This window comes from Streptomyces tremellae (genome assembly GCF_039540215.1).
Taxonomy (GTDB): Bacteria; Actinomycetota; Actinomycetes; order Streptomycetales; family Streptomycetaceae; genus Streptomyces; species Streptomyces tremellae.
This window is the reverse complement of record NZ_BAABEP010000028.1, coordinates 1-91,599: the sequence shown is the minus strand read 5'-3', so window position 1 is coordinate 91,599 and position 91,599 is coordinate 1. Positions and strand designations below refer to the sequence as shown.

78 protein-coding genes and 4 pseudogenes are annotated in these 91,599 nt (G+C 75.2%); 48 read left to right on the top strand and 34 right to left on the bottom strand.

The window, feature by feature from the left end; translation table 11 throughout:
- Both ABEA77_RS19765 and ABEA77_RS19760 read right to left on the bottom strand, forming a co-directional pair.
- A pseudogene (locus ABEA77_RS19765) lies at positions 1–922 on the bottom strand (hypothetical protein); the annotation flags it as partial.
- Positions 923–1,329: 407 nt separating this feature from the next.
- Entirely contained in the window at positions 1,330–1,965 is a 636-nt protein-coding gene (locus ABEA77_RS19760; protein ID WP_345649126.1) for an SGNH/GDSL hydrolase family protein, read from the bottom strand.
- Here ABEA77_RS19760 and ABEA77_RS19755 point away from each other — a divergent pair.
- Positions 1,913–2,254 (top strand): annotated as a pseudogene (locus ABEA77_RS19755) (hypothetical protein); the annotation flags it as partial. The gene ABEA77_RS19760 and the pseudogene ABEA77_RS19755 sit on opposite strands and share 53 nt — an antisense overlap.
- Positions 2,255–2,523: 269 nt before the next feature.
- On the opposite strand, the gene ABEA77_RS19750 reads toward ABEA77_RS19755, so the two are convergent.
- Entirely contained in the window at positions 2,524–3,057 is a 534-nt protein-coding gene (locus tag ABEA77_RS19750; RefSeq protein WP_345649147.1) for a hypothetical protein, read from the bottom strand.
- Positions 3,058–3,187: 130 nt separating this feature from the next.
- Here ABEA77_RS19750 and ABEA77_RS19745 point away from each other — a divergent pair, with 130 nt between their 5' ends.
- The 3 genes from ABEA77_RS19745 to ABEA77_RS19735 all read left to right on the top strand — a co-directional run bounded on the left by ABEA77_RS19745 (position 3,188) and on the right by ABEA77_RS19735 (position 4,758).
- A complete protein-coding gene (locus ABEA77_RS19745; protein WP_345649144.1) occupies positions 3,188–3,883 on the top strand; it encodes a M24 family metallopeptidase in 696 nt (231 codons plus the stop codon).
- Between the two features lie 64 nt (positions 3,884–3,947).
- A complete protein-coding gene (locus ABEA77_RS19740; protein WP_345649123.1) occupies positions 3,948–4,286 on the top strand; it encodes an STAS domain-containing protein in 339 nt (112 codons plus the stop codon).
- Positions 4,287–4,332: 46 nt separating this feature from the next.
- Complete coding sequence (locus ABEA77_RS19735; protein ID WP_345649121.1) at positions 4,333–4,758, top strand: ATP-binding protein; 426 nt, start codon at positions 4,333–4,335, stop codon at positions 4,756–4,758.
- 163 nt (positions 4,759–4,921) lie between these two features.
- Here ABEA77_RS19735 and ABEA77_RS19730 read toward each other — a convergent pair whose 3' ends face one another.
- Positions 4,922–5,869: an SDR family NAD(P)-dependent oxidoreductase gene (locus ABEA77_RS19730; RefSeq protein ID WP_345649118.1), complete on the bottom strand. Its 948-nt coding sequence runs from the start codon at positions 5,867–5,869 to the stop codon at positions 4,922–4,924.
- A 109-nt stretch (positions 5,870–5,978) separates the two neighbouring features.
- Between ABEA77_RS19730 and ABEA77_RS19725 the strand changes: the two genes are divergently transcribed.
- A complete protein-coding gene (locus ABEA77_RS19725) occupies positions 5,979–6,644 on the top strand; it encodes a TetR/AcrR family transcriptional regulator (protein ID WP_345649115.1) in 666 nt (221 codons plus the stop codon).
- Positions 6,645–6,674: 30 nt separating this feature from the next.
- Here ABEA77_RS19725 and ABEA77_RS19720 read toward each other — a convergent pair whose 3' ends face one another.
- Entirely contained in the window at positions 6,675–7,826 is a 1,152-nt protein-coding gene (locus ABEA77_RS19720; RefSeq protein WP_345649112.1) for a nitric oxide synthase oxygenase, read from the bottom strand.
- Positions 7,819–8,304: a hypothetical protein gene (locus ABEA77_RS19715; protein WP_345649109.1), complete on the bottom strand. Its 486-nt coding sequence runs from the start codon at positions 8,302–8,304 to the stop codon at positions 7,819–7,821. Before ABEA77_RS19715 ends, ABEA77_RS19720 begins: the two co-directional genes overlap by 8 nt.
- 268 nt (positions 8,305–8,572) lie before the next feature.
- On the opposite strand from ABEA77_RS19715, the pseudogene ABEA77_RS19710 reads away from it, so the two are divergent.
- The 3 genes and pseudogenes from ABEA77_RS19710 to ABEA77_RS19700 form a co-directional block, all read left to right on the top strand.
- Positions 8,573–8,832 (top strand): annotated as a pseudogene (locus ABEA77_RS19710) (SpoIIE family protein phosphatase); the annotation flags it as partial.
- 178 nt (positions 8,833–9,010) lie between these two features.
- Positions 9,011–9,238, top strand: coding sequence for a hypothetical protein (locus ABEA77_RS19705; RefSeq protein ID WP_345649106.1), 228 nt, complete (start codon positions 9,011–9,013; stop codon positions 9,236–9,238).
- 341 nt (positions 9,239–9,579) lie between these two features.
- Complete coding sequence (locus ABEA77_RS19700; protein WP_345649103.1) at positions 9,580–10,455, top strand: SGNH/GDSL hydrolase family protein; 876 nt, start codon at positions 9,580–9,582, stop codon at positions 10,453–10,455.
- 84 nt (positions 10,456–10,539) lie between these two features.
- Here ABEA77_RS19700 and ABEA77_RS19695 read toward each other — a convergent pair whose 3' ends face one another.
- Together ABEA77_RS19695 and ABEA77_RS19690 are read right to left on the bottom strand one after the other, a co-directional pair.
- Positions 10,540–10,770, bottom strand: coding sequence for a hypothetical protein (locus ABEA77_RS19695; RefSeq protein ID WP_345649101.1), 231 nt, complete (start codon positions 10,768–10,770; stop codon positions 10,540–10,542).
- A gap of 140 nt (positions 10,771–10,910) precedes the next feature.
- Positions 10,911–11,201 (bottom strand): putative quinol monooxygenase, encoded by a 291-nt coding sequence (locus tag ABEA77_RS19690; RefSeq protein ID WP_345649099.1) that lies wholly within the window; start codon positions 11,199–11,201, stop codon positions 10,911–10,913.
- 163 nt (positions 11,202–11,364) lie between these two features.
- Here ABEA77_RS19690 and ABEA77_RS19685 point away from each other — a divergent pair, with 163 nt between their 5' ends.
- Positions 11,365–12,720, top strand: coding sequence for a YbfB/YjiJ family MFS transporter (locus ABEA77_RS19685; RefSeq protein WP_425588328.1), 1,356 nt, complete (start codon positions 11,365–11,367; stop codon positions 12,718–12,720).
- On the opposite strand, the gene ABEA77_RS19680 is transcribed toward ABEA77_RS19685, so the two are convergent.
- Positions 12,699–14,318: a (2,3-dihydroxybenzoyl)adenylate synthase gene (locus tag ABEA77_RS19680; protein ID WP_345649096.1), complete on the bottom strand. Its 1,620-nt coding sequence runs from the start codon at positions 14,316–14,318 to the stop codon at positions 12,699–12,701. The two genes, ABEA77_RS19685 and ABEA77_RS19680, sit on opposite strands and share 22 nt — an antisense overlap.
- Before the next feature lie 182 nt (positions 14,319–14,500).
- Between ABEA77_RS19680 and ABEA77_RS19675 the strand changes: the two genes are divergently transcribed.
- The 4 genes from ABEA77_RS19675 to ABEA77_RS19660 all read left to right on the top strand — a co-directional run bounded on the left by ABEA77_RS19675 (position 14,501) and on the right by ABEA77_RS19660 (position 32,221).
- A complete protein-coding gene (locus ABEA77_RS19675) occupies positions 14,501–14,740 on the top strand; it encodes an MbtH family protein (RefSeq protein ID WP_345649093.1) in 240 nt (79 codons plus the stop codon).
- A complete protein-coding gene (locus ABEA77_RS19670; RefSeq protein ID WP_345649090.1) occupies positions 14,737–18,849 on the top strand; it encodes an amino acid adenylation domain-containing protein in 4,113 nt (1,370 codons plus the stop codon). Before ABEA77_RS19675 ends, ABEA77_RS19670 begins: the two co-directional genes overlap by 4 nt.
- A gap of 138 nt (positions 18,850–18,987) precedes the next feature.
- A complete protein-coding gene (locus ABEA77_RS19665) occupies positions 18,988–28,704 on the top strand; it encodes an amino acid adenylation domain-containing protein (protein WP_345649087.1) in 9,717 nt (3,238 codons plus the stop codon).
- Positions 28,697–32,221 carry an amino acid adenylation domain-containing protein gene (locus ABEA77_RS19660; RefSeq protein ID WP_345649084.1) on the top strand — a complete coding sequence of 1,175 codons (3,525 nt, stop codon included), beginning with the start codon at positions 28,697–28,699 and terminating at the stop codon, positions 32,219–32,221. The genes ABEA77_RS19665 and ABEA77_RS19660 overlap by 8 nt, the downstream gene beginning before the upstream one ends.
- Before the next feature lie 175 nt (positions 32,222–32,396).
- Here the strand turns inward: ABEA77_RS19660 and ABEA77_RS19655 are convergent, their stop codons facing one another.
- Positions 32,397–33,770, bottom strand: a complete 1,374-nt coding sequence (locus ABEA77_RS19655) for a salicylate synthase (RefSeq protein WP_345649082.1) — start codon at positions 33,768–33,770, stop codon at positions 32,397–32,399.
- A 500-nt stretch (positions 33,771–34,270) separates the two neighbouring features.
- On the opposite strand from ABEA77_RS19655, the gene ABEA77_RS19650 reads away from it, so the two are divergent.
- From ABEA77_RS19650 to ABEA77_RS19625, 6 genes are all read left to right on the top strand, one after another.
- A complete protein-coding gene (locus ABEA77_RS19650; RefSeq protein WP_345649076.1) occupies positions 34,271–35,692 on the top strand; it encodes a cupin domain-containing protein in 1,422 nt (473 codons plus the stop codon).
- Positions 35,693–35,737: 45 nt separating this feature from the next.
- Positions 35,738–36,538 (top strand): YqcI/YcgG family protein, encoded by an 801-nt coding sequence (locus ABEA77_RS19645; RefSeq protein WP_345649074.1) that lies wholly within the window; start codon positions 35,738–35,740, stop codon positions 36,536–36,538.
- Positions 36,539–36,794: 256 nt separating this feature from the next.
- Positions 36,795–37,787 (top strand): dihydroxyacetone kinase subunit DhaK, encoded by a 993-nt coding sequence (dhaK, locus tag ABEA77_RS19640; RefSeq protein ID WP_345649072.1) that lies wholly within the window; start codon positions 36,795–36,797, stop codon positions 37,785–37,787.
- Positions 37,788–37,876: 89 nt separating this feature from the next.
- Positions 37,877–38,506, top strand: a complete 630-nt coding sequence (dhaL, locus tag ABEA77_RS19635; RefSeq protein ID WP_345649069.1) for a dihydroxyacetone kinase subunit DhaL — start codon at positions 37,877–37,879, stop codon at positions 38,504–38,506.
- 29 nt (positions 38,507–38,535) lie between these two features.
- Positions 38,536–38,916, top strand: coding sequence for a PTS-dependent dihydroxyacetone kinase phosphotransferase subunit DhaM (locus ABEA77_RS19630; RefSeq protein ID WP_425588327.1), 381 nt, complete (start codon positions 38,536–38,538; stop codon positions 38,914–38,916).
- Between the two features lie 460 nt (positions 38,917–39,376).
- Positions 39,377–40,246 carry an ABC transporter substrate-binding protein gene (locus ABEA77_RS19625; RefSeq protein ID WP_345649063.1) on the top strand — a complete coding sequence of 290 codons (870 nt, stop codon included), beginning with the start codon at positions 39,377–39,379 and terminating at the stop codon, positions 40,244–40,246.
- 423 nt (positions 40,247–40,669) lie between these two features.
- Here the strand turns inward: ABEA77_RS19625 and ABEA77_RS19620 are convergent, their stop codons facing one another.
- On the bottom strand, positions 40,670–41,119 hold the full coding sequence (locus ABEA77_RS19620; protein WP_345649060.1) for an ATP-binding protein: 450 nt from the start codon (positions 41,117–41,119) through the stop codon (positions 40,670–40,672).
- A gap of 322 nt (positions 41,120–41,441) precedes the next feature.
- Between ABEA77_RS19620 and ABEA77_RS19615 the strand changes: the two genes are divergently transcribed.
- The 3 genes from ABEA77_RS19615 to ABEA77_RS19605 all read left to right on the top strand — a co-directional run bounded on the left by ABEA77_RS19615 (position 41,442) and on the right by ABEA77_RS19605 (position 44,836).
- Entirely contained in the window at positions 41,442–43,259 is a 1,818-nt protein-coding gene (locus ABEA77_RS19615) for a coagulation factor 5/8 type domain-containing protein (protein ID WP_345649057.1), read from the top strand.
- Positions 43,260–43,486: 227 nt separating this feature from the next.
- A complete protein-coding gene (locus ABEA77_RS19610; protein ID WP_345649054.1) occupies positions 43,487–43,960 on the top strand; it encodes an NUDIX hydrolase in 474 nt (157 codons plus the stop codon).
- A 111-nt stretch (positions 43,961–44,071) separates the two neighbouring features.
- Complete coding sequence (locus tag ABEA77_RS19605) at positions 44,072–44,836, top strand: glycoside hydrolase family 75 protein (protein ID WP_345649051.1); 765 nt, start codon at positions 44,072–44,074, stop codon at positions 44,834–44,836.
- Positions 44,837–44,910: 74 nt separating this feature from the next.
- Here ABEA77_RS19605 and ABEA77_RS19600 read toward each other — a convergent pair whose 3' ends face one another.
- The gene (locus tag ABEA77_RS19600) at positions 44,911–45,411 is read right to left on the bottom strand and encodes a DUF4232 domain-containing protein (RefSeq protein ID WP_345649048.1); all 501 of its coding nucleotides are present in this window, start codon (positions 45,409–45,411) and stop codon (positions 44,911–44,913) included.
- A gap of 561 nt (positions 45,412–45,972) precedes the next feature.
- Between ABEA77_RS19600 and ABEA77_RS19595 the strand changes: the two genes are divergently transcribed.
- Entirely contained in the window at positions 45,973–47,718 is a 1,746-nt protein-coding gene (locus tag ABEA77_RS19595) for a TIGR03767 family metallophosphoesterase (RefSeq protein WP_345649046.1), read from the top strand.
- A 114-nt stretch (positions 47,719–47,832) separates the two neighbouring features.
- The gene (locus ABEA77_RS19590; protein WP_345649043.1) at positions 47,833–49,083 is read left to right on the top strand and encodes a DUF4032 domain-containing protein; all 1,251 of its coding nucleotides are present in this window, start codon (positions 47,833–47,835) and stop codon (positions 49,081–49,083) included.
- Between the two features lie 22 nt (positions 49,084–49,105).
- On the opposite strand, the gene ABEA77_RS19585 is transcribed toward ABEA77_RS19590, so the two are convergent.
- Genes ABEA77_RS19585 through ABEA77_RS19575 form a run of 3 tightly spaced genes read right to left on the bottom strand, consistent with a single transcriptional unit; the run spans position 49,106 to position 51,747 of the window.
- A complete protein-coding gene (locus tag ABEA77_RS19585) occupies positions 49,106–50,122 on the bottom strand; it encodes an NAD(P)/FAD-dependent oxidoreductase (protein WP_345649040.1) in 1,017 nt (338 codons plus the stop codon).
- Positions 50,119–50,643, bottom strand: a complete 525-nt coding sequence (locus ABEA77_RS19580) for an isoprenylcysteine carboxyl methyltransferase family protein (protein ID WP_345649037.1) — start codon at positions 50,641–50,643, stop codon at positions 50,119–50,121. The genes ABEA77_RS19585 and ABEA77_RS19580 overlap by 4 nt, the downstream gene beginning before the upstream one ends.
- 51 nt (positions 50,644–50,694) lie before the next feature.
- A complete protein-coding gene (locus tag ABEA77_RS19575; RefSeq protein ID WP_345649034.1) occupies positions 50,695–51,747 on the bottom strand; it encodes a type III polyketide synthase in 1,053 nt (350 codons plus the stop codon).
- 163 nt (positions 51,748–51,910) lie between these two features.
- Between ABEA77_RS19575 and ABEA77_RS19570 the strand changes: the two genes are divergently transcribed.
- The 3 genes from ABEA77_RS19570 to ABEA77_RS19560 all read left to right on the top strand — a co-directional run bounded on the left by ABEA77_RS19570 (position 51,911) and on the right by ABEA77_RS19560 (position 54,334).
- Positions 51,911–52,768 carry a UbiA family prenyltransferase gene (locus tag ABEA77_RS19570; protein ID WP_345649031.1) on the top strand — a complete coding sequence of 286 codons (858 nt, stop codon included), beginning with the start codon at positions 51,911–51,913 and terminating at the stop codon, positions 52,766–52,768.
- A 168-nt stretch (positions 52,769–52,936) separates the two neighbouring features.
- On the top strand, positions 52,937–53,392 hold the full coding sequence (locus tag ABEA77_RS19565) for a tellurite resistance TerB family protein (protein ID WP_345649028.1): 456 nt from the start codon (positions 52,937–52,939) through the stop codon (positions 53,390–53,392).
- Between the two features lie 171 nt (positions 53,393–53,563).
- Positions 53,564–54,334 (top strand): MgtC/SapB family protein, encoded by a 771-nt coding sequence (locus ABEA77_RS19560; RefSeq protein WP_345649025.1) that lies wholly within the window; start codon positions 53,564–53,566, stop codon positions 54,332–54,334.
- 48 nt (positions 54,335–54,382) lie between these two features.
- Here ABEA77_RS19560 and ABEA77_RS19555 read toward each other — a convergent pair whose 3' ends face one another.
- Positions 54,383–55,237: an SRPBCC family protein gene (locus ABEA77_RS19555; RefSeq protein WP_345649022.1), complete on the bottom strand. Its 855-nt coding sequence runs from the start codon at positions 55,235–55,237 to the stop codon at positions 54,383–54,385.
- Between the two features lie 215 nt (positions 55,238–55,452).
- On the opposite strand from ABEA77_RS19555, the pseudogene ABEA77_RS19550 reads away from it, so the two are divergent.
- The 3 genes and pseudogenes from ABEA77_RS19550 to ABEA77_RS19540 form a co-directional block, all read left to right on the top strand.
- Positions 55,453–55,851 (top strand): annotated as a pseudogene (locus tag ABEA77_RS19550) (hypothetical protein); the annotation flags it as partial.
- A gap of 263 nt (positions 55,852–56,114) precedes the next feature.
- Positions 56,115–56,471 carry a PRC-barrel domain-containing protein gene (locus tag ABEA77_RS19545; RefSeq protein WP_345649019.1) on the top strand — a complete coding sequence of 119 codons (357 nt, stop codon included), beginning with the start codon at positions 56,115–56,117 and terminating at the stop codon, positions 56,469–56,471.
- 239 nt (positions 56,472–56,710) lie between these two features.
- Positions 56,711–57,580 carry a YhjD/YihY/BrkB family envelope integrity protein gene (locus ABEA77_RS19540; RefSeq protein ID WP_425588326.1) on the top strand — a complete coding sequence of 290 codons (870 nt, stop codon included), beginning with the start codon at positions 56,711–56,713 and terminating at the stop codon, positions 57,578–57,580.
- Positions 57,581–57,657: 77 nt separating this feature from the next.
- On the opposite strand, the gene ABEA77_RS19535 is transcribed toward ABEA77_RS19540, so the two are convergent.
- Complete coding sequence (locus ABEA77_RS19535) at positions 57,658–58,389, bottom strand: chitinase (RefSeq protein WP_425588329.1); 732 nt, start codon at positions 58,387–58,389, stop codon at positions 57,658–57,660.
- A 333-nt stretch (positions 58,390–58,722) separates the two neighbouring features.
- A complete protein-coding gene (locus ABEA77_RS19530) occupies positions 58,723–59,214 on the bottom strand; it encodes a hypothetical protein (protein WP_345649013.1) in 492 nt (163 codons plus the stop codon).
- A 110-nt stretch (positions 59,215–59,324) separates the two neighbouring features.
- On the opposite strand from ABEA77_RS19530, the gene ABEA77_RS19525 reads away from it, so the two are divergent.
- Positions 59,325–59,591 (top strand): hypothetical protein, encoded by a 267-nt coding sequence (locus tag ABEA77_RS19525; RefSeq protein ID WP_345649010.1) that lies wholly within the window; start codon positions 59,325–59,327, stop codon positions 59,589–59,591.
- A 69-nt stretch (positions 59,592–59,660) separates the two neighbouring features.
- On the opposite strand, the gene ABEA77_RS19520 is transcribed toward ABEA77_RS19525, so the two are convergent.
- The 7 genes from ABEA77_RS19520 to ABEA77_RS19490 all read right to left on the bottom strand — a co-directional run bounded on the left by ABEA77_RS19520 (position 59,661) and on the right by ABEA77_RS19490 (position 65,983).
- Entirely contained in the window at positions 59,661–60,551 is an 891-nt protein-coding gene (locus tag ABEA77_RS19520; protein ID WP_345649007.1) for a sulfurtransferase, read from the bottom strand.
- On the bottom strand, positions 60,548–61,909 hold the full coding sequence (locus tag ABEA77_RS19515; RefSeq protein WP_345649004.1) for an LLM class flavin-dependent oxidoreductase: 1,362 nt from the start codon (positions 61,907–61,909) through the stop codon (positions 60,548–60,550). Before ABEA77_RS19515 ends, ABEA77_RS19520 begins: the two co-directional genes overlap by 4 nt.
- A gap of 77 nt (positions 61,910–61,986) precedes the next feature.
- Positions 61,987–62,895: an ABC transporter permease gene (locus ABEA77_RS19510; RefSeq protein ID WP_345649001.1), complete on the bottom strand. Its 909-nt coding sequence runs from the start codon at positions 62,893–62,895 to the stop codon at positions 61,987–61,989.
- The gene (locus ABEA77_RS19505; RefSeq protein WP_345648998.1) at positions 62,892–63,704 is read right to left on the bottom strand and encodes an ABC transporter ATP-binding protein; all 813 of its coding nucleotides are present in this window, start codon (positions 63,702–63,704) and stop codon (positions 62,892–62,894) included. The genes ABEA77_RS19510 and ABEA77_RS19505 overlap by 4 nt, the downstream gene beginning before the upstream one ends.
- Entirely contained in the window at positions 63,701–64,789 is a 1,089-nt protein-coding gene (locus ABEA77_RS19500) for an ABC transporter substrate-binding protein (RefSeq protein WP_345648995.1), read from the bottom strand. Before ABEA77_RS19500 ends, ABEA77_RS19505 begins: the two co-directional genes overlap by 4 nt.
- A gap of 235 nt (positions 64,790–65,024) precedes the next feature.
- Complete coding sequence (locus ABEA77_RS19495) at positions 65,025–65,174, bottom strand: hypothetical protein (RefSeq protein ID WP_345648992.1); 150 nt, start codon at positions 65,172–65,174, stop codon at positions 65,025–65,027.
- Positions 65,175–65,341: 167 nt separating this feature from the next.
- Positions 65,342–65,983 (bottom strand): GntR family transcriptional regulator, encoded by a 642-nt coding sequence (locus ABEA77_RS19490; protein ID WP_345648989.1) that lies wholly within the window; start codon positions 65,981–65,983, stop codon positions 65,342–65,344.
- Between the two features lie 198 nt (positions 65,984–66,181).
- On the opposite strand from ABEA77_RS19490, the gene ABEA77_RS19485 reads away from it, so the two are divergent.
- The gene (locus ABEA77_RS19485) at positions 66,182–67,372 is read left to right on the top strand and encodes an MFS transporter (RefSeq protein ID WP_345648986.1); all 1,191 of its coding nucleotides are present in this window, start codon (positions 66,182–66,184) and stop codon (positions 67,370–67,372) included.
- 99 nt (positions 67,373–67,471) lie between these two features.
- Here ABEA77_RS19485 and ABEA77_RS19480 read toward each other — a convergent pair whose 3' ends face one another.
- The 4 genes from ABEA77_RS19480 to ABEA77_RS19465 all read right to left on the bottom strand — a co-directional run bounded on the left by ABEA77_RS19480 (position 67,472) and on the right by ABEA77_RS19465 (position 71,968).
- A complete protein-coding gene (locus ABEA77_RS19480) occupies positions 67,472–68,536 on the bottom strand; it encodes a glutathione S-transferase family protein (protein ID WP_345648984.1) in 1,065 nt (354 codons plus the stop codon).
- Between the two features lie 113 nt (positions 68,537–68,649).
- Positions 68,650–70,158: an MFS transporter gene (locus ABEA77_RS19475; protein ID WP_425588325.1), complete on the bottom strand. Its 1,509-nt coding sequence runs from the start codon at positions 70,156–70,158 to the stop codon at positions 68,650–68,652.
- Positions 70,159–70,377: 219 nt separating this feature from the next.
- A complete protein-coding gene (locus tag ABEA77_RS19470) occupies positions 70,378–70,998 on the bottom strand; it encodes a TetR/AcrR family transcriptional regulator (protein WP_345648981.1) in 621 nt (206 codons plus the stop codon).
- A 181-nt stretch (positions 70,999–71,179) separates the two neighbouring features.
- On the bottom strand, positions 71,180–71,968 hold the full coding sequence (locus ABEA77_RS19465) for an SAM-dependent methyltransferase (protein ID WP_345648976.1): 789 nt from the start codon (positions 71,966–71,968) through the stop codon (positions 71,180–71,182).
- Positions 71,969–72,074: 106 nt separating this feature from the next.
- On the opposite strand from ABEA77_RS19465, the gene ABEA77_RS19460 reads away from it, so the two are divergent.
- A complete protein-coding gene (locus ABEA77_RS19460; RefSeq protein WP_345648973.1) occupies positions 72,075–73,244 on the top strand; it encodes an ABC-2 transporter permease in 1,170 nt (389 codons plus the stop codon).
- Positions 73,245–73,265: 21 nt separating this feature from the next.
- Here ABEA77_RS19460 and ABEA77_RS19455 read toward each other — a convergent pair whose 3' ends face one another.
- Entirely contained in the window at positions 73,266–74,282 is a 1,017-nt protein-coding gene (locus ABEA77_RS19455) for an aldo/keto reductase (protein ID WP_345648970.1), read from the bottom strand.
- A gap of 109 nt (positions 74,283–74,391) precedes the next feature.
- On the opposite strand from ABEA77_RS19455, the gene ABEA77_RS19450 reads away from it, so the two are divergent.
- Entirely contained in the window at positions 74,392–74,940 is a 549-nt protein-coding gene (locus ABEA77_RS19450; RefSeq protein WP_345648968.1) for an Ig-like domain-containing protein, read from the top strand.
- A 198-nt stretch (positions 74,941–75,138) separates the two neighbouring features.
- Here the strand turns inward: ABEA77_RS19450 and ABEA77_RS19445 are convergent, their stop codons facing one another.
- Positions 75,139–75,606, bottom strand: a complete 468-nt coding sequence (locus ABEA77_RS19445; RefSeq protein WP_345648965.1) for an MSMEG_6728 family protein — start codon at positions 75,604–75,606, stop codon at positions 75,139–75,141.
- 68 nt (positions 75,607–75,674) lie between these two features.
- Here ABEA77_RS19445 and ABEA77_RS19440 point away from each other — a divergent pair, with 68 nt between their 5' ends.
- From ABEA77_RS19440 to ABEA77_RS19410, 7 genes are all read left to right on the top strand, one after another.
- Positions 75,675–76,178, top strand: coding sequence for an SRPBCC family protein (locus ABEA77_RS19440; protein ID WP_345648962.1), 504 nt, complete (start codon positions 75,675–75,677; stop codon positions 76,176–76,178).
- 126 nt (positions 76,179–76,304) lie between these two features.
- Positions 76,305–76,607, top strand: a complete 303-nt coding sequence (locus ABEA77_RS19435; protein ID WP_345648960.1) for an urease subunit gamma — start codon at positions 76,305–76,307, stop codon at positions 76,605–76,607.
- A gap of 9 nt (positions 76,608–76,616) precedes the next feature.
- The gene (locus ABEA77_RS19430) at positions 76,617–76,928 is read left to right on the top strand and encodes an urease subunit beta (RefSeq protein WP_345648958.1); all 312 of its coding nucleotides are present in this window, start codon (positions 76,617–76,619) and stop codon (positions 76,926–76,928) included.
- Entirely contained in the window at positions 76,921–78,642 is a 1,722-nt protein-coding gene (locus ABEA77_RS19425; RefSeq protein ID WP_345648955.1) for an urease subunit alpha, read from the top strand. Before ABEA77_RS19430 ends, ABEA77_RS19425 begins: the two co-directional genes overlap by 8 nt.
- An 8-nt stretch (positions 78,643–78,650) precedes the next feature.
- Entirely contained in the window at positions 78,651–79,337 is a 687-nt protein-coding gene (locus ABEA77_RS19420) for an urease accessory protein UreF (RefSeq protein WP_345648952.1), read from the top strand.
- A 70-nt stretch (positions 79,338–79,407) separates the two neighbouring features.
- Positions 79,408–80,103: an urease accessory protein UreG gene (ureG, locus tag ABEA77_RS19415; protein ID WP_345648950.1), complete on the top strand. Its 696-nt coding sequence runs from the start codon at positions 79,408–79,410 to the stop codon at positions 80,101–80,103.
- The gene (locus tag ABEA77_RS19410) at positions 80,100–80,843 is read left to right on the top strand and encodes an urease accessory protein UreD (RefSeq protein WP_345648948.1); all 744 of its coding nucleotides are present in this window, start codon (positions 80,100–80,102) and stop codon (positions 80,841–80,843) included. The genes ureG and ABEA77_RS19410 overlap by 4 nt, the downstream gene beginning before the upstream one ends.
- Before the next feature lie 78 nt (positions 80,844–80,921).
- Here ABEA77_RS19410 and ABEA77_RS19405 read toward each other — a convergent pair whose 3' ends face one another.
- The 3 genes from ABEA77_RS19405 to ABEA77_RS19395 all read right to left on the bottom strand — a co-directional run bounded on the left by ABEA77_RS19405 (position 80,922) and on the right by ABEA77_RS19395 (position 83,839).
- Positions 80,922–81,440: a lytic polysaccharide monooxygenase auxiliary activity family 9 protein gene (locus ABEA77_RS19405; RefSeq protein WP_345648946.1), complete on the bottom strand. Its 519-nt coding sequence runs from the start codon at positions 81,438–81,440 to the stop codon at positions 80,922–80,924.
- 297 nt (positions 81,441–81,737) lie between these two features.
- The gene (locus ABEA77_RS19400) at positions 81,738–82,901 is read right to left on the bottom strand and encodes an LLM class flavin-dependent oxidoreductase (protein WP_345648943.1); all 1,164 of its coding nucleotides are present in this window, start codon (positions 82,899–82,901) and stop codon (positions 81,738–81,740) included.
- A 392-nt stretch (positions 82,902–83,293) separates the two neighbouring features.
- Positions 83,294–83,839: a cupin domain-containing protein gene (locus ABEA77_RS19395; RefSeq protein ID WP_345648940.1), complete on the bottom strand. Its 546-nt coding sequence runs from the start codon at positions 83,837–83,839 to the stop codon at positions 83,294–83,296.
- 165 nt (positions 83,840–84,004) lie between these two features.
- On the opposite strand from ABEA77_RS19395, the gene ABEA77_RS19390 reads away from it, so the two are divergent.
- From ABEA77_RS19390 to ABEA77_RS19360, 7 genes are all read left to right on the top strand, one after another.
- A complete protein-coding gene (locus tag ABEA77_RS19390; protein WP_345648937.1) occupies positions 84,005–84,415 on the top strand; it encodes an RrF2 family transcriptional regulator in 411 nt (136 codons plus the stop codon).
- A complete protein-coding gene (locus ABEA77_RS19385; protein ID WP_345648934.1) occupies positions 84,412–85,308 on the top strand; it encodes a DsbA family protein in 897 nt (298 codons plus the stop codon). The genes ABEA77_RS19390 and ABEA77_RS19385 overlap by 4 nt, the downstream gene beginning before the upstream one ends.
- Before the next feature lie 539 nt (positions 85,309–85,847).
- Entirely contained in the window at positions 85,848–87,422 is a 1,575-nt protein-coding gene (locus ABEA77_RS19380; RefSeq protein ID WP_345648931.1) for an ABC transporter substrate-binding protein, read from the top strand.
- Entirely contained in the window at positions 87,419–88,465 is a 1,047-nt protein-coding gene (locus ABEA77_RS19375) for an ABC transporter permease (protein ID WP_345648929.1), read from the top strand. Before ABEA77_RS19380 ends, ABEA77_RS19375 begins: the two co-directional genes overlap by 4 nt.
- Positions 88,462–89,430, top strand: a complete 969-nt coding sequence (locus tag ABEA77_RS19370) for an ABC transporter permease (RefSeq protein WP_345648926.1) — start codon at positions 88,462–88,464, stop codon at positions 89,428–89,430. Before ABEA77_RS19375 ends, ABEA77_RS19370 begins: the two co-directional genes overlap by 4 nt.
- A complete protein-coding gene (locus ABEA77_RS19365; protein ID WP_425588324.1) occupies positions 89,414–90,484 on the top strand; it encodes an ABC transporter ATP-binding protein in 1,071 nt (356 codons plus the stop codon). The genes ABEA77_RS19370 and ABEA77_RS19365 overlap by 17 nt, the downstream gene beginning before the upstream one ends.
- Positions 90,481–91,515, top strand: coding sequence for an ABC transporter ATP-binding protein (locus ABEA77_RS19360; RefSeq protein WP_345648923.1), 1,035 nt, complete (start codon positions 90,481–90,483; stop codon positions 91,513–91,515). The genes ABEA77_RS19365 and ABEA77_RS19360 overlap by 4 nt, the downstream gene beginning before the upstream one ends.
- The last annotated feature ends 84 nt before the right edge of the window (positions 91,516–91,599 follow it).

Here is a 91,599-nt window from a genome sequence, read left to right as displayed (position 1 = left end):
TGGCCACGGCCGCGCGCTCGGCCGTCCGGTCGGCGAGGGCACGCCCGCGGTCCCGCGGGGCGGCGCGCGGGGCAGGGGGCGCGGCCTGCGCAGCGGGCGCCGCGGTCTCGCCCTCGGTGCCGCCCCTGGCGCGGGCCAGCGGGCCCACGGTGAGAACGGGTGTGTTGCCGGTGGCGGTGAGCTTGCCCGCGACGATGGTGTTGTCGAGCACGGCCGTCGCGGTGTTGTCGGTGACCTCCAGGCTCTTGGCGAGGTAGGTGGCGCCCGCGCAGGAGCCCAGGGGGCCTGCGCCGCCGAGTTGCAGGGTGTCGCCGTTGTCGCGGTAGGCGGCGGCGCCGCCCACCTCGCTCGCGCACAGCACGCCGCCGAGGGAGTTGCCCGTGACGGTGAGCGCGCCCTTGACCGTGGTGTCGTGGAGGTCGGCGTAGAGGCCGCCGGTGCCGGTGACGGCGCCCTTGACGGTGCTGCCCGCCAGGTACAGCTCACCGCCGTCCGCGCCGATCTCGCCACCCACCGCCGCGTCGACCGCGTACAGGAAACCGCCTTGCGCGGACGCGGACTTGACGGTGGAGTCCTGGAGGTGGGTGCCGAAGGCGCCGGTCGCGGCGACGGCTCCCCTGAGGGTGGAGCCGGTGACGTCGAGGTAGGCGCCCTCGCCGACGGCGACGGGGCCGCCGAAGGTGACGCGGGAGGCGACGAGGTCGGCGCCGTCCCTGACGGTGACGGTGCCGGTGACCCTGGTGCCCTCCAGCGTGCAGGACTCCCCCGCGGGCACCACCAGGTCACCCCGGACGGTGACCGCGCCGCCGTCGCCGACGCAGGTCGTGTACAGCGCCGCCTGCGCGGACCCGGCGAGGGCGACCAGGCCGCCGGAGGCCAGCAGGGCGGCGGCGGCCGTCACGGCGTACGTACGTAGCTTCATTGCGCTTCCCCTTACTTGCTGCCGACACGGCCGCGTCGGTCGCACGGCCGGGCCCCGCCGTGGGCGGGGGTGCTGCGGGTTGCGTGAGCGCGCGCCTCACAGGGGGCCGCGCCCGTCGGGCGAGCGGGCCTGCGTGGGGGAAGAAGGCGTGAAGTGCGGGGCGTTACCCGGACGAAACATCCGCCCGGTGGCCCGAGACATTAGGGGCCAGGGGAAGGGACTGTCCATAGGTTTGACCGGAGAAAGGAAAAAGTCCTCGACGAAACATCAAAACTTCTGTCTGTTCCGGCGAATGTCGGGGCATGGCGCCGCTGCGGGCGGGTCCGCGGCCCGCCCACGGTGCCCGGCCGCCGACGCGCCCGTCCGGGCGGAGGCGTCGGCGGCCCGGTCCGTCCTGGCGCGCCCCGTCAGTCCAGGGCGACCAGTTCGGCCCAGGCGCGGGCGAGCACGGCGTGTCCGAGCGGTGTGGGATGGACGCCGTCGCCCGCGATCGCCCGCGCGCCGCCGTGCTCCCGCGCCGCCGCGTTGAGCAGGCCGTCCGCGGGAAGCAGCGGCGCGTCGAACTCCTCGGCGAGCCGCCGCACGACCTGGATGCGCGGGTCGAGGTCCTCCCGCCACTCCCACTGCTCGGGCTCGACGGGCACCAGGAACGGCTCGACGAGCAGGAGGCGCGCGCCGAGGCCGTCCCGTACGCGGACCAGGAGGTGGCGGTAGTCGCGCTCGAAGGCGGCGGCTGTGGTCGCGTCGCCCGAGTCGTAGCGCCGCCAGGTGTCGTTCACGCCGACCAGCACGGAGACGAGGTCGGGACGGAGCGCGAGGGCGTCCTCGTCCCAGCGGGCACGCAGGTCGCGTACCCGGTCGCCGCTGACGCCCCGGTTGAGGAAGGTGGCCCCGCATCCCGGGTGGCGCTCGCGCAGCAGGTCGGCGGCCATGCGGGCGTAGCCGTTGCCGAGGCCGTCGCCCGGCAGGGTGCGGCGGTTCGTGTCGGTGATGCTGTCGCCCTGGAAGAGGATCGTCGAGTCGGACGGCAGGCGCAGGGGCATGGGGTACTCCGCGGTGGCTCGGTGGGTACGGGCGGCCCGGGGCCGGGTGCGGCCGGCCCTGCGGGCTGCGCCCGTCAACGGAGTGTGCGCGCCCGTGTCCTGCCGCCCGCGCCACGACTGGCGGCCGGGCGGGCCGTGGCCGGAGGATGGGCCGCTGGAGACCGTACCCGACGTGCGGGTGGCCCGCGTCCACGAGCGGCGGGAGGCCGCCGGCGGGGCACGCGTCCTGGTGGACCGGCTCAGGCCAGGGGCCCGGCGAGGGACGCCGCGGCTCGACGAGTGGTGCAAGGACGTGGCGCCCTCCACGGAGCTGCGCCACTGGTACGGGCACGAGCCCTGGGCCTTTCCCCGAGTTCACCGCCCGCTACCGCGCGGAGCTCGCGGAACCGGCGAGGGCGGCGGCCCTCGGCCGCCTCCCGGGACCGTGCGGGCGGGACCCCGTGCCCCTGCTGACTGCGAAGAAGGAGGTCGGGCTGAGCCGTGCGGCGGTGCGCGCGCGAGTGCTCACCGACGCCGCGGCACAGCGGTGAGCCGCCGCGTCCGCGCGAGCACGGGTGTTCACCGCTCCACGCGCGCCTCGAAGCGTACGAGCCCGGTGACGCCGAACTGGAGGATGAGCGGCAGGGTGCGACGGCCCGTCACGTCCTTGACGTGGTGCAGCGTGACCGTGGGGCCGCCCTTGGCTCCGAAGGTCGTCGCTCCGTCCGACTGGATGAGGATGCCGGCGGGGTCCATCGCGCCGTCCGCCTTGGGGTCGCGGCCGCCGCCGAGCGTGCCGCGGGCGCCGCCGGGGACGCCGACCATGTCGAGGTGGTCGGTGACGCTGCCGGAGTTGCGGACGGTCATCGTGAGGCTGCCGTCGCCCGCGGCGTCGAGGTGGGCCACGGCCCCGGTCACCGTGACCGCGGCGCCGTTCGAACTGGCCTCGACCCGGCCCGGGGTGCCGCTGGGCGCCGGGGCGGGCGAGGAGGACGCGCCGGACGGGGAGTGGCCTCCGCAGCCGGTGAGGCACGCGGCCAGGGCCGCGGGCAGGACGACCGCCGCCGCCGTGACGAAGGGGTTCTTCCGTGCCGTCTTCGCTTTACGTCCCATCCCTGCATTATGCGAGCGCCCCGCGGGCCGCCCCCGCCCGGGTCCGCCGGACCGGGCGCCCCGCCCCCGGGCCGCCACTCCTTCGGGGAAACCGCGCGTGCCCGGGGCCCCGGGGGTCTACGGTCTGGCCATGAGCGACACGTGCGAGGCGGAGCGGGTACGGGGGCTGCTCGACGCCCAGGGGAAGGCGGCGGGCCTCTTCGCCGAGGTGGAGCGGCGGGGTCTGCTCGTGCCGGGCGAGAGCGAGCAGGCGGTCAGCGACCGGATCAGGGACCTCGCCGCGGAGCTGTACGGGGTGCGGAGGTTCTGGCACAAGCGGATCGTGCGCTCGGGCCCGCACACCCTGGCCCCGTTCCGCGAGAACCCGCCGGACCGGGTGATCGAGGACGGGGACATCCTGTTCGTGGACGTCGGACCGGTCTTCGAGGAGTGGGAGGCCGACTTCGGCCGTACGTACGTACTGGGCAGCGATCCCGCGAAGGTGCGGCTGCGCGACGCGCTGCCCGAGGTGTTTGCGGCGGGCCGCCGCGCCTTCGAGGCGGATCCCGGCATCACCGGCGAGCGGCTGTACGCGGAGATGGTGCGGATCGCCGCGGCGGCCGGCTGGGAGTTCGGCGCCTGGCACAGCGGCCACCTCGTGGGCGAGTTCCCGCACGACAAGCCCAAGGACGACGAGTTCGGCCCGTACATCGCGCCGGGCAACGACCGTCCGATGCGCAGGCCCGACAGCCGGGGTCGCGCCTGCCACTGGATCCTTGAGGTGCATCTGCTGGACCGCGCGGGCGGGTTCGCCGGATTCCACGAGGAACTCCTCGACCTGGGCTGAGCGCCGCTGTCCGGTGCCGCGAGGTGCCCGGCGGCGCATGCCGGGGGCATGAGATTCTGTGGCCGTGGCGGAGAACCCTGTGACGGTGGTCGCTCGTACCGCGGACGGCGGCGCCCGTGTCCTCCGGGCGACCGGCGCCCTCGACGACGAGAACGCGTACCTGCTCGAAGAGGCGTTGGAGGAGGCGGACCGGGAGGGCGCGCGCCGTGTGGTGCTCGACCTGTCGGGGGTGTCGTTCGCGGACTCGACGGTGCTCCACGTGCTGCTGCGGGCCCGCGGCAGGAGCAGGCGGCTGGTGCTCGCGGGGCCGCTCGGGAGCGCTGTCGGGCGGCTGTTCGAGGTGACGGGCACCAGGACCGCGTTCACCTTCGCCGAGACGGTGGAGGCGGCTCTCGCGCTGTGAGGAAGGCAGGACGCCGGACGGTGCGGTGGGGACGAGGGGGGACGGCGTGACCTATGCGACGGGCAACGACGGGCAGTGGACCGCGCACGCCCCGGGGCTGCCGACGGGGGCGGCCGAGGCCCGCCACCGGGTCCACGACCTGCTGGTGGCGGAGGGGGTGGCGGCCGAGGGGCGGCCCTTCGACGCCGTTCTCACCGACTCCCTGCTGCTCACGTCGGAGCTGGTGACCAACGCGCTGTACCACGGCGGGGGCCTGACCGGCTTCTCCGCGTCCGTCGCGGACGGCTGCCTCGTGCTCGTGGTCTCCGACGCCAGTACGCGGGTCCCCGCGGCCCGCGCCCCGCGCGACGACTATCCGGCGGGTGGCTACGGATGGCCGCTGGTGTGCCGGATCGCGGGCACGCCCGAGGTGGTGGTGACCGCGTCGGGCAAGACCGTGCGGGCCGTCATGCCGCTGCGGCGCGTGCTCTGACCGCGGCGGCGGCCCGAGGGCCCGGCGGGGCGCAACGCGCTCGGCGCAACCGGCCTGCACGGCGACGGGCGGAGGGGCACCCTCGAAGCGGCGTGGGGCGCCTCGTCGGTCCTGGTGCCACCCGCTGCCGCCGCGACGGTGCGGCGCCCGCCGCCGGCGCGGATCACGGGGCGGTGGCCGATCCGGAGGGGGACGGGCTCTGCCCGGACGCGGCGATGGGGAACCGCACCCCGGTGAGGTCTTCGGAGACGGCCCACAGCCGCTGCTGTACGGCCGCCTCGTACGACTGCGGGCTGGAGGTGACCAGCCGGGGGTGGCCCTTGATCTCGTTGCGTCCGCCGGGGCCGTAGTACTGGCCGCCGAGCGCGGCGGGGTCGGTGGCGGCGCGCAGGGTCGGCAGCGCGCCCATCGCCGGCGTCTGGGTGATCAGCGGAGCGAGCCAGGTGAGCGGAAGCCGGAAGGCCGTGGGGCTGTTGCGGGCGAGTTCGGTGCTGGACAGGCCGGGGTGTGCGGCCAGCGCGGCGGTGGTGCCGTGCGGGGCGAGCCTGCGCTGCAGCTCGTAGGTGAACATGAGGTTGGCCAGTTTGGACTGGCCATAGGCGGCGACCCGGCTGTACGACCGCTCCCACTGCAGGTCGTCGAAGTGGATCGCGGCTCGGATGCGGTGGCCCGTGCTGCTGACCGTCACCACGCGCGAGCCGGGCACCGGCAGCATCAGGTCGAGCAGGAGCCCGGTGAGCGCGAAGTGGCCGAGGTGGTTGGTGCCGAACTGCATCTCGAAGCCGTCCCGGGTGGTCTGCTTCGGGGTGTACATCACGCCGGCGTTGTTGATCAGCAGATCGATCCGGTCGAGCCGTGACCGCAGCCCCGCCGCCGCGGCCTGGACGGAGTCGAGCGAGGTCAGGTCCAGCGCCTGCACGGTCACGTCGCCGGTCATGCGGGCCGCGGCCTGCTCGCCCTTCCCGACGTCGCGCACGGCGAGCACCACGGACGCCCCGCGCTCGGCGAGCGCCTTGGCGGTCTCGTACCCCAGGCCGGTGTTGGCCCCGGTCACCACGGCCACCCGCCCGCGTTGGCCCGGAACGCTGCTTTTCGTCCACTTTTCACCCATGCCGGACTCCCCATCTCATTACGTACCGTCGGTATCTTATGCTTGAGACACTAAGGTACTCCCGGTACGTTGTCAACGTACCGGGAGTACCTAAACTAGAGTGGCGGGTGTGAATTTCCAGCGGGCGCGAACCGAGGAGCAGCGGGAGATCCGCCGGCGGGCGATCCTCGACATGGCCGCGGCGATGCTCGACGAGATGCCCGTGTCCGCGGTCACCCTGAACGAGCTCAGCCGCCGCGTGGGACTGGCGAAGCCGAACGTGCTTCGTTACTTCGAGTCTCGCGAGGCGGTGCTGCTGGAGCTGCTCGACCGCTTCCTGCGGGAGTGGCTGGCGGAGCTGGCGGGCGAATTGGCCGCCGGAGTCGACGAGGATCTGCCCATGGCCGAGCGGGCGGCGGCGGTGGCCGGGATTGTCGGCCGCTCGCTCTCCGGCCGCGCAGTGCTGTGCGACCTCTTCGGCGCACAGGGCAGCGTCCTGGAGCACAACGTCTCCGTCGAGGTCGTCGCACGCTACAAGCGCGCCTCGCTGGACCGCCTGACGACCATGACCGCGCTGCTCCTGACGTACCTGCCGGAGCTGGGCGAGAACGCGACGCTGTTCAGCCTGCAGACCATGGTCATGGCCGGCGCCCTGTCGGCCTACAGCACGCCCCCGCCCAGTCTGCGGGCGGCCTACCGGGCCGAGCCCGACCTGGCCCGCTTCCACCTGGACCTGGAGGACTCCTTGAAGCTGGCTCTGACCTCGACCCTCCTGGGCGTGCTCCCCCGCGGCTGACCCGCGTCGCACCGGAACAGGCGAGACTCCTCAGGGCGCGGCGGTGGGTGAGGCGTCCTCTGCGGTCGGCGGGCTTCCGGGGTCCGCTCCGCGCCCGGGGACGGGGTAGGCGGGCGGCTGGCGGTGGAAGTTGGGCGAGCGGTCCGCGTTGGTGTAGGAGCGGTGGAAGACCGGCGTGGTGCTGGCCGACAGCGGTGGCACGATCCAGTCCCGGTCGGCCGGGGTGGTCCGGCCCCGGAGCAGTTCGCGTTCCTCGTGCGTGACGAACTGCCGGGCCACGGTGTGGTGGTCCACCAGATGCACACCGGCCTGCCGGAAGGAGTGCAGGACGGCGCGGTTCACCTCGACGAGGGCGCGGTCACGCCAGAGCGTGTCGCTGCGCGAGGTGTCGAGCGCCATCGCCCGTGCGACCTCGGGCAGTACGTCGTACCGGTCGGTGTCGGTGAGGTTGCGGGCGCCGATCTCGTAGCCCACGTACCAGCCGTTGAACGGGCAGGCCGGGTAGTGGACACCGCCGATCTCCAGCCGCATGTCGGAGATGGCGGGGACCCCGTGCCACTTCAGGCCCAGCCCGGCGAACCAGGCGAACTCCGGGTGGGACAAGGGCACTTCGAGCACGGCGTCGGCGGGCAGCTCGAACCACCGCGGCCGCTCGCCCGGCATCTGCACGACCAGCGGGAGGATGTCGAAAGGTCCGCCGCGCCCGTGCCAGCCGAGCGCCTCGACCGCCCTGGTGACGTCCACGTGCAGCGGGTCGCCCACGACGGTGCCGTCGGGCCGTCGGTAGCCGGCGTAGCGGACCAGCTGGGGGTTCCAGATGCGGATCTCCGAGCCGTCGGGGCCGCGCTGGGCGAACACCGTGATCACGGGCACCAGTTGGCCCCCGTTGTTCGCCGTGCGCAGGTGTTCGACACACGCGTCGAACACCTGCTCCGCCGTGGCGGCGTCCCGCCGGTCGATCACCCGGAGCGCCTTCCAGTGCAGGCGGCCGACACAGCGCGCGTGGTTGCGCCAGGCGACCCGGCAGCCGTGGGCCAGCTCCGCCGTCGTGTGCCGGTACGTGCCCGTGCCGCCGATCTCGGCCCGCACCTCCGCGAGCCGGGCCTCACGGTGCTCGGCGCCCGGCGTCTCGGGGTCGCTCAGGAACGGGACGGCACTGCCCCACAGGCCGGTGTCAGTCATCCAGGTCGATACGGAAGGAGACGGTCCTGCCGCTCATGGTGACGCGGGCCTGCCCGGAGGCGTCGCGGAAGGCCCCGGTGCCGCCGACCACGGCGCCGTCGCCGGTGTACGGGCCCGGCCCGAAGCGGTCGATCATCGCGCTCAGGGCCAGGTCGCCGCCGCGCATCCGCAGGACCCGCTGGCACTGGGTGATCATTCCCCTGCCGTCGACCAGCACCGCGCTGCACCGGGCGCTTCCGTCGCCCACCCGGCGCTCCGTCCCGCTCTCGTACACGTCGAGGTAGGTGACCCAGCTGTCGCCTTCGCGGACGTCCCGCGGCTGGGTGTCGGCGCGCTTGACGGCGGTCACGTCGATCCGGCGGCCGGTGTCCGCCTGCGCGGGCTGCCAGGAGGCCAGTCCGGCCGTTGCCACGGCGGTGACGGCCGCCGCCGCCGCGGCGAGGCGTGCGACGGTACGGCGACTGCGTTCACGGGACATGGTGACGCCTCCGGGCGACAGGAAAGGAGAGAGGGCGTCCCGCCCGCATCCGGGCCGACGCGGCCGTCCAGGGGCGGAGACGCGCTCACCTCACCGCACGGCACATACCGAGGGCAAACTCCTCGGCCCTGCCTTCACCCACTGGGTGTATTCGGCCCTTCGGACGGCCTAGTCCGCGCCCCGGCCCGGCCCGAGGACGGCGCGGGTTGCGGCGCCGACGCCGCCGTGCCGCCGTCAACCAGAGCCCCGGGCCGCACCATTGGACCGCCTGCTGTTCACGGACGGCACACGGAGGCGCGCGGCGGGCCGCTCGGCGACGACCTGTCCGGGGAGGAGCGGCTGCGTGCCGCGCTCGCCGAGGGCGCGGGGTCGCCCGCGGAGGCCGTCGTGGAGCGGGTGCGGATACCGGCCTCCCAGTGGGCCGGCACGGGACGGCACGACGACATGGCGGCGGTCGCGTCCACCGCGCCGCGCACCGCACGCCTCGGCGCGGTGGACAGGCACACCTGGGGCAGGTGCACGGCATGACGGACGCTCTCGGCCGTCTGACGGCCGCGCAGGCGCCGGACGGCGGCAGACGGGCACGGCACACGGCCGGGCCCGCACCCCGGGACCCGACGCGGGCCGACGCCCCGCCGGGGGAGCGCGGCCTCGCCGGGATGACCTGCGGCGGGAGCGGGAGCAGCCAGGCGTCACCTCGACCCTGGTGGGCCCGCGCAGCGCCGCGCACCTGGAGGCGAACCTCGCCGGCCTCGACGTGCGGCTCACGGAGCAGCAGCGGGCCGCGCCCGACGAGGTGTCGGCGCCCGCGCTGAACTTCCCGGCCGGCCTGAACCGGCAGGTGGGGCCGATGCTCCAGTTCGCGGGCGCCACCGTGGACGGACAGCGCACCGCGGTCTGCCCGCCGCTCGAACGCAGCGCCGTGCGCTACTGACACCCGCCATGCCCCTTCCCCGTTCCCCCCGGTTCCCCGTCTCCCCCGTCTCCCCCGCCTCCCCGCCTTTCCTGCCTCCCCAGCCCCCGTCACAGCGCGGCGTCGAGGAGCGGGGCGGCGTCCCGGCAGGCGTCCGCCGCGCCCACGGGCGCAGGGCCCCACGGGCCCGTGGGGGCCGCCCGCGTGACCGGTGACCGGTGAGGGCGTTTTCCAGCCGTACGCGCGCGGTGTCTGCGCGAACCGTTGACCGGAACTTAACTCGCAAGTAACTTCCGCAGCGCGCCGCTCCGTTCACCCGGCCCGTGCCGGGCCGCCTCACGCCGAATCCGAGGAGAACACAGATGTCGATGCGCGCTCTCTTCCGGGGTCTGACCGCCGCTGCCGCCGCCGCGGGGGCGGTCGCCCTCGGGCTCACCGCCCCCGCCGCCCAGGCCGCCACCCCCCTTCCGTACGTCGCCCTCGGCGACAGCTACAGCGCCGGGTCGGGCATCCTGCCCCTCGACCCGGCCGCCTCCCTGCTCTGCGCCCGCTCCACCGCCGACTACCCGCATGTGATCGCCGACCGCATCGGCGCCCGGCTCACCGACGTGACCTGCGGGGGCGCCGAGACCAAGGACTTCGCCTCGGCCCAGTACCCGGGGGTCGCGCCCCAGCTGGACGCCCTCAGCGACAGCACCGGGCTGGTGACACTGACCATCGGCGGCAACGACAGCGACACCTTCATCGACGCGATCCTCGCCTGCGGGTCCGCCGGGGTGGTCACGGCGGGCCAGGGCGCGCCGTGCAAGGCCCTGTACGGGGACTCGTTCGACCACACCATCGACACCACCACCTACCCGGCGGTGCGCTCGGCGCTCCAGCAGGTGCGGGCCAAGGCTCCCGGCGCCCGCGTCGCGGTGCTCGGCTACCCGTGGATCCTCCCGGCCGCCGCGACCCCCGGCTGCTTCGCGAAGATGCCGATCGCGGCGGGCGACGTGCCGTACCTGCGGGACCTCCAGACCCATCTGAACGCGGCGGTGCGGCGCGCGGCCTCGGACACCGGGGCGACGTTCGTGGACATGGCGGCGGCCTCCGAGGGCCATGACGCGTGCGCACCGGCGAGCACGCGCTGGATCGAGCCCGTCCTGTTCGGCACCAACTTCGTGCCGGTCCACCCGAACGCCACGGGCGAGCGGCAGATGGCCGAGCGGACCCTGTCCGTGCTCGGCGAGGACTGACCCCGCACAGGCGCGGGCCCCGCCCCCCGGTCTCGGGGGACGGGGCCCGTCCCGCGTCCTGGTGCGAGACGCCGGGTGCCGCGACTAGCGGGCGCCGCCGGCGAGGAAGCCGCCCTCGGCGTGCGTGATGCCGTAGGGGCCGCCGATGTTGGTGTAGCTGCCCTCGCCGCCGATGAAGCCGACGCCGTGCTCGTGGTGGTGGTGGTAGCCGTAGCCGCCGTCGTGACCGTCCGCGAACGCCGTGCCGGTGACAGGGACGATGGCGGCCATGCCGAGAGCGACGACGGCCGCGGCGCGGGCGATGTTCTTGCGCATTCGGTTCCTCCTGCGTGTGGTAGGGACGACGGTTCCTTCTCCCGTTCGGCGCCGTCCGTACCGATCCGCGCGGCGAGTTGCCTCTTCCGGGTGAGCTTCTTGCTCCGGCCTCAGGACACGGGCCCCGCATCCGGGCCGGCCTACTCGGCGTCGTACAGCTCCACCACCCGGCTGTCGAGCAGCGGCACGATGTGCCCGAGCACGAGGTCCCTGAAGTGCGGGGTCTCGCGGTGGTCGGCGAACGCCTCGCGCGAGGCGTACCGCTCAAGCAGGACGATGCCGCGCGGGTCGTCCACTTGGCGGTAGACCACGAACGCGCGGTTCCCCGGTTCCGCCCGGCTGGCGGCGGCGAGGTCCGAGAGCAGTGCGAGCACCTCTTCCTCGTTGTCCTCTGCGACGGTGTAACGGGCGATGACCTGGAGTTCCGGCATGGTCCCGCACCTTATCCCCGGGCTCGGGCCGCGCGCTGGGAGGCCCTGTCTCCCAGCAGGGAGGACACAGGTCGTGGCGCGCCCCCGCGCCCCGCGGCCACGATGTCGTGGCGGGGCCCCGGCCGCCGCGCCCGCCGTTCCCGTTCTCCGCGAGGTCCCCGCCATGGCAGCAGAGCCCCCGTCCGCCTCCGCAGGAGGCTCCCCCTGGCCCCACGTCCTGCGGGCCGGGGCCGCGCTCGGCGCCGGCATGGGGGTGGGCCGCTTCGTGTACACGCCGATCCTTCCGCTGATGCAGGCGCAGGCGGGCCTGACGGCCGCGGCGGGCGCCGACCTGGCGACCGCGAACTACGCGGGCTACCTGGCCGGGGCGCTGGCCGGCAGCCTCTCGCCCCGCCTGGCGCGCTCCCGCGCGGCGCTGCGCGTCTCGCTCGCGGTGCTGGTCGCGACGGTCGCGGCGATGCCGCTCACCCGGGACACCTCGGTCTGGCTCGGGCTGCGCTGCGTCGCGGGGGCGGCCAGCACGCTGGTCTTCGTCATCGCCGTGACCGGGCTGCTCCACCGGCTGCGCGGCGGCCCCGCGCACCTGTCCGGCTGGGCCTTCGGCGGGGTGGGCGCGGGCATCGCCCTGTCCGGCCTGCTCGTCCTGGCCCTGCGGCAGGCCGCCGACTGGCGGGCCGCCTGGTGGGCGTCGGCGGCGCTCACCGCGCTGCTCGCCGCCGCGTCGTCGGCGCCGCGCGCCGGGGACGCGGCGACCGGAGCGCGGCCCCGGCACGCCGAGCGCGCCACGGCCCCCGGCGACACGGCGGCCCGCGGTGGCCCGGGAGGCGCCGACGTGACGGGGGCCCGCGGCGGCGGCTCGCCCGCGGAGCAACCACCGCGCACGCACCGGTGGTTCGGGGTGCTACTGGCCGGCTACACCCTGGAGGGCGTCGGCTACGTCGTCGCCGGGACGTTCCTCGTCGCGGCGATCGGCCGGGGATCGCCGGGCGCGCTCGGCAGCGGCGCCTGGGTGCTCGTGGGGCTCGCTGCCGTCCCCGCCTCCGCCCTGTGGACCGCGCTCGGCCGCCGCTTCACCCGACCCGGCCTGCTGGCCGCCGCGCTGGTGGTGCAGGCGGTGGGCACCGCGCTGCCCGCCGTGGCGGGCGGCGCGGTCGCCGCACTGGCCGCGGCCGTCCTCTTCGGCGGGACGTTCCTCGGCGTGTCCACCCTCGCCCTCGCCATCGGGGCCCACCTGCGCTTCCCGCGCTCCGTCGCCCTGCTGACGGCGGGTTACTCCGCCGGGCAGATCGCCGGGCCGCTCGCCGTCGCCCCGCTCCTGCACCACGGCTATCAGCACGCCCTGCTCCTGGCCGCCGCGGTGACCGGAGCCGCGGCGCTGTGCGCGGGGGCGCTGCGCGCCGGCTTCCCGCACCGCATGCCGGAGCCGGGGAGCGGGCACGGCACGCCGGGCGGCCCGGAACCGGCAGGGCCGGGCCGCGCCTCCCCCGGACGCGGGGCTCAGTCGAGGACCGGCGCGTAGCGCGCGGCGAGCGCCTTCTTGTCCACCTTGCCGATCGCGGTGAGCGGCAGGTCGTCGAGGATCTCCAGGCGGTCGGGCGCGAGCAGGGTGCTGGCGCCCCGTTCGCGCAGGAACCGCTTGAGGGCGCGCAGGGTCGGCGGCGTACCGTCCGGTACGACGCAGACGCAGACGCGCTCCCCGAGCGCCTCGTCCGACACGCCGATGACCGCGACCTGGCGCACCCCGTCGTGCGCGGCGACATGGGCTTCGAGCTCGGCGGCGGCGATCTTCTCGCCGCCCCGGTTGATCTGGTCCTTGACCCGTCCGACGACGGTCAGGCAGCCGTCCGCGTCGCGGCGCACCACGTCGCCCGAGCGGAAGAACCCCTCGGGGGTGAAGGACGAGAGGTTGCGCTCGGGCTCCCGGTAGTAGCCGTTGATCGTGTACGGGCCGCGGGTGAGGAGTTCGCCCGCCTCGCCAGGCGGCACGGGCCCGCCGTCCTCGTCGACCACGTGGACCTCGTCGTCCGGGGACAGGGGGCGGCCCTGGGTGGTCAGGACGCGCTCCTCCGGGTCGTCGAGCCGGGTGAAGTTGAGGAGGCCCTCCGCCATGCCGAAGACCTGCTGGAGCGTGCAGCCGAGGCCGGGGCGCACGGCGGCGGCCTGGCGCGGCGCGAGGACGGCGCCCCCGACCTGGAGGAGCCGCAGGCTCGCGAGGTCGTAGCGGCCGGTGGCGGCCTCTTCGAGCCAGAGCGGGACCACCGAGGGCACGGTGGCGGTCACGGTCACCCGCTCCCGTCCGATCAGCGCGAGGCAGTCCTCGGGGCTCGGCGAGGGCGCGAGGACCACCGTGCCGCCCGCGGAGAGGGTGCCGAACACTCCGGGACAGGCGAGCGTGAAGTTGTGCGTCACCGGGAGCGCCGCCAGGTAGACGTCCTCGGGGCCGAGGCCGGTCACGTCCGCGCTCGCGCGCGCGTTGTAGTGGTAGTCGTCGTGCGTGCGCGGGATCAGCTTGGGGGTGCCGGTGGTGCCGCCGGAGAGCAGCAGCACGGCGATGCCGTCCGGGGCGGGCTCGGGTCTGCCCGCGGCCCCCGCGGGGTGCGGGAGGTCGGTGAGGTCCACGGTGCCCTCGCCGTTCCCGTACGGCTCCCCCGCGACGACGACGTGCCGCACCCCGGGCTGTCTGCGCCGGAGTTCCCCGGCCTGCTCGCGGTAGTCGAAGCCGCCTGCGCCGGGTATGACGTAGCCGGCGGCACCGGAGAGCCCGGCGAGGGCGTCGAGTTCCGCGATGCGGTGGCTCGGCGGGATGAGGACGGGTACGACTCCGGTGCGGAACGCGGCGAAGCAGAGGGGGACGAACTCCGCGCGGTTGTCGAGCTGGACCAGCAGCCGGTCGCCGGCCGCGAGCCCGAGCCCGATGAGTCCTGCGGCGATCTCGTCGGCCCAGGTGTCGAGTGCCGCGTAGTCGTAACGCCGCTCCCCCGCGACGAGCGCGGTGTGCGCGGGCCGCTCGGCGGCGCGCTCGCGCAGCAGCGTGCCCAGCGGACGGCCGAGCCAGTGGCCCGCGTCCCGGTAGCGGCGCGCCCGGTCCGCCGGCCATGGCGTGAAGCCTTCCGTCATCTGTGACTCTCCCCTGGCTCCTGGCGCGGCGCGTGGACGATCCCGTGGTGCGGACGGCGGTGTGATGACCGGTCACGTCGAGGATGGCCTTGCCGCGATCATGAACAAAGCTTAGCCTTACCTAACCAGCGCCGATGGTAGCGCACGCCATCGGGCCCCCGCCGAGTGAGGAGTCCATCGCGATGCCGGAGAATCCGTTCGACGACCCGGACGGCGAGTTCGTCGTTCTCGTCAACGAGGAGGGCCAGCACTCCCTGTGGCCCACCTTCGCCGACATACCCGGCGGCTGGGTCGTCCAGCACGGACCCGCGGACAGGGACGCCTGCCTCGACCACGTCAGGGAGAACTGGCGGGACATGCGGCCGCGCAGCCTCGCCGGGCAGATGGCGGCGGACGCCGCACGGCCGGGAACGTCCCGATGACGGCAGGCCCGGCGGAGGCCGCGGGGACGGACGGCGGCACCGGTCTGGGCGCCGTCTCCGACGTCCTGCCGCTCTCGCCGCTGCAGACGGGGCTGTTCTTCCACGCCTCACTCGGCACCGGGGACGTCTACCGCTACCAGCTCGCGCTCGACCTCGCGGGGCCGCTCGACGCCGCGCTGCTGCGGCGCTGCTCCGACGCCCTGCTCGACCGGCACCCCGCGCTGCGCACCGCGTTCGTCGCCGAGGAGACCGACGAGCCGATCGGCGTCGTGCTCGACGGGCTCACCATGCCCTGGGGCGAGGCCGACCTGTCGGCGCTGCCGCCTGCGCGGCAGGAGGAGGAGCTACGGCTGCACGCCGTGGCGGAACGCGCCGTCCCGTTCGCGCTCGACCGGCCGCCGCTGCTGCGCGCCTCGCTCGTACGTCTTGGCCCCGAGCGCCACCGGCTGCTGCTGACCGCCCACCACATCGTGCTCGACGGCTGGTCGGTGCCAGTCATGGTGGGCGACCTCGGCGCGCTCTACGCGGCGGGCGGCGCGCAGGACGCGCTGCCGCGGGCCCGCCCGTTCCGCGACTACCTGGAGTGGGTCGCGGACCAGGACGCCGACGCGGCGCGGCGCACCTGGCGGGAGGCGCTCGCCGGGGTCGAGGACGCGACGCTGCTGGTGCCGGGCGCCGAGGACTCCGACACGCCCGCGGAGCCCGGTCGGGTCCCCGTGCCCTGCTCCGCCGGCCTCTCCGCGCGGCTGACCGCGCTGGCCAGGAGCCGCGGCGTGACGGCCAACACCGTCGTGCAGGCCCTGTGGGCGCTGCTGCTCGGCACCCTGACCGGACGCGACGACGTGGTCTTCGGCACGGTCGTCACCGGCAGGCCGCCCGAGCTGCCGGGCGCCGACGCGATGGTGGGTCTGTTCGCCAACACCGTGCCCGTACGGGTGCGTCTGCGCCCCGACGAGGCCTTCTCCGACCTGCTCGTCCGTCTCCACCGGGAGCAGGCCGCGCTGCTCGACGCGCCCTTCCTCGGGCTCGGCGAGATCCAGCGCGAGGCGGGCCTCGCGACACTCTTCGACACACTGGTCGTGTACGAGAACTACCCCGGGGGCCCCGGCGCCGAGCTGCGCGCGGGCGCGGACCTGACCCTCTCGTCCGGCGGCTCCTGGGACGCCACGCACTACCCGCTCGTGCTCGTCGCCGTGCCGGGCGACCCGCTCTCCCTCACCCTCAAGTACCAGCCGAACGCGGTGTCCGCGCAGGATGCGGAGCGGATCGCGGAGCGGATCGCGCACCTCGCGGACGAGGTCGTCGGCGACCCCGCCCTGACGGCGGCGGGCGTCGACCCGCTCACCGGGGCCGAGCACGAGGCGCTGCGCCTGGCGAACGCCACCGGCGCACCGGTCTCCGAGTCGACCGTCATCGACCTGTTCGAGGAGGCGGCGGCGCGGGACCCGGAGGCGGTGGCCCTGCGGTACGGCGGCCGTTCCCTGACCTACCGCGAACTGGACGCACGGGCCGACCGGCTGGCGTGGCGGCTGCGGGAGCTCGGCGTGGACGGGGAGCGCCGCGTGGGCGTGCACTTCGACCGCTCGCCCGAACTGGTCGTGGCGCTGCTCGCGGTGCTCAAGGCGGGCGGCGCCTTCGTGCCCCTCGAACCGGCCTGGCCGCGGGCGCGGGTGCGGGCGATCGTGTCCGACGCCGAGGTCGGCGTCGTCTGCGCGGCGCGGGACGCCGACCTGCCCGAGGGCGTGACGCGGGTGCTGGTCACCGCCGCGGACGCCGGGCCCCGGGGGGAGCAGGACGGTCCGCCGCCGCGCCGGCCGCACGGCGACAACGCCGCGTACGTCATCTACACCTCGGGCTCGACGGGCGCGCCCAAGGGCGCGGTCATCCGGCACCGGTCGATCGCCAACCGGCTGCTGTGGCAGGCCGGTCTGCTCGGGTACGGGCCTGGCGACGCAGCTCTGTTCAAGGCGCCGCTCGGCTTCGACATCTCGATCAACGAGATCCTGCTGCCGCTCGTGACCGGCGCCCGCCTGGTGGTCGCGGCGCCGGGCGAGGAGCGCGACGTCGAGGCGCTGCTGCGGCTGATGGCCGAGGAGCGGGTCAGCTTCTGCTACGTCGTCTCCTCAATGCTCGCGGCCATGCTGGAGATCCCCGGCTTCGCCGAGGCGGCAGGGCCCGCGCTGCGCCACGTGTGGTGCGGCGGCGAACCGCTGACGCCCGAGCTGTACACGCGCTTCAGGTCCGCGACCGGCGCCACCATGTACCACGGGTACGGGCCCGCGGAGACCACGGTCGGCGTCACCCACGAGGTGCGCGGACCCGGCGAGGACGGCGGCCCGCCCACCCTGGGGCGGCCCAACCCGAACACCGCGGTGCATGTGCTCGACCGGTTCCTGCGGCCCGTGCCCACGGGCGTCGTGGGCGAGCTGTACATCGGGGGCCTGCTGGTCGGGCGCGGCTACGTCGGCGACCCGGCCCGTACCGCCGAGCGGTTCGTGGCCGACCCGTTCGCGGCGGACGGCTCCCGGCTGTACCGCACGGGCGATCTCGCCGCGCGGCTGCCCGACGGCAGGCTGCGCTTCGCGGGGCGGGTCGACAACCAGGTCAAGATACGCGGCATGCGGGTGGCACCAGAAGAGGTGGAGGCGGCGCTCGGCGAGCACCCCGCGGTCCGCCAGGCCGCGGTGATCGCCCCCGCCGACGCCCGCGGCGACCACCGCCTCGTCGCCTTCTGCGTACCACGCGAACAGGCCGCGCCGCCGGCCGGCGGCGCGGCCGGCACCTCGGTGGCGCGTCCGCCCGAGGAGCCCTCAGGCGCACCGCGCGAGGCCGCAGTCGCGGAAGCCGGCGACGACGCAGGCGCCGGCGGGGTGCTCGGGACCGTGGTCTCGGATCCGGCCGACGCGCTCGTCGGCGATCTGCGGGCCTGGGCGCGTACGCGGCTCGCGGGGCATCTGGTGCCCGCGGAGATCGTGATCGCGTCCCGGCTGCCCGCACTCCCCTCGGGCAAGGTCGACCGGCGGGCCCTCGCGGCGGCGGTGCCCGAGCGGCGGGCCGCCGCGCAGCGGGCCCGCACGGCGACAGAGGCGCGGCTGCTCGACCTGTTCAGGGCTACGCTCGAGCGCTCCGACATCGGTGTGACGGACGACTTCTTCGCGCTCGGCGGCCACTCGCTGCTGGCCACGAGGCTCGTGGTGGCGGCGCGCGCGGCGCTCGGCACTCCGCTGCCCGTGCGCGCGCTGTTCGAGCACACCACGGCGGCGGCGCTCGCCGCGTACATCGACTCGGGGGCCGCGGCGCAGCCCGCCAGGATCGCGGACGGTGTGCTGCTGCCGCTGCGCGCGGGAGGCAGCGGGCCCGCGCTGTTCTGCGTGCACCCGGTCACCGGCCTCGCCTGGCCGTACGCCGGCCTGCTGCGGCACGTGCCCGACCGGCCGCTCTACGGCGTCCAGGCGGAGAGCCTGACCCGCGCAGACGACCTGCCGACGAGCCTCGACGACATGGCGGCCCGGTACGTCGACGTGATCCGCAAGCGGCAGCCCTCGGGCCCTTACCACCTGCTCGGCTGGTCACTCGGCGGCAGCGTGGCCCACCTGATGGCGTGCCGGCTCGCGGCGGCGGGCGAGACCGTGGGCAGCCTGACCGTGCTCGACGCCATGCCCGCGCACCGGCTCGGCGGCACCGCGGGCACGGGCGGCGTCGCGGTGAACCTGGCCAGGCTGCTCGCCGTCAACGGCTACCCGGTGCCGGAGGGCGAGGAGCTGACGGCCCGCAAGGCGCTCGCGCTGGTGGCGGAGCGGGGCGGTCCGCTCGCCGGGTTCAGCGCCGACGAGCTCTGGTCGGTGGCGACGAGCTGGAGCCACTCGGCGGGGCTGCGCCATCTCGAACCCGCCCCGGTGTTCCCGGGCGACCTGCTGCTGGTGGACGCGGCCGACGAGGTGAGACCGCGCGATCCGAGCCCGGCCTCGCTGTGGCGGCCGCACGTCACGGGCCGGGTGCGCACCCTGCCCGTCGCCTCGACCCACTGGCAGCTCACCCGGCCGGAGCCGCTGGCCGCGATCGGCGCGGAACTCCGCGCCGAGCTGCGGCGGGCCGGCCCGGAAGGCTGATCGCGGGGCCGGGCCGTGTCCGCACAGCCACGTATGGCTCGCGACAATACGGACACTCCCCAGCGGCCCGCGCCTGCCGGGCCCGAGGGCCCCGCCCGGCGCGCCCCCTCCCCCGCACGACGCGCGAAGACGAACCACGTGAACCTCCAGAAGGGCGAGTCCGCAGTGGACAACGACGACATCGCCGAGCTCCGGCGCGCACTGGTGCGCCGGCGGCTCGCGGCCGGGGGGCTCGGCCGCACGCCGGGCCAGGACAGGAAGGACCCGCGGCCGGACGGCGCCGCCGCCCAGGACGGCGGCCTCGCGCCGCTCAGCGACGGACAGCGCCACATGTGGCTCGCCCAGCGCCTCGACGCGACGGGCGCCGCCTACAACGTGTGCCTCGCCGTCACGCTCTCGGGCCCGCTGGACGTCCCCGCGCTGCGGCACGCCCTGCGGGCGCTCGTCGTACGGCACGACGTGCTGCGCACCCGGTACGTGACCGGCGCCGACGAACTCCCCCGGCAGATCGCCGATCCGCCGCCCGCGCCCGGCGACCTGCCGCTGCCGGTGACCGACCTCAGGGGCGCCGAGGAGGGCGCCTTCGACGCCGCGCTCGCCCGGCTCGCGGGGCACCGCTTCGACCTGGCGCGCGACTGGCCGGTGCGCACCGCGCTGTGGCGCACGGGCGACGACGAGCATGTGCTCGGCCTCGTGGTGCACCACATCGCCTGGGACGGCGGCAGCTGGCCGGTCATCGCCGCGGAGCTCGGCGCCGGGTACACGGCCGCCGTCGAGGGCCGCGCCGGGGAGCCCGTGGCGGCGATCGAGCCGCGGTACGCGGAGGTCACCGCGGGCGCGGGTGAGAGCCGCGCGGCCCGCGACGACCTCGATTACTGGGAGCGCAGGCTCGCGGGTCTGCCGGGACCGCTGCGGCTGCCCGCGGACCGCCCGGGCGGGCGCGGCGGGCGGCGCAGGTCGGTCGTGCTGCCGACCGCGGAGACCGCGGTGCTGACGGAGTTCGCCGCCCGGCGGCGCGTCACGCCGTTCACCCTGCTCCTCGCCGCCATGGGCGTACTGCTGCACCGGCACGGCGCGGGCACGGACCTGCCCGTCGGCTCCGCGGGCATGAACCGCGACACGGGCGCGGCGCAGGCCCTCGTGGGGAACTTCGGCAACACCCTCGTCCTGCGGCTCGACCTGGCGGGCGACCCGGCTTTCGACGCGCTGCTGCGCCGCGCCGACGCGGTGCGCGCCGAGGCGTTCACGCACCAGGACGCGCCGTACGACAAGGTCGCGGCCCGGCTGCGGCAGGCCGGGGGCGGTGAAGCCCGGCACGGCGGCGACCTGTTCAACGTCATGCTGCTGTTCCTGACCCAGGACATGACGGGCCCCCGGCTGCCCGGGCTGCGCACCCGGTGGCGCAACGTGCACAACGGCACCGCGCAGTTCGACCTCTCCTTCGAGGCGTTCCTCGTCGACGGCGAGATGGAGATCGAGGCGACGTGCGACGCCGCGCTGTTCTCCGAGGAGCGGCTCGACGCGCTCCTCGGCGATCTGCGGGGGCTGCTGCGCGCGGCCGTCGCCGCTCCGGACGCGCCCGTCTCCCGGCTGCCCGTCTCCGCGCTGCCCGTACCGGCCGGCGCGCCGGCGCAGCACCCGGAGCACGCCGAGCCCGCCGACGGCGGCGCGGCGCGCACCCCCGCGGAGGTGGAGGCGCTGGTCCGCGACACGATGGCGGAGCTGCTCGAACAGCCCGCGGGGAGCGTCGCGCGGGACGGCGACTTCTTCGCACTCGGCGGCAACTCGCTGCTGGCGACGCGGATGGTCGCCGGGCTGCGGGCGGCGCTCGGCACGGACGTGTCGCTGCGCGACGTGGTGCGGCTGCGCACTCCGGCCGCGCTCGCCGCGGCCATCGCGCCGCGCGAGGCGGCGGGCGACTGGCGGTCCGTCACCGGCACCGACCGCGAGGAGGGCCCGGGGCCGCTCACGGCGGGGCAGCGCGCGCTGTGGTTCCTGCGGGCGAGCACGGGTCCTTCCGCCGAGTACAACGTGGCGCTGGGTCGCAGGCTGCGCGGGCCGCTCGACGTGGCGGCGCTGCGCGCGGCGCTCGCCGACGTGGTCGGGCGGCACGAGGTGCTGCGCGCCGTCTTCGGCGAGCGGGACGGCGCGGTCGCGCACCGGGTGCTGGCCACCGGCGACGCGCTGGCCAGGGGCGCCGGGCTGCGGGTGCGGCGGGCGGCGGGCGGCGGCGCGGGCCCGGCAGAGGACACCTTCGAGGACCTCGACGCGGCCGTCGAGGCCGAACTGGGCCATGTGTTCCGCCTGGAGGACGAGCCCGCGCTGCGCGTCACCCTCTTCGAGGAGGGCGAGGGCGCGTACGTCCTGCTGTTCGTCCTGCACCACCTGGTGTTCGACGAGTGGTCGGAGTCGGTGCTCTGCGCCGACCTGGCGCGGGCCTACCGGGCGCGCGCCGCGGGCGGGGAGCCGCGGTTCGCCGCCCTGCCCGCGCGCTACGCCGACTTCGCGCGCTGGCAGCGGCGCGTACTCGCCGAGCCCGAAGGCCAGATGGCGCGGCAGCGCGCCTTCTGGCGCGAGGCCCTGCGCGACCTGCCCGACCAGATCCCGCTGCCCGCCGACCGGCCGCGGCCCGCGGAGCCCGACCCGGCGGGCGAGGCGGTGACGGTGCCCGTGCCGCGGGCCGTGGTGACGGCGCTGCGCGCGCTCGCGGTCCGGCTCGGGGTGCCGCCTCTCGCCGTGTGGCACGCCCTGGTCGCCCTGCTGCTCTCCCGCAACGGCGGGGGCTCCGACGTACCTCTCGGCACCCCGGTCTCGGGCCGCGGAACCGGCGAACTCGCCGGTCTCATCGGCATGTTCACCAATACGGTGGTGCTGCGCTCCGACCTGTCGGGCACGCCGACGTTCGCCGAGCTCGTCGACCGGCTCGCCGAGGCGGACCTGGCCGCCTTCGACCACCAGGACCTGCCGTTCGAGCGGGTCGTCGAGCTGGTCGACCCGCCGCGGGTGCTGGGCCGCAACCCGCTGTTCCAGACGATGCTGATGTACGTGGACGCGGCGCCCGACGCGCTGCGGCTGCCGGGCGTCGCCGAGGAACCACTGCCCGCGCGCCTCGACGTGGCCAAGTTCGACCTGAGTTTCACGGTCGTGGACGACGACGGGCCGGCCGGGCCGCACGCGGTGGTCCGCTACAGCACCGCCCTGTTCGAGCGGGCCACGGCGGAGCGCCTCGGCCGTGAGCTGCGCCGGCTCGCCGAGGAGGCGGCCGCGGACCCCGACAGGTCCGTGGCGCGCGTCGAGCACCTGCCGGAGGCGGACCGCCGCCTGCTGGTCGAGGAGTTCAACGCGACGGCGGAGCCGGTCAGCCGGGCGAGCCTCGCGGACCTGTTCGCCGCGCAGGCCGCGGCGACGCCGGACGCGATCGCGGTCACCTGCGGGAAGGACGAGGTGACGTACGCGGACCTGGACGCGCGGGCGCGACGGCTCGCGGCGGACCTGGTGGCGCACGGGGTGGGCCCTGAGAAGGTCGTCGGCGTCCACCTGGACCGCTCGGTCGAGCTGGTGGTCGCGCTGCTCGCGGCGCTCAGGGCGGGCGGCGCCTTCGTGCCGCTCGAACCCGCCTGGCCCCGGCAGCGGATCGCCGAGGTGGTCCGTACCTCGGCGCCCACCGCGGTGGTGACGCGGGAGCCCGCCGAGTTCGCCGGGTCCGGTGCGGCGGCCGTCGAGCCGCCGACCTCCGGAGCCGACGCGGACGGCGGGTACCCGGCAGAGGCCCCCGGGCTGCCGCGCCTCGGACCGGACAGCCTGGCGTACATCATGTACACCTCGGGCTCGACCGGCACGCCCAAGGGCGCGATGATCCGGCACGGCGCGATAGCCAACCGGCTGCTGTGGCAGCGCGGGCTGCTGGACTTCGGGCCGGGGGACGCGGCGCTGTTCAAGGCGCCCCTCGGCTTCGACATCTCGGTGAACGAGATCTTCCTGCCGCTGGTCACCGGGGCGACGCTGGTGGTGTGCCCGCCGGGCGACGAGCACGACGCGGAGGCGCTGGCCCGGCTGGTCGCCACCCGGCGCGTCACCTTCTGTTATCTGACGTCCTCGCTGCTCGACGTGATGCTCGGCACGGAGCACGCGGCGGGGCTCGCCTGCCTGCGGCACGTGTGGTGCGGCGGCGAGGTCCTGACGCCCGAACTCTTCGCGCGCTTCCGCGCCGCGCTCGACGCCACCCTGTACCACGGCTACGGGCCCGCGGAGGCGACGATCGGGGTCAGCCACGAGGTCTACGGCCCGGGGCACGAGCGCGGCGCGGTCACCATCGGCCGCGCCAACCCGAACACCCTCATCCATCTGCTGGACGCGCAGCTGCGGCCGGTCTCCCTCGGCGTGCCGGGCGAGATCTACCTGGGCGGGCTGCCACTGGCCCGCGGCTACGTGGGCGATCCGGGCCGGACGGCCGAGCGGTTCGTCGCGGACCCGTTCTCCGCCGACGGCTCGCGCCTGTACCGCACGGGCGACCTCGGGCGGCGGCGGCCCGACGGCACGCTGGAGTTCCTCGGCAGGATCGACAACCAGGTCAAGATCCGCGGCATGCGGGTCGAGCCCGAGGAGGTGGAGGCGGCGCTCTCCGGCCACCCCGCGGTGCGCAGCGCCGCGGTGGTGGCGCGCAGCGACGGCGGTACGAAGCGCCTCGCCGCCTACCACGTGGCCGCCGACGGCGCGGAGCTGACCGAGGAGGCGCTGCGCGGCTGGCTCGGGGAGCGGCTGCCCGCGCACATGGTGCCCGCCTCGTTCACGGCGCTGACGGCCATGCCGCTGCTGCCCTCGGGCAAGGTCGACCGGGCCAGGCTGCCCGCGCCCGTGCGGCGCGGGACGGTGTCGAGGCCGCCGCGCGACGCGCGCGAGACCCTGTTGTGCGAACTGGTCGCGGGGCTGCTCGGGGTGGCGGAGGTGGGCGCGGAGGACGACTTCTTCCGGCTCGGCGGCGACAGCATCCTCTCCATCCAGCTGGTGTCGGCGGCGCGCGCCGCGGGGCTGCGGCTCGCGGTGCGCGACGTGTTCGCGGCGCCCACGGTCGCCGGGCTCGCGGCGCGGGCCGTCGCCACGGCGGACGGGGCGCCGGCCGAGAAGGCCGCGGGCGGCGGCGCGCAGCCCGGTGAGGGCGAAGGGGACGCGCTGCCGCTCGCGCCGCTCCAGCAGGGCCTGTTGTTCCACGCGCTGTCGAGCGAGGGCGCCGACGCCTATGTGGCGCAGCTGACCCTGCGCCTCGGCGGTGAACTGGACGAGGAGGCGCTGCGTGCCGCGGTGGACGGGCTGACGCGCCGGCACGAGAGCCTGCGCGCGTCCTTCGGGCACGACGGGAACGGCGTCCCGGTGCAGCGCTTCGCCGCCGAGGTGCGGGTGCCGTGGCGGGCGGCGGACCTCGGCGGGCTCGGGGAGGCGGAGCGCGAGCGGCGCTGGGCCGAGCTGGTGGAGGCGGAGCGCGCCACGCCGTTCGACCCGGCGCGCGCGCCGCTGCTGCGCGCCGTGCTCGGGCGCTTCGGCGCCGGGGAGCACCGGCTGCTGCTGACCAACCACCACCTGCTGTTCGACGGCTGGTCGCTGCCGCTGCTCGTGCGCGACCTGCTCGCGGGGTACGCGGGCGGTCCGCTCGCGCCGCCCCCCGGCCAGTACCGCGCGCATCTGCGGTGGCTCGCCGGCCGGGACACCGGGGCGGCTGCCGAGGCGTGGCGTGCCGCGCTCGACGGGCTGCCGGGGCCGACGCGGCTGGTGGACGAGGCGACCGACACCGGCCACCGGGCCGCCGCGGAGCACTCCCTCGCGCTGGGGGCAGGGCTCACGGGGCGGCTGACGGCGCTGGCCAGGGAGCGCGGTGTCACCGTCAGCACCCTGCTCTCCGCCGCCTGGGGCACCGTGCTGGGGCTGCTGACCGGGGAGAGCGACGCGGTGTTCGGCGTCACGGTCTCCGGCCGCCCGCCGGAACTGCCGGGCGCCGAGGGCACCGTGGGGCTGTTCATCAACACCGTGCCGGTGCGGGTGCGGGCCGAGGCCGGGCTCTCGTTCGGCGGGCTGCTGCGGCATCTGCACGCCGAGCAGGGCGCGCTCCTGGACCATCAGCACCTGGGCCTCGCGGAGATCCAGCGGCAGGCGGGCGGCGGTGAACTCTTCGACACGCTGCTGGTGTTCGAGAACTATCCGGCCGACCACGCGGAGCTCGCGGCGACCGCCCGGCGCGGCGGGCTCGACCTGCTCGGCATCGACTCGTCCGACGACACCCACTATCCGCTGACGCTGCTCGTGCAGCCGGGCGACGAGCTGACGGTGCGGCTGCGCTACCGGGGCGCCGCGCTCGGCCGGGAGCGGGTCGAGGGGATCGCCGAGCGGCTGCGGGCCGTGCTGACGCGGCTCGTGGAGCGGCCCGACGCGCCGCTCGGCGCGCTGGACCCGCTGCTGCCGGGCGAGCCGCGCGGTGCCGCGTCGAAGACACCGGCGCACACGGGCGACGTGGTCGCGGCGATCGACCGGGCGGCCTCCGCGACCCCCGACGCGACGGCGGTCACCGCGGACGGGGTCGCGTACGACTACGCGTGGCTCTCGGCCCGCAGCCGGGGGATCGCGCGGCTGCTCGCCGCGCACGGCGCGGGGCCCGAGCGGCTCGTCGGGATCGCGCTGCCCCGCTCCGCGGACCTGATCGCGGCGGTGCCCGCGGTGCTGCGCACCGGTGCGGCGTTCCTGCCGCTCGACCCGGGCCAGCCCCCGGCGCGGCTGGCCCGCGTCCTCGGCCAGGCGCGTCCCGTGGCCGTGCTGACGACGCGTGCGGTCGCCGAGACGCTGCCCGCCGACGACTGCGGCGAGCTGCTCGTTCTCGACGACCTGGTCCCCGACGGGCTCGAAGGCCCGGAGCCGGCCCCGGTGCGGGAGGGCCAGCCCGCCTATGTCGTGTTCACTTCTGGTTCGACGGGCGAGCCCAAGGGCGCGGTGCTGACCCGGCAGGGGCTGCACAACCGGCTGGTGTGGACGGCCGAGGCACACGGCATCGGCCCCGCCGACGTCGTCCTGCACAAGACGCCGATCAGCTTCGACGTGGCGGTGTGGGAGCTGCTGCTGCCGCTGGCGGTCGGCGCGCGGGTGGTGGTCGCGGAGCCCGGCGGGCACCAGGACCCCGGCTATCTGGCGGAGCTGATCCGCGCCGAGGGCGTGACGACCGCCCACTTCGTGCCGTCGATGCTGCGCGCCTACCTGGACGACGCGCGGCCCGCCGGGTCTCCCCCGCTGCGCAGGCTGCTGTGCAGCGGCGAGGCGCTGCCCGCCGACCTCGCGGCGCGCGCCGCCGCGCTCGGGGTGGAGGTGCACAACCTGTACGGGCCGACGGAGGCCACCATCGACGTCACCGCCGCGCGCCACGAGGGCGCGCGGGACGCCGCGGGCGCCGGCCCCACCGTCCCGATCGGGCGGCCCGTGGACGGCACCCGGGTGCATGTGCTCGACCGGGCGCTGCGGCCCGTGCCGCCCGGCGTGCCCGGCGAGCTGTACCTCGGCGGTGTGCAGCTGGCGCGCGGCTATCTGGGCCGGCCCGATCTGACGGCCGCCCACTTCGTCGCCGACCCCTTCTCGGGCGGCGGGGCGCGTCTCTACCGCACGGGCGACATCGTGCGGACGCGCGAGGACGGTTCCCTCGTCTACCTCGGACGGGGCGACGACCAGGTGAAGATCCGGGGCGTCAGGGTCGAGCCTGCGGAGGCCGAGGCCGCGCTCGCCGCGCTGCCGGGGGTGGCCGCCGCGGCCGTCGTACCGCGCGCCGAGGAACCGGGCGGCACCCGGCTCCTCGGGTACGCGGTGCCGGAGGCCGGGAGCGTCCCGCCTGCGCCCGAGGCGCTGCGGGAGGCGCTGGCCGGGGTGCTGCCCGAGCAGCTCGTGCCGACGTGGATCGTGGTGCTCGACGCGCTGCCGCTCACCTCGTCGGGCAAGGTGGACCGGCGGGCGCTGCCGGCCCCGGAGCGCCCGGTGCCGGACGCCGGCCGGGCCCCCGAAGGGCAGCGCGAGACGGTGCTGTGCGGCCTGTTCGCGGAGGTGCTCGACCTGCCGTCGGTGGGCCCCGACGACAACTTCTTCGCGCTCGGCGGCGACAGCATCAGCTCCCTGCGGCTGGTCACGCTGGCGCGCGCCGCGGGGCTGCGGTGCTCGCCCCGGCAGGTCTTCGAGGCCCCCACGCCCGCGGCGCTCGCGCGGCTCGCCGAGGAGTCGGCGCCCGAGCCTGCGCGGAGGGCGGCCGAGGTGCCCGCGCACGGGCCCGTGCCGCTGACGCCGGTCATGCGGCGGCTGCTCGACCGGGGCGGGCCCGTTGCCGGGTTCGCTCAGTCGGTGGTCGTCAGGACCCCGGCGGGCGCGCGCGCCGACGGGCTGGCCGAGGCGCTGGACGCGGTCGTACGCACCCACGACATGCTCCGCGCCCGGCTGGAACCCGACCCGGAGGGCGGCGGGGGTCCTGCCCGGCTGCGCCTGCTCGTCGAGCCGCCCGGCGACGGCGGCGAAGCGCCGCGCCGCGTCGAGGGCGTCCCGGCGCCCGGGGCCCTGGCGGAGACGGTGCGGCGCGAGGCGGAGCTGCTCGACCCGGCCCGGGGGCGGATGCTGCGCGCGGTCTGGTTCGACGCCGGGCCCGGCGAGCAGGGGCGCCTGCTGCTCGTCGCCCACCACCTGGTGGTCGACGGTGTGTCCTGGCGGGTGCTGCTGACCGACCTGGCCGCCGCCTACGGGGCGGCCGCGGCGGGCCGCCCCGCGCGGCTCGCGCCCGTCGGCACGTCCTTCCGCGCCTGGGCCGTCGCCACGGCGAACGCGGTCGCGGCCGACGCGGCGGCCCGGGCCGCCGCGTGGCGCGACCGGCTGGCCGGGCCGCCGCCTCGGCTGGCGGACCGCCCGCTCTCGCCCGAGCGGGACGTGCTCGGCGCGACCCGCAGGACGGTGACGGAGCTGCCGGCCCCGCTCACCCGGGAGGTGCTGCGGGTCGCCGGGTCGACGGCGCTCGACGCGGCGGACGCCGGCGGACGCGCCGACGCCCAGCGCGTCCTGCTCGCCGCGCTGGTCGCGGCGCTCGCGGGCACGGGCACGGATCCCGCGCCGCTGGTACGCCTCGAAGGGCACGGCAGGGAGGAGCAGGTGGTGCCGGGCTCCGACCTGACGAGGACCGTCGGCTGGTTCACCACGGCGTTCCCGGTACGGCTCGACGCGTCGGGCCTCGACCTCGCGGAGGTCGCCGCGGGCGGGCCCGACGCCGGTCGGCTGCTCGCCAGGGTCGGCAGGACCGTCGCGGGGCTGCCCGACCACGGCTTGGAGTACGGGCTGCTGCGGTACGCGGGCGGCGAGAGCACGGCCGTGCTCTCGGCGCTGCCCGAGCCGCTGATCGGCTTCAACTACCTGGGCAGGTTCGGCGGCGGCGCCGAGGACTGGTCGCTGGACTCGGCGGCGGGGCCGCTCGGCGGCGCGGGCGACCCGGCGATGCCGGTGGCGCACGTGCTGGACGTCAACGCGGCGGTGGACGGCGGCGGCGACGAGCCTCGGCTGCGCGTCTCGTGGACGTACCTGCCGAAGCTGCTGCCCGCGGCGGACGTCGAGCGGCTCGCCGCGCGCTGGGCCGAGGCCGTCGGCGGGCTCGTCGCCCACCTGCGGGACGCCCCGGAAGCCGGCGCCGAGGCCGCCCGGCCCGCGCTGCCGGGGCCGCGCCGCCCGAACCTGGTCGCGCTGTCCGGCGGCCAGCTCGACCGGCTGCGCCGCCGCTTCGCGCCGCCCGGCGCCCCCGCGGGCGACGGTGCAGGCGGCGCAGACACCTCATCCGCGACGAGTGATCGGAACACGCTCCATGACTGATGCCAGCATCGTCGACGCCCTCATCGGCGACGTGCGCGCCCAGCTGACCGAGGGGGACGAGATCCCCGAGGAGTCCGACAACCTCATCGAGTGGGGGCTCGACTCGATCGGCCTGATGCGGCTCGCCGCGCGCTGGCGCCGGGAGGGCATCGACGTCTCCTTCGGCGACCTGGCCGTCCAGCCGACCCTGGCGCACTGGCGTGCCCTGCTGCTCGCGGCGGACCCCGCCTCCGCGGACCCGGCGCCCGAGGCCGCGCAGGCGGCCGGAGCGCCCGCGGAAGCGGCTGAGGCGCAGGACGGGGCCGATGACGGCACGTTCCCGCTCGCCCCGCTCCAGCACGCCTACTGGATCGGCCGGGAGCCCGGGCAGCGGCTCGGCGGGGTCGCGGCCCACCTCTACACCGAGTTCGACGGCGCGGGGGTCGACCCGGAGCGGCTGGCCCGCGCGGTCGGGGAGGTGACCCGGCGTCACCCGATGCTCCGCGCCCAGGTGACCGGGGACGGGGGGCAGCGGGTGCTGGCTGAGCGGCCCTTCCCGCCGGTGGCGGTGACCGACCTGCGCGAGGCGGACCCGCCGGAGGCGGACCGTGCGCTCGAACGGCTGCGGGAGGAGCGTTCCCACCAGACGCTCGCGATCGAGGAGGGCCAGGTCTTCGAGATCGGGCTCGCGCTCCTGCCCGGCGGGCGCACCCGGGTGGCCGTGGACGTGGACATGGTGGCCGCGGACGCCCGCAGCTACCGGCTGCTGCTCGCCGAGCTGGCCCGCGCCTACGCGAGCGGTGGAGCGCTGCCCCCGGCGCCCGCCTACGACTACCGGCGCTACCTCGCGGAGCGCGCCGAGTCGGGTGCCGCGGCGGTCGAGCGCGACGCGCGGTGGTGGCGGGAGCGGCTCGACTCGCTGCCCGACGCCCCCGAGTTGCCGGCCGATCCGCGGGCGAGCCGCCCGGAGCGCATCGGCCGCCGCGCCCACCGGCTGACCGCTGCTCAGCGGGACGGGCTCGCCGCCCGCGCCAGGGCGCACGGCGTCACCCTCGCGGTGGCGTTCGCCACCGCGTACGCCGAGGTGATCGGCGCGTGGAGCGCGAACCCGCGCTTCCTGCTCAACGTGCCGCTGTTCGACCGCGAGCCGCTCGACCCCGCGGTGCCCGGGCTGGTCGGCGACTTCACCTCGTCGGTGCTGCTGAGCGCGGACGTGTCGCGGCCCGAGCCGTTCGCCGAGCGCGCCCTGGGGCTCCAGGCGCAGCTGCACGAGCGGGCGCGGCACGCCGCCTTCTCCGGGGTGCACCTGCTGCGGGAGCTGGGCCGGGCGACGGGTTCTCCGGTGGTGGCGCCGGTCGTGTTCACCAGCGCGCTGGGGCTCGGTGACCTGTTCGCCCCCGAGGTGACCGACGCCTTCGGCGAGCCGGTGTGGATGATCTCGCAGGGCCCGCAGGTGGTGCTCGACGCGCAGGTCACCGAGGTGGCGGGCGAGGTGCTCGTCAACTGGGACGTGCGCGAGGACGTGTTGCTGCCGGGTGTCGCCGACGCGATGTTCGCCGCCTTCACGGGGCTGCTCGACCGGCTCACAGGCGACGCCGCCGCCTGGACGTCCCCGGTGGGCGCCCTGCTGCCCGAGCGGCAGCGCCAGGAGCGCGAGCGGGCCGATGCCGCGGCGGCCCGCCCTGAGTCTGGCGGGCTGCTGCACTCCGGGTTCTTCGAGGCCGCCGCGCGCGCCCCCGAGGCGCCCGCGCTGCTGTGGGGCGAGGACGGCTGCTTGAGCTACGGGCAGCTCGCCGACCGGGCGCTGCGGGTGGCGGGCGCGCTGCGCGCCGCGGGCTCGGCGCCGGGCGACACCGTCGCGGTGAGCCTGCCGAAGGGGCCCGAGCAGATCGCCTCGGTGCTCGGTGTGCTCGCCGCAGGCTGCACGTACCTGCCGATCGGCGCGGACCAGCCGGACGCCAGGCTGCGCCGGGTGGTGTCCCTCGCGGGCTGCCGGGTCGTCCTCACCGACCGGTCCTCGGGGGCCGGCGAGGGGGTCGCGGTGCTGCGCCCCGCCGACGCGCTCGGCCACGGCGGGCCGCTGCCCGCGCCGCACCTCGGCGGCGGCGTGGGCGCGGCGGAACTCGCGCCCGCCTATGTGCTGTTCACCTCGGGCTCGACCGGCGAGCCGAAGGGGGTGGAGGTCGGCCACGAGGCCGCGATGAACACGATCGCGGACCTCGTCGGGCGGTACGGCCTGGGCCCGCGCGACCGCACCCTCGGCGTGTCCGCGATGGAGTTCGACCTGTCCGTGTTCGACGTGTTCGCCGCGCTGACCGCGGGCGGCGCGGTCGTCGTGGTGCGCGAGGCGGAGCGCGGCGACGCGCGCGCCTGGGCCGCCCTGGTGCGCAGGCACCGGGTGACGGTGCTGAACTGCGTGCCCGTCCTGCTCGACATGCTGCTGGTCGCGGCGGGGGACGCGACCGACACCGGGCTCGGCGACTCGCTCAGGGTGGTGCTGCTCGGCGGCGACTGGGTGGGGACCGACCTGCCGGGGCGGCTCGCGGCGCGGGTACCGGGCTGCCGGTTCGTGGCGCTCGGCGGCACGACGGAGACGGCCATCCACTCGACGGTGTACGAGGTCGAGGACCCGGACGCGCTGCCCGCGTCCTGGCGGGCCGTCCCGTACGGGGCGCCGCTCGGCGGCGTCGCCTGCCGGGTCGTCGACGAGCAGGGGCGCGACCGGCCGAAGTGGGCGGCGGGCGAGCTGTGGATCGGCGGCGCGGGCCTGGCCAGGGGCTACCGCGGCGACCCGGTGCGCACCGCCGACCGGTTCGTGGAGCACGAGGGTCTGCGCTGGTACAGGACCGGCGACTTGGCGCGCTATCTGCCCGGCGGGGTGCTGGAGTTCCTTGGCCGCGCCGACCAGCAGGTCAAGCTGCGCGGCTACCGGATCGAGCTGGGCGAGGTGGAGGCGGCGCTCGCCGCCCAGCCCGGGGTGAGGCGCGCGGTGGCCTGCTGCTCCGACCGGCGCGGCGGTTCGCTGCGCGCAATGGTCGAGGCAGGCCCCGGCACGGACGAGGAGGCGCTGCGTGCGGGCGCCGGGGACCTGCTGCCCGGCTACATGGTGCCCGACCGTGTCGTCGTACGGGACGCGCTGCCGCTGAACCGCAACGGCAAGCCCGACCGGTCCGCGATCGCCGGAGCCCTGTGGGAGGAGCGTGACTCCGGGCAGCCGGCCGCGCCCGCGGGGCCGTTGGAGACGTTGCTGCTCTCGGTGTGGCAGGAGGTCCTGCGGGAGCGGGACCTGGGGCCCGACGACGACTTCATCGGCAGCGGCGGCGACTCGGTGCTCGCCACCCGGATCGTCGCCAGGCTGCGGGACCTCACGCAGACGGACGCGGTGCGCGTGCAGGACGTCCTGGGCTCGCACACGGTCGCCGGTATGGCGCGTGCGCTGCTCGCGGCCGACCCCGGCTGGCAGGAGATCGCCGAACTCACCCTGGCGGTCGCGTCGATGACCCCCGAGGAGCTGGCCCGGGAGCTCGCCGCCGGCTGAGCGGCCGGTCCCCTGCGCTCCCGCGGCGCCCGCCGCGGGAGGCGTCCGGGCCCCGCCGCCCCCGGACGCGCCTCGGGGCGGCCCGCCTTCCGGCCGGGCCGCCCCGAGGGTTCTCCCTGGTGGTGCGCGCCGCGCCCCTGCCGTACGGCAGGGGCGCGGCGGGTGCGTGTCCGGGTCAGCGGGTGGCGGGCCGCACCAGGTAGCGGGCCACGCTGTTGAGCTTCTCGCAGGTCTCGGTGAACTCGCGCTCGGGGCGCGACTGGCTGACGATGCCCGCGCCGGCCCGCAGCCAGACGCGGTCGCCCACGCCGAACGCGGTGCGCAGGACGAGCGCGGCGTCGAGCGCGCCGTCGGAGTCGACGCTGAACACCGCGCCCGAATACAGGCCGCGCGGCGTGGGCTCGTGGTCGCGTATCACGGGGTAGGCGGCGCGCTTGGGGACACCGGACGCGGTCACGGCGGGAAAGAGCGCCCCGAAGGCCCGCCAGGCGCGGGTCTGGGCGTCGCCCGAGTCGCGTGCCTCGGGCAGCCGTCCGGTGACCGTGGAGCCGAGGTGCTGCACGCTGCCGCGGTCCTTGACGTCCATGAACTCGGGCACGGCCACCGTGTCGGGCCGGCAGATCCGCGTGAGCTCCTCGTGGGCGAGCTTGACGGAGACGGCGTGCTCGTACACCTCCTTGGCGTCCGTGGTCAGGTCGCCGCGCAGCCGCAGGTCGTCCTCGGCGTCACCGGTGCGTGCGCGGGTGCCGGCGAGGGGGCGGGTGCGTACGGTGCCGTCGGCGTCGATCTCCGCCACGGTCTCCGGGCTGAAGCCGAAGGCGCGCAGGTCCGGGGTGTCGACGACGAAGGAGCGGGACGGGGTGTTGTGGCGGCGGCCGACGAGGTAGCTGGCGACGAAGTCGACGGGGCCCGCGACGGGCAGCTCCCGGGAGAGCACGACCTTCTGCAACTCCCCCGCCCTGATGGCCCGTACGCAGTCGGCGACGGCGGCGAGGTAGTGCTCGTCGCGCGCCTCGACCGGCACCTCGACGGGCTCGTGGCGGTCCTTGTGGGCGTCCGGTGCGCCGGCGGGTCCGGTGAGCAGCGAGGTGACGAGGTCGAGTTGATGCGGCGTGTCGGAGGTGATCACGGCCGCTCCCGGGCACAGGCGCACCTCGGTTCTCGGCACGACGGCGCGCACCAGGGTGGCGTCGGCCGGCACGTCGTGCCCCGCGAGGGCGTGGGCGAGTTCGAAGGCGGCCCAGCCGTAGCCGGACCAGCCGGGCAGCGGCAGTTCGCCGAGCAGCCGGGCGAAGGCGCCGAGCGGGTCGCCCGCGGCGGTGAGGGAGCGCTCGCCCCAGGGGCCGCGCGAGGTGGCGGCCCGTCCCGTCAGCGTCACCTCGGCGAGTACGCCCACCCCGACGCGTACCTCGGCGTCGCGCTCGTAGAGCAGCTGTGTGTCGGAGAGCCCGTGGCGCAGCAGTCCCGCGGCGAGGGCGACGGGGTCGCCGCCCAGCGGCACGGTCCGGCGCAGCGGCGTTGTCACAGTGATCGTTTCGTCTGTGGTCATCAGTCTCGGAACTCCGCGTTCTGGCACAGCCGTGGAAGGGACGGTGACGGTCGTGGGTGCGGTAGGACGGGCTGCCGCGTCGGCCCGGGGCACGGCTCCGCACGGGCCGGCGCCGTGGCGCGGCCCGGGCCCGCAGCGCCGGGTCAGCGGCCGTGACGGCGGGCGCCGCGCCCCCGGTCGGGGTTCTCTGCCCGCGCGTTCGGTCCTTCGGCGTTCACTGCGGCGGGCTCCTCGGGTCGGCCGGAAACTGCAAAAGGCTCGCGAACCTCGGGGCGTTAGATTAGCCTAACCTTACTCACGCGGGTCAAGGAGTCCCTCCAACCCGCCTGAGGCACGGGAGCCTTGAGGCGGCCCCGCCACCGGCGGCGGGGCCGCGCCGAGCGCCGGAGGCCGCCCGCTCAGCACCGGGCGGGGCAGCCCACCCCTTGTCATCAAACTTAGGTTAGCCTAACCTACCTTTCGTTCGAGCTGAGACGTCCTCACGAAGGGAACAAGCGGTCGTGAACGCTTCCTACACCGACCTGGCATCGCTGATCGACAGCAAGGACCCCGCCCAAGCCAACGGGATCGTCAAAGCGTTCGCCGCCAACGCCGCGTTCAGTGCGGCGGAGTGGGAGGAGCTGACGACCGAGGACAACCCGTACCGGCGCCCCGTGCGCCCGGACGACCTCGCGTGGCTCGACTACTCCCGGCCGATGCCGAAGGAGAAGGCCCTGCTGCTCTCGGCCCTCCTCGGCCACCGCATGCTGCGCAACGTCTACGACGCCGACCTCCTCTACCTGCCCCCGGCCGCCGGCGACCCGGCCGCCACCAGCAAGGCGGCGTTCTACAGCACCAGCAACCGGATACTCTCCGCGCTCGCCCAACCGATCCTCGAACGCCACCTGTTCACCCTGCTCGACGACGTGCGCGAACCGCTGGCACGGCACGACACCACGGGCCTCGTGGAGCATGTGCGCGCCTACCTCGACCGCAGGCGCGCCGAGGCCGACCGCGCCGCCAAGGCGGTCTCCGACACCAAGGGGCGCCGCGAGGCCGCGACGTTCCTCATGCTCCAGCTGAGCGCCTTCGTCCCCGCCGCGTACGACGCCGTGGGCCACATGGCGGTCGGCGAGTACGGCCTCGCCCACCCGGGTCTTCGCGGGCTGCTGCTCGACGCGTACCGCAGCTGGGAGGACGACGCCGAGGACTACCGCGCGATGCTGGCCTCCGCTGAGCTGACCACGGGTGCCGGCGCCTACTGGCAGCTGTACCTGGGCAGTTCACTCGCGCGCGGCAACCACCTGCACTACCTGGGCCGCAACCGCGAGAACGCGTTCGCGTTCCTCGGCGCCTGGACCCAGTTCGAGATCGACCGCGCCGTCACCGCGCCGCACCTCGCCGACGCCTTCGAGGAGGCGCTCGGCGCGCGCCCCGCCTTCCTCGGGAAAATCGCCGACCTCACCGGGGACGAGCTCGAACAGCGGGTCCTGTCCCTGATCGAGCCGCTGGTGGAGCGCTTCGGCTCCGACGTGGTCAGCGAGTTCCACCGGGGCTTCGCGGACGCCGCCTGGTTCACCGAGCTGTGGGACGGCGACCTCGGCACCCAGGTCGCCTGGGCCGACCGCATCGAGGAGTACCAGGACAAGGCCGCCCGCATCGACCGCAAACTCACCACCGAGAACATCACGGTCGACCTGGACACCTTCGTCGAGACCTGCGACGAGACCTCGACCACCCATGTGCACAACGAGCACCGGCTCGTGATGATCGAGTCCGGCCGGATGCACTTCTGGAACAACGTCACGCACAAGATCGAGCTCAACGAGGGCGACAAACTCCTCATCCCGGTCTCCCGGCTGCACGGCTCCACCGTGCTCTCCGGCTCGTGCACCTACCACCAGCCGATCATCCCCGAAGAGATGCTGCGCGAGTTCGACTGAACGTCAGGTGGCGCTGTTCCCCGTTCCCTTACCACCACGGAGTTGATGGTGTCATCGGTCGACGCTGCCGGCGAGGAAATACCGTCCCCCGCCGACGGCGACATACGTCGCCTGACAATCGGAGCGCTCCCCGCCTGGGGGGCCGAGTACGCCCAGGACCTGCTCGGCACGCTCGTCGCACCCGCGGATCCGTTCCCCTGCACGTTCGCCGTCTCCGCGGCGAAACGCAACACCCTGCGCTTCGGCTTCATCGACGGCCTGGACGACGAGGCCGCGTGGAAGCAGCTGCCGGGCATCCTGTCCGCCTACCTCGACCAGTACAAGGAGATATCCCGCGACACCTCGCTCGTGGTCTTCTTCCGCGACGAGGCGCCCGCGCGCGGCCTGACCGCGTACAACGAGCGGTTCTGGTCGATCCTGCAGTACCTGCACGACGAGGACGAGAAACCCTGGCCCGAGGGCCTGCCCACCGATCCGGAACACCACATGTGGGAGTTCAGCTTCGACGGCACCGAGATCTTCGTGGTGTGCAACACGCCCTCGCACGCCGAGCGGCGCAGCCGGCACAGCCCGGTGTTCGTGATCACGTTCCAGCCGCGCTGGGTCTTCGAGGGCCTCGAACCCGACAGCGCGCGCGGCAGCGCCGCCCGGCGGGTCATCCGCACCAGGCTGCGCCGCTTCGACAACGTCGACCCCGCGCCCGAGCTGGGCTCCTACGGCGACCCCGAGAACCGTGAGTGGCGGCAGTACTTCCTGCCGGACAACAACGACAAGCCGCTGACCGGCTGCCCGTTCCGCGGCCGGAGACCGGAGCGCGCGGACGACGGCAGGCAACCCGGCCACTGAGCCGCGCGCACACCGCCGAGGGCGTGCGCCGCCGGCCCCGTACACCGCCGAGAGGCCGTACGGGGCCGGCGGCACAGCCCTGCCCGCCGCCCGGCACCGCTCCCCCGTGCCGCGCCGCCAGGACCGCCCGGCACCGCCCTCCCGGCGACTGCGGGCCCGGCGTCGGCGCGGGCCGGCCCGGCCGGTTGCCGCGGATGACCTCCGCCGCCGCAAGGCCGATACTGGGCGCAAGGAACGCCCGACTGGGAGGCACCCCGTGAAGATGCTCATCAACGTGCCCGAGACCGTGGTCGCGGACGCCCTGCGCGGCATGGCCGCCGCACACCCCTCGCTCTCGGTGGACGTCGACAACCGTGTCGTCGTACGGCGGGACGCCCCGGTCGCGGGGAAGGTGGGTCTGGTCTCCGGCGGCGGGTCGGGGCACGAGCCGCTGCACGGCGGCTTCGTCGGGCCCGGCATGCTCTCCGCGGCCTGCCCTGGCGAGGTGTTCACCAGCCCGGTGCCCGACCAGATGGTCCGGGCGGCCGCAGCGGTGGACAGCGGCGCCGGGGTGCTGTTCGTCGTGAAGAACTACACGGGGGACGTGCTCAACTTCGACATGGCGGCCGAGCTGGCCGAGGACGAGGGCGTGCAGGTCGCGAAGGTCCTCGTCAACGACGACGTGGCGGTCACCGACAGCCTGTTCACGGCGGGCAGGCGCGGCACCGGCGCCACCCTGTTCGTGGAGAAGATCGCGGGCGCCGCAGCCGAGGAGGGCCTGCCGCTTGAGCGGGTCGAGGCGATCGGCCGGCAGGTCAACGAGTCGTCCCGCAGCTTCGGTGTGGCGCTGACCGCGGTCAGCACGCCGGCGAAGGGCAGCCCCACGTTCGACCTGCCCGAGGGCGAGCTCGAACTCGGCATCGGCATCCACGGCGAGCCGGGCCGCGAGCGGCGCGCCATGATGACCTCGCGGGAGATCGCGGACTTCGCGGTCGGCGCCGTGCTCGACGACCTGCACCCCCGCGGTCCTGTGATCGCCCTGGTCAACGGCATGGGCGCGACCCCGCTGCTGGAGCTGTACGGCTTCAACGCGGAGGTCCAGCGGGTGCTGGGTGAGCGCGGCGTCTCGGTGGCCCGTACGCTCGTCGGCAACTATGTGACGTCCCTGGACATGGCGGGCTGCTCGGTCTCCCTCTGCGAGGTGGACGAGGACCTGCTGCGGCTGTGGGACGCGCCAGTGGAGACCCCCGCGCTGCGCTGGGGCCGCTGAGGTGTCCGGGGGCCGCCGGCTCCCGGTGCACAGGTACGCGGCGCCCCGGGCGGCGCAGGCAGCAGGCAGTACGGGCGCGAGGAGATGACGTGGCAGAGCAACAGTCGCAGCAGGACCTGGACGCGGCCTTCTTCATCAGGTGGCTCACGGCCTGCGCGGCCGCCGTCGAGCGCGAGGCCGCACACCTGACCGACCTGGACGCGGCGATCGGCGACGCCGACCACGGCAGCAACCTCCAGCGGGGATTCAAGGCCGTGGCCGAGGTCCTCGCGAAGGACGCCCCCGCCACGCCGGGAGCCGTCCTGACGCTCGCGGGACGGCAGCTGATCTCGACGGTCGGCGGCGCTTCCGGCCCCCTGTACGGCACGCTGCTGCGGCGCACGGGAAAGGCGCTCGGCGACGCGCAGAGCGTGGACAGGGAGCGGCTCGCGGACGCCCTCGGACAGGCGGTCGCGGCGGTGGCGCAGCTGGGCGGCGCCGCGGCGGGCGACAAGACGATGCTGGACGCGCTCGAACCGGCCGCCGGGGCCCTCGCCGCGTCGTACGAGGGCGCGGCGCGCGCCGCGGCGGAGGGCGCGGAGGCGACGACGCCGCTCCAGGCGCGCAAGGGGCGGGCCAGCTACCTCGGCGAGCGCAGCGTCGGCCACCAGGACCCCGGCGCCACGTCGGCGGCGCTGCTGGTCGCGACGCTGGCCGAGACGGCCGGGGGCGCGCGGTGAGCGCCGCGGCACCCGGCAGGGTCGGGATCGTGCTGGTGTCCCACAGCGCCGCCGTCGCCTCCTCGGTGGCCGCGCTGGCCGAGGGCCTCGCGGGCGGCGGCACCGCGCCGGTCGCGGCGGCGGGCGGCACCCCGGACGGCGGCCTCGGCACCAGCGCGGACCTGATCACCGCCGCGGCCGCCGAGGTGGACGGCGGCGCGGGCGTCGCCCTCCTCGTGGATCTGGGCAGTGCCGTGCTGACGGTGAAGACGCTGCTCGCGGAGGGCGACGAGCTGCCGAAGGGCGCGCGGCTGGTGGACGCGCCGTTCGTGGAGGGCGCGGTCGCCGCGGTGGTCACCGCCTCGGCGGGCGGCGACCTGGACGCGGTCACGGCCGCCGCGTCGGAGGCGTACGGCTACCGCAAGGAGTGACCCCCTCCTCGCATCCGCCCGCGGCCCCCGGACCCGTGCCGTCCGGGGGCCGCGGCCTGCACGGCGCCCGCGCCGTGCCGCCCGCACGCCGCGCGGCCCCGCCTCCGGGCCGCGGCCTGTGCACCGCGCCCGTGCTCCGCGGAGTGTGGCCGCCCTGCCGGAACACACCGGGCAGCCACCGGAGACCGTGACCGCGCCGGGCGCCGCGCTGCGCGGACGGCGCACCGATCGGGCGCCGCGGATGCCCGGCCCCGGGCCCGTGTCCCAGGGCCGCGTCCGGGGCAGGGCCGGGAGCGCCGCCGCGGTGCCCGCCCGCCCCCGTGCGTTGGCCGGGACTTCACGCCATGTGCCGTTTCGCACACCGCTGTTGGTATCCGCCACCTTCCGTCTGGGCAGGGACTGGGTGGCGCCCCGCGCGCCGTGCACGGAGAAAATCGACGGGATCGAGGCGAGTGCGACCATGGATGCGCGAGAGACCTGGGACTTCACCGACGACCGCGGCCTTCGGGTCACCGCAGACAGCCGCCCCGAGCGGCTCGTCGCCTACGTTCAAGCGGGCGCGACGCTGTGGGACCACGGCCTGCGCCCGCTGGGCGTCTTCGGCTCGCACCACGACGGCGACACCCAGGACCCGGCCAAGGCGGGCGGCCTGCCGCTCGACGAGATACTGTCCTTCGGCTCCGGCAGCGGAGTCGATGTGGAGGCGCTGGTGGCGGCCGGTCCCGACCTGGTGGTGGCGGTGACGTACGGCGGCGACCAGGTCTACGGGCTGGACCCGGAGGCCGCGAAGCACCTGGGCGAGCAGGTTTTGATCGTGGTGCTCGACGTGGGCGGCTCGCGCACGCTCGCGGGCGTCAGGAGCAGGTTCGGCGAGCTGGCGCGCTCGCTCGGGGCGCCGGCCGGGGCGAGCGCGGCGGGCGAGGCGGAGCTGGCGCGGGCCGAGGAGCGGCTGCGGACGCTCGCCACGCGCTCGGTACGGCCCCGGGTGCTCGCCCTGTCGGCGGCGGACGCCGAGAAGGCGTACCTGGCGCGGCCGACGTCCTGGCCCGACCTGCGGGCGCTCTCGGAGCGCGGTGTCGGCCTCGTGGACCCCGGGGGCGAGGGCGGCGGCAACTGGCGCACGGTGACCTGGGCCGAGGCGGAGGAGCTGCGGCCCGACATCGTGCTCGCGGACGTACGGGCGAACGCGGCGCCGCGCGAGGCGCTGGCGGGCACGGCGGAGTGGGCCCGCATCGCGGAGCACGCGCAGATCCTCCCGTGGAACCCGGAGCCCCCGGCGAGCCACCACGCACACGCCCTCTTCTTCGACACGGTGGCCGACGCGATGTGACCCGGCCCGTCCTCGCGTCCCCGGGGACGGCGGGGCCGACGCCGCCGTGCGCGCCGACACGGCCCGGCAGCGGCCGACCACCCGGAGCGGCGGCACACGGGAGACGGGGCGCGCCACACGCAGCGCGGGCGCCGCGGAAACGAGGCGCCCGGCCTGCGGGAGGCCCGGACCTGCGGGAGGCCCGGAGAGGCGCCGCCTCCGGCGCGCGGCTCAGGGGACCGGTGACCCGCGCGCCGCGCCGCCGGGCCTCCGACGCCCTCAGGGCATGCCCCCCTGTCCAGTCCGGGCGCAGTTCCGGGCGCAGTCCGGGCGGGCCGCAGGGCCGGCCGCGGCCCGAGCGCCCGCACCCCCGCCCGGTCCGGGCGCGCCAACGGACCGGCCTGCGGCACGCCCCGGGGGGCGCCCCGTCCGGCGGTGCACGCGTCAGCCCGCGAGGACCGCCTGGACCGTCTTGCCGTCCCTGGCCGTCCCGCAGACCGAGAAGCGGCTGGAGAGCCCGCGCACCATGGCGATGCCGCGGCCGCTCTCCGGGAGCGCCTCGGGGGACTCGGGGACCAGCACCGGGTCGTTCGGACGCAGCTCCCGCAGCACGGGCAGGGCCGGTCCTTCGTCGTGGACCTCGACCGTGACGCGGCCCGGCCGCACCGTGAGGCGCAGCAGGCAGCCGCCGGTGCCGTGGCGGGTGGCGTTGGTGACGAGTTCCGACACGACGACCCTGGCGTCCTCTATCCGCTCGCGCGGGAGTCCGCCCGCGTACTCGTGGGTGAGGTAGGCGTCGGTCAGATAGCGCGCCCAGCCCGGCGACGTGTCCGAGCTGGGCAGGGCATAGGTGACACGTGCGGCGCCCCGGTGGGCCTGCCCGCTCGCGTGCATCCGGACCACTCCTCTCCGCGTGGGCGGTTTCCCGCCCCGCGTATGCAGGTTCCCGCCATCCGGCGGGTCAATCAGGGGCGGGCGCGGAGAACATGCCGTCACAAGCCGAACGGACATCAGGCGCAATGCCGCGCAAGGGCCGCCAACCGCCCGTATCCCACCGTCACTTGTTGACGAATCGGCTCCGGTCGAGGGCTCGTTCGCGCACAAGTCTTGACGCGTACGCAACGCGGAGGAAGCATCTGGGTACCCAGAGAGCGCTCTCACGGCTCTCGCGGTGCCCCGACCCCCATTTCTCCTCAGCCAGGAGGTCCCTCCCCCCATGCAGCAGCCTCCGCTGGACCCCGCCCGCGAGGACGGGTCCCCCCGACTCAGCCGCCGCGCGTTCGCCGCCGCCGCTGCGGGCGCCGTGCTCGGCTCCGCGTTCCTGCCCGCCGCGACCGCCGGTGCGGCGCCCCGCGCCGCCGCCCGCCGGGCGGGTGCCGCGCCGGCCGTGACGGCCGGCGGCGACCTCGGGCCCAACGTCATCGTCTTCGACCCGTCGACCGCCAACATCCAGGGCACGCTCGACGACATCTTCCACAAGCAGGAGTCCGCGCAGTTCGGCACCGGGCGCTACGCGCTGCTGTTCAAGCCCGGTACGTACAACGGCCTCAACGCCCAGATCGGCTTCTACACCTCCATCGCCGGCCTCGGCCGCAACCCCGACGACGTCCAGATCAACGGCGACGTGACCGTGGACGCGGGCTGGTTCAACGGCAACGCCACGCAGAACTTCTGGCGTTCGGTGGAGAACATGGCGCTGACGCCGGTCAGCGGTGAGGACAGGTGGGCGGTCGCGCAGGCCGCTCCGTTCCGCCGCATGCACATCAAGGGCGGCCTCAACCTCGCCCCGAACGGCTACGGCTGGGCGAGCGGCGGCTACATCGCCGACAGCAAGGTCGACGGCACGGTGTCGCCGTACTCGCAGCAGCAGTGGTACACCCGCGACAGCCAGATCGGCGGCTGGGGCAACGGCGTCTGGAACATGGTCTTCTCGGGCGTCGACGGCGCCCCCGCCCAGTCGTTCCCCAACCCGCCCTACACCACGCTGGACACCACGCCGGTCTCCCGCGAGAAGCCGTACCTCTACCTCGACGGTGACGACTACGCGGTCTTCGTCCCCTCGCTGCGCACCAACGCGCGCGGGGTGTCCTGGGCGAGCGGCTCCACCCCCGGCACGTCCATCCCGCTCTCACAGTTCTACGTGGTGAAGGACGGCGCCACCGCCGCCACCATCAACCAGGCGCTCTCGCAGGGCCTGCACCTGCTGTTCACGCCCGGTGTCTACCACGTCGACCAGACCATCAACGTCACCAAGGCCAACACCGTGGTGCTCGGCATCGGCTACCCGACGATCATCCCGGACAACGGGGTCACCGCGGTGCAGACCGCCGACGTGGACGGCATCAGGCTGGCGGGCTTCCTGCTGGACGCGGGCACCACCAACTCGGACTACCTGCTGCGGGTCGGCCCCGCCGGCGCCTCCGCCGGCCACGCCTCCAACCCGACGACGGTGCAGGACGTGTTCGTCAGGATCGGCGGCGCGGGCGCGGGCAAGGCCACCACCAGCATGGAGATCAACGCCTCCGACACCATCATCGACCACACCTGGATCTGGCGCGCCGACCACGGCGAGGGCGTCGGCTGGGACACCAACCGGGCCGACTACGGCCTCAAGGTGAACGGCGCGAACGTGCTCGCCACCGGCCTGTTCGTCGAGCACTTCAACAAGTACTGCGTGCAGTGGAGCGGCGAGGGCGGCCGGACCATCTTCTTCCAGAACGAGCTGGCCTACGACGCCCCCAACCAGGCCGCGATCCAGAACGGTTCCACGGCCGGGTACGCCGCCTACAAGGTCGACGACGCGGTCAACACCCACGAGGCGTGGGGCGTCGGCAGCTACTGCAACTTCACCTCGGACCCGAGCATCCGGGTGGACCACGGCTTCGAGGTGCCGCAGAAGTCGGGCGTGAAGTTCCACGACGCTCTGGTCGTCTCCCTCGGCGGGGTCGGCCAGTACAACCACGTCATCAACAGCACAGGCGGCGCCACCTCGGGCACCGACACGGTGCCGTCGAACGTGGTCTCCTTCCCGTGAGGACCGGCCGGCCGCCGGTTCGGGGCCGGCGGCCGGCCGACGCACCACCGGGGGCCTGACGCCCCTCCTGCGCCGACCGTACGCCCGGTCCGCGCCGCCACGCCCGCAGGGCCCGGCCGCACGCACCCCCCACCGGCCGGGTCCTGCCGCCGTGCCGGGGGCCCGTGGCCGCCCGTACGGCGGATCAGTGCGGGCAGGGCGCACCGGGCCGCAGCAGACTTGACGGCATGTCGGGCAAGCGAAGCGCGGGACTGCTGGTCTACCGGGTCACGGACGCCGGTACCGAGGTGCTCATCGGCCACATGGGCGGCCCGTTCTGGGCCCGCCGCGAGGCCGCGGCCTGGTCGATGCCGAAGGGCGAGTACGAGGACGGCGAGGCCCCCGAGGACGCGGCGCTGCGCGAGTTCCGGGAGGAGCTGGGGCTCGAACCGCCCCGTGGGCCGTGGCTCCCGCTCGGCGAGGAGCGCCAGCGCAGCGGCAAGCGGGTCACCGCGTGGGCGGCCGTGGGCGATCTCGACCCGGCCGACGCGGTGTTCGGCACGTTCACCATGGAGTGGCCGCGCGGCTCAGGCGTGCAGCGGGAGTTCCCCGAGCTCGACCGGGTCGCCTGGGTCCCGCTGCGCGAGGCCGGGGATCTGCTGGTCTCGGGGCAGCGCCCCTTCCTCGGCCGGCTCGCCCTGGCGATATCCGAGGCCGGCTGACCTCCTTGTCCGAGGGCCGCCGGCGCCGCCGCGCACCTCGGGCAGCAGCGCCCGCGAGCCGGGCGGCGGAAGCGGTCGGCTCCTGCACGTCCTGACGAAAGGTCCATTCCCGTGCGCTACCGCACGCATGTCGTCGCCGCCGCCGGTACGTTCCTGGCCGCCGCCTCCCTGCTGGCCCACCTCTCCCCCTCGGGTGCCGCGCCCGCGCGGCCCGCCGCCGCGGGCCTTGGCGCCGCGGGCGCGCCCGCGGGGGTGCCGGGACCGCCGAGCGCCCTCCTCCAGGAGGGCTCGGTCACCGCGGCCCAGCTGCTCGCCCGGGTGGGCCGCTGCGACCAGGTCTCCGACGGCATGTTCCGGATGGACGACGAGGACGACGAGCCCACGGTGCCGGTCTGCGGCACGCCCGGTGCGGTGTTCTGGAAAGCGGACCTGGACGTCGACTGCGACGGGCAGGCCACCGCGCACTGCAACGCGGACACGGACGGGTCCTTCCAGGAGATGACGGCCTTCACCCAGTCGGACGGCAGGCCCCTGGACGCGGAGCGGCTGCCGTACGTGGTGGTGCCCGACCCCAGCGGCACCTGGGACTACCGCGCCTTCGGCATCCGCGGCGGCGGCCTCGCCGCGGTGGTGCACGACGGGCAGGTGCGGTACGCGGTCGTCGGCGACACCGGCCCCGCCGGGCTGATCGGCGAGGCCTCGTACGCGACGGCGCGCGCCCTCGGCATCACCCCCGACCCGGAGGGCGGGGGCACGCCGGAGGACGTGACGTACATCCTCTTCAGGAACACGGCCGTGCGGCCCCCCGAGGACCACGCGGCGGCCGTGCGGATGGGCGACCGGCTGGCGCGGGAGTTCGTCGCCGGGGCGCGTTAGGCCCGTCCGGCGGGACGGTCGGCCGCGGGACGGGGGCGTCCGGCGGCTCGCACGCTGCCGGACGCCCCTGCGGGTCAGGCGCCGCGCCGCACGGGTCCTACGAGGGTGCCGGGCGCCACGGTGAGAGGCCCGTCGGCGAAGGACGTGCCGGGGATCTCCCCGCCCGGCGCCCGCAGGGTGAACGAGGCACCGTCGGCCGCCGTACCGTGCCGCGTGTCGGGCACCTGGATGTCGAAGTGCACGGGGTGCCCGGGGCCGAGGACGACGGCGGTGCGCTGGTCGCCGTAGCGGCCCGGGGAGAGCGCGAGCGCGGAGCCGTGGGCCGGGAAGCGCACGTCGGCGGGTGACCCCGCCAGCCTGCACGGCTCGTACCCGCGCGGCGCCGTCAGGGTGACGCGGTAGTGGCGGTGTCCCGCGCTGCCAGGGGCCCGGGTGATCTTCGCCAGGTGGTTGGCCGGGCGGCAGGCCGAGGGCGCCGGGGCGGCGGTTGGAGCGGCCTGCGCGGCGGTGGCGCCCGCGGCGCCCGCCAGCACGGTGGCGGCGAGCAGCACGGCGGCTTTCGGGTGGGTACGCATCAGGGGCACTTCCTTGCCTTGCCTCTTCCGGCCCGGGGGCGCGTGCCGTCCGGGCCGTGGTCGAGGTGATCCCTGCCCTCGGGGCGGCCGGGCAAATGTCCCGGTACCGCCACGGCCGGGTGTCCGCTCCGCCGCGCTCCCGGGGAGCCGGACGGGAGCCGCCGGGGAGCCCCGGGGAGAAGGGGCGGCCCCGCCGGGCAGGGGGAAGGACCGGCGGGGCCCGACGAGTCCGGACGGCCAGGGGGAGGACCGCGGACCCGGGTCGCGGAGGCGTGTGCCCTGCCTCCGCGCGGTCATGCCCGCCCGTTCCGGCGATTCCGCCGCGGGGGTCCCCGCGGGCAATGCCCCGCCCGGCGGATGAACGCCGAGTGACCGGTTCGCGGCGGGCCGACGAGGGGGCGGGGACGCCCGCGGGACGCGGTGATCCCTGTGCTCAGATGGGCGCCGGACGTTGGAACCTCGTTCACGCGCAGGCCACACCCGGTGTCAAGCATCCACGTGTGGCCGGGGCGCCGCCCGCAGGCCCGCTCGCCTTCGTATCCTCGTCCGGGGAAGGGCACCATGTCCCGCATACGCTCCGCAGCCACATCCGTCGACCGCCGCCACTTCCTCACCGCTGCGGGCGCCGCGGGCGCCTCGGCCGGCGTCGGTCTCGTCCTCGGCCTGGGCGGCGGGTCGGGCGCGGCGAACGCGGCGGGCGAGGGGCCCGCCGCCCGACCCGCCGTGCCGCGGCAGCGGGGCGCGGCGGCCCCCGCGGCCGCACCGGCGGCCTCCGCCCGCACCACCCTCGACTCGGTCGCGACGCCCGTCCACACCGGCGCGGCCTTCCAGCGGCTGGCCGACGGTCCCGGGTGGGACCGTGTGGTACGCAGCGAGCTGGCCGCCGCGGGCTCGTCGCGGGCCGCGCGGCGCACCACGCTGACGTCGTTCGTGCAGCTGACCGACCTGCACCTGGTGGACGTGCAGCACCCGGTGCGCACCGAGTACCTGCGCGGCTCGCAGCTGACCGGGTGGCGGCCGCAGGAGGCCCTGTCCGTGCCGGGCGCGGTGGCGCTCGTCGAGCGGATCAACGCGATCAGGAACGGCCCGGCGACGGGCGCGCCGGTGTCCTTCGCGGTGACCACCGGCGACAACACGGACAACAACTCCCGGGACGAACTCGACTGGTTCCTCACGGTGATGAGCGGCGGGCTCATCACCCCCAACACCGGTGACCCGCACCGCTACGAGGGCCCGCAGAACTGCGGCGAACAGCTGTACTGGCAGCCGGAGTCCGCACTGCGCGACCTCGACAAGCGCTTCGGCTTCCCCCGTGTCGACGGCTATCTGGACGCGGTGGTCCGGCCGGTGACCAGCCCCGGCCTGCGCCTGCCCTGGTACTCGACGGCCGGCAACCACGACGCGCTCGCCAGCGGCGCCATGGCGGACCGCTCCGGCTACCTCGCGGACTTCGCGGTGGGCGACCGGAAGCTGTACACGGTGTCGCCGGGCGAGGCGGGCCCGCTCCGCGAGGTCCTCACCGCGGGCAGCCACCCCTCGGGCGACGAGCTGGTCTCCCTGCTCAAGCGGGACCGGCGCAGGATGCGCACCGTCACACCCGACGAGCGCAGGGCGCCGTTCACCCCGCGCGACTACCTCGCCGCGCACCTCGACCCCGCGCGCACCGGCGCGGGCCCGCACGGCCACGGCTACACGGCGGACAACCTCGCGGCGGGCACCCTCCACTACACCTTCCCGATGGGAGAGGACGTCGTCGGGGTGAGCCTCGACACCACGGACCGCGGCGGCCACTTCCTCGGGTCGGTCGGCACCGGGCAGCTGGCCTGGCTCGACCGCACCCTGGCCCGCCACCGGGACGCGCATGTCGTCGTCTTCAGCCACCACAACAGCTGGACGATGACCAACACGCACCCCGACCCCGCGAAGCCGCACGAGGCGCGGCACACCGGCGACGAGATGGTGGCGCTCCTCAAGCGGCACCGCAACGTGCGCGCCTGGGTCAACGGCCACAGCCACCGCAACCGCATCCTGCCGCACGGCACGTTCTGGGAGGTCTCCACCGCCTCGCACGTGGACAGGCCGCAGCTCGCCCGGATCGTCGAGCTCGCCGACAACGGCGACGGCACGCTCTCCCTGTTCACCACCCTGATCGAGTCCTCCGCCCCCGCGCGCACCGACTTCGGCGACCTGTCGCAGACCGGACTCGCCGCGCTGTACCGGGAGTTCGCGCACAACGCGCCCGGTGCGAGCACCACCGCCCTCGGCACGGCCGAGGACCGCAACACGGAGCTGCTGCTGCGGAGCTGAGGCGGGCGTGCCCCGCGGTGGGCGGCACCGGGCAGCCACCCGGCACACTGGGGACGCGGGGACAGCGGCGTCCCGCGCACCACCCGACCCTGCCCACCCACCGCGGAGGCGCGCATGGCGCTGCAGATCAGCGCGACCAATCCGGAGCATCCGGCCCAACTGCTCGACCTGCCCTGGGACACCGTCCTGGAACGGTGGCCCGATGCGTGCCTGGTGCCGCTGCCGCGCGGCATCTCGCGGCACGTCGTGCGGTTCGCGGCGGCCGGGCCCGAGGTGGTGGCCGTCAAGGAGATCACCGAGCGGGCCGCGGTACGGGAGTTCGGGCTGCTGCGGGACCTGCACCGGCTCGGCATCCCGGCGGTCGAGGCGCTTGCCGTGGTCACGGGACGCATGGCGCCGGACGGTGAGGAGATCGAGTCGGCGCTGGTCACCCGGCACTTGAAGGGCTCGCTGCCGTACCGCTCGATGTTCGAGTCGACGATGCGGCCGAGCACCGTGAAGCGGCTGATGGACGCGCTCGCCGTGCTGCTCGTACGGCTTCACCTCGCCGGGTTCGCGTGGGGCGACTGCTCGCTGTCGAACGCGCTGTTCCGGCGGGACGCGGGCGCCTACGCCGCGTACCTGGTCGACGCGGAGACCGGCGAGCTGCACCAGAGCCTCAGCCAGGGGCAGCGGGACTACGACATCGAGCTGGCGCGGATGAACATCGCGGGCGAGCTGATGGACCTGGAGGCGTCGGGGGCGCTGCACCCGTCGATCGACCCGGTGCCGTTCGGCGCGGCGATCGTGGAGCGGTACGAGGAGCTGTGGCACGAGCTGACCCGCGAGTCGGTCTACCCCGTGGACAAGCGGCACTACATCGACCGGCGCATCCGCAGGCTCAACGACCTCGGCTTCGACGTGGCGGAGATGCGCATCGAGAGCTCGCCGCAGGGCGACACCGTGCGCTTCCTGCCGAAGGTCGTCGACGCCGGGCACCACCAGCGCCAGCTGCTGCGGCTGACGGGCCTCGACGCGGAGGAGAACCAGGCGCGCAGGCTGCTCGGCGACCTGGAGTCGTGGATGGCGACACAGGACGACTACGCGCCGGGCGATCCGCTGGGCGCGCGGCCCGAGGTGCTCGCGCACCGCTGGGTGCGCGACGTGTTCCGGCCGACGGTGCGCGCCGTCCCGTTGGAGCTGCGGGGCGACGCGGACACCGCGCAGATCTACCACGAGGTGCTGGAGCACCGCTGGTACCTGTCGGAGCAGGCGGGCCGCGACGTGGGGCTCGACGCGGCTGTCGAGGACTACGTGGCGCACGTGCTGCCGGCGAACCTCGCGGCGACGACGGTGCAGCACCTCGGGCGCGAACAGGAGGACTGAGCCCGCCGGTGCGCGGCGGCGCTCACTGGAGTGCGCGGACCGCGGCGGTGAAGACGCCGGGCAGGGCGGCCGCTGCGGGCACCACGAGCCGGGCCGCCGGGCCGCCGGCCACCCGCACGAGGGCGCCCGTCAGCGCCCGGTGGCGGCGGGTCAGGGCGCGCCAGTCGCGCTCGTAGGCCGCCGGCTCGCCGGTGCGCAGCCGGGCCACGGCGGCCCGCGCCGAGGCGAGGCCGAGCGCGATGCCCTCGCCGGTCAGCGCGTCGACATAGCCGGCCGCGTCGCCGACGAGCAGGACGCGCCCTGCGACGCGGGCGCGGGCGCGCTGCCGCAGCGGCCCCGCGCCGCGCACGGCCGTCGCGGGGCCGCCGGTGAGGCGGGCGCGCAACTCGGGGAAGGCGGCGAGGTGCTCGTCGTAGCCGAGGCGCCGGCAGCTGAGGACGGCGACACCCACCAGGTCGTCCGCCACGGGGGTCACATACGCCTCGCCCGCCTGCGACCAGTGCACCTCGACCAGGTCGGTCCAGGGCGCCACGCGGTAGTGGCGGCGCTGGCCGTAGCGGCGGGCGGCCGGCCCCTGCGGCACGTCGAGGCCGAGGGCGCGGCGCACGGGCGAGTGCAGGCCGTCCGCGGCGATCAGCCAGCGGGCGCGCAGGCCGCCCGCGGTGACGCCTTCGGCGTCCTGCTCGACGCCGGTCACCCGGCCCGGCACGGGGGCGACGCCCGCCTCCGCCGCCCTGGCGAGCAGCGCGGCGTGCAGGTCGGTGCGGCGGATGCCCCGGCCCTGCCCGGTGTCGAACAGAGCCCTGGCGTCCCGGTCCCCGCGCACGTACCGGATGCCGCGCAGCGTCCGGCCCCGCGGGAGGCGGACACCGAGGTCGGTGAGTGCGCGGACGCCGCTCGGCATGATGCCCTCGCCGCACGCCTTGTCGACGGCGCCCGCGCGGGGTTCGATGACCACCGTCCGCAGCCCCGCGGCGGTCGCGTGCAGCGCGGCCGCGAGCCCTGCGGGGCCGCCGCCCGCGACCAGGACGTCGATCATGTGGCGGTGCCCGCGGTGGCGAGGGCCGCGTTCTCGCACCTTATCCGCACGGCCAGCAGCCAGGCGTTGAGCAGGGTGAAGACCACGGCCGTCAGCCAGGCGGTGTGCACGAGCGGCAGGGCGACGCCCTCGGCGGCCACCGCCGCGTAGTTGGGGTGCCGCAGCCACCGCAGCCGGTAGGGGCCGGCGGTGACGAGCGGCAGTCCCGGTACGACGAGCACCTTCGTGTTCCAGCGCGGCCCGAGCGCGCTGATGCACCACCAGCGCAGCCCCTGCGCGAGGACGACGACGGCGAGCGCGGGCAGGCCGAGCGCGGGCAGGAACGGCCGGTGCCCGTAGCGGGCCTCGGCGAGGCAGCCGAGGAGCAGGCCGGTGTGGAGCACCACCATCGCCGGGTAGTGGCCCCTGCCGTGTTCGACGGCGCCGCGCGCCAGGCTCCAGCGGGCGTTGCGCCGGGCGACGGCCAGCTCAGCGAGGCGTTCCCCGCCCACGGCGAGCACCAGCACGGTGTACCAGATCATCGTCTTCCCCTGTCCCTTCTCCGCCGTCCCCGATCCGCTCCGGTCGCCCGGTCACCAGCGCAGCAGGACGAGTTCCGCGCAGAAGCCCGGCCCCATCGCGAGGAGCAGTCCCGCGGTGCCGGCCGGGGGCCGCCGCTCCGCCAGGGTGTCACGCAGCACGTGCAGGACGGAGGAGGACGAGAGGTTGCCGATCGATCCGAGGGAGCGCCAGGTGACGTCGAGGGCCCCCGCGGGCAGGTCGAGTGACTCCTCGACGGCCTTGAGGACCTTGGGACCCCCGGGGTGGCAGACCCAGGCGGTGATGTCGTCGCGGGTGAGCCCGTGGTCGGTGAGGAAGCCGTCGACGTCGGCGGCGAGGTTCTTGCGGACCACGTCGGGCACGCCGGGGTCGAGCAGCACCCGGAATCCGGAGCCGGTGATGTCCCAGCCCATCACGTGTCCGGTGTCCGGATAGAGGTGGCTGCGCGTCTCGACCACGGCGGGGCCTCCCGCCCCGCGGCGGGCGCCGCACAGGACGGCGGCGGCCGCCCCGTCCCCGAACAGGCCGGAGGCCACGAGGTTCGCGGGTGACGCGTCGTCGGGCTGGAAGGTGAGGCTGCACAGCTCGACGGAGAGCAGCACGGCCACGTCGTCGGGGCGGCCGAGCAGGTGGTCGTGGAGCCGGGCGAGGCCGGCGGCGCCCGCCACGCAGCCGAGGCCGAAGACCGGCAGCCGCTTCACGTCGGGCCGCAGGCCGAGCCTGCCGACGAGGCGGGCGTCCACGGAGGGCGCGGCGATGCCCGTGACGGAGGTGAACATCAGCAGGTCGACGTCGCGCGGCGAGAGGCCCGCGGCGTCCAGCGCGCCGGCCACCGCCTCCTCCCCCAGCGGCACCGCCGTCTCGATGAACACGTCGTTGGTGTCGCCGAAGTCGCCGGGGTCCGCGTAGCGTTCGAGCGGCATGGCCATCGCGCGCCCGGCCACCCCCGCGCTGGTGTGCAGGCGGTCGAGCAGGCGGCGGTCCGCGCCGTCGGGCAGGCACGTCCGCGCCACCATGTCGGTGATCTCGCGCTGGCTGTAGCGGTACGGAGCGAGCACTCCGTGCACGGCTGCGATGCGTGTCATCTGGGGTCCGATCAGCTCGGGAACGGAACATCATTGCCCGCACCGCGCCCTGTCTCACGCCCGTTCCCCGGTTCGGACGCCGACGCCGGTCCGCGGCACCCGCTTCCCCCGCCACGGCACGGCATGCGGCGCCGTACGGCGCACCCGTGCCTACGATGACCGGATGGACGCCGCACCACGGCCGCCGCGGGCCGCCCGCCCGGCGCCGCGCGCCGCGGCGGCCGCCGCCCTCCTCGGGGCCTGCCACCCGGGCCCGACCGCCGTGGTGACGCTGCTCGTCGCGGGTCTCGCGGTGGCGTCGGGCCGGGGCGCGGGCGCGGTGCTGCTCGCCACGGCCGCGGTGCTCGCGGGGCAGCTGTCGATCGGCTGGAGCAACGACGCGGTCGACGCGGCGCGCGACCTGGCGGCGGGCCGCGCGGACAAGCCGGTCGCGGGCGGCGCGGCCTCCGCGCCGGGCGTGCTGGCCGCGGCACTCGTCTCGGCGGCGGTGTGCGTGCCGCTGTCCCTGCTGTACGGGCCGGTCGCGGGCGCGGTGCACCTCGTGGGGGTGGCGGGCGCGTGGGCGTACAACCTGGGGCTGAAGGCGACGGTGTTCTCCCCGCTGCCGTACGCGGTCGGCTTCGGGGCGCTGCCCGCCTTCGTCGCGCTCGGGGCGCCCGGCGGGTCCGCGCCGTCGTGGGAGGTGGTCGCCGCCGCGGCGCTGCTCGGGGTGGGCGCGCACCTCGGCAACGTCCTGCCGGACATCGCGGACGACCTGGCCGCCGGGGTGCGGGGCGCGCCCCAGCGGCTGGGCTCGGGTGCCGTACGGCTGGTGCTGCCGGTGCCGCTGGTGGCGGCGACGGTCCTGCTGGCGTCCCGCGGTCCCGTGGGCGCGGGCGGAGCCGCGGTCGGGGCGGCGCTCACGGCCGCGGTGGCGGGGGCCGTGGCGGGGCGCGGCCGGCCTCGTGCGCCGTTCCTCGCGGCCGTGCTGGTGGCCGCGGTGGACGTGGGCCTGCTGCTGTGGCGGGCCGCCGGCGGATGACGCGAGCGGGTCGGCCCGGCGGATGACGCGGGTGCCCGGGCCCGGCGGGGCGCGGCGGTTCACGGCGGGCAAAGAACTCACCAAACCGGCAGGCCGGAGCGGGCACCATCCGCGCGGCCCGCGCGTTGTCCCGGGTGCCCGATCTGAATCATGAGGAGAGATGAAGGCATGGCCCTCTGGGACCGCTTCAAGGAATCCGCCGCGACGATGCAGACGCAGCTGACGGCGAAGAAGAACGACCTCAAGAGCGGGGCGTTCCGCGACGCGAGCATGGCGATGTGCGCGCTGGTGGCGGCGGCCGACGGCTCGGTCGACCCGTCGGAGCGCCAGCGGGTCGCGTCGCTGATCACCGCCAACGACGTCCTGCAGAACTTCCCCGCGGCCGACCTCCAGCGCCGTTTCGAGGAGAACATCGGCAAGCTCCAGGCCGACTTCGCGTTCGGCAAGGTCGGGGTGCTCCAGGAGATCGCCAAGGCGAAGAAGAAGCCGGCTGAGGCGCGCGCCGTCGTCCAGATCGGCATCGTCATCGGCGGTGCGGACGGCGACTTCGACAAGGACGAGCAGGCCGTGGTCCGCGAGGCGTGCTACGCGCTGGGGCTGCCGCCGCACGAGTTCGACCTCTGAGCCCGCGTCCGGCCCGTCCGCGGGCGGGCCGGACCGCTCCCTCCCGGCAGTGCGGCCCGGGGTCCGGCCCGGCGCGGCGGGGGGTGGCGCGCGGCGGCGGCCGCGGCGTCTGGCATACCCTCGTACCCGTTGTCCGCTGCGTGTCAGACGTCGGGTGAGGGAGGTTCCCCGTTGCGTGACTTGGCTTTTTCCCTGTTCGACCCGGCGGCGGGTCAGGGCGGCCGGCAGTTCGCCGAGCTGGCCCTCGCCCTGCTGCTCTCGACGCTGATCGGGGCCGAGCGCGCCCGCCAGCAAAAGAGCGCGGGCCTGCGGACGCACACGCTGGTGGGTGTGGGCAGCGCCCTGTTCATGGAGGTCTCGCAGCACGGCTTCAACGCGGTGCTCGGCCTGGAGAACGTCTCCTTCGACCCGTCGCGGGTGGCGGCGCAGATCGTCTCGGGCATCGGCTTCATCGGCGGCGGGCTGATCTTCGTACGGCGGGACGCGGTGCGGGGCCTGACGACGGCGGCCACGGTGTGGCTGACCTGTGCCGTGGGCATGGCCTGCGGCGGCGGACTGCCGCTGCTCGCCATAGGGGTGACGGGTGTGCACTTCCTGGTGGTCCAGGGCTACCCGTGGGCGACCCGGCGGGTGCCCGCCCTGGCGACACCCGAGGTGTCGCGGCTGCATCTGGCGTACCGGATCGGCACGGGTGTGCTGACGCGTGTTCTGGAGTACACCGCCGCGCGGGGGTTCCAGGTGGTGCAGGTCCGGGTGGACCGCGCGGCGCCGCAGCCGGACGGGGAGGGCCCGCCGCCGAGGTCGTCGGAGGCGGGCACGGCGCTCGTCTATGTGGACGTGGAGGGCAGCGGCAGTGTGCCCGACCTGGTGGCCGCGCTCTCGGAGTTCGAGGAACTGCTGAGCGTGTCGTCGCTGCGCGGCGACGACGACAGCGGCGACTGAGGGCCGGGGGCGGCCGGGGCTCGCGACCGCCCGGCGCGTGGCGCGCCGTCACGGAGTGTGCAGCCGCGCCGCCAGGTCCTCGATCCTGGTGTGCCAGGCGGCGAGCGCCCGGTCCGTGTCGAACGTCTTGGGTCCGGTCTGGGTGAGGACGAGCCGGGCGCCGTGGCCGGTGCCCTCGCGCAGCTCCCAGGTCACGGTGCCGCCGTCGGCCCACTCGTAGCTGAGCATGTGCGGCGGCCGCACCTCGCGCGCGTGCCCCGCCGGTACGTCGCCGTCGGTGAAGCCCGCGGGGACGGGCAGCCCGGGCACGGGGTCGATGCCCGCGGCGAGCACCTCCCAGACGCGGTCGGCGGCGGCGGCGAGCTGCCGCTCGAAGCGCACGGTCCTGGTGCCGCCCGCGGTGGTGGCGGTGCCCCGGTCGAGGCCGAAGTGGCGCAGGTACGCGTCGTGCAGCGCGCCACCGTCGCGGCGCCGCTCGACGGGCCCGCCGTCGAGCAGGGCGCGCAGCGAGGCCAGGCAGAGGTCCCATCCCGCGGCGAAGCCCGGCGCACCCGCCCGGTCGTCGAAGGTGTGGACCAGGGTCAGTTCCGCGCCGTCTCCGTCCGGGGCGACGGTCCAGGCGAGGTGGTCGGCGCCCCAGTCGAAGGCGAAGCGCCGCGGCGCCTCCAGTGCGGTGACGGTGCCGGTGGGCGGCGGCACGTCGCCGGCGGGCGCGCCGAAGGTGAGGGCGCCGCCCGGACGCGGGTCCAGGTCGACCCGGAAGGGGAACCATTGAGACAGCTCCGCCGGTTCCGTGAGCGCCCGCCACACCGCTTGGGGCGGGTGCGGGAAGGTGCGGGCCATGGTCAGGGCGGTGCGGCCGTCGACTTCTGTGAGGGTGTCGGCGCCGGAGGGAGGGTTCATGGCGGCTCATCCTGCCAGGACCCCCGGCGGTTCCGGCCAGTTGGCGGCGCCGGGGAGCGGCGGAAACTGGCCGGAATCGCGTGGTGACAGCGCGTCAGCATCCGTCACATAATGAAGTGATCGCACAATGGGGCGATTGCGTCTCCTCCTTGCTCTCCCGGAGATCGCCCCACGCGGCCACCCGACCCCCGACGGACGGCGCAAGGAGAGCGGCCGTGCATGACGAATTCCTGTGCCACGTCACCGCGTACGGCGTGTGCGGCGGGCAGCGCGTCGGAGTGCCGCTCGGCACGTACCGTGCCCCCACCCTGGCCCTCGCGCTGTGGTGGTTGCGCGACCGCGCCACCTGGATCGCGGAGCGCCTCGACCCGACGCCGGACGGCGGCGGCATCCCGGCGCAGGCGCTCGCCCCGGTCGGCTCGGACGTGCCCGACGTGCCGGACACGCTGCGGGCCTGGCGCGACGACGCCGAGCACCAGGAGATGATCGCCGAGCACCTGGCGCACGGGCGGCTGATCCGGGTGGCGACGCACGACGACACCACCGAGTACGAGCTCCTCGCGGAGTCCGTGGACGCGCTGCGCATGGAGCGCACCGCTCCGGTGCCGCTGGTCTCGGCGGTGCCCCGCGCGGAGCGCCGGTTCCCGGCGCTCGCGGGCAGTGTGGCGGAGCCGTTCGGCGACACTCTCTGGCTGGGTCGCAAGGGCGCCTGACCCGCGGGCCCCTCCCCGCGCCGGGTTGCTCCGAACGGGCCCCGGCCCCCGACGTCACGGTGATCGGCGCCCGCTTCCCGTGATCACCGGCCCGTCCCGGGTACACGGCTCACGGGGGTTACTCACACAGCAGGAAGCAGCGGGGGCTGGAAGGCGGGTGGACGATGTTCGAGCCGGAGGACATCCGGGAGTGGCGCGACCATGACGTGGTCGACGTCGGCAGGAAGAAGATCGGTTCGCTGGAGGCCGTCTACGTGGACACGGCGACCGACCAGCCGTCGTTCGCGACGGTCACGGTCGGCATGCCGACCAAGCGGCGGCTGGTGTTCGTGCCCCTGGAGAACGCGACCGTGGGCCCGGGGTATCTGAAGGTGGCCGTGGACCGGAAGGTCGCGAAGGAGGCACCGTCGATCGACGTGGACGGGGAGCTGCCCGCGGAGGACGAGCCGAAGGTGTTCGCGCACTACGGGATGGCGTACACGACCGGCGCGGGCGGCGGGCGGCGGCGCGGGCGGCGGTAGCGGCGGGCCCGGGCGGCGGGGCGGGCGCGCCGCCGGGCCCGCCCGCCCCGCGGCGCGTGCGCCCTGGCGCGGCCTCGCGGGTCGTTCGGCGGGCGGGGCACGGCTCTCTCACCCTGATGGGGACGGTGGCCGTATGGGCGCGAAGCGCCTATATGATCCGGTCCACGTCCCGGCCGTGTCCGAGCACCCGTTCGGGGCGTCCGCCGGACCTCCGCGACCTGAGGGGCAGTAGACGGAATATGACCCGGAAACGTGCCGGCGAGGTGGACCACCCGGGCCGTGTCCTGCGCGCGCGGCGCAGGATCGCGGGCTCCATGGTCGAGCTGGCCTGGAGCCGAGGCCGCGAGATGGAGCTGATGCACCGCGCGATGGGGTTCGCGGCGCTCGGCTTCCTCACCCTCGTTCCACTGCTGGTCGTCGTGGCGGCGGCCGACCCGGCGAGCGGGCAGGGCTTCGCCCGGTGGCTGGGCCAGGGCATCGGAGTGTCCGCAGGGCCGCAGGAGGAGATCCAGGAGCTGTTCAGCAGGCCGGGCCAGGCGCTTCAGGGCACCACGGCGCTCGGCCTCGCGGCCCTCGCCGTCTTCGGCCTCACCTTCGGCGGGGCGGTGCAGACGGGGTACGAGCGGGTGTGGGACCTGTCGACGGCCCGCTGGCACACGGTGTGGCGCCATGTGGTGTGGCTCGCCGCCCTGGTCGTCTACCTGATCATCTTCGTCAACACGCCCGTCACCTCGGACTCGCTGGCGTGGAAGGTGTTCGGGACGACCGCCGACGTGGTGGGCGCGTTCCTCTTCGTCTGGTGGTCGCAGCGGGTGCTGCTGGCCGGCCGGGTGCGGTGGGGCGCGCTGGTTCCGGGGGCGGCCGCGACGGCGCTCGGGATGCTGGGGCTGCGGATCTTCTCGCAGCTGGTGTTCTCCCCGCTGATCGCGTCGAGCGCCGTGACGTACGGGCCGTTCGGCACGGTCCTGGTGATCCAGTCCTGGCTGGTGGGCGTGGGGTTCGTGGTGTACGGCGGGGCGCTGGTGGGACGCCTCTACCACGAGCGCAGGACGCAGAGGAGGCTGCGGGAGAGCAGCGTGGAGGCCCTGGGGCCGCCCGGGGAGCGGTGAGGCGCCGGCGGCACGTGCGGTAGGCGCCGGTGTGCCCGGCGCCCCGCCGGGGCACCGGGCACACGGGCCGTCGCCGGTCAGCAGCTGAGGTTGCCGCCCGGGTCGACGCCGAGGATCTGCGCGAAGCGCTGGTAGGTGTCGACGCGGTCCTGCACCTGGGCGGGGTTGCCTCCGTTGCACTCGATCGAGCCGTTGATGGAGCGGATCGTCTCGCCGAAGCCCTTGCCGTCGACGATGGCGTCGTGCGGGGTCATGGTGCCGGGGCCGCTCTGGGTGTCCCAGTACCACAGGCCGGTCTTCCAGGCGACGGAGGCGTCGTTCTGGACCAGGTCGGGGTTGTTGAGCAGGTCGATGCCGAGGGCGTCGCCCGCCGCCTTGTAGTTGAAGTTCCAGCTCAGCTGGAGCGGGCCGCGTCCGTAGTACTTGTCCGTGCCGGCCGGGCAGCCGTAGGGCTGGCTGGTGTCGCAGTAGTTCGGGTAGTTGGCGGTGTTCTGCTCCACGACGTACTGGAGGCCGCCGGTCTCGTGGCCGACGTTGGCGAGGAAGGCGGCCGCCTCCTGCTTCTTGACGGTGTCGTCACCGGTGTTGGCGAAGCCGGGGTACGCCGAGAGGGCGTCGGTCAGGCCGCCGTACGTGTAGAAGGCGTTGCGGTTCGGGAACATCTGGTCGAACTGGGACTCGCTCACCACGAAGGCGGCGACCCTGGCGGAAGCGGCGGGCGCGGTATGCGGGGCCGCGGCCTGCGCGGGGCCGAGTGCCAGGGCGGACAGGGCGACCGCGGACGCGGCGGCGGCGACTGCGGCGATCATGCGACGGCGCACTGCATTCACTCCTCGCCGGGCGGCCGTCCCCACGGCGGCCCGGAGTCGGTGGGGGGAGCCCGGGGGGCACGGGGGGATCCGCGAGGGACCCCGGGCACGACGGGGCCGCACCTCCCGCGCGTGGGGGCACGAGGGGTGTGGTGCCGATGCGTTCGCAAAGACCCCGGCGTTGGACTAGACCATACCCACCGACGTGTCCGCGTCAAGAGTGCCGACGCCATCCCCCGGGGCGTGTGCGGCGCGCGCCGTTCGGCCCGCGGGGCGCCGCCGTCGCCCTCCGGCGCCCGGGGCGCGCACCGGTGTGACGGGTGCTCCCAGAGTTCACCGTTGGCAGTGCGGGACGTGGTCCGGCGGCGGGTCGCCGGGCCGACTCGCCGCCGCAGACTGGCGGCCGTGGTCAACAACAGCCGGTACGCCGAGATGGCCGATGTCCTCGCCGCCGAGATGGCCGATCGCCCCGCGGGCAGCAGGGTCGCGAGCGAGCACCAGATCGCCGGGCGGTTCCAGGTCAGCCGCGCCGCCGCGCGGGCCGCGGTCCAGGAGCTGGAGCACCGCATGCTGGTGCGGCGGGTGCGGGGCGCGGGCACGTTCGTGAACCGCAGGGTCGACCTCGTCCTGTCCCAGCGCCGGGCGCCCTCCCTGCACGAGATGGTGCGTCAGGCGGGCGGCGCAGCGCGCACCGTCGTGCGCGACGTGCGGCTGCTGCCGCTGCCCGACGAGGAGGCGGGGCTGCTCGAACGGCCCCCAGGCAGACCCGCGCACCTGCTGGCGCGGCAGTCGTACATCGACGGGCTGCTCTGCGGCTGGGCCCACATCTGGATTCCGTCCGACGTACTGACCGAGGTCGGCGCAGCGCTGCACGCCGTGGAGTCGCTCGACACGATCCTCCGCCAGATGGGCGGGGTCGAGCCCGTACGCGCCTGGTGCCGGGTCAGTTGCTCGTACCGGCCCCCGAGATCGCGGCACACCTCGAAACGGAGTACGGGCGCCCGGTGTCGCTGGTCGAAAGCCTCAGCAGAGACCGCGCCACCGGCCTCGCGGTGCTGTGCAGCAGCCCGTGGAACCGGCCGGACAGGACCAGGGTCGTCGTCGAGATGGACGGCCCCTGGCAGCGGCCCGCGCCCGCGCGCGACCCGGAGGAGGGCGGGACCGGCGGACCGTCCGGCAGCCGCTGCCCCCTGGGAGGCTGAACCCGCTCCCCGCGGGCCTCCGCGAGGAGCAGGCGGGGAACGCGGGGGACTCCCCCGCCGCGCGTCCGTTCAGCCCTCCCCGCCCCACGGTTCCGGGCCGGTGGCGACGGGGCGCCCGGGGTCGCTGATCCACGCGGACCACGAGCCGGGGTAGAGCGCGGCGTCGATGCCCGCGGCCGCGAGCGCCGCGATCTCGTGGGCGGCCGCGACCCCGCCGCCGCAGTACACGCCGACCGGCACGCTCCCGTCCGCGCCGAGGCGCCGGAAGCGCGCGACGAGTTCCGCGGTGCCGGCGAACCTCCCGTCGGGACGGAGGTTCTCCCCGGTCGGCGCGCTGACCGCGCCGGGAATGTGCCCGGCGGGCCGGTCGCCGCCCCGCCCGGGGTCGCCGCGGTACTGGGGCGCGGACCTGGCGTCGAGCAGCAGTCCCCCGGCGGCGAGCCGGGCGGCGTCCGCGGCGTCGAGGACGGGCAGGGCGCCCGGCGTGACGCGGACGCCGCCCGGCGCGGGCCGCGGCACGTCGGCGGTGAGCGGGCCGCCTGCCGCGCGCCAGGCGGCGAGGCCGCCGTCCAGCAGCCGTACGTCGGACAGCCCGGCCCAGCGCAGCACCCACCAGGCGCGGCCCGCCGAGCGGCCGCCCTCGTCGTCGTAGACGACCACGGCCGACGACGCGCCCACGCCCCAGCGGCGCAGCGTGTCCTGGAGCCGCCCGGGTTCCGGCAGGGGGCGCCGGCCCGTGCCGTGGCCGGGCTCGCCCGCCAGGTCGCGCGGGAGGTCGGCGTAGACCGCCCCCGGCAGGTGTGCGGCCCGGTAGGCGGCGAGGGGGTCACCGCCGTCCCCGGGGCGCGGGTTGCCGACGTGCAGGAGGACGGGCTGCTCGCCGGGGCGCACGGTGAGGGCGAGGAGTCCGGCGGCGTCGGCCAGGACCGCGGACCTGCCCGCGGCCTCCGGTGCGCTCATGCGAGAGCCTCGGAGCCGGCCGGCGCGGCAAAGCTGCTCAGCGGGCGCGGCAGGCCGAAGAACTCGCGGAAGGTGCGGGTCGTGTACTCCTTGCGGTGCAGTCCGCGCCGCTGGAGCTCGGGGACGACGAGGTCGGTGAACTGCTCCAGCGTGCCGGGGAGGTACGGCGGGAACAGGACGAAGCCGTCCGCCGCGCCGTCGAGGAGCCACTGTTCCATGAAGTCGGCGACGCCCTTCGCGTCGCCGACGACCTCGCGGTGGCCGCCGCCGAGCCGTGTGTAGCGCACGAGGTCGAGGAGGGTGATGTCCTCCTCCCCGTAGGCGAGCCGGGCCCTTGCCACGATCCGCTGCCCGGCCTCGGGCACGGACGCGAGGTCGAGGAGTTCGCCGAGCGGTACGTCGAGGGGCCGGCCGGAGACGTCCTCGCCGAGCGCCCCGGAGAGCGGGGCCGCGTCCGGGGCCAGGGTGGCCAGGTCCTGGATCTCCCGGTACTTGGCGTGCGCCGCCGCCGGGGTCTCCGCGACGTACACCGCGAGGCCCGGCAGGATCTTCTGGGCGTCGCGGGGGCGGCCGTACCGGGCGAGCCTGCCCTTGAGGTCCGCGTACTGCCGCTGCGCGACGTCCAGGTCGGACGCCATGGTGAAGCGGATGTCCGCGTACTTGGCGCCGAACTCGCGGGAGCGCTCCGAGGAGCCCGCGTGCACCAGCGGGACGCGGCCCTGCGGCGGCCGGCCGATGTTGAGGGGGCCTGCGACGGAGAAGAACTCGCCCTTGTGGTCGACACGGTGGATCTTCGCCTCGTCGACGAAGCGGCCGGACGCCTTGTCGGCGACGAAGGCGTCGTCCTCCCAGCTGTCCCAGAGCCGGGAGGCGACCTCCACGAACTCGTCGGCCCAGTCGTAGCGGCGCTCGTTGTCCCAGTGCTTGTCGCGGCTGAAGTTCTTCGCGGCCTGCTCGTCGAGGCCCGTGACGATGTTCCAGCCCGCGCGCCCCTCGCTGAGGTGGTCCAGCATCGCCATCGAGCGCGCCAGCGAATAGGGGTCCGAGTAGGTGGTGTTGACGGTGGCGACGATGCCGATGTGCTCGGTGACCGCGGCGACGTTGGCCGCCACCGTGAGGGCCTCGGGCCTGGTCACCTGGTTGGGGCGCTCGTGCTGCCACTCGGGCAGCCCGACGACCCGGTCGCCGATGAAGTAGAAGTCGAGCTTGCCGCGCTCGGCGGTGCGGGCCATCCGCTGGAGGAAGCGCGGGTTGTAGGTGCCGTTGACCTCTGCCTCGGGCAGCCGCCATCCGGCGGCGTGGAAGCCGGTGGGCCAGATGGACCAGCCCAGGTGCAGTTGCCTGTCCGTGTCGGACACGGGGACTCCTCGGATATGTCGGAACGGGGGTCTGGGGACGCGGCCCTGGAGAGGGGCGCCGGGGTGCCGCGGGGAGCTCAGGAGGTCCCGCGGCGCGGCGATCCCGGACGCCACGGCAGGACCACCCCTTCGACCAGCAGGAACAGCAGGTTGATCAGATAGCCCACGGCGGCGAGCGTGAAGACCTGCGTGTAGAGGGCGGTGACGTCGAGGGTCTGCTGGCTGGTGAGGATCTGGAAGCCGATGCCGGTGTTGCCGGAGATCATCTCGCTGAAGACGGCGATGATCAGCGACATGGCGAGCGCCGTCCGCAGCCCGGTGAAGATCTGCGGCAGCGCGTGCCGTATGTCGATCTCCCACATCGCCCTGGGCCCGGAGAGTCCGAAGGTCAGTCCCGTCTCGCGCAGTGTCCGCGACACCGACCTGATGCCGGCGAAGGTGTTGAGGATCACCGGGAAGGCCGCGGCGAGGCAGACCGCGAAGATCTTCAACTGGTCGCCGATGCCGATCAGCAGGACGAGCAGCGGCACGAGCGCCGTGATGGGGATGGGTCTGATCAGTTCGATGAGGGGTTCGAGCAGCCCGTGGGCGACCCGGATCCGCCCCATCAGGACGCCCAGCAGCACACCGCCGACCGCGGCGATCGCATAGCCGGCGAGAGTGACGGAGAGCGTGGCGAGGAGCGCGTGCGGCAGGGTGCCGTCCCGCGCGCCGTGCCACCAGGCCGTCAGCACGTCGGACAGGGGCGGGAAGACGGGCGAGGTGGCGAGCCCGCCGCTGGTCGCGGCCTGCCACAGCGCCAGGCACACCGCCACCACCAGCCAGCCCAGCAGACGGGAGGTGGCCAGGGCGCGGACCCGGCGCCCCGGGGCCTTCGCCCCGCGCGGGCCGGGATCGGCCGCCGCCGCGGGCCGCGGACCCCGCTCCCCGGCCGCGGGGGGCGTGTCCCGCACGGTGTACGCGGCGTGTGGAGAGCGCTCGTTCATGGCTGGAGCACCGTTTCGAGGAGGGCCCTGCGCACGCTGAGGAAGGTCTCGCTCTCCCGGCTGTCGACGGGGTGGCGCGGCCGGGGCAGGGTGATGGGGAGGTCGGCGGTGAGTCCCTCGCCCCGCTGGTCGACCACGACGACGCGGTCGGCCAGGTAGACCGCCTCGTCGAGGTCGTGCGTGACGAAGACCGTGGTGAGTTCGAGGCGGGCGGACACCTCCTGCAGCATGTCCTGGAGCCGGGCGCGGCTGAGCGCGTCGACCGCGCCGAACGGCTCGTCGAGCAGCAGGATCCGCGGCTGGGAGGCGAGGGCGCGGGCGATCGACGCCCGCTGCTGCATGCCGCCGGAGAGCTCCCAGGGGTAGCGGTCGTCCACGTCGGGCAGACCGACGAGCCGCAGTGCCTCCCGCGCACGGCGCCGCCGGTCCGCGCGGGTGGCGGCGGGGCCGTGGCGCGCGCCGAACTCCACGTTGCCGAGCACCGTGGTCCACGGGAACAGCGACTCGCCGTAGTCCTGGAAGACGCAGCGCAGTTGCGGGGGCGGCCCGGTCACGGGCGCTCCCTGGCACAGGACTTCGCCGCTGTCGGGGGTGACGAGCCCTGCCATGGTGCGCAGGAGTGTGGACTTGCCGCTGCCCGAACGGCCCACGACAGCGACCACCGTCTTCTCCGCGATGTCCAGGGAGATCCCCGAAATGCCTGTGGTGCGGCCGTCCTTGGCGGGGTAGAGCTTGGTGATCCCGGTGGCGCTCAGCGCGACGGCGGAGCCGACCGGGCGTGCCGCCGCCTGGCTCGGTGCGGCCGTCACGGAAGCCTGCTCTCGGTCGCCGTCCGGTACAGCAGCGGCTTGACCTGGACGGTCTTCTTGAGCTGCCCGAAGGAGACCGCGGTGGCGATCCACTTCTGGGTGGCGGCGATGTCGGCGCGGCCCGCGGGCTCGGCGGGCCAGGAGCCCCAGTGGGCCTGTTCGAGGATGTCGGGGTACTTCTTGGCCAGCACCGGGTAGTCGACGCCGCCGTACTTGGCGCCCAGAACGCCGAGTTGGCTGTCCGACGCGCTGTTGTAGTAGCGGGCGGCCTCCCGCAGGGCCGCCACCAGCCGGGCGGCCGCACCGGGGTTCTTCTTCAGCCACTCGGTGTTGCCGAAGTACGAGGTGGTGATGGTGTGCGGCGGGATCGCGTCCAGCGGGCTGCCGAGGTCCCTGGCCCCCGACTCCCCCACCAGCTTCTTGTCCTCGCCGATGTTGCGCCCTTCCACCGCGTCGGCGCCGCCCGTCTTGAGCAGGGACGCCTGGGTGCCGTCTGTGATGGTGATGAACTTGGCGCTGTCCGGGTCGACTCCGTGGTTCTTGAGCAGCAGCCGCGCGGCGACGTTGATCTCCGGGTACGGGATGACGCCGATGGTCTTGCCCTTGAGGTCGGCGACGGACTTCACGCCGGACTCCGGTCCCGCGAGCAGGTCCTCGTCCGAGGAAGGCTCGGTGGTCTGGATGTTGCCGGGCTGGATGATCTGGACCTTGCCGAAGCCGTTGGCAGCGGCGGCGGCCACCGCGAGTGTGTCGCCGTAGCCCACGTCCACGCTGCCGTTCTCCGTCGCGGCCACGATGGCCGGGCCGGCGGAGAGTGTCTGAAACTTCACGTTCAGCCGGTGCTTCTTGAAGTAGCCCTGCTGCTGGGCTATTTGGGCCGATATCAAATTTCCGGGGTAGATGCCGAGACGGACGGTGGCCACGCCGTCGGACGCCCCGGCGTCGGACGCGCCGCTGTTGCCGCTCCCGCCGCAGGCGGCGGTCAGCGAGAGGGCCAGGGTCGCGGCGCCGATGGCCGCGGGGCCGCGCAGGCGCCGGCGGCCGGCCGCTGCGGTGCCGCTCGGGCGGCGGGATGAGGGTCGCACAGGTGTCTCCTCGGACATGGGGAGAGGGCGTGCGGCCGGGTGCGGCCGGTCCGGCCGCACCCGGCGAACACGCTGGGGGGAGAAGTAAGTTGCTTGTGCTCAGGGGCGAGCGGAGGGCCGTGGGACGGCCGTGCGGTGGGGCAGGTGCCGTACCGGGGGGGGCGGGGCGCCCGGGGCCGCGGCCGTACCGGAGCACGGAGCGCCACCGGCGGGGCGGACCGCGCCGTGCGGTGTGTCAGTCGACGGCGCGGCGACACACCGCGCTGGCGACCCGGCACAGGTCCACGTGCCGCCGGCAGCACAGCAGGGTCGCGTAGCCGGTGGCGGGGGCGTACGGGCGGGACGGGGCGTCCCCGGCGCGGCCGCGGCAACGGATGGCGTACATGCCAGGAACACCTCCTCGACGCGTCGGTGAGCTGGGCCGACCGCGGTGGACCGTGCCCGGAGCACCCGGCCGCCAGCTTGCGGACACGAGCGTATACGCACGGGTCCGCCGAGACAATGGCGGCCTCGCAACACGGCCGTACATCACAGGGCGGGAGGGTCCCGGGGTCAGCCCGTGCCGCGGGCGAGCGACTCGACGCGCAGGTCGCGCATGCGTTCCAGGTGCACGGTCATCGCGGCCCTTGCGGCCTCGGCGTCTCCGGCCCTGACCGCTTCCAGGATGCTGTCGTGCTCGACGACGGTGGGGTCGCTGTGTGAGAACGCGGCGCCCCGTGCCGCGTAGATGACCAGCAGCGAGTCGAGCCGTCCGAGGAGGTCGGCGATGGCCGTGTTGTGCGCGGCTTCCCGCAGTGCCCTGTGCCACTGGTCGTTGAGCCGCTTGAACTCCGGGCGTTCGGCCGTGCGCCGCTCGTCCATCAGGTGGGTGAGCCTGACCAGGTCGAACTCGGTCCTGCGTTCGGCGGCGAGCGCCGCGGAGGTCGACTCGAGGGCGATCCGCGCCTCGTAGATGTCGAGGATCTCCTCGGGTGAGCGGAGTCTGACGCGGAAACCGCGGGTGGACCGCTCGATGTAGCCGTCCTGCGCCAGCCGGCCGAGCGCCTCCCTGATGGGCGTCCGCGAGACGCCGAAGCGCTTGCACAGCACCGTTTCGAGCAGCAGGTCGCCCGGCGCGAACACCCCGTCGAGGATCTCCCGGTGGATGCGGGTGTAGAAGGATTCGACGAGATTCAGCGAATCCGACGAGGACACGCAAACCCCCCAACCTGACCACGATGGCCGTCTGCAGCAGTCGGGCGCCGGGGGCACACAGCGCCGGCGTCCCGCGACGAGACGCCGCGACAGCTTACTCCGGGGGGTGCGCCCCCGTCAGGCGCGGGCAGGCGCACCGGCCCGCGGCGGCCCGGGCCGGTGCGCCGCGCGGGGCTCCCGCCCTCGTACTGTTGCCGCATGAGTGATCCTTCCCGTGCGCGTTTCCGGCTCGGCTACCCCGCGGCGGCGCTGGTGTTCGCCATCGGCATGCTGGGCACGACCCTTCCGACACCGCTGTACGGGCTCTACCGCGAGGAGCTCGGCTTCTCGGAGTTCGTGGTGACGGTCGTCTTCGCGGTCTACGCGGTGGGCGTGATCGCGGTCCTGCTGCTCGCGGGCAACTCCTCGGACCAGACGGGGCGCAGGCCCGTCCTGTTGTGCGCCCTCGTCCTCTCCGCGGCGAGCGCGCTCTGCTTCCTGTTCGAGGGCGGGCTGCCCGTCCTGCTCGTGGGCCGGCTCCTCTCCGGGTTCTCCGCGGGGCTGTTCAGCGGCGCGGCGACGGTCACCGTGATGGAGGTGGCGCCGCGCGCGGACGCGCGGCGGGCCGGGTTCGCCGCGACGGCGGCGAACATGGGCGGCCTCGGCTGCGGGCCGCTGGTGGCCGGGCTGCTCGCGCAGTACGCGCCGTCGCCGCTGACGCTGCCGTTCCTGGTGGACCTGGTGCTGATCGTGGTCGCGTCCCTGCTGCTGTGGGGGCTGCCGGAGACGGTGCGGGACCGGCGCGTGCCGCGGCTGCGGCCGCAGGGGCTCACGATCCCGCCGGAGGTGCGGGGGGTGTTCGCGCCCGCCGCGGTGGCGGGCTTCGCAGGCTTCGCGCTGCTGGGCCTCTTCACGGCGGTCGCGCCGAGTTTCCTCGCCGAGACGCTGCACGAGCACAACCTCGCGGTGGCGGGCGCCGTGGTGTTCTCGGTGTTCCTCGCCTCGGTGGTGGGGCAGTCCCTGACGGACCGTATCGGCGCCCGGCGCACTCTGCCCGGCGGCTGTTTCGTGCTGGTGGCCGGGCTGCTGCTGGTGGCCTCCGGGCTCTTCTGGGAGTCGCTGCCACTGCTGGTGGCCGGCGCGGTGTGCGGCGGCCTCGGGCAGGGCCTGTCCTTCCGCGCGGCGGTCGGCGCGCTGAGCGCAGCCGCCCCGGCCGAGCACCGCGGCGGCACGGTCTCGTCGTTCTTCGTCGTCGCCTACCTGGGCATCTCGCTGCCGGTCGTCGGGGTGGGCGCGCTGAGTCTCGTGACGGGGCTGCGGGACGCGGGGCTGATCTTCTCCGCGTGCGTGGTCGTCCTCGCCGTGTGCGTGGGACTGTACGTCCTGCGCAGGCCGCCGCGCCCGGCCTGACGGCGCGCGGCAGCCGCGCCTCCGGGGCCCAGGGGTACATGACGGCCCTGGGGAGCGCGCGGGCTCAGGGGGACACGGGGGCCCGGGAGAGCGCGGGGCTCAGGGGCGGCCGGCCGCGGGGACCTCCTCGTCCGCCCGTACGGGCCCCGGCGGGGTGCCCTCGCCGAACGGCCCGCCCCCGAACTCCTCGCGGTGATGGGCGGTCAGCCAGCCGGACAGGTCGGGCCCGAGGGGCACGATACCGGTCGGGTTCAGGCCCGTGTGCACCTGGTAGTAGTGGCGCTTGATGTGGTCGAAGTCCACGGTGTCGCCGAAGCCGGGCGTCTGGTACAGGTCGCGCGCGTACGCCCACAGGACCGGGTCCTCGGTGAGCTTGTACAGGTTGCACTTGAAGTGGCCGTGGTACACCGGGTCGAACCGTACGAGGGTGGTGAAGAGGCGGATGTCCGCCTCCGTGATGGTCTCCCCCATCAGGTAGCGGCGGCCCGCGAGGCGCTTGGAGACGGCGGCGAGCCGGGTGAAGACGGCGTGGCACGCCTCCTCGTAGTCGGCCTGGGTGGTGGCGAACCCGGCGCGGTAGACACCGTTGTTGACATCCCGGTAAATGCCCTCCATCACCTCGTCCATCTCCTCGCGGAGCGCCTCGGGGTAGAGGTCGGGCGCGCCGGCGCGGTGCAGGCCGCGCCACTCGGTGGCGAAGTCGAGGGTGATGCGCTGGTAGTCGTTGGTGACGAGCCGCCCGGTCGGTACGTCCACGACCGCGGGCACGCTCACCCCGCCCGGGTAGCCGGTCTGGCGCGCGTCGTACGCCTCGGCGAGGTAGCGGATGCCGAGCACGGGGTCGCGGCCGCCGGGGTCGAGGGTGAAGCGCCAGCTCCGGTCGTCCTGGACCGGGTCGGCCACGGCGAGGGAGATCGCGTCCTCCAGGCCGAGCAGCCGGCGCGAGATCAGCGCCCGGCTCGCCCAGGGGCAGGCGCGGCTGACCACGAGGCGGTAGCGCCCCGCCTCGACGGGCCAGCCGTCGCGGCCGTCTGCGGTGATCCGGTCGGCGAAGTGGCTGCGGGAGCGCTTGAAGGGCTTCCTGCCGTACGCGCTGTTGCCCTCGCCCCGCGGCGCGTCCGCGCCGCCGTCCTTCTCCTGACCTGTCCTGTCGCTCGCCGCCATCGCCTTGGTCCCTTCTGACGTCTCCCTTCCCACCTTTCCACCAAGCCCCGGGGTACGCAGCCGCCGCGGCCACGCACCGCGAACGGTGGGGCACGGCAGGTGGCCGCCCGCTGTCAGGCGGACGACGCGCGGCGGTCGGTGAGGACGTCGATCAGGGCGACGACAAGCGCCGCCGCGACGAAGGCCACGGAGACGATCAGGCCGTGGTCGTAGGCGGTGCGCCAGCCGTCGCCGCCGACCTGGGCGAAGAACACCGAGCCGACGGCCGCGATGCCGATGGACGAGCCGACGCGCTGGCCCGTCTGGAGGGTGCCGCCCGCGCTGCCCGCCGTGTCCACGGGGACCTCGGAGAGGGTGAGGGTCTGGTTGGGCGCGATGACGAGGCCACTGCCGAGGCCCGCGAACAGCAGGGGGGCCGCCATCGCCCAGCCGACGCCGCGCCCGCCGACCTGGTGCACCGCGAGGGCGGTGCCGCCGAGCCCGACGACCACCATGGCGAGGCCCACGGCCACCAGCGGCCTGCCGAAGCGGCCGACCAGCCGGCCGCCGATCCCCGCCGCGAGGCCCGAGCCCATGGCGAAGGGCGTGATGGCGAGGCCCGCGAGGAGCGCCGAGTAGCGCAGCCCGCTCTGCAGGTAGAGCGTGCTGATGAAGAAGATGGAGGTGAAGCCCGCGAAGTACAGCAGGATCAGCGAACTGCCCATCCAGAAGGACCGGATGCGGAAGAGGGAGAGCCGCACCACGGGCTGGACGCCGCGCGCCGAGCAGCGGGCCTCCCAGGCCACGAACACCGCGAGGAGCGCCGCCGCCACAAGCACCAGCAGGTACTTGCCTCCGCCCTTCCACTGCTGCTCCTCGACGAAGGGCAGCAGCAGGGCGCAGACGCCCGCGCCGAGCAGCAGCACGCCGACCGGGTCGAGGTCGCGCAGGCGTACCCGGCCCGCCGAGGGGGTGTCGGGCAGCAGCATCCTGGCGAGGACCACGCACACCACGCCGATCGGCAGATTGACGTAGAACACCCAGCGCCAGCCCTCGGTCGGCCCGGCCGCCTGGATCAGCAGACCCCCGAGGAGGGGGCCCACGGCGGTGGAGACGCCGACGACCGTACCGAACGCGCCGAAGGCCGTGCCCCGCTCGCGGCCCTTGAACATCTGCTGGATCAGGGCGGAGATCTGGGGGGACACCATGCCGCCCGCGACGCCCTGCGCGAGCCGCGCGATCACCAGCCAGAGGCTGTTCTGGGCGAGCCCGCAGGCCGCCGAGGAGAGGGTGAAGAGGACCAGCCCGACGATGAAGACCGCGCGGCGCCCCCGGGCGTCGCCGAGGCGGCCCGCCGGGATGAGGAAGAGGCCGAAGGCGAGCGCGTAGCCGGAGACCACCCACTGGAGGTCGGACTCGGGGGTGTGCAGCCCGGCGCGGATCGAGGGCAGCGCCACATTGACGATCGACACGTCGAGCAGGGTCATGAATCCGGCCACCAGGCAGACGGCGAGGGCACGCCAGCGGTTCGGGTCGGGCTCGCCCTCGGCGCGGGTGCCCTCTGTCGCGGGCCGGCGGTCCACCACAGCGTTGTCCTCTCGTCGTGTGGGCGGCGGGCCGTATGCCCGGCCGCGGCCGGGCATACGGCCCCGTCGACCGGACCTTATCCAGCGAAGTCCGCGCCGGCGCCCCGGGGCACCAGGGCACCGGCGCGGACGGTGGCGATCTTCACCCTGCGGTGTTCCCCCTCCGGCGCCCCGTAGGCGCCCGGGGGCTACGGCTGCGGCTGGCTCCCCCGCGGGGGCGCGTGTACGCGTGTCCTGAACGGCACGGCGGGGGCGGCGGGGCGCGGAGGGGGAGCCTCAGCGCGGCGCGGGCAGGGGCACGGTGCCGCGGCTCAGGGCGTTGAGTCCGGCGAGCGCCGCGTCCACGGCGGGGGTCAGGCGCAGCGGGTCCGGGTCGAGCTTCACCAGTACCTGGAGGCCCTGGAGGAGCATGGTGAGCATCGCGGCGTTGCCCGCGAGGTCGAGGCCCTCGGGGAGTTCGCCCTGGTCGACGGCGTGCTGGAGGCCTTGGAGGAAACCGTCCTCCACCACGGAGAGGACCTCGGCGAGGCAGTCGGCGACCGCCGGGTCGCCCGGCAGGACCTCGCCCGCCGTGTTGGCGATGAGGCATCCCCTCGGTTCGGCCTCCTCGGCGGCGAGCTGGAGGTAGCCGAGCATGATCGCGCGGATGCGGGGCAGCACCAGGCCCTCGGAGAGCAGCGCGGGCGCGAGCGAGCGCGCCTGCGCGTCGCGGTACCGTTCGAGCGCGCGCAGGAAGAGGCCGTGCTTGTCGCCGTAGACCTCGTGCATGTCCTCGGGCCCGACACCGAGCTGATGGGCCAGGTCGTCGGCGGAGGTGCCCTCGTACCCCCTGGTCCAGAAGACCTCCATCGCGTGGTCGACCACCCGGGCCGCATCGAGTGTCCGAAGTCGAGACATGTCGGCATCGTAGCCCGAGGACTGGATCCGGCCACACGGCTCCACCGGCGTGGTGCCGGCTCCGGCGGCCGGCCGCCGGATCCCGCCGACTCCCCTGCGCGGCGCCGCACTTGGGACGGTGGCAAGCCGGGCGCGGACCGGGGCGACCCGCCGCGGAGCCCGGGCCTCGGCCCGTCCCGGCCTACGGCACGCGGGCGACGCCCGCGTGCATGCCGCTGTTCATCGCGGCCTCGGGCGCGGGGCCGTCCGCGCTCCACTCGTGCGCGGTGGTGAGGCCGGGGCCGATCAGTTCGAGGCCGTCGAAGAAGCGGGCCACCTCGGCCCGGGTGCGGAACGCGAGGCGGATGCCGCCGCGCGCGTACTCGCCCGTGACCTTCGCGGCGATCTCCGGCAGCACGTCGGACCCCGCGTTGGACAGCACCAGGTAGCTGCCCGATGGCAGGGCGTCCACCAGGGTGGCGACGATCCCGTACGGGTCCTGTTCTTCGGGGATGAAGTGCATCAGCGCGACCAGCGAAAGGGCGAGGGGCCGGTCGAAGTCGAGGAAGTCGCGGGCGTGGGAGAGGATGCGCCCGGGTTCGCGCACGTCGGCCTCGATGTAGTCGGTGCCGCCCTCCGGCGTGCTGATCAGCAGCGCCTCCGCGTGCCGCAGCACGATGGGGTCGTTGTCCGTGTAGACGATCCGGGCCCGCGGGTTGATGCCCTGGACCACCTGGTGGAGGTTGGGCGCGGTCGGGATGCCCGTGCCGATGTCGAGGAACTGGTCGATCCCCCGCCGTGCCAGGTGGGCGACGGCCCGGGTCATGAAGGCACGGTTGTGCCGGGCGCCGTTCGCCGCCTCGGGCGGCAGCTGCTCCGCCACCTGGCTGTCGACGAGATAGTGGTCCTTGCCGCCCAACAGGTGGTCGTAGACCCGCGCCGGGTGCGGGCGCCCGGTGTCGACCTGGGGTTTCGGTATGCCTGCCGTCATGTCCTGTGATCCTGCCACGTTCCCGGTTCGGCCGCGCCGGGCATCCCGGCCCGGCCGGTACGGCAATTACCACATACTCGGACATACCGGCCGTACGGTGTGTCGCATGGCCGCTGACCACGACGACGACGTCCCGCGCCGCCCGAGCGGCGCCCACCAGGAGTCCGGGGAGGCGCCGGCCGCGGGCGGCGGGCGCCACGGCGGGCACGGCAGGCCGCGGGGGCCCCGGGAGAGGTGGCGGGCGTTTCGCACCTCACCGTTCCTGCCCGCCGTGGTCATCCTGCTGATCGTCGCCGCGGGCGCGGGCCTTTTCGCCGGCTCCTACACGTACAACATGGCGAACCCGACGCCCCGGCGCATCCCGGCGGCCGTGGTCGGGGACGCCACCGCGCCCTCGGCGGCGGCGTTCACCGACGGCCTTGAGCGGGCCCTCGCCACCTCGCTCGTCCTGCACGCCTATCCGAGCCGCGCGGCGGCCCGCCACGCGGTCGAGGAGCAGCGGGTGTTCGCCGTGGTCGACTTCCGGACCGCGGGCGGGCGGACCGCGGTGCGCCTCGACGTGGCGAGCGCGGCCGGCCAGTCGGTGGCGCAGGTGCTGGCGTCCGCCGCGCCGAAGGCGGCGAGGGCCGTGCGTGTGCCGCTGGAGCTCGGCGACCTCAAGCCGCTCCAAAGGGGCGACCCGCGCGGGCTCGCCCTCTTCTACATCACGCTGGCCGCCGTCATCCTCGGCTTCGTCGGCGCGATCCAGCTGAGTGTGAACGCGCGGCGGCTGCTGCCGTTCGAGCGGGTGCTCGCGATCGCGGCGAACTCCCTGCTCGGCGGGTTCACCATCGCGGCGGTGGTGGACTGGTGGCTGGGCGCGCTGCGGCTGCCGTTCGTGCAGTCCTGGCTGATTCTCGCGCTCACGATGTTCACCTCGGCGATGGTCTTCACCATGTTCAACACGCTGTTCGGACGGTGGGCGCTGCTGCCGACGTGGGGGCTGATGGTGCTGCTCGGCAACCCGTCGTCGGGCGGCGCGGTGTCCTGGCCGCTGCTGCCCTCGGCGCTGGGGAGGATCGGCCAGTGGCTGCCGCCCGGCGCGTCCGTCAACGCGCAGCACACCGCGGTGTACTTCAAGGACGCGCAGCATGTCTTCCCCTATCTGGTGCTGCTGCTGTGGGCGGTACCGTCGACGGCGGTCTTCTGGATCTGGCGGCACCGGCACCCCGGCGGCCGGGAACTCGGCGGGCGCACGCCGCCCGCGCACGCGGCGGACAGCGGCGCAGCCGCCTGAGGCGCGGCGGCGGGTGACGGGTCAGCGCTCGCTGTCCAGCGCGGACATCTGCGCCGCCGCGTACCTGCTGCCCGCCGCCGCGCCCGCCGGCACGGCGCGCTGGACGGCCGCCAGGTCGTCGGTGCCGAGGGCGACGTGCACGGCGCCGAGCGCCTCGTGCAGGCGGTCGCGGCGGCGGGCGCCCACCAGCGGCACGATGTCGTCGCCCCGGGAGAGCACCCAGGCGATCGCGAGCTGCGCGACGGTCACGCCCGTGGCGCGTGCCACCTCGCGCAGCCGCTCGACGAGGCCGAGGTTGTGGTCGAGGTTGCCGCCCTGGAAGCGGGGGCTGTGGGCGCGGAAGTCGCCGGCGCCCAGCTCGCGGTCCTTGCTGAAGTGGCCGCTGATCAGGCCTCGGGAGAGCACGCCGTAGGCGGTGACGCCGATGCCCAGTTCCCGCAGGGTGGGCAGGATGCGGTCCTCGATGCCGCGGGAGACGAGGGAGTACTCGATCTGGAGGTCGCTGATGGGGGCGGTGGCGGCGGCCCTGCGGAGGGTTTCGGCGCCGACCTCGGAGAGCCCGATGTGCCGCACGTACCCGGCCTGGACGAGTTCGGCGACGGCACCGACGGTCTCCTCGACGGGCACGTCGGGGTCGAGGCGGGCGATGCGGTAGATGTCGATGTGGTCGGTGCCGAGCCGGGTGAGCGAGTGGGCTGCGAAGTTCTTCACGGCCGCGGGCCGCCCGTCGTAGCCGGACCAGCCGCCGTCCGGATCGCGGAGCGCGCCGAACTTCACGCTGGTGACGGCGCGGTCGCGGGCGGTCGCCCGGGCGGTGCGCAGAGCCTCGTTGACGAGGAGTTCGTTGTGGCCCATGCCGTAGAAGTCGCCGGTGTCGAGGAGGGTGACGCCCGCGTCGAGGGCGGCGTGGATCGTCGCGATCGACTCGGCGCGGTCGGCCTCGCCGTACAGCGCGGACATGCCCATGCAGCCGAGGCCGAGCGCGGACACCGTGGGGCCCGTGGTGCCCAGGGTGCGGACGGGGAAGGGGTCGGTCATCGTGAGGTCCTTCTGTGCGGCGTCTTGTGATGGTCCGTCATGTTTACCGTTTCACCACGGTCAATTGGTGCGAACAAGTGGGTTTCGCAACCGGTTCCACATGGTCTCGATGTCAACCTTTCACCCGCGTACGTTCGAAAGTGACGTCGAACACGGTGAGAGCACCGAGAGCGTCGACTACGGCACGGGCACCCTGTCGGCGAAGGTGCGCGCCGGGGGCAGGAGCGCGTTCACACTCCCCGCGAGCCTGCCCGTCGGCCTGTACGCGATCGCCGCGCGGTACGGGGGCACGGACGCCGTCGAACCGAGCGGGACCGCCGCGCAGCGGCTCGTGGTCAGGAAGGCGCCCACGTCGACCGCGCTCACCCTGGCGAAGGCCAAGGCGAAGCACGGCACCTCCCCGCGGGTCACCGTCACGGTCGTCGGCCACACGGGCGGCGCGTTCCCCGGCGGCACGGTGACGGTGACCGTGACCGCGAGGGCGGCGGGCGCGTCGACGACCACCAGGGCCACCCTCACGGCCGCGCAGAAGGGCGTGCTGACGCTCTCGCCGAAGCTGCGCGGTGCGCGGGGCACGGCGACGGTCACCGCGGTCTACGGAGGCGACGCGCGCTACTCGGCGAGCACCTCGCCCCACCGGCGGGTGAAGCTCACCTGACCCGCGCACCGCGGGCGTCCTGACCGCCGCCGCGCGCGGCGGCACAGGTGAGGGCGGGCACCGGCTCCAGCACCGGTGTCCGCCCCGCCCCGCTGCACGGCGTGCTCGCCCCGAGCCGGTCGTCACTGCCGAGCCGTGCACGCAGGCGTGTGCCCCCTGCGGCCCGGCCCCGAACTGCTCCGGCCGGGTGAACCCGGCTCAGGCCGCCCGGTCGGAGGGCGGCCAGACGTACGGCAGCCCTGCGGGCACGCCGGGGAAGACCGGCCCGTAGTACTCGGGGTCCTTGGTGACGAGCGCCGAGCGGTGGCTGAGATGGAACGCCTCGTCGCCGAACCAGGGCGGCAGCTCCCCCGCGCCGGCGAGCTCCTGCTCCGCCCGCACCCGCGCGCCCGGGCGGTGCGCCGCGTAGTCGGCGCCGAGGGTGGCGGCGCAGGTGTCGGCGCGCCCGCCCGCACTCCAGGCGCGGCACATCTCCCAGCCGTAGCGGACGAGCGCCTCCTCGTAGCCCGCCCACATCCGGACGGCCGGGTGGTGGCGCCAGCCGTAGCCGGGCACGGTCAGCCCGCGCAGCACCTGGAGCGCCTCCACGCGCTGCTTGCCGAGCCTGCGCGGGTCGAGGACGGCGGCGCTGCGGGCGAAGCCCGGCCACGGCAGGAAGGTCTGCATGCCCCCATCCTGCGTCCGCGCGCCGGGGCGGCAAACCGGGCGGGTGCGGCGTGTGCGACAGTGCGGGCATGACGAGCGAGACGACCGGCCGGACAGGTGCCACCGAGCGGTTCGAGGTGGCGAGGGACGTGGCGGCGCCGCCCGAGCAAGTGTTCGCGCTGCTGTGCGACCCCCGCGGACACGTGGCGGTCGACAGTTCGGGGATGCTCCAGTCCGCCGACGGCGAGCCGGTGCGCGCGGTGGGCGACACGTTCGTGGTCCACATGGACCGCGAGGCGCTTGGCGACCTCCCGATGGGCAGATACGACGTGACGGTGGTCATCACCGCCTACGCGCAGGACCGGCTGATCGAGTGGACCATCTCGGGGACGGTACGGCCCCCGCTGCGGCACCTCTACGGCTACCGGCTCGACGCCCTGCCCGACGGCCGGGGCACCCGGGTCACGTCGTACTACGACTGGAGCGAGATCGACCCCGTCCACCGGGAGAAGGGCGTCTTCCCGGTGATCCCCGAGTCGGCGCTGCGCGCGACACTCGGCATCCTCGCGCGGACCGTGGAGCACCGGCCCTGACCCGGGGGGCGGCGGACCCCGGGGCCTGGGCCGCACGGACGTCGCGGGACCGCTCGCGGCGGGCCGGATTAACGCGGGCGTAACACCGCGGTCCTAGCGTGCGGATCAACGACTGTGAGGTGCACCGTGCAACTGACCCCGCACGAGCAGGAACGCCTGCTCATCCATGTCGCCGCCGACGTGGCGGCCCGCCGCAGGGAGCGCGGGCTCAGGCTCAACCACCCGGAGGCCGTCGCGCTCATCACGGCACACGTGCTCGAAGGGGCGCGCGACGGCCGCACGGTCGCGGAGCTGATGGCGTCGGGGCGTACGGTCCTGGCCCGCGCCGACGTCATGGAAGGGGTCCCCGAGATGATCCGCGACGTGCAGGTGGAGGCGACCTTCCCTGACGGCACGAAGCTCGTCACCGTCCACGACCCGATCGTCTGAGGAGGCGCGGTGATCCCCGGTGAGATCCTCTTCGGCGAGGGGCCCGTCGTGTTCTGCGACGGCACGGAGCCGACCGTCCTGACGGTGCTGAACACCGCCGACCGCCCGGTGCAGGTCGGCTCCCACTACCACTTCGCCGAGGCCAACCCCGGGCTCGACTTCGACCGGGCGGCGGCCAGGGGCATGCGCCTGGGCATCGCGGCGGGCACGGCGGTGCGCTTCGAGCCCGGCATCCCCGTGGAGGTCGCGCTGGTGCCGCTCGCGGGGCGCCGGGTCGTGCCGGGGCTGCGCGGCGAGACCGGGGGGCCGCTCGATGGCTGAGCTGTCACGGTCCGCGTACGCGGACCTGTTCGGCCCCACCGCGGGCGACCGCGTACGGCTCGCCGACACGGACTTGTTCGTGGAGATCGAGGAGGACCTGGCGGGCGGCCCCGGCCGGGCGGGCGACGAGGCGGTCTTCGGCGGCGGGAAGGTGATCCGCGAGTCGATGGGCCAGTCCCGTACGACCAGGGCAGAGGGCGCCCCCGACACGGTGATCACGGGCGCCGTGGTCATCGACCACTGGGGCATCGTCAAGGCGGACATCGGCATCAGGGACGGGCGCGTCACGGCCCTCGGCAAGGCGGGCAACCCGGACACCATGGACGGGGTCCACCCGGACCTGGTGATCGGCCCCGAGACCGAGGTCGTCGCGGGGAACGGCAGGATCGTCACCGCGGGCGCGATCGACGCGCACGTGCACTTCATCTCGCCCACCCTGATCGACCAGGCGCTCGCCACCGGGGTCACCACGCTCGTGGGCGGGGGCACGGGGCCCGCGGAGGGGACGAAGGCCACCACGGTCACCCCGGGTTCCTGGCACCTGGCCAGGATGTTCCAGGCGCTGGACTCCTCCCCGGTCAACATCGGGCTCCTGGGCAAGGGCAACACCACGTCGCGCGAGGCACTCCACGCCCAACTGCGGGGCGGGGCGGCCGGGTTCAAGATCCACGAGGACTGGGGCGCGACGCCCGCGGTGATCGACGCCTGCCTCGGGGTGTGCCAGGAGAGCGGGGTGCAGCTCGCGATCCACACCGACACACTGAACGAGGCGGGCTTCGTCCAGGACACCCTGGCGGCGATCGCCGGCCGGACGATCCACGCCTACCACACCGAGGGCGCGGGCGGCGGGCACGCGCCGGACATCATCACCGTGGTGTCCCAGCCGCACGTGCTGCCCAGCTCCACCAACCCGACGAGGCCGCACACCGTGAACACCGTCGAGGAGCACCTCGACATGCTGATGGTGTGCCACCACCTCAACCCGGCCGTGCCCGAGGACCTGGCGTTCGCCGAGTCCCGGATCCGGCCGTCCACCATCGCGGCGGAGGACGTGCTGCACGACCTCGGCGCCATCTCGATCATCTCGTCGGACGCGCAGGCGATGGGGCGGATCGGCGAGGTGGTCATGCGGACGTGGCAGACCGCGCACGTGATGAAGCGGCGGCGGGGCGCGCTGCCGGGCGACGGCCCCGCGGACAACCACCGGGTGCGTCGCTATGTCGCCAAGTACACCATCAACCCGGCGGTGGCCCAGGGCATGGACCACGAGATCGGCTCGGTCGAGCCGGGCAAGCTCGCCGACCTGGTGCTGTGGGAGCCCGCGTTCTTCGGTGTGAAGCCGCTGCTGGTGATGAAGGGCGGGCAGATCGCGTACGCGCAGATGGGCGACGCCAACGCGTCGATCCCGACGCCGGGGCCCGTGCTGCCGAGGCCGATGTTCGGTGCGCTCGGCCGGGCGGCGGCCGCGGGCTCCGTCACGTTCGTGGCCGAGGCGGCGCTCGACGCGGGGCTGCCCGAACGCCTCGGCCTCGACAAGCCGTTCGCCGCGGTGCGCGGCACCCGGGGGGTCACCAAGGCGGACATGCGGGAGAACGACGCGCTGCCCCGGGTCGAGGTGGACGCCGACACGTTCACCGTGACCATCGACGGCGAACCGGTCGAACCCGCCCCCGCCACCGAACTGCCGCTCGCGCAGCGGTACTTCCTGTTCTGAGCCGCTCTGTGACGCACGAGGGGGCCCGCGCGGCCCTGCTGGTACTCGCGGACGGCCGCTTCCCCGCGGGCTCGCACGCGCACTCGGGCGGTGTGGAGGCCGCGGTCGCGGTGGGCCGGGTGCGGGACGCGGCGACGCTCGGCGCGTTCTGCCGGGGCCGGGCACACACCGCGGGCCTGACGGCCGCGGGCCTCGCGGCCGCCGCCGCGTACGGCCCGGAGGGCGGCCACGACCCGCTGGCGCTCGACGCCCTGGCCGACGCCCGTACGCCCTCCCCCGCGCTGCGGGCCACGGCCCGGCGGCTCGGCCGGCAGCTGATGCGGGCGGCGCGCGCCGCCTGGCCGGGCCCCGAGCTCGACGCGCTCGCGGCGGCCAGGCCGCCCGGCGCGCACCAGCCGGTGGTGCTCGGGGTGACAGCGCGCTCGGCCGGGCTCGGGCCCGCGGACGCTGCGCACTGCGCGCTGTACGAGGCGGTCGGCGGGCCCGCGACCGCCGCGGTGCGGCTGCTGGGGCTCGACCCGTTCGAGGCGACGGCGGTGCTCGCGCGGCTCGCACCCGACCTGGACATGCTCGCGGAGCGGGCCGTACGGGCGGCGCGCGACGGGCCGGACGCGCTGCCCGCCGCCTCGGGTCCGCTGCTGGACATCGGGGCGGAGGCGCACGCCGCCTGGCCGGTGCGGCTGTTCTCCTCCTGACCCGCGCACCGGGCGCCGCTCCCCCTCACGGCCGCTCGCCCCCGACGTCCCCTCCGACAGGAGTCACACCATGCACCTCGACCACTCGGACCCCGCCGTGCTGTCCGACCAGGGGCCCGGGGCCCTCGGCGCGGACGCCCCGCGCCCCGGCGGCGGGCGGCGCGCGCTGCGGATCGGCCTCGGCGGTCCCGTCGGCTCGGGCAAGACGGCCACCGTCGCCGCGCTGTGCCGGGCGCTGCGCGACTCGCTCTCCCTCGCGGTGGTCACCAACGACATCTACACCCGCGAGGACGCCGACTTCCTGCTGCGGGAGGCGGTGCTGCCGCCGGAGCGCATCAGGGCCGTGGAGACGGGGGCGTGCCCGCACACCGCCATCCGCGACGACATCTCGGCCAACCTGGAGGCGCTAGAGGACCTGGAGGAGTCGGTGGGGCCGCTCGACCTGCTGCTGGTCGAGTCGGGCGGCGACAATCTGACGGCCACCTTCTCGCGGGGCCTTGTGGACGCGCAGGTCTTCGTGATCGACGTGGCGGCAGGCGACGACATCCCCCGCAAGGGCGGCCCCGGCATCACCCTCTCCGACCTGCTGGTGATCAACAAGACGGATCTCGCGCCGTATGTCGGCTCCGACGTGGAGCGGATGGCGCGGGACGCCGTCGCGCGCCGGGGCGAGCTGCCCGTGGTGCTGACCTCGCTGAAGGCGCCCGACGGCGTCGCTCCGGTGGCGCAGTGGGTGCGCGGGCGGCTCGCGGCCCTGGCGGCATGACCGGGGGCGTAGCGGCGAGGGCGCGGATCACCGCCACGCGCGAGGGACTCGCGGTGCTCAGCGGCGAGGGGCCGCTCGCGCCGCGGCGGACCAGGGCCGCGGACGGCGGGCTGCGGGTCACCCTGGTCGGCGCGATGAGCGGGCCGCTCGGCGGGGACCGGCTGGCCGTCGAGGTGGACGTGCGGGCCGGGGCGCGGCTGACGGTGGACGCCGCGGCGGCGACGGTGGCGCTGCCGGGACCCGCGGGCGGGGCGGCACGCTACGACGTGCGGCTGACGGTCGCTGCGGGCGCGGTGCTGTACTGGCTGCCCGGGCCGCTCGTGAGCGCGGCCAAATCTGTGCTCGTCCTGCGCACGGAGGCCGAACTGGCCGAGGGGGCACGGCTGGTGCTGCGCGAGGAGGCGGTGCTCGGCCGCCACGGCGAGGCACCGGGCACCCTCACCAGCCGCCTGAGCGTGCGGTACGCGGGGGTGCCGCTGCTCGACCAGGAGACGGCTTCCGGGCCCGGCGCGGCCCCGGGCTGGGACGGCGGCGCGGTACTGGGCGGTCATCGCGCGGTGGGCCAACTGCTGTGCGTGGATCCGGAGTTCGCTGAGAAACCGGTGGCGGCGCGGCCGTTGGGCGACACCGCGGCGCTCATGCCCCTCGCCGGCCCCGGCGCGCTGGCCACCGCGGTGGCGGACGACGGGCTGGGGCTGCGGCGGGCGCTGGACGCGGGGCTCGCGGCGCTGGGCGGCTGAGCCGGCGCCCCCGGGTGCGGCGGATGCGGATGCCGCGCCGTCCGGCCCGCGGGCGGTGCGGGCCGGACGGCGGGCGGTTCAGCCGACGTTGACGTCGATGCAGGTGTAGAAGGCGTTGGCGGTGTCGGCGATGTTCCACACCGCGAGCACCTTCTGCTTGCCCCGCAGGTCGCCGAAGTCCACCTGGTGGGAGACGGTGGCGCCGGGGATCTTGCCGTTGTCGTCGAACTCGGCGATCTCGCGGTCGCCGACGAAGTACTGCCAGGTGCTGGTCGCGTGGCGGGCAGTCAGCGTCCACTGGAAGGTGGTGGACGTGCCGACGGGCGTCGCCTGCCAGCCCTTGGAGTCGTCGTCGAGCTCGGCGAAGCGCGCGTTGCCTCCGCTGCAGCTCTTGAGGCCCTTCGGGCCTTCCACGCTCTGCGGCTCGTACGTGATGTCGCCGCAACTCACGGTGCCTGCGGCGCACTGTGCCTGGCGGCTCGGCGGGGTGGAGACATAGCCGTGGGCGCTGGCCGAGCCTGCCGGGAGCGCCACCGCGACGACCGGGGCGATGACCGCGCCGGCCAGGGCGGCCTTCATCTTCCTGCTTCCGCGCATTGCGAACTCCTTCACCGGGCGCGGGACCGCTCGCTCGCGAGGCCGTGGGGATCCCGCGGGCCTGCGGTGTGCGCCGCTGGTCGAGTGTGGGGCCTTGGCTGTGCGAAGGACGGCGGCACGGACGCACGCCGCGACGCCCCGCCGGGGGCCGCGCGGACGGGCCGCACCACTTGGACTAGACCATACCGACTGGCGTGCTCGCGTCAAGAGTAGGTAATGGACCCGCCCGGGTCCCGCGGGCCGCGCCCGCCCCCGGGGCCCGGCCGCACGGCCGTCAGCGGCCCGGCCGCGCGGCCTTCAGCGGCCCCCGGCCAGCAGGATCGGGGCGGCGACGGGCCCCGCAGGGGCGGCCTGCGGCAGCAGCCCGCGGGAAGCGAGCAGCGGGATCACGCCTTCGCCGAACCAGTACGCCTCTTCGAGGTGCGGGTAGCCGGAGAGGATGAAGTGGTCGATGCCGAGCCGGTGGTACTCCTCGATCCGGTCGGCCACCTCGGTGTGCGCACCGACCAGCGCCGTACCCGCCCCGCCGCGTACGAGGCCGAAGCCCGCCCACAGGTTGGGCGCGATCTCCAGCGCGTCGCGGGAGCCGCCGTGCAGCGCGAGCATCCGCTGCTGGCCCACCGACTCGCTCCGGCGCAGCGCCTGTTGGGCAGCGGCGACGGTGTCCTGGTCGAGGTCGTCGAGCAGCCGGTCCGCGGCGGCCCAGGCGTCGGCCGCGGTGTCGCGCGCGATGGTGTGCAGGCGGATGCCGAAGCGGACCGTGCGCCCCTCGCGCGCGGCGAGCCCGCGGATCCAGTCGATCTTCCGCGCCACCTGCGCGGGCGGCTCGCCCCAGGTGAGGTAGATGTCCGCGTGGCGGGCTGCGACCGGCCCTGCCGCCTCGGACGAGCCCCCGAAGAACACACCGGGCAGCGGATCGGGCGGCTGCGCGGTCAGCCCGCCCGCCACCTGGTAGTGCTCGCCGTCGAAGTCGAAGGGCGCGCCCGACCACACGCCGCGCACGACGGAGAGGAACTCGTCCGTGCGCGCGTACCTGCTGTCGTGGTCGGCGTGGTCGCCGAACCTGCGCTGCTCGGTGCTGTCGCCGCCCGTGACGACGTTCAGCAGGAGCCGCCCCCGGGTGACGCGCTGGTAGGTCGCCGCCATCTGCGCCGCGAGGACGGGCGAGATCAGTCCCGGCCGAAGCGCCACGAGGAACTTGAGCCGTTCGGTCTGCTGCGCGAGCGCCACGGTGGTGAGCCAGGCGTCCTCGCACCAGGTGCCCGTGGGGGTGAGCGCCCCCTCGAAGCCCAGCCGCTCCGCGGCCTTGGCGATCTGCGCCAGGTACTCGATGTCGGGTGCCCTGATGCCGGAGACCGGTGCGGCGCCGGCCCTGCCGTCCGAGCCGGCGTAGGCGTGGCGGTCGACGAGGGTGCGGCCGTCGCCGCCCGTGGGCAGGAACCAGTGCAGGTGGAGGCTCATGGGGAGATGCCTTTCTTCGGCACGGAGGGGTCGCCCCGGGCCCGGCCCGCCCGCGAGGCGGCCCCGCCGGCCCGGTGCCGGACCGCCGGACGGGCGCCGGGCTGCACGGGACAGGCGTGGCCGCGAGGTGTGTTCGGATACGGCGCGCCGGCGGACGCGGCGTGCGGCGGGAGCCGGCGGCAGGGGAACGCCGCTGCCGGACGGCGCGGCGGTGCCGCCCGCTGATCCGGGCGGCTCGGGGGCGCGTCAGCGCGCCGGGCGACACGCCGCGGACGCGACCCGCAGCAGGTCGATGTGGCCCCGCCGGGTGAGCAGCGCGGAGCGCGGTGCGGCACCGTCCGCGCGCGGGGTCCCCCGGCGGGTCGGCGGCGCGCCCGTGCCCGCCCGCCCACTCACGCCTCGGCGTCCCGGGGCCGCTCGCGCAGCACGTGGAGGCCGGGCAGGTTGACCACGACGGCCTCCTGGGTACTGCGTGCGATCACCACCACGGCCTCCTCCTCGGGGCTGGGGTTCTCCTCGCGGTGCGGCACGTACGGCGGCACGAAGACGTAGTCGCCGGGGCCCGTGCTGATCCTGATCTCCTCGGGCTCCCCGTGCGCGTCGTCGAGGAAGACGAACTCGGGGTGTCCGGCGACCACGTGGATGGCGGTCTCGGACGCGCCGTGGTGGTGGTCGGAGGAGGCCGTGCCGGGCGCGACGTGCGTCTGGCCCATCCAGATGCGCTCCGAGCCGACGGTGCGGCCGCTGATCGCGGCGAACCTCCGCATGCCGCCGGTCTGCGCGGTGTCGCCGTCGAGTTCGCCGGCGCGCACGTGGTGGAGTCGGGCGCGCAGCGCAGCGGAGCCGGGCGCGGACTCCGGCAGGTCGGGGTGGAAGGCGTCGTGGCCGGTGTGCGGGCCGGCCGGGTGGGAGTCGGACGGAGGGGTCTGCGAGACCATGGTTCATCCCTGCTCGGCGGGGTGCTGCGGACGGGCCGTTGCCGGTCGGGACACGGCCCCGTCCGGTGCGACGGTAGAGAGCGCCGCGAATGGATGTCAAGATGTGTCCATTCACGGCGGCCCGGTGGGGCCGGGCCGCCCGCGCCCCCGAGAAGAGGTCCCCCCATGCAGATTTCGGCCAGAACCGACTACGCCGTGCGGGCGCTCGTCGAACTGGCGGCGGACCCCGGGCGGCCGCTCAACTGCGAGAGCGTGGCGTCCTCCCAGGGCATCCCGTTCCGCTTCCTCAAGTCCGTCTTCCGCGACCTGCGCCAGGCGGGCCTGGTGCGCAGCCAGCGCGGCTGCGAGGGCGGATACTGGCTCGGCAGGGACGCCGCGGCCATCTCCGTCGCCGACGTGATGACGGCCGTGGACGGCGAGTTCTTCACGCTGCGCGGCGCGCCGCTCGCCGGCCTCGCCTATCCCGGCGCCGCGGGCGCGCTGCCCGACCTGTGGCGCTCGGCGGCCGAGGCCGCGCTCGGCGTGCTCACCTCGACCACGATCGCCGACCTGACGCTCGCCGGGGTGCGGGCGTGAGCGCGGTGCGACCGGCCCTCGCCGTGACCGAGTTCACCGACCCCGCGTGCCCGTGGGCGTGGGGTTCCGAGCCGGCGCTGCGGCTGCTGCGGCACATCCTGGAGCCGGTGTGCCGGTGGCGGCGCGTGTACGGGATCCTCTTCGACGAGGACGACGACGAGGCCCCCGACCCCAAGGCGGAGGCGCGCTGGTACGACGGCTTCATCCGCGAGGTCGCCGTGCACACCGGAGCCCCGTACGCGGACCGGCTGCGGTGGCTGACCCGCAGCAGCTGGCCGGCGTCCGCAGCGGCCAAAGCGGCGGAGGCGCAGGGGCCGAGGGTCGCGGAGCTGGTGTTGCGGCGGCTGCGCGAGTCGACGTTCGCGCACGGCACCCCGGCCGACAGCGCCGACGGCATCAGGGCGGCGGTGGCGGGTGTACCGGGGCTCGACGCCGACCGGCTGCTCGACGAGGCGGGGTCCGCCGCCCTGCGCGCCGCGGTGGCGGCGGACCGGGCGGAGGCGCGCAGGCCCGCCGCCGAGGTGGTCGGCCTCACGGGTCAGGGACCGCACCCCGGAGCCGCCAAGGAGCTGGCGGACGGCGTCCGTTACGCGCTGCCGACGCTGGTGTTCGAGGGCCCTGGCGGGCGGGTGTGCGCCCCGGGCTGGCGGTCCTTCGAGGCGTATCTGGCCGCCGCCGCGCGGGCAGCGGGCGGCCCGCTGCCCACGCCCGAGGTGCCGGACGCGGCCACCGCCCTGGAGCGCTGGCGGACTCTCACGGGTCCGGAACTGGCCCTGCTCACCCGGGAGAAGGCGCCGCCGAAGGACGCGGTGGAGCTGTCCACCGCGGGCGGCCCGCTGTGGCTGCACCCCGCGGAACAGCGGGATCGTCGCAGGTCGCCGGGGTCTCGATGAATGAGACACCTCAAGGTGTCCATTGACAGGGTCCGGGAGCCGGGCGAGGATATCTGTCATGCATGCGATGCACCCCGGTGTGGTCTGCCGCTACGTGGACTATCGACGCACCTCCAGCGCCCTCTGTCGCTGACGCCGCCGCGCACGTCGGCCCGTCGGCCCTCGCGCGCCGCCCGCCGGCGGCGCTCCCCAGGACCGGCCGCGCCGTGCCGACCGGGCATCGGGGTCGGCCCGTGCCACCCGTGAGGAGCCGTACCGCTCCGCCCCCGCCCCCCTGAGCCCGCCCGCCGGGCAGGCTCACCGACGTCCCCGGGGTGCGGCGCGGGCGAGCGCCGTCTGCCTCTGCCTCCCGCCCGTGGAGACGCTCCCCCGTCCCCGTCCGTGACAGCGCACCGCGGCCTGCGCCGCGGCTCCCCGACGCGCGTCCCTGACCTTCCCTCCCCCGCCCGTACGCCAGGCACCCGCTCGTGCCGGGCGGCGCCGCGGCGGCCGGCCCCACCCTCTCCCTCTCCGGCACCGCCGGGAAAGGCGGCCCTCCCATGCCCGCTCCACCCGTACCCCCGCCCGCCACGGGCCCCGCGGGCCCGCGCCCCGCGGCGCTCGGCAGGCGGTCCTTCTTCGGCCTGTCCCTCGGCGCGGGCGCGGGCCTCGCGCTCAGCGCGTGCGGCGGGCAGGCGACGAGTGCACTCGGCGGCGCCGGATCCACCCTCAAGTGGGGGTGGGATCTGCCCAGTTCGTGGGACCCGGTGACCTCGTCCGCGGGCTGGGACGTGCACACGCTTTCCCTGGTGTACTCGGCACTGACCAAGCTCGACGAGCACGGTGCGCCCGTGCCGGCGCTCGCCTCCTCGTGGCGCTACGACCCCGACGGCACCGCCGTGACCTTCACCCTGCGGCCAGGGCTGCGCTTCGCCGACGGCACGGTGCTCGACGCCGACGCGGTCAAACGCAGCATCGAGCGCGGCCGCGACTACCCGAAGTCGCTCATCGCCGCGCAGCTCGCAGGCATCAGGAAGGTCATCGCCCGCGACCCGCGCACCGTGCGGATCGAACTGGCGGCGCCCGACTACCAGATACCGGCCCTGCTGGCCGGGAAGACCGGCATGGTCGTCAATCCTCGGGCGTTCGAGAAGGACGCCGCCGCGCTCGCCACCCGGCCGGACGGCGCGGGCCCCTACACCCTCGTCTCCTACGTGCAGAACTCGAAGGCCGTGCTGCGCCGCAACCCGCGCTACTGGGACGCGGCCCGCATCAAGGTGCGGGACTTCGAGGTCTATCCGCTGCCCGAACCCTCCACCGTGGTCGCCGCGTTGACTTCGGGCCAGTACAACGTGGCGCAGATACCCGGCAGCCAGGTGGCGGCCGCGCGGGCGGCCGGGCTGAAGGTGCAGGTGATCCCCTCGATGGTGGTGGCGGTCCTCGACGTGAATCTCGACCGGTCGCCCTTCACCCACCCCAATGTGGCGCTCGCCCTCAAGTACGCAGTCGACCGGGAGCAGTTGCTCAAGACCGCCTCCTTCGGGCACGGGCAGACCAGCAGGCAGCCCTTCCCCGCCGGATATGTGGGCCACGACCCCGCGCTGGAGCGGCTGTTCCCCTACGACCCCGCGAAAGCACGGCAGTTGGTCGAGTCGGCGGGCGCAGGCCGTGAGGTCTCGCTGACGCTCTCCGCGCAGAACGCGGAGGGCGTGCCCGAGGTCATCCAGGCGCAGCTGGCGCGGGCCGGCATCAAGGCGACCATCTCGACCGTCCCGGCGGCGCGCGCCACCGAGCTGGTGTACGTGCAGCGCAGCACGTCGCTGTATGTCGACCAGTTCGCCGGCCGGGAGTCGGCGACCCAGGCGTTCCAGGTCCTCTTCGGCAAGCAGGGGCTGATGAACCCGGGCCGCCGCAGCCCCGCGGCGCTGGAAGCGGCGGTCGCCGAGGTCAGCCGCACCCCGCTCGACGCGCCCGCCTACCCGGCCGTGCTGCGCAGGGCGACCGGGATCGCCGTGCGCACCATGCCCAACGTCTTCCTCTACACGGTGCCGCGCATCCTCGCCCGCAACGCGCAGGTCTCCGCGATCCCGCCGTACCCCGTAGTCCAGCGCTTCGAGGGGGTGACCGTGGCATGAGCGCTCCCCCGCTCGCGTCTCCCGCGCCGAGGTCCGCCGGGTGGCGCGGCCGGCTCAGCCGCGCGCCGCGCTCGGCCGGCCGGGTGCTCCTCACCACGTGCACGGTGTTCGTGCTGGCGAGCATCCTCACCTTCGCGCTCGGCGCGCTGTCCGGCGCCAACCCGGCGGCCGCGGTCCTCGGCGACCAGGCGACACCGGCCGACATCGCGAGGATGCAGCACCAGTTCGGCCTGGACCGCCCGCTGTACCAGCAGTTCCTCGGCTGGCTCGGCCACGCGCTGACCGGGGACCTCGGCACCTCGTGGTTCACCAGTGTGCCGGTCGCAGACAGCGTACGGCTCGCCCTGCCGGTCGACCTGTCGATCGCCGGCCTCGCGCTGGTGTTCGCTGTGGTGCTCGGCGGCGGCGCGGGGATCACGGCTGCGCTGCACAGCGGCGGCCGGATCGACCGCGCGGTCACCGCGGTGTGCTCGGTACTGTCCACACTGCCGCCCTTCCTCATCGGCATCGTGCTGATCGTGGTGTTCGCGGTGCAGTTCAGGGCACTGCCGACGGGCGGCTACATACCGCTCGACCAGAGCCCGGGCGAGTGGCTGCGGTACGCGCTGCTGCCCGCGTTCGCCCTGAGCCTGGACGCGGCGGCGTCCATCGCCCGGCAGTTGCGTACCTCGCTGGTGGGCGCGCTGCGGGAGAACTACGTGACGGGCGCCGCGCTGCGCGGCCTCTCCGCGCGCCGCGTGCTGTTCGGGCATGTGCTGCGCAACGCGGCAGGGCCCGCGCTGACGGTGCTCGGGATGAGCGTGCCGGTGATCCTCGGCGGCGCCGTGGTCACGGAGAAGATCTTCAACCTGCCGGGACTCGCGCAGCTCTCCCTCCAGGCGGCGGAGCAGCATGACATCCCGGTGATCCAGGGGACCCTGCTGGTGACGGTGGCCGTGGTGCTGGTCGCCAACCTGGCGGTGGACGCGGCGCTCACCGCGCTCAACCCGGCGGCGCGGCGCGGCGGTCAGCGGGGCCGTCGCGCGCAGCGGGAGGCGTCATGAGGACGCTGCGCCGTACGCTGAGCCAGCCGTCCGCGCGGCTCGCCCTCGCGGTGCTGCTCGTGGTCGCGGTCGTCGCCCTGGCGGGCGGGGCGCTCGCACCGCACGACCCGCTCGGACAGCGGCCCCAGGACCTGCTCCAGGGGCCGAGCGGCCGCCATCCCCTGGGCACCGACTACCTGGGCCGCGACGTGCTCAGCAGGCTGCTCGCGGGCACCGGGCGCTCCCTCGCGGGCGCGCTGGAGGCAGTCGGTTCCGCCATGGTGCTCGGTGTGCTGCCGGGCATCGCGTCGGCCTGGTTCGGCCGGGGGTTCTCCTGGGCGTCGCAGCGCGCGGCGGACACCCTGATGATCATGCCGTTCACGGTGTTCGCGATCGCGGTGGTCGGCGCGCTCGGCAACGGCATGCACCAGGCGATGCTGGCGCTCGGGCTGCTGTTCGCGCCGCTGTACTTCCGCGTCACCAGGGCCGCCGCGCTCGGCCTGCGGCAGGCGCAGTACGTGGAGGCCGCCGAGCTGATGGGGGCGTCGCGGGGCTGGGTCCTGCGCACCCATGTGTGGGGCAAGGTGCTGCCGACGGTCGCGGTGACGACCGCGCAGGCCGTGGGTCAGGCGCTGCTGGTCGTGGCGTCGCTGACCTTCCTCGGCCTCGGGGTGCAGCCGCCCGCGCCGACCTGGGGCGGCATGCTCGCCTCCGACCTCGGCTACCTGACCCAGCAGCCGTGGGCACCGCTGGTGCCGGGGGCCGCGATCATGGTCACGGTCGGGGCGCTGAACCTCCTCGCGGACGCGATCAGGGACGCCTCGGCACCGGGTGCCCGCCCGCGCGGGCGCCGGTGGCTGCCCGCCCTGCGGCCCAGGGGCGCCGCGAGCCCGCCCGCGCCCCCGGCCGGCGAACCGGCTCCGGCCCAGAACACCCCAGAGAACCACCGGAGTCAGGAGGCGGACAGCCATGTCACCACGGGCTGAGCAGGAGCACGAGCGCCGGGGCGGGGAGGCGGGCGCGCACCGCCTGCGGGAACCCGCGCCCGTGCTGCGCGTCGAGGACCTCGACGTGGCGGTGCCCGACGGCGGGCGCGCGGTGCGCGGTGTGTCGTTCACCGTGTCCGCAGGCGAGTCGGTCGGGCTCGTCGGCGAGTCCGGCAGCGGCAAGAGCCTCACCTGCCGGTCCGTCCTCGGTGTGCTGCCGCCCGGCTGCTCGGTCGGCGGCGGGCGCATCGCGCTCGACACCTCGGACGCCGACCTCACCTCGTACACCCGCGCGCAGTGGGACGCCGTGCGCGGCAGTGTGATCGGCGCGGTGTTCCAGGACCCCGCCTCGTATCTCAACCCGTCGCTGACGGTGGGCAGGCAGCTCACGGAGCAGTTGCGGGTGCGGCGCGGCCTGCCGCGGGCGGCGGCGCGCAGCCGCGCGGTCGAACTCCTCGCCGCCGTGGGGCTGCACAGGCCCCATGAGGTGTACGCGCGCTATCCGCACGAGCTGTCGGGCGGCATGCTGCAGCGCGTCCTCATCGCGACGGCCGTGTCCTGCGGTCCGCGCCTGCTCGTCGCGGACGAGGCGACGACGGCGCTCGACGTCGTCGTGCAGGCGGAGATCACGGAGCTGTTCCAGCGGCTGCGCGCCGAGAGCGGCCTCGCGCTGCTGCTGGTCACCCACGACCTGGCGCTCGTCGCGGAGAACTGCGACCGGGTGCTGGTGATGTACGCGGGCGAGATCGTGGAGGAGGGCCCGACCGCGCGGGTGCTCGCCGCTCCGGCGCACCCGTACACCGAGGCGCTGCTGCGGGTGGCGTCGGTGGGCCCCGGGGACCGGCGGGACCTGGCCGTGATCCCGGGCGGCCCGCCGCGGGCGGGCGCCGAGCTGCCCGGCTGCCGGTTCGCCGAGCGGTGCGCGTACGCGGCGCCGGAGTGCACGGCGGGCCCCGTCGCCCTGCGGACCCTCGACGACGGCAGGACGGCCCGGTGCCTGCGCCCGGTGGCGGCGCGGGCCGCAGCGCACACCCCGCAGGGAGCGATCGCATGAGCGCCGTGGACGCCCCCCGGGCGGGGGAACCCCTGCTGACCGTCTCGGGCCTCTCCGTCTCGTACGGGCCCTCGCCCGGCGCGCGGGGGCGCGGGACCCGCGTGCTGAGCGGCGTCGACCTCACCGTGCGGGCCGGGGAGATCGTCGGAATCATCGGCGAGACGGGGTCGGGGAAGACGACCCTGGCGCGCGCGGCCGTCGGCCTGGTGCGCCCCGAACCGGGTGCCGCCCTGCGGTTCGCGGGCCACGACCTGGTGCGGATGCGCGGCGCCGAGCTGCGGGAGTTCCGCCGCTCGGGCGCGCTGCAGTACATGTTCCAGGACCCGCTGCGCTCGCAGGACCCGGAGCTCACCGTGCGCGCCGTGGTGGCGGAGCCGCTCGCCGCCGCGCGCCGGGGCGACCGCAGGGAGCGGGCGGCGCGCGCGGACGAGGCGCTGCGCCTCGTAGGGCTCGACCCGGCCGCCCACGGGGAACGCACCCCGGGCGAGCTCTCCGGCGGGCAGCGCCAACGTGTCTCGCTGGCAAGGGCGTTGGTGACACGGCCCCGGCTGCTCATCACCGACGAGCCGGCCAGTGCGCTGGACGCGTCCAACCGGAACCTGGTGCTCGGTCTGCTGGCCAGGCTGCGCGCGGAACTCGGCCTGGCCGTGGCGGTGGTCTCGCACGACCTCGGGTCGCTGGCCGGCCTCGCCGACCGGGTGGCCGTGCTGTACCGGGGCCGGCTGGTCGAGGACGGACCCGCCGCCGAGGTGCTGGAAGCGCCGCGCCACCCGTACGCGGCCCTGCTCGCCGCCTCGGCGCCCCGGGTGGGCGCCACCGGCGGCCCGCGCCCCGCCCAACTGCGGCCCGCCGCGGACCGGGAGCCGTGGCCCGAGGGCCTGGGCTGTGTGTTCGCGCCGCGCTGCCGCTTCGCCGGGCCCGCGTGCGAGCGCGAGCCCGAGCCGGCTCCTGCGGCCGGTTCGGCGCCCGGGCCCGCGCACACCGTCGCGTGCCACCACGCCGCCGACTGGCGCGCGGAGGTGGCCGCGTGAGGCGGCGCACGCCCCGGGCCGCGGCGACGGCCGTCCCCGACCTGGCCGCGTACCCGGCGGGCGGCCCCCGCGCCTGGTGCACCG

What these genes read in the sequence shown, in the direction of transcription:
- ABEA77_RS19760 (WP_345649126.1), bottom strand. Translation starts at nt 1,965, where the DNA reads ATGCCCCTGCGCCTGCCGTCCGACTCGACGATCCTCTTCCAGGGCGAC.
- ABEA77_RS19750 (WP_345649147.1), bottom strand. Translation starts at nt 3,057, where the DNA reads ATGGGACGTAAAGCGAAGACGGCACGGAAGAACCCCTTCGTCACGGCG.
- ABEA77_RS19745 (WP_345649144.1), top strand. Translation starts at nt 3,188, where the DNA reads ATGAGCGACACGTGCGAGGCGGAGCGGGTACGGGGGCTGCTCGACGCC.
- ABEA77_RS19730 (WP_345649118.1), bottom strand. Translation starts at nt 5,869, where the DNA reads ATGGGTGAAAAGTGGACGAAAAGCAGCGTTCCGGGCCAACGCGGGCGG.
- ABEA77_RS19720 (WP_345649112.1), bottom strand. Translation starts at nt 7,826, where the DNA reads ATGACTGACACCGGCCTGTGGGGCAGTGCCGTCCCGTTCCTGAGCGAC.
- ABEA77_RS19715 (WP_345649109.1), bottom strand. Translation starts at nt 8,304, where the DNA reads ATGTCCCGTGAACGCAGTCGCCGTACCGTCGCACGCCTCGCCGCGGCG.
- ABEA77_RS19700 (WP_345649103.1), top strand. Translation starts at nt 9,580, where the DNA reads ATGTCGATGCGCGCTCTCTTCCGGGGTCTGACCGCCGCTGCCGCCGCC.
- ABEA77_RS19695 (WP_345649101.1), bottom strand. Translation starts at nt 10,770, where the DNA reads ATGCGCAAGAACATCGCCCGCGCCGCGGCCGTCGTCGCTCTCGGCATG.
- ABEA77_RS19690 (WP_345649099.1), bottom strand. Translation starts at nt 11,201, where the DNA reads ATGCCGGAACTCCAGGTCATCGCCCGTTACACCGTCGCAGAGGACAAC.
- ABEA77_RS19685 (WP_425588328.1), top strand. Translation starts at nt 11,365, where the DNA reads ATGGCAGCAGAGCCCCCGTCCGCCTCCGCAGGAGGCTCCCCCTGGCCC.
- ABEA77_RS19680 (WP_345649096.1), bottom strand. Translation starts at nt 14,318, where the DNA reads ATGACGGAAGGCTTCACGCCATGGCCGGCGGACCGGGCGCGCCGCTAC.
- ABEA77_RS19675 (WP_345649093.1), top strand. Translation starts at nt 14,501, where the DNA reads ATGCCGGAGAATCCGTTCGACGACCCGGACGGCGAGTTCGTCGTTCTC.
- ABEA77_RS19670 (WP_345649090.1), top strand. Translation starts at nt 14,737, where the DNA reads ATGACGGCAGGCCCGGCGGAGGCCGCGGGGACGGACGGCGGCACCGGT.
- ABEA77_RS19660 (WP_345649084.1), top strand. Translation starts at nt 28,697, where the DNA reads ATGACTGATGCCAGCATCGTCGACGCCCTCATCGGCGACGTGCGCGCC.
- ABEA77_RS19655 (WP_345649082.1), bottom strand. Translation starts at nt 33,770, where the DNA reads ATGACCACAGACGAAACGATCACTGTGACAACGCCGCTGCGCCGGACC.
- ABEA77_RS19645 (WP_345649074.1), top strand. Translation starts at nt 35,738, where the DNA reads ATGGTGTCATCGGTCGACGCTGCCGGCGAGGAAATACCGTCCCCCGCC.
- ABEA77_RS19625 (WP_345649063.1), top strand. Translation starts at nt 39,377, where the DNA reads ATGGATGCGCGAGAGACCTGGGACTTCACCGACGACCGCGGCCTTCGG.
- ABEA77_RS19620 (WP_345649060.1), bottom strand. Translation starts at nt 41,119, where the DNA reads ATGCACGCGAGCGGGCAGGCCCACCGGGGCGCCGCACGTGTCACCTAT.
- ABEA77_RS19615 (WP_345649057.1), top strand. Translation starts at nt 41,442, where the DNA reads ATGCAGCAGCCTCCGCTGGACCCCGCCCGCGAGGACGGGTCCCCCCGA.
- ABEA77_RS19610 (WP_345649054.1), top strand. Translation starts at nt 43,487, where the DNA reads ATGTCGGGCAAGCGAAGCGCGGGACTGCTGGTCTACCGGGTCACGGAC.
- ABEA77_RS19600 (WP_345649048.1), bottom strand. Translation starts at nt 45,411, where the DNA reads ATGCGTACCCACCCGAAAGCCGCCGTGCTGCTCGCCGCCACCGTGCTG.
- ABEA77_RS19595 (WP_345649046.1), top strand. Translation starts at nt 45,973, where the DNA reads ATGTCCCGCATACGCTCCGCAGCCACATCCGTCGACCGCCGCCACTTC.
- ABEA77_RS19590 (WP_345649043.1), top strand. Translation starts at nt 47,833, where the DNA reads ATGGCGCTGCAGATCAGCGCGACCAATCCGGAGCATCCGGCCCAACTG.
- ABEA77_RS19585 (WP_345649040.1), bottom strand. Translation starts at nt 50,122, where the DNA reads ATGATCGACGTCCTGGTCGCGGGCGGCGGCCCCGCAGGGCTCGCGGCC.
- ABEA77_RS19580 (WP_345649037.1), bottom strand. Translation starts at nt 50,643, where the DNA reads ATGATCTGGTACACCGTGCTGGTGCTCGCCGTGGGCGGGGAACGCCTC.
- ABEA77_RS19575 (WP_345649034.1), bottom strand. Translation starts at nt 51,747, where the DNA reads ATGACACGCATCGCAGCCGTGCACGGAGTGCTCGCTCCGTACCGCTAC.
- ABEA77_RS19570 (WP_345649031.1), top strand. Translation starts at nt 51,911, where the DNA reads ATGGACGCCGCACCACGGCCGCCGCGGGCCGCCCGCCCGGCGCCGCGC.
- ABEA77_RS19565 (WP_345649028.1), top strand. Translation starts at nt 52,937, where the DNA reads ATGGCCCTCTGGGACCGCTTCAAGGAATCCGCCGCGACGATGCAGACG.
- ABEA77_RS19555 (WP_345649022.1), bottom strand. Translation starts at nt 55,237, where the DNA reads ATGAACCCTCCCTCCGGCGCCGACACCCTCACAGAAGTCGACGGCCGC.
- ABEA77_RS19545 (WP_345649019.1), top strand. Translation starts at nt 56,115, where the DNA reads ATGTTCGAGCCGGAGGACATCCGGGAGTGGCGCGACCATGACGTGGTC.
- ABEA77_RS19540 (WP_425588326.1), top strand. Translation starts at nt 56,711, where the DNA reads ATGACCCGGAAACGTGCCGGCGAGGTGGACCACCCGGGCCGTGTCCTG.
- ABEA77_RS19535 (WP_425588329.1), bottom strand. Translation starts at nt 58,389, where the DNA reads ATGATCGCCGCAGTCGCCGCCGCCGCGTCCGCGGTCGCCCTGTCCGCC.
- ABEA77_RS19520 (WP_345649007.1), bottom strand. Translation starts at nt 60,551, where the DNA reads ATGAGCGCACCGGAGGCCGCGGGCAGGTCCGCGGTCCTGGCCGACGCC.
- ABEA77_RS19510 (WP_345649001.1), bottom strand. Translation starts at nt 62,895, where the DNA reads ATGAACGAGCGCTCTCCACACGCCGCGTACACCGTGCGGGACACGCCC.
- ABEA77_RS19495 (WP_345648992.1), bottom strand. Translation starts at nt 65,174, where the DNA reads ATGTACGCCATCCGTTGCCGCGGCCGCGCCGGGGACGCCCCGTCCCGC.
- ABEA77_RS19485 (WP_345648986.1), top strand. Translation starts at nt 66,182, where the DNA reads ATGAGTGATCCTTCCCGTGCGCGTTTCCGGCTCGGCTACCCCGCGGCG.
- ABEA77_RS19480 (WP_345648984.1), bottom strand. Translation starts at nt 68,536, where the DNA reads ATGGCGGCGAGCGACAGGACAGGTCAGGAGAAGGACGGCGGCGCGGAC.
- ABEA77_RS19475 (WP_425588325.1), bottom strand. Translation starts at nt 70,158, where the DNA reads ATGCCCGGCCGCGGCCGGGCATACGGCCCGCCGCCCACACGACGAGAG.
- ABEA77_RS19470 (WP_345648981.1), bottom strand. Translation starts at nt 70,998, where the DNA reads ATGTCTCGACTTCGGACACTCGATGCGGCCCGGGTGGTCGACCACGCG.
- ABEA77_RS19465 (WP_345648976.1), bottom strand. Translation starts at nt 71,968, where the DNA reads ATGACGGCAGGCATACCGAAACCCCAGGTCGACACCGGGCGCCCGCAC.
- ABEA77_RS19460 (WP_345648973.1), top strand. Translation starts at nt 72,075, where the DNA reads ATGGCCGCTGACCACGACGACGACGTCCCGCGCCGCCCGAGCGGCGCC.
- ABEA77_RS19455 (WP_345648970.1), bottom strand. Translation starts at nt 74,282, where the DNA reads ATGACCGACCCCTTCCCCGTCCGCACCCTGGGCACCACGGGCCCCACG.
- ABEA77_RS19450 (WP_345648968.1), top strand. Translation starts at nt 74,392, where the DNA reads ATGTCAACCTTTCACCCGCGTACGTTCGAAAGTGACGTCGAACACGGT.
- ABEA77_RS19445 (WP_345648965.1), bottom strand. Translation starts at nt 75,606, where the DNA reads ATGCAGACCTTCCTGCCGTGGCCGGGCTTCGCCCGCAGCGCCGCCGTC.
- ABEA77_RS19440 (WP_345648962.1), top strand. Translation starts at nt 75,675, where the DNA reads ATGACGAGCGAGACGACCGGCCGGACAGGTGCCACCGAGCGGTTCGAG.
- ABEA77_RS19425 (WP_345648955.1), top strand. Translation starts at nt 76,921, where the DNA reads ATGGCTGAGCTGTCACGGTCCGCGTACGCGGACCTGTTCGGCCCCACC.
- ureG (WP_345648950.1), top strand. Translation starts at nt 79,408, where the DNA reads ATGCACCTCGACCACTCGGACCCCGCCGTGCTGTCCGACCAGGGGCCC.
- ABEA77_RS19410 (WP_345648948.1), top strand. Translation starts at nt 80,100, where the DNA reads ATGACCGGGGGCGTAGCGGCGAGGGCGCGGATCACCGCCACGCGCGAG.
- ABEA77_RS19405 (WP_345648946.1), bottom strand. Translation starts at nt 81,440, where the DNA reads ATGCGCGGAAGCAGGAAGATGAAGGCCGCCCTGGCCGGCGCGGTCATC.
- ABEA77_RS19400 (WP_345648943.1), bottom strand. Translation starts at nt 82,901, where the DNA reads ATGAGCCTCCACCTGCACTGGTTCCTGCCCACGGGCGGCGACGGCCGC.
- ABEA77_RS19395 (WP_345648940.1), bottom strand. Translation starts at nt 83,839, where the DNA reads ATGGTCTCGCAGACCCCTCCGTCCGACTCCCACCCGGCCGGCCCGCAC.
- ABEA77_RS19390 (WP_345648937.1), top strand. Translation starts at nt 84,005, where the DNA reads ATGCAGATTTCGGCCAGAACCGACTACGCCGTGCGGGCGCTCGTCGAA.
- ABEA77_RS19380 (WP_345648931.1), top strand. Translation starts at nt 85,848, where the DNA reads ATGCCCGCTCCACCCGTACCCCCGCCCGCCACGGGCCCCGCGGGCCCG.
- ABEA77_RS19375 (WP_345648929.1), top strand. Translation starts at nt 87,419, where the DNA reads ATGAGCGCTCCCCCGCTCGCGTCTCCCGCGCCGAGGTCCGCCGGGTGG.
- ABEA77_RS19370 (WP_345648926.1), top strand. Translation starts at nt 88,462, where the DNA reads ATGAGGACGCTGCGCCGTACGCTGAGCCAGCCGTCCGCGCGGCTCGCC.
- ABEA77_RS19365 (WP_425588324.1), top strand. Translation starts at nt 89,414, where the DNA reads ATGTCACCACGGGCTGAGCAGGAGCACGAGCGCCGGGGCGGGGAGGCG.
- ABEA77_RS19360 (WP_345648923.1), top strand. Translation starts at nt 90,481, where the DNA reads ATGAGCGCCGTGGACGCCCCCCGGGCGGGGGAACCCCTGCTGACCGTC.